Annotated in this window: 96 protein-coding genes, 10 tRNA genes, 1 other RNA gene and 3 pseudogenes (2 of these 110 only partly in view); 58 read left to right on the top strand and 52 right to left on the bottom strand. The window is 69.6% G+C overall.

Annotation, left to right across the window (positions count from 1 at the left end; translation table 11 throughout):
- Together ACIBJC_RS26550 and ACIBJC_RS26555 are read left to right on the top strand one after the other, a co-directional pair.
- Positions 1 to 589 carry the 3' portion of an alpha-glucosidase/alpha-galactosidase gene (locus ACIBJC_RS26550; protein WP_399296541.1) on the top strand. It extends 737 nt beyond the left edge of the window, so the window shows 589 of its 1,326 coding nt (coding positions 738-1,326); its start codon lies beyond the left edge, outside the window; it ends in the stop codon at positions 587 to 589.
- A 57-nt stretch (positions 590 to 646) separates the two neighbouring features.
- Entirely contained in the window at positions 647 to 1,528 is an 882-nt protein-coding gene (locus ACIBJC_RS26555) for a ketose-bisphosphate aldolase (RefSeq protein WP_399296543.1), read from the top strand.
- Here ACIBJC_RS26555 and ACIBJC_RS26560 read toward each other — a convergent pair.
- Positions 1,521 to 2,288, bottom strand: coding sequence for a histone deacetylase (locus ACIBJC_RS26560; protein WP_399296545.1), 768 nt, complete (start codon positions 2,286 to 2,288; stop codon positions 1,521 to 1,523). The genes ACIBJC_RS26555 and ACIBJC_RS26560 overlap by 8 nt on opposite strands.
- Before the next feature lie 117 nt (positions 2,289 to 2,405).
- On the opposite strand from ACIBJC_RS26560, the gene ACIBJC_RS26565 reads away from it, so the two are divergent.
- Positions 2,406 to 3,620, top strand: coding sequence for a glycosyltransferase (locus ACIBJC_RS26565; protein ID WP_399296547.1), 1,215 nt, complete (start codon positions 2,406 to 2,408; stop codon positions 3,618 to 3,620).
- A 19-nt stretch (positions 3,621 to 3,639) separates the two neighbouring features.
- Here ACIBJC_RS26565 and ACIBJC_RS26570 read toward each other — a convergent pair whose 3' ends face one another.
- The 4 genes from ACIBJC_RS26570 to ACIBJC_RS26585 form a co-directional block, all read right to left on the bottom strand.
- Entirely contained in the window at positions 3,640 to 5,118 is a 1,479-nt protein-coding gene (locus ACIBJC_RS26570; RefSeq protein ID WP_399296549.1) for a DUF2079 domain-containing protein, read from the bottom strand.
- A 161-nt stretch (positions 5,119 to 5,279) separates the two neighbouring features.
- Positions 5,280 to 6,641 (bottom strand): condensation domain-containing protein, encoded by a 1,362-nt coding sequence (locus tag ACIBJC_RS26575; RefSeq protein ID WP_399296551.1) that lies wholly within the window; start codon positions 6,639 to 6,641, stop codon positions 5,280 to 5,282.
- Between the two features lie 4 nt (positions 6,642 to 6,645).
- A complete protein-coding gene (locus ACIBJC_RS26580) occupies positions 6,646 to 8,097 on the bottom strand; it encodes a condensation domain-containing protein (protein ID WP_399296807.1) in 1,452 nt (483 codons plus the stop codon).
- Positions 8,097 to 9,677 carry a hypothetical protein gene (locus ACIBJC_RS26585; protein WP_399296553.1) on the bottom strand — a complete coding sequence of 527 codons (1,581 nt, stop codon included), beginning with the start codon at positions 9,675 to 9,677 and terminating at the stop codon, positions 8,097 to 8,099. Before ACIBJC_RS26585 ends, ACIBJC_RS26580 begins: the two co-directional genes overlap by 1 nt.
- Before the next feature lie 665 nt (positions 9,678 to 10,342).
- Here ACIBJC_RS26585 and ACIBJC_RS26590 point away from each other — a divergent pair.
- Positions 10,343 to 11,443, top strand: a pseudogene (locus ACIBJC_RS26590) (polysaccharide lyase family 1 protein); the annotation flags it as partial.
- On the opposite strand, the gene ACIBJC_RS26595 reads toward ACIBJC_RS26590, so the two are convergent.
- The gene (locus ACIBJC_RS26595; RefSeq protein WP_399296555.1) at positions 11,443 to 12,390 is read right to left on the bottom strand and encodes a MerR family transcriptional regulator; all 948 of its coding nucleotides are present in this window, start codon (positions 12,388 to 12,390) and stop codon (positions 11,443 to 11,445) included. The pseudogene ACIBJC_RS26590 and the gene ACIBJC_RS26595 sit on opposite strands and share 1 nt — an antisense overlap.
- 97 nt (positions 12,391 to 12,487) lie before the next feature.
- On the opposite strand from ACIBJC_RS26595, the gene ACIBJC_RS26600 reads away from it, so the two are divergent.
- The 15 genes from ACIBJC_RS26600 (at position 12,488) to ACIBJC_RS26670 (ending at position 26,489) form a co-directional block, all read left to right on the top strand.
- Positions 12,488 to 14,245: an alpha/beta fold hydrolase gene (locus tag ACIBJC_RS26600; RefSeq protein ID WP_399296557.1), complete on the top strand. Its 1,758-nt coding sequence runs from the start codon at positions 12,488 to 12,490 to the stop codon at positions 14,243 to 14,245.
- 181 nt (positions 14,246 to 14,426) lie between these two features.
- A complete protein-coding gene (gene uppS / locus ACIBJC_RS26605; protein ID WP_399296559.1) occupies positions 14,427 to 15,206 on the top strand; it encodes a polyprenyl diphosphate synthase in 780 nt (259 codons plus the stop codon).
- Positions 15,203 to 16,726 (top strand): oxygenase MpaB family protein, encoded by a 1,524-nt coding sequence (locus ACIBJC_RS26610; protein ID WP_399296561.1) that lies wholly within the window; start codon positions 15,203 to 15,205, stop codon positions 16,724 to 16,726. Before uppS ends, ACIBJC_RS26610 begins: the two co-directional genes overlap by 4 nt.
- 90 nt (positions 16,727 to 16,816) lie before the next feature.
- A complete protein-coding gene (locus ACIBJC_RS26615; protein ID WP_399296563.1) occupies positions 16,817 to 17,173 on the top strand; it encodes a hypothetical protein in 357 nt (118 codons plus the stop codon).
- Positions 17,170 to 18,501, top strand: a complete 1,332-nt coding sequence (locus tag ACIBJC_RS26620) for a hypothetical protein (protein WP_399296565.1) — start codon at positions 17,170 to 17,172, stop codon at positions 18,499 to 18,501. The genes ACIBJC_RS26615 and ACIBJC_RS26620 overlap by 4 nt, the downstream gene beginning before the upstream one ends.
- 22 nt (positions 18,502 to 18,523) lie before the next feature.
- Complete coding sequence (locus tag ACIBJC_RS26625; protein WP_399296567.1) at positions 18,524 to 19,540, top strand: hypothetical protein; 1,017 nt, start codon at positions 18,524 to 18,526, stop codon at positions 19,538 to 19,540.
- Between the two features lie 227 nt (positions 19,541 to 19,767).
- On the top strand, positions 19,768 to 20,295 hold the full coding sequence (locus tag ACIBJC_RS26630; RefSeq protein WP_399296569.1) for a Secondary metabolite protein: 528 nt from the start codon (positions 19,768 to 19,770) through the stop codon (positions 20,293 to 20,295).
- 175 nt (positions 20,296 to 20,470) lie between these two features.
- Complete coding sequence (locus ACIBJC_RS26635) at positions 20,471 to 20,998, top strand: regulator component (RefSeq protein WP_399296571.1); 528 nt, start codon at positions 20,471 to 20,473, stop codon at positions 20,996 to 20,998.
- Positions 20,995 to 22,218 carry an MAB_1171c family putative transporter gene (locus ACIBJC_RS26640; protein WP_399296573.1) on the top strand — a complete coding sequence of 408 codons (1,224 nt, stop codon included), beginning with the start codon at positions 20,995 to 20,997 and terminating at the stop codon, positions 22,216 to 22,218. Before ACIBJC_RS26635 ends, ACIBJC_RS26640 begins: the two co-directional genes overlap by 4 nt.
- Positions 22,215 to 23,393 carry a cytochrome P450 gene (locus tag ACIBJC_RS26645; RefSeq protein WP_399296575.1) on the top strand — a complete coding sequence of 393 codons (1,179 nt, stop codon included), beginning with the start codon at positions 22,215 to 22,217 and terminating at the stop codon, positions 23,391 to 23,393. The genes ACIBJC_RS26640 and ACIBJC_RS26645 overlap by 4 nt, the downstream gene beginning before the upstream one ends.
- Positions 23,394 to 23,726: 333 nt before the next feature.
- Positions 23,727 to 24,242, top strand: coding sequence for a nuclear transport factor 2 family protein (locus ACIBJC_RS26650; protein ID WP_399296577.1), 516 nt, complete (start codon positions 23,727 to 23,729; stop codon positions 24,240 to 24,242).
- A 305-nt stretch (positions 24,243 to 24,547) separates the two neighbouring features.
- Positions 24,548 to 25,159, top strand: a complete 612-nt coding sequence (locus tag ACIBJC_RS26655; RefSeq protein ID WP_399296579.1) for a DUF6232 family protein — start codon at positions 24,548 to 24,550, stop codon at positions 25,157 to 25,159.
- Positions 25,156 to 25,515: a hypothetical protein gene (locus tag ACIBJC_RS26660; protein ID WP_399296581.1), complete on the top strand. Its 360-nt coding sequence runs from the start codon at positions 25,156 to 25,158 to the stop codon at positions 25,513 to 25,515. The genes ACIBJC_RS26655 and ACIBJC_RS26660 overlap by 4 nt, the downstream gene beginning before the upstream one ends.
- Positions 25,516 to 25,809: 294 nt before the next feature.
- A complete protein-coding gene (locus ACIBJC_RS26665) occupies positions 25,810 to 26,094 on the top strand; it encodes a hypothetical protein (protein ID WP_399296583.1) in 285 nt (94 codons plus the stop codon).
- Positions 26,076 to 26,489, top strand: a complete 414-nt coding sequence (locus tag ACIBJC_RS26670) for a DNA-binding protein (RefSeq protein ID WP_399296585.1) — start codon at positions 26,076 to 26,078, stop codon at positions 26,487 to 26,489. Before ACIBJC_RS26665 ends, ACIBJC_RS26670 begins: the two co-directional genes overlap by 19 nt.
- 243 nt (positions 26,490 to 26,732) lie before the next feature.
- Here ACIBJC_RS26670 and ACIBJC_RS26675 read toward each other — a convergent pair whose 3' ends face one another.
- Positions 26,733 to 27,605 (bottom strand): hypothetical protein, encoded by an 873-nt coding sequence (locus ACIBJC_RS26675; protein WP_399296587.1) that lies wholly within the window; start codon positions 27,603 to 27,605, stop codon positions 26,733 to 26,735.
- 38 nt (positions 27,606 to 27,643) lie between these two features.
- Here ACIBJC_RS26675 and ACIBJC_RS26680 point away from each other — a divergent pair, with 38 nt between their 5' ends.
- Positions 27,644 to 29,497: a TIR domain-containing protein gene (locus ACIBJC_RS26680; protein WP_399296589.1), complete on the top strand. Its 1,854-nt coding sequence runs from the start codon at positions 27,644 to 27,646 to the stop codon at positions 29,495 to 29,497.
- Positions 29,498 to 29,962: 465 nt separating this feature from the next.
- Here ACIBJC_RS26680 and ACIBJC_RS26685 read toward each other — a convergent pair whose 3' ends face one another.
- Positions 29,963 to 31,984, bottom strand: a complete 2,022-nt coding sequence (locus ACIBJC_RS26685; protein WP_399296591.1) for an N-6 DNA methylase — start codon at positions 31,982 to 31,984, stop codon at positions 29,963 to 29,965.
- Positions 31,981 to 32,610 carry a restriction endonuclease subunit S gene (locus ACIBJC_RS26690; protein WP_399296593.1) on the bottom strand — a complete coding sequence of 210 codons (630 nt, stop codon included), beginning with the start codon at positions 32,608 to 32,610 and terminating at the stop codon, positions 31,981 to 31,983. The genes ACIBJC_RS26685 and ACIBJC_RS26690 overlap by 4 nt, the downstream gene beginning before the upstream one ends.
- A 1,127-nt stretch (positions 32,611 to 33,737) precedes the next feature.
- On the opposite strand from ACIBJC_RS26690, the gene ACIBJC_RS26695 reads away from it, so the two are divergent.
- Positions 33,738 to 34,001 carry a hypothetical protein gene (locus tag ACIBJC_RS26695; RefSeq protein ID WP_250306334.1) on the top strand — a complete coding sequence of 88 codons (264 nt, stop codon included), beginning with the start codon at positions 33,738 to 33,740 and terminating at the stop codon, positions 33,999 to 34,001.
- A gap of 13 nt (positions 34,002 to 34,014) precedes the next feature.
- Positions 34,015 to 34,578: an HD domain-containing protein gene (locus ACIBJC_RS26700; RefSeq protein ID WP_398604646.1), complete on the top strand. Its 564-nt coding sequence runs from the start codon at positions 34,015 to 34,017 to the stop codon at positions 34,576 to 34,578.
- Here ACIBJC_RS26700 and ACIBJC_RS26705 read toward each other — a convergent pair.
- Together ACIBJC_RS26705 and ACIBJC_RS26710 are read right to left on the bottom strand one after the other, a co-directional pair.
- Positions 34,566 to 35,033: an NUDIX hydrolase gene (locus ACIBJC_RS26705; protein ID WP_399296596.1), complete on the bottom strand. Its 468-nt coding sequence runs from the start codon at positions 35,031 to 35,033 to the stop codon at positions 34,566 to 34,568. The two genes, ACIBJC_RS26700 and ACIBJC_RS26705, sit on opposite strands and share 13 nt — an antisense overlap.
- The gene (locus ACIBJC_RS26710) at positions 35,020 to 35,793 is read right to left on the bottom strand and encodes an XRE family transcriptional regulator (RefSeq protein WP_399296598.1); all 774 of its coding nucleotides are present in this window, start codon (positions 35,791 to 35,793) and stop codon (positions 35,020 to 35,022) included. Before ACIBJC_RS26710 ends, ACIBJC_RS26705 begins: the two co-directional genes overlap by 14 nt.
- A gap of 98 nt (positions 35,794 to 35,891) precedes the next feature.
- Between ACIBJC_RS26710 and ACIBJC_RS26715 the strand changes: the two genes are divergently transcribed.
- The 5 genes from ACIBJC_RS26715 (at position 35,892) to ACIBJC_RS26735 (ending at position 39,407) form a co-directional block, all read left to right on the top strand.
- Entirely contained in the window at positions 35,892 to 36,584 is a 693-nt protein-coding gene (locus tag ACIBJC_RS26715; protein ID WP_399296600.1) for an HAD family hydrolase, read from the top strand.
- A gap of 107 nt (positions 36,585 to 36,691) precedes the next feature.
- The gene (locus ACIBJC_RS26720) at positions 36,692 to 37,594 is read left to right on the top strand and encodes a radical SAM protein (RefSeq protein WP_399296602.1); all 903 of its coding nucleotides are present in this window, start codon (positions 36,692 to 36,694) and stop codon (positions 37,592 to 37,594) included.
- 61 nt (positions 37,595 to 37,655) lie between these two features.
- Positions 37,656 to 38,228: a hypothetical protein gene (locus tag ACIBJC_RS26725; RefSeq protein WP_399296604.1), complete on the top strand. Its 573-nt coding sequence runs from the start codon at positions 37,656 to 37,658 to the stop codon at positions 38,226 to 38,228.
- Positions 38,146 to 38,799: a class I SAM-dependent methyltransferase gene (locus tag ACIBJC_RS26730; RefSeq protein WP_399296606.1), complete on the top strand. Its 654-nt coding sequence runs from the start codon at positions 38,146 to 38,148 to the stop codon at positions 38,797 to 38,799. The genes ACIBJC_RS26725 and ACIBJC_RS26730 overlap by 83 nt, the downstream gene beginning before the upstream one ends.
- 20 nt (positions 38,800 to 38,819) lie before the next feature.
- A complete protein-coding gene (locus ACIBJC_RS26735; protein WP_399296608.1) occupies positions 38,820 to 39,407 on the top strand; it encodes a class IV adenylate cyclase in 588 nt (195 codons plus the stop codon).
- Between the two features lie 572 nt (positions 39,408 to 39,979).
- Here the strand turns inward: ACIBJC_RS26735 and ACIBJC_RS26740 are convergent.
- The 4 genes from ACIBJC_RS26740 to ACIBJC_RS26755 form a co-directional block, all read right to left on the bottom strand.
- Complete coding sequence (locus ACIBJC_RS26740; RefSeq protein ID WP_399296610.1) at positions 39,980 to 41,704, bottom strand: relaxase/mobilization nuclease domain-containing protein; 1,725 nt, start codon at positions 41,702 to 41,704, stop codon at positions 39,980 to 39,982.
- Positions 41,705 to 41,708: 4 nt separating this feature from the next.
- Positions 41,709 to 42,260 carry a MobC family plasmid mobilization relaxosome protein gene (locus ACIBJC_RS26745; protein WP_399296612.1) on the bottom strand — a complete coding sequence of 184 codons (552 nt, stop codon included), beginning with the start codon at positions 42,258 to 42,260 and terminating at the stop codon, positions 41,709 to 41,711.
- A 322-nt stretch (positions 42,261 to 42,582) separates the two neighbouring features.
- Positions 42,583 to 43,425 carry a DUF2637 domain-containing protein gene (locus tag ACIBJC_RS26750; protein WP_399296614.1) on the bottom strand — a complete coding sequence of 281 codons (843 nt, stop codon included), beginning with the start codon at positions 43,423 to 43,425 and terminating at the stop codon, positions 42,583 to 42,585.
- 247 nt (positions 43,426 to 43,672) lie between these two features.
- Positions 43,673 to 45,202 (bottom strand): DnaB-like helicase N-terminal domain-containing protein, encoded by a 1,530-nt coding sequence (locus tag ACIBJC_RS26755; protein ID WP_399296809.1) that lies wholly within the window; start codon positions 45,200 to 45,202, stop codon positions 43,673 to 43,675.
- A 272-nt stretch (positions 45,203 to 45,474) separates the two neighbouring features.
- Here ACIBJC_RS26755 and ACIBJC_RS26760 point away from each other — a divergent pair, with 272 nt between their 5' ends.
- From ACIBJC_RS26760 to ACIBJC_RS26770, 3 genes are all read left to right on the top strand, one after another.
- Positions 45,475 to 46,020 (top strand): helix-turn-helix transcriptional regulator, encoded by a 546-nt coding sequence (locus tag ACIBJC_RS26760; protein ID WP_399296616.1) that lies wholly within the window; start codon positions 45,475 to 45,477, stop codon positions 46,018 to 46,020.
- A 131-nt stretch (positions 46,021 to 46,151) separates the two neighbouring features.
- Positions 46,152 to 46,451: a helix-turn-helix domain-containing protein gene (locus ACIBJC_RS26765; RefSeq protein WP_399296618.1), complete on the top strand. Its 300-nt coding sequence runs from the start codon at positions 46,152 to 46,154 to the stop codon at positions 46,449 to 46,451.
- The gene (locus ACIBJC_RS26770) at positions 46,448 to 48,220 is read left to right on the top strand and encodes a tyrosine-type recombinase/integrase (protein ID WP_399296620.1); all 1,773 of its coding nucleotides are present in this window, start codon (positions 46,448 to 46,450) and stop codon (positions 48,218 to 48,220) included. The genes ACIBJC_RS26765 and ACIBJC_RS26770 overlap by 4 nt, the downstream gene beginning before the upstream one ends.
- 56 nt (positions 48,221 to 48,276) lie before the next feature.
- Here the strand turns inward: ACIBJC_RS26770 and ACIBJC_RS26775 are convergent, their stop codons facing one another.
- From ACIBJC_RS26775 to ACIBJC_RS26785, 3 genes are read right to left on the bottom strand one after another with little or no spacing between them, the layout of a single operon-like run.
- Complete coding sequence (locus tag ACIBJC_RS26775) at positions 48,277 to 49,830, bottom strand: N-6 DNA methylase (RefSeq protein WP_399296622.1); 1,554 nt, start codon at positions 49,828 to 49,830, stop codon at positions 48,277 to 48,279.
- Entirely contained in the window at positions 49,827 to 51,341 is a 1,515-nt protein-coding gene (locus ACIBJC_RS26780) for a restriction endonuclease subunit S (RefSeq protein ID WP_399296625.1), read from the bottom strand. The genes ACIBJC_RS26775 and ACIBJC_RS26780 overlap by 4 nt, the downstream gene beginning before the upstream one ends.
- On the bottom strand, positions 51,338 to 54,328 hold the full coding sequence (locus ACIBJC_RS26785) for a DEAD/DEAH box helicase family protein (RefSeq protein ID WP_399296627.1): 2,991 nt from the start codon (positions 54,326 to 54,328) through the stop codon (positions 51,338 to 51,340). Before ACIBJC_RS26785 ends, ACIBJC_RS26780 begins: the two co-directional genes overlap by 4 nt.
- Positions 54,329 to 54,564: 236 nt before the next feature.
- Here ACIBJC_RS26785 and ACIBJC_RS26790 point away from each other — a divergent pair, with 236 nt between their 5' ends.
- Positions 54,565 to 55,914 carry an AAA family ATPase gene (locus ACIBJC_RS26790; protein ID WP_399296630.1) on the top strand — a complete coding sequence of 450 codons (1,350 nt, stop codon included), beginning with the start codon at positions 54,565 to 54,567 and terminating at the stop codon, positions 55,912 to 55,914.
- Positions 55,911 to 56,666, top strand: a complete 756-nt coding sequence (locus ACIBJC_RS26795) for an HNH endonuclease (protein ID WP_399296633.1) — start codon at positions 55,911 to 55,913, stop codon at positions 56,664 to 56,666. The genes ACIBJC_RS26790 and ACIBJC_RS26795 overlap by 4 nt, the downstream gene beginning before the upstream one ends.
- A 194-nt stretch (positions 56,667 to 56,860) precedes the next feature.
- Here the strand turns inward: ACIBJC_RS26795 and ACIBJC_RS26800 are convergent.
- Positions 56,861 to 56,948: transfer RNA gene (locus ACIBJC_RS26800), tRNA-Ser, on the bottom strand.
- A gap of 73 nt (positions 56,949 to 57,021) precedes the next feature.
- On the opposite strand from ACIBJC_RS26800, the gene ffs reads away from it, so the two are divergent.
- From ffs to ACIBJC_RS26830, 6 genes are all read left to right on the top strand, one after another.
- Positions 57,022 to 57,116, top strand: an RNA gene (gene ffs, locus ACIBJC_RS26805) — signal recognition particle sRNA small type.
- A 56-nt stretch (positions 57,117 to 57,172) separates the two neighbouring features.
- Entirely contained in the window at positions 57,173 to 59,452 is a 2,280-nt protein-coding gene (locus tag ACIBJC_RS26810) for a DNA polymerase III subunit gamma and tau (protein ID WP_399296635.1), read from the top strand.
- Between the two features lie 73 nt (positions 59,453 to 59,525).
- Positions 59,526 to 60,803, top strand: coding sequence for a phosphoribosylamine--glycine ligase (gene purD / locus ACIBJC_RS26815; RefSeq protein ID WP_399296637.1), 1,278 nt, complete (start codon positions 59,526 to 59,528; stop codon positions 60,801 to 60,803).
- A 395-nt stretch (positions 60,804 to 61,198) separates the two neighbouring features.
- A complete protein-coding gene (locus ACIBJC_RS26820; protein ID WP_399296639.1) occupies positions 61,199 to 63,106 on the top strand; it encodes a hypothetical protein in 1,908 nt (635 codons plus the stop codon).
- A 431-nt stretch (positions 63,107 to 63,537) separates the two neighbouring features.
- Positions 63,538 to 64,998, top strand: coding sequence for a N,N-dimethylformamidase beta subunit family domain-containing protein (locus ACIBJC_RS26825; protein ID WP_399296641.1), 1,461 nt, complete (start codon positions 63,538 to 63,540; stop codon positions 64,996 to 64,998).
- Positions 64,999 to 65,146: 148 nt separating this feature from the next.
- A complete protein-coding gene (locus ACIBJC_RS26830) occupies positions 65,147 to 66,043 on the top strand; it encodes a phosphoribosylaminoimidazolesuccinocarboxamide synthase (RefSeq protein WP_399296643.1) in 897 nt (298 codons plus the stop codon).
- A gap of 83 nt (positions 66,044 to 66,126) precedes the next feature.
- On the opposite strand, the gene ACIBJC_RS26835 is transcribed toward ACIBJC_RS26830, so the two are convergent.
- The 8 genes from ACIBJC_RS26835 to ACIBJC_RS26870 all read right to left on the bottom strand — a co-directional run bounded on the left by ACIBJC_RS26835 (position 66,127) and on the right by ACIBJC_RS26870 (position 71,325).
- Positions 66,127 to 66,199: transfer RNA gene (locus ACIBJC_RS26835), tRNA-Gly, on the bottom strand.
- Between the two features lie 46 nt (positions 66,200 to 66,245).
- The gene (locus tag ACIBJC_RS26840; protein WP_399296811.1) at positions 66,246 to 66,869 is read right to left on the bottom strand and encodes a response regulator; all 624 of its coding nucleotides are present in this window, start codon (positions 66,867 to 66,869) and stop codon (positions 66,246 to 66,248) included.
- A 137-nt stretch (positions 66,870 to 67,006) separates the two neighbouring features.
- The gene (locus ACIBJC_RS26845; RefSeq protein ID WP_399296645.1) at positions 67,007 to 68,473 is read right to left on the bottom strand and encodes a sensor histidine kinase; all 1,467 of its coding nucleotides are present in this window, start codon (positions 68,471 to 68,473) and stop codon (positions 67,007 to 67,009) included.
- A 92-nt stretch (positions 68,474 to 68,565) separates the two neighbouring features.
- Positions 68,566 to 69,390: an ABC transporter permease gene (locus tag ACIBJC_RS26850; protein WP_399296813.1), complete on the bottom strand. Its 825-nt coding sequence runs from the start codon at positions 69,388 to 69,390 to the stop codon at positions 68,566 to 68,568.
- A gap of 50 nt (positions 69,391 to 69,440) precedes the next feature.
- Positions 69,441 to 70,409 (bottom strand): ABC transporter ATP-binding protein, encoded by a 969-nt coding sequence (locus ACIBJC_RS26855; RefSeq protein WP_399296648.1) that lies wholly within the window; start codon positions 70,407 to 70,409, stop codon positions 69,441 to 69,443.
- Positions 70,410 to 70,600: 191 nt separating this feature from the next.
- Positions 70,601 to 70,673: transfer RNA gene (locus ACIBJC_RS26860), tRNA-Gly, on the bottom strand.
- 78 nt (positions 70,674 to 70,751) lie between these two features.
- Positions 70,752 to 70,823 (bottom strand) — tRNA-Gly (locus ACIBJC_RS26865).
- Positions 70,824 to 70,989: 166 nt separating this feature from the next.
- Positions 70,990 to 71,325, bottom strand: a complete 336-nt coding sequence (locus ACIBJC_RS26870; RefSeq protein WP_329827545.1) for an Lsr2 family protein — start codon at positions 71,323 to 71,325, stop codon at positions 70,990 to 70,992.
- Positions 71,326 to 71,724: 399 nt separating this feature from the next.
- Here ACIBJC_RS26870 and purS point away from each other — a divergent pair, with 399 nt between their 5' ends.
- The 5 genes from purS (at position 71,725) to ACIBJC_RS26895 (ending at position 76,288) form a co-directional block, all read left to right on the top strand.
- Positions 71,725 to 72,012, top strand: a complete 288-nt coding sequence (gene purS, locus ACIBJC_RS26875) for a phosphoribosylformylglycinamidine synthase subunit PurS (RefSeq protein WP_384924492.1) — start codon at positions 71,725 to 71,727, stop codon at positions 72,010 to 72,012.
- Positions 72,009 to 72,689, top strand: a complete 681-nt coding sequence (gene purQ, locus ACIBJC_RS26880) for a phosphoribosylformylglycinamidine synthase subunit PurQ (protein ID WP_365810596.1) — start codon at positions 72,009 to 72,011, stop codon at positions 72,687 to 72,689. Before purS ends, purQ begins: the two co-directional genes overlap by 4 nt.
- Positions 72,689 to 74,947, top strand: coding sequence for a phosphoribosylformylglycinamidine synthase subunit PurL (purL, locus tag ACIBJC_RS26885; RefSeq protein WP_399296651.1), 2,259 nt, complete (start codon positions 72,689 to 72,691; stop codon positions 74,945 to 74,947). The genes purQ and purL overlap by 1 nt, the downstream gene beginning before the upstream one ends.
- 33 nt (positions 74,948 to 74,980) lie before the next feature.
- Complete coding sequence (locus tag ACIBJC_RS26890; protein ID WP_329827550.1) at positions 74,981 to 75,184, top strand: DUF4177 domain-containing protein; 204 nt, start codon at positions 74,981 to 74,983, stop codon at positions 75,182 to 75,184.
- 252 nt (positions 75,185 to 75,436) lie between these two features.
- Positions 75,437 to 76,288, top strand: a complete 852-nt coding sequence (locus tag ACIBJC_RS26895; protein ID WP_399296815.1) for a M23 family metallopeptidase — start codon at positions 75,437 to 75,439, stop codon at positions 76,286 to 76,288.
- Between the two features lie 89 nt (positions 76,289 to 76,377).
- On the opposite strand, the gene ACIBJC_RS26900 is transcribed toward ACIBJC_RS26895, so the two are convergent.
- Complete coding sequence (locus ACIBJC_RS26900; protein ID WP_399296653.1) at positions 76,378 to 77,595, bottom strand: M20 family metallopeptidase; 1,218 nt, start codon at positions 77,593 to 77,595, stop codon at positions 76,378 to 76,380.
- Between the two features lie 95 nt (positions 77,596 to 77,690).
- Positions 77,691 to 79,397 carry an AbgT family transporter gene (locus tag ACIBJC_RS26905; protein WP_399296656.1) on the bottom strand — a complete coding sequence of 569 codons (1,707 nt, stop codon included), beginning with the start codon at positions 79,395 to 79,397 and terminating at the stop codon, positions 77,691 to 77,693.
- Between the two features lie 158 nt (positions 79,398 to 79,555).
- Here ACIBJC_RS26905 and ACIBJC_RS26910 point away from each other — a divergent pair, with 158 nt between their 5' ends.
- The 5 genes from ACIBJC_RS26910 to purM all read left to right on the top strand — a co-directional run bounded on the left by ACIBJC_RS26910 (position 79,556) and on the right by purM (position 85,317).
- A complete protein-coding gene (locus ACIBJC_RS26910) occupies positions 79,556 to 80,716 on the top strand; it encodes an Lrp/AsnC ligand binding domain-containing protein (protein WP_399296658.1) in 1,161 nt (386 codons plus the stop codon).
- A gap of 9 nt (positions 80,717 to 80,725) precedes the next feature.
- Complete coding sequence (locus tag ACIBJC_RS26915) at positions 80,726 to 81,565, top strand: sterol carrier family protein (RefSeq protein WP_399296661.1); 840 nt, start codon at positions 80,726 to 80,728, stop codon at positions 81,563 to 81,565.
- A 105-nt stretch (positions 81,566 to 81,670) separates the two neighbouring features.
- Positions 81,671 to 82,561 (top strand): META domain-containing protein, encoded by an 891-nt coding sequence (locus ACIBJC_RS26920; RefSeq protein WP_399296663.1) that lies wholly within the window; start codon positions 81,671 to 81,673, stop codon positions 82,559 to 82,561.
- An 86-nt stretch (positions 82,562 to 82,647) separates the two neighbouring features.
- Positions 82,648 to 84,174, top strand: a complete 1,527-nt coding sequence (gene purF, locus ACIBJC_RS26925) for an amidophosphoribosyltransferase (protein ID WP_399296665.1) — start codon at positions 82,648 to 82,650, stop codon at positions 84,172 to 84,174.
- A gap of 72 nt (positions 84,175 to 84,246) precedes the next feature.
- Positions 84,247 to 85,317, top strand: coding sequence for a phosphoribosylformylglycinamidine cyclo-ligase (gene purM / locus ACIBJC_RS26930; protein WP_399296668.1), 1,071 nt, complete (start codon positions 84,247 to 84,249; stop codon positions 85,315 to 85,317).
- Positions 85,318 to 85,465: 148 nt separating this feature from the next.
- Here the strand turns inward: purM and ACIBJC_RS26935 are convergent, their stop codons facing one another.
- Positions 85,466 to 85,732, bottom strand: coding sequence for a DUF3073 domain-containing protein (locus tag ACIBJC_RS26935; RefSeq protein ID WP_329827563.1), 267 nt, complete (start codon positions 85,730 to 85,732; stop codon positions 85,466 to 85,468).
- A 344-nt stretch (positions 85,733 to 86,076) separates the two neighbouring features.
- Positions 86,077 to 87,183, bottom strand: a complete 1,107-nt coding sequence (locus ACIBJC_RS26940; RefSeq protein ID WP_399296670.1) for a Leu/Phe/Val dehydrogenase — start codon at positions 87,181 to 87,183, stop codon at positions 86,077 to 86,079.
- 161 nt (positions 87,184 to 87,344) lie between these two features.
- Here ACIBJC_RS26940 and ACIBJC_RS26945 point away from each other — a divergent pair, with 161 nt between their 5' ends.
- Positions 87,345 to 88,247 (top strand): hypothetical protein, encoded by a 903-nt coding sequence (locus tag ACIBJC_RS26945; protein ID WP_399296673.1) that lies wholly within the window; start codon positions 87,345 to 87,347, stop codon positions 88,245 to 88,247.
- Between the two features lie 568 nt (positions 88,248 to 88,815).
- Positions 88,816 to 89,022, top strand: coding sequence for a developmental transcriptional regulator BldC (gene bldC, locus ACIBJC_RS26950; protein ID WP_003949541.1), 207 nt, complete (start codon positions 88,816 to 88,818; stop codon positions 89,020 to 89,022).
- Positions 89,023 to 89,511: 489 nt separating this feature from the next.
- Here bldC and ACIBJC_RS26955 read toward each other — a convergent pair whose 3' ends face one another.
- The 6 genes from ACIBJC_RS26955 to ACIBJC_RS26980 form a co-directional block, all read right to left on the bottom strand.
- Entirely contained in the window at positions 89,512 to 89,853 is a 342-nt protein-coding gene (locus tag ACIBJC_RS26955; protein ID WP_399296816.1) for a DUF6274 family protein, read from the bottom strand.
- Between the two features lie 157 nt (positions 89,854 to 90,010).
- Positions 90,011 to 90,085, bottom strand: a tRNA-Asp gene (locus ACIBJC_RS26960).
- 90 nt (positions 90,086 to 90,175) lie between these two features.
- The gene (gene hrpA, locus ACIBJC_RS26965) at positions 90,176 to 94,156 is read right to left on the bottom strand and encodes an ATP-dependent RNA helicase HrpA (RefSeq protein WP_399296676.1); all 3,981 of its coding nucleotides are present in this window, start codon (positions 94,154 to 94,156) and stop codon (positions 90,176 to 90,178) included.
- 320 nt (positions 94,157 to 94,476) lie between these two features.
- A tRNA-Phe gene (locus ACIBJC_RS26970) sits at positions 94,477 to 94,553 on the bottom strand.
- 21 nt (positions 94,554 to 94,574) lie between these two features.
- Positions 94,575 to 94,649, bottom strand: a tRNA-Asp gene (locus tag ACIBJC_RS26975).
- 189 nt (positions 94,650 to 94,838) lie between these two features.
- On the bottom strand, positions 94,839 to 95,297 hold the full coding sequence (locus ACIBJC_RS26980; RefSeq protein ID WP_399296678.1) for a MarR family winged helix-turn-helix transcriptional regulator: 459 nt from the start codon (positions 95,295 to 95,297) through the stop codon (positions 94,839 to 94,841).
- A gap of 325 nt (positions 95,298 to 95,622) precedes the next feature.
- Here ACIBJC_RS26980 and ACIBJC_RS26985 point away from each other — a divergent pair, with 325 nt between their 5' ends.
- Positions 95,623 to 96,594, top strand: a complete 972-nt coding sequence (locus ACIBJC_RS26985) for an aldo/keto reductase (protein WP_399296681.1) — start codon at positions 95,623 to 95,625, stop codon at positions 96,592 to 96,594.
- 179 nt (positions 96,595 to 96,773) lie between these two features.
- Positions 96,774 to 97,865 carry a Gfo/Idh/MocA family protein gene (locus ACIBJC_RS26990; RefSeq protein ID WP_399296684.1) on the top strand — a complete coding sequence of 364 codons (1,092 nt, stop codon included), beginning with the start codon at positions 96,774 to 96,776 and terminating at the stop codon, positions 97,863 to 97,865.
- A gap of 544 nt (positions 97,866 to 98,409) precedes the next feature.
- On the opposite strand, the gene ACIBJC_RS26995 is transcribed toward ACIBJC_RS26990, so the two are convergent.
- Together ACIBJC_RS26995 and ACIBJC_RS27000 are read right to left on the bottom strand one after the other, a co-directional pair.
- On the bottom strand, positions 98,410 to 98,661 hold the full coding sequence (locus ACIBJC_RS26995; RefSeq protein WP_399296686.1) for a hypothetical protein: 252 nt from the start codon (positions 98,659 to 98,661) through the stop codon (positions 98,410 to 98,412).
- Between the two features lie 182 nt (positions 98,662 to 98,843).
- Positions 98,844 to 99,803, bottom strand: coding sequence for an AraC family transcriptional regulator (locus ACIBJC_RS27000; RefSeq protein ID WP_399296688.1), 960 nt, complete (start codon positions 99,801 to 99,803; stop codon positions 98,844 to 98,846).
- A gap of 113 nt (positions 99,804 to 99,916) precedes the next feature.
- On the opposite strand from ACIBJC_RS27000, the gene ACIBJC_RS27005 reads away from it, so the two are divergent.
- On the top strand, positions 99,917 to 100,669 hold the full coding sequence (locus ACIBJC_RS27005) for an SDR family NAD(P)-dependent oxidoreductase (protein WP_399296690.1): 753 nt from the start codon (positions 99,917 to 99,919) through the stop codon (positions 100,667 to 100,669).
- 53 nt (positions 100,670 to 100,722) lie between these two features.
- Here the strand turns inward: ACIBJC_RS27005 and ACIBJC_RS27010 are convergent, their stop codons facing one another.
- Together ACIBJC_RS27010 and ACIBJC_RS27015 are read right to left on the bottom strand one after the other, a co-directional pair.
- Positions 100,723 to 101,079 (bottom strand): hypothetical protein, encoded by a 357-nt coding sequence (locus ACIBJC_RS27010; RefSeq protein WP_399296693.1) that lies wholly within the window; start codon positions 101,077 to 101,079, stop codon positions 100,723 to 100,725.
- A 295-nt stretch (positions 101,080 to 101,374) separates the two neighbouring features.
- The gene (locus ACIBJC_RS27015) at positions 101,375 to 102,301 is read right to left on the bottom strand and encodes an SDR family NAD(P)-dependent oxidoreductase (protein ID WP_399296695.1); all 927 of its coding nucleotides are present in this window, start codon (positions 102,299 to 102,301) and stop codon (positions 101,375 to 101,377) included.
- A gap of 174 nt (positions 102,302 to 102,475) precedes the next feature.
- Between ACIBJC_RS27015 and ACIBJC_RS27020 the strand changes: the two genes are divergently transcribed.
- Positions 102,476 to 103,270 (top strand): helix-turn-helix domain-containing protein, encoded by a 795-nt coding sequence (locus ACIBJC_RS27020; RefSeq protein WP_399296818.1) that lies wholly within the window; start codon positions 102,476 to 102,478, stop codon positions 103,268 to 103,270.
- Positions 103,271 to 103,866: 596 nt separating this feature from the next.
- Positions 103,867 to 104,208, top strand: a pseudogene (locus ACIBJC_RS27025) (erythromycin esterase family protein); the annotation flags it as partial.
- 197 nt (positions 104,209 to 104,405) lie between these two features.
- Here the strand turns inward: ACIBJC_RS27025 and ACIBJC_RS27030 are convergent.
- The 3 genes from ACIBJC_RS27030 to ACIBJC_RS27040 form a co-directional block, all read right to left on the bottom strand.
- Positions 104,406 to 104,479, bottom strand: a tRNA-Phe gene (locus ACIBJC_RS27030).
- Positions 104,480 to 104,502: 23 nt separating this feature from the next.
- Positions 104,503 to 104,577 (bottom strand) — tRNA-Asp (locus tag ACIBJC_RS27035).
- Between the two features lie 670 nt (positions 104,578 to 105,247).
- Positions 105,248 to 106,030: a DUF6585 family protein gene (locus ACIBJC_RS27040; RefSeq protein ID WP_399296697.1), complete on the bottom strand. Its 783-nt coding sequence runs from the start codon at positions 106,028 to 106,030 to the stop codon at positions 105,248 to 105,250.
- Between the two features lie 168 nt (positions 106,031 to 106,198).
- On the opposite strand from ACIBJC_RS27040, the gene ACIBJC_RS27045 reads away from it, so the two are divergent.
- Positions 106,199 to 106,414: a hypothetical protein gene (locus tag ACIBJC_RS27045; RefSeq protein ID WP_399296699.1), complete on the top strand. Its 216-nt coding sequence runs from the start codon at positions 106,199 to 106,201 to the stop codon at positions 106,412 to 106,414.
- A 215-nt stretch (positions 106,415 to 106,629) separates the two neighbouring features.
- Here ACIBJC_RS27045 and ACIBJC_RS27050 read toward each other — a convergent pair whose 3' ends face one another.
- From ACIBJC_RS27050 to ACIBJC_RS27085, 8 genes and pseudogenes are all read right to left on the bottom strand, one after another.
- Positions 106,630 to 106,857, bottom strand: coding sequence for a hypothetical protein (locus ACIBJC_RS27050; RefSeq protein ID WP_399296701.1), 228 nt, complete (start codon positions 106,855 to 106,857; stop codon positions 106,630 to 106,632).
- 459 nt (positions 106,858 to 107,316) lie between these two features.
- A pseudogene (locus tag ACIBJC_RS27055) lies at positions 107,317 to 107,484 on the bottom strand (aldo/keto reductase); the annotation flags it as partial.
- Positions 107,485 to 107,577: 93 nt separating this feature from the next.
- Positions 107,578 to 108,576 carry an aldo/keto reductase family protein gene (locus ACIBJC_RS27060; protein ID WP_399296703.1) on the bottom strand — a complete coding sequence of 333 codons (999 nt, stop codon included), beginning with the start codon at positions 108,574 to 108,576 and terminating at the stop codon, positions 107,578 to 107,580.
- Between the two features lie 62 nt (positions 108,577 to 108,638).
- Positions 108,639 to 109,907, bottom strand: coding sequence for an MFS transporter (locus ACIBJC_RS27065; protein WP_399296705.1), 1,269 nt, complete (start codon positions 109,905 to 109,907; stop codon positions 108,639 to 108,641).
- 299 nt (positions 109,908 to 110,206) lie between these two features.
- Complete coding sequence (locus ACIBJC_RS27070; RefSeq protein WP_399296707.1) at positions 110,207 to 111,085, bottom strand: helix-turn-helix transcriptional regulator; 879 nt, start codon at positions 111,083 to 111,085, stop codon at positions 110,207 to 110,209.
- 307 nt (positions 111,086 to 111,392) lie between these two features.
- A tRNA-Glu gene (locus ACIBJC_RS27075) sits at positions 111,393 to 111,468 on the bottom strand.
- 125 nt (positions 111,469 to 111,593) lie between these two features.
- Entirely contained in the window at positions 111,594 to 113,327 is a 1,734-nt protein-coding gene (locus ACIBJC_RS27080; RefSeq protein ID WP_399296709.1) for a metallophosphoesterase, read from the bottom strand.
- A 189-nt stretch (positions 113,328 to 113,516) separates the two neighbouring features.
- On the bottom strand, positions 113,517 to 113,867 hold the full coding sequence (locus ACIBJC_RS27085) for a metallopeptidase family protein (protein ID WP_329827578.1): 351 nt from the start codon (positions 113,865 to 113,867) through the stop codon (positions 113,517 to 113,519).
- Between the two features lie 153 nt (positions 113,868 to 114,020).
- On the opposite strand from ACIBJC_RS27085, the gene ACIBJC_RS27090 reads away from it, so the two are divergent.
- Positions 114,021 to 114,668 carry a hypothetical protein gene (locus ACIBJC_RS27090; RefSeq protein WP_399296711.1) on the top strand — a complete coding sequence of 216 codons (648 nt, stop codon included), beginning with the start codon at positions 114,021 to 114,023 and terminating at the stop codon, positions 114,666 to 114,668.
- A 232-nt stretch (positions 114,669 to 114,900) separates the two neighbouring features.
- Positions 114,901 to 115,343, top strand: partial view of a DEAD/DEAH box helicase gene (locus ACIBJC_RS27095; RefSeq protein ID WP_399296713.1) — the 5' end (the start) only. 1,777 nt of this gene lie beyond the right edge of the window; the window shows 443 of its 2,220 coding nt (coding positions 1-443); its start codon is at positions 114,901 to 114,903; the stop codon falls past the right edge of the window.

The following is a 115,343-nucleotide window of genomic DNA, read 5'->3' on the forward strand; positions in this document are numbered from 1 at the left end:
CGGCTACTACCCGACCGAGACGAGCGAGCACTCCGCCGAGTACGTGCCCTGGTACCTCCACCACGACAGCGAGATCGAGCGGCTGCGGCTGCCCGTCGGCGCGTACCTGGGGATCGTCGAGGAGAACGTCGCCCTGTACGGGAAGACCCGCGACGCGCTCGCCGCCGGGACCCCGCTCGATGTCGAGGCCACGATGGAGTACGCGCCCCAGATCATCCACAGCGTCACCACGGGCACCCCGCGCACCGTCTACGGCAACGTTCCCAACCACGGGCTGATCTCGAACCTCCCCGCCACCGGCACCGTCGAAGTGCCGTGCCTGGTCGACGCGTCGGGCGTACAGCCCACCAGGATCGGCGCGCTGCCCGCCCAGTGCGCGGCGCTCAACCGCACCTACCTGAGCATGAACGACCTGGTGGTCAAGGCCGCGCTGGAGGACGACCCGCGCGCGGTACGGCAGGCCGCCATGGCCGACCCGGCGACCGCCGCCGCGCTGCCCGTGGAGCGCATCTGGGAGCTGTGCGACGCCATGGTGCTGGCCCACGGCGACCTCCTCCAGCCGTCACTGAGGGCCACGGGCCTGCTCTGAACCGGCAGCCGCCACCCGGCCACTTGAGAAACAGAAACAGGAACAGGAACAGGAACCATGCCCCTGACCCCCACCGGCGACCTGGTCGACCGGACCGCGCGCGGCGTCGGTGCGTTCAACGTCGCCCTCCTCGAACAGCTCGAAGCCATCCTCGCGGGCGCGGAACGGGCGGCCCTCCCCGTCATCGTCCAGATCAGCGAGAACGCCGCCGCCTACCGGGGCGCCCTCGGCCCGCTCGCCGCCGCCGCGCACGCGGCGATCGCGGACGCCCGGGTGCCCGTGGCGCTCCACCTGGACCACGCCACCAGCACCGACCTGGTCAAGGAGGCCGTACGGCGCGGCTTCACCTCCGTCATGTACGACGGCTCCCTGCTGCCCTGGGACGAGAACGTCTCCCGTACCCGCGAGATCACCCGCTGGTGCCACGACCACGGCGTGTGGGTCGAGGCCGAACTCGGCGCCGTCGGCGGCAAGGGCGGACCCGAGGACGGCGTCGGCGTCGGCGTCATGGAGAGCGCCCACACGCCGGGGGTGCGCACCGACCCGGCCGAGGCGGCCCGGTTCGTGGCCGACACGGGCGTGGACGCACTGGCCGTCGCGGTCGGTACCGCGCACCGGATGACCCGGCGCACGGCGGCGATCGACCTCGCGCTCGTCGCGGAGTTGCAGGCTGCGGTGCCCGTACCGCTGGTGCTGCACGGCTCGTCGGGGGTGGACGACGGCACGCTGGTGGCGGCGGTGGGCGCCGGGATGCGCAAGATCAATATCTCGACGCATCTCAACGGCGTCTTCACGGCGGAGGTACGGGACCGGCTCGCCGCCCGCCCGGAGACCGTCGACCCGCGCCGCTATCTGGGCCCGGGTCGGGACGCGATGGCCGGGGAGGTGGAGCGGCTGCTGCGGCTGCTGGCGGAGGGAGCCGAGGTGGGATCTACCTGACGGCACCCAGCGCCGCCACGTCCGCCGCGCTCCAGTGCCCGGCCGCACCGGGGCAGGCCGCCAGGTATGCCGCGATCGTGGCCGGGTCCCAGGCGCCCGTCTCCCGCAGTCCGGCGTACAGATGGGCGAGGTAGACGGCGGAGGGCGGGTTCCCCGGGACGTCGTGCAGATGCCAGGGGGCGGTGAAGGTGAGGAGCGGCAGGCCGTCCCGCGTGCCCGCGCGGACCAGCGTCTCGTACCGCCCGTCCCCGAGCGTCTGCCGGCCGGTGGTCAGCGCCCGCGTCAGATCGAGATCGGTGCCCGGCTCCCGGTACATCTCCTGCGCGGCGATGTCCGAGAACTGGCCCACGGTGACGAGATGCGCGCGGGCGAGGACGCGGCCGGGGGCGTCCGGGTCGTAGAAGGCGCGTCCGCCGCCCCACAGGTCCGATTCGGTGGCGAAGTACAGCGCGCCCGGCAGCTCGACGGGTACGGAGGCGGCCGGTGGACGGCGGTCCCGGCACCCGGGGTGGACGCGCGAGGCGCCGGGCGGGCGACCGCCGTCGATGTAGTGGGCGAGCCGGCCGAGGTGCGTGTTGGAACCGTACGAGGTGTACCAGACCTGGCGCGGAGACGTATCCGCGGACGAATGTGCTGGTGTATCCGCAGATGAATGCGGAGGTGTGTGCGGAGACGGATACGGAGGTGTGTGCGGAGACGGATACGGGCGCGGGCGGGACGGTTCGTCGCCGGCCGGGCGGAGGTACCCACTCCTTTCCACTCTCAACGTATAGCCCATGGGGGGCCTTGCCACAAGCCCCGGTCCGTACCGCAGAATCGGCGGCCGAAGCGGGAATCCGCGGACATCCGGCGGACCTCTGGGGGTCATGAAGTGCGTGTGCTGTTGTCGACGTATGGGTCGCGTGGGGACGTCGAGCCGCTGGTGGGGCTCGCGATGCGGCTGCGGGAACTGGGCGGGGAGGCGCGGGTGTGCGCTCCGCCGGACGAGGACTTCGTGGAGCGGTTGGCGAGTGTCGGCGTGGAGCTGGTGCCGGCCGGCCCGTCGGCGCGTGCGATGACGAAGGCGGCGCCGCCGCCGTCCTCGCTGCCGCAGCGCGCGGCCGAGGTGGCCGCCGGCATGGTCGACGCGGTCACCGCGGCGGCCGACGGCTGTGACGTGGTGGTGGCGACCGGCGTGTATCCGGCCGTGGCCGCCGCGCGGTCGGTGGCCGAAAAGCTGGGCATCCGCTCGGTGCACGCGACCTTCCAGCAGCTCACCCTGCCGTCGCCGCGCCGCCCGCCGCTGGCGTATCCGGGCCGGCCGTTCCCGCCGGAGGTGACCGACAACCAGGAGCTGTGGGACCTGGACGCCCGGAGCATCGACGCGCTGTTCGGCGCGGCGGTCAACACCCCGCGGGCGTCGATCGGCCTGCCCCCGGTGGACGACGTCCGCGCGTACGTCATCGGCGAGCGGCCGTGGCTGGCGACGGACCCGGTCCTGGACCCGTGGCAGCGGACGGCGGGCCTCGACGTCGTACAGACCGGTGCGTGGCTCCTCCCCGACGAGCGCCCGCTGCCGGACGCGCTGCTGGCGTTCCTGGAGGCAGGACCGCCGCCGGTGTACGTGGGCTTCGGCAGCATGCCCCTGCACGCTTCGGGGGACGCCGCGCGGGTGGCCGTCGAGGCGGTGCGCGCGCAGGGCCGCCGCGTACTCGTCTCCCACGGTTGGGCCGACCTGGCGCTGATCGACGACCGGGACGACTGCTTCGCCGTCGGCGAGGCCAACCACCAGGCGCTGTTCGGCCGGGTGGCCGCCGTCGTGCACCACGGCGGCGCGGGGACGACGGCGACGGCCACCCGGGCCGGGGTGCCGCAGGTGGTGGTCCCCCAGCTCGCGGACCAGCCGTACTGGGCGGGCCGGGTGGCGGAGTTGGGCATCGGCGTGGCGCACGACGGTCCGACGCCGGCCTTCGCGTCCCTGTCGGCCGCGCTCGGCACGGCCCTGGCCCCCGGGACCGGGGCACGGGCGAAGGCGGTGGCCGCCACGGTCCGTACGGACGGGGCGACGGTGGCCGCGAAGCTGCTGCTCGCTGCTGGCCAGGACCGCAGCTAGCAGCCAGGACCGCGGCTGGTCAGGACCGCAGCTCCAGTACGACGAAGCCGCCCGCCTCCCCGGCGATCCGGAACGCCGCCTTCGGGTGGAGCTGTCTCGCGAACGCCAGCGAGTCGCGCGCCGGGGAGTGCCGGTTGTCGAGGGCGATGTAGTCCGGTGCGACGCCCCGCGAGTTGCCCAGCCAGAAGACCCGGCAGCGCGAGGTGAGCCGGCTGATCGGGGCGGTGTTGGCCTCGACGCTCGCACCGTCGGGGATCCGGTCCAACAGCGCCTCCGCTGCCCTGACCTGGTCGGTCACCCGGTACGCGGCGGGCTCGGTCAGCGCCGCGAGCGGCAGCGACGGCGTCAGGGCGAGCGCGGCGGCGGCGACCGCGGGGGGCAGGTGGTACGCGTACGAGCGCACCCACGGCTGGGCGCGCGAAGCGCGGCGCACGCCCGAGCACGCGTCCGCGAGCGCCAGCGTGACGACGGGCATCAGGACGGCGCTGTAGTGCCAGGCGGTGCCCCAGTAGTGCTCCTCCGACGAGAGGAAACGCCAGCCGAGGGTGGGCAGGGCGGCGAGCAGCAGCGGGGAGCGGAGCGCGAGGAGGCCGGTGGTCGGCAGCAGCACCCACAGGAGCGTACGGAATTTGATGTCGGCGCCGTCGAGCGGACCGCCCCCGCCGCTCATCTTGGCCCAGTAGTCGTACGTGTCGGCCGTGTTGAAGGCCGGGATGACGACGGTGAAGGTGAGGAACGCGGCGAGCGTCGTCAGCGCCGCGACCCCGAGGGCGTACGGGACGACGCGCGAGGCCGACGGCGTACGCCGGGCGCGTACCGCCACCAGCAGCGCGAGGGCGGCGGCGGTCAGCCCCAGGTCCTCCTTCACCAGGACCAGCGGGACGGCCCACCACAGAGCGGCCCGCCAGCGGTGCGCGAGCAGCGCTTCGAGGGAGAAGGCGATCAGCGGGACGGCGAAGGCGATCTCGTGGAAGTCGACGGCGATCGCGCGCTGGAGCCCCCACGACATGCCGTACGCGACGCCGAGCGCGAGCCCGGGGCGGCGGCCGAGGAGACGGCTCGCGGCGCGGGTGACGGGCACGGCGGAGAGCGCGAACAGCGCGGCCTGGGCGATCAGCAGAGTGACGGGGGTCGGGAAGAGCCGGTACGCGGGCGCGAGGAGCGCGGTCACCGGGCTGAAGTGATCGCCGAGGATGTGCGTGCCGCGGCCCTTGATGTCGGCGATCGGCGCACGCAGCTCCGCGTACGCCCGTACCGCCTGCTCGAAGATGCCCAGATCCCAGGAGGCGGTCGCCATCAGGCGGTGGCGGCAGACGGTGAGGGTGGCGTACGCGCAGAACAGGACGAGGGCGAGGGCGTACGGGGCCAGGGCGCCCGGATCGCGCGACAGGCCGCGGACGCGCTCGCGCAGGGGCCGGCGCGGGGCCGGCCCGGGTATGGGGTCCGGTATCCGACCGGTCCCGGCCGGGTCGGTCGGGGCGAGGCTGGCTCCGTGCATGAGGTCGGTCCCGTTCTCGCGGTCTCGGGTGTGTCAGGGCGTAGGAGCGATGGTCTCCCACGCCGGTTCCCTGTTTCGGAGAGGGTCCGCCGCGGTTTCCGGGCCGTGCCCACGTGCACCCCGCCACGGGACCGTGTTCAGGGCTTGGCTCAGGGGCGTGCTCAGGGCCGGGCCAGCGTCTCCCCGAGGGCGTCGGCGAACCCCGTGACCACCGCCCCGGCGGCCGGGGTCGCCGGGAAGCGTGCGCGCAGGAACAGGCCCTCGTGCGTGCGGGAGAACCAGAACTGGGCGTCGTCGGCCGTGGTCACGCTGCTGATGTGGTGGGCGTTCGCATCCTGGTGGTGCGCGGACCCCGGCAGCCGCCGGTAGTCGATGTACGACACCATGAACACGTCGTCGCGGGTACGCCGGAAGGCCCCGCCCAGCAGGGGCAGGACCTGTGCGAACGACACCTCGGCCAGCGCCCGCGCCGCCCGGAACGCGTCCCGCGCGCCGCGTACGCCGTCCTCGATCCCGCGTACGCCGGTGATGTCCAGGGTGAGCGGGGCGATCGTCGTGAACCAGCCGACCGCGTGCGTCCACCGCTCCTCGTACCGGGTGTGGAGCGGTGTGCACAGCCGCAGGACGTCCCCGCCGCCGAGCCCGCGCGCGGCCAGGGCGACGGCGGTGAGCACCCCGGTGAAGGCGCTGCCCCCGGCCGCCCGGCAGCGCGCCTCGAACGCGTCCGCCGCGTCCGGGCCGAGCAGCGGGCGGGCATCCGTACCCTGCGGGACCCGTGCGCCGGGCGGCACGCCGAGGGGGAGCGGGAAGGCGGGCGTGGTCCCGCCGCAGCCGGCGAAGAACGCCGCCCAGTCGCGTACCCGGGGATCGCCCGCGTCCACCGTCCGGGCCGACGCCTGTTCCGCCTCCTCGGCACAGTGGTCGACGAAGCTGCCGGTGGCGGGCAGTTCACCGGCGGCGCCGGCGTAGCTCTGCCGGATCTCGCGCACCGCGACGGCCAGCGAGTAGGCGTCGGCGTTGCAGTGGTCGAACCCGCAGTACACCGTCCCGCCGCCGGGCCGTACGACCACGGCGAAGAGGTACGAGGGCCAGTTCAGCGGCCGGCAGGCCGCGCCGAGCCGCCGCGTCAGCCACTCCCGTACCTCCGCGCCGCTCGCGAACGCCCCGGCGTCGCGCGCGACCAGCCCGTACGCCGGGGCGCTCACCACAAACCTCCCCGGGTCGGCGGCCGGGGCGCGGAAGCCGCTGCGCAGCGTCTCGTGCCGCCGCCCCCACGCCTCGAACGCGGCCCGCAGCGCGTCGAGGTCGACGGGCCCGTCCGGGAGGTCGAAGGCGCAGGCGAGCCAGTGCCCGGCGCCCTCCGGGGTGTGCTCCGCGGTGGCCAGATGGAAACGCTGGTTGACGGACGGCGGTACGGGGACGGGCGGGGCGCCGTCCGCCGCGCGGAGCGCCGCGGGGGACGGTACGAACTCGACCACCCGGCCGGGGGCGGGCTCGTACCGGTCCATCGTCGTGACGCGCACGGACTCAGTCCCCCGTGGCCCGCACCCGGTACTCACCGCTCCGGGCGATCTCGCGCAGCACGTCCCGCAGCCGCTCCAGGAAGCGCGGCACGTTCTCCCGGGCCGCCGCCGTGTCCGGGTAGGTGACCTTCACATATGTACGGTCCCAGAGGCGGTTCACCCAGATCGGCACGTCCGTGCTGGTCCCGGGCCCGGCCAGACCGTGGCAGTTCGCCTCCGCCCAGTCCTTCGAACCGGGCGCGTGGCGCAGGTCGATGTACGACACCATGGGCAGCACGGCCCCGGCGCCCGGCTGCACGGCGAGCCCCGGCACCAGCTCCGCGACCCGCACGGGGGAGACCCCGGCCAGCTCGCGGGCGCGCGCGAAGGCGGTCCGGGCACCCGCCAGGACGTCGGCGAGCCCGAGGTCGGTGTCCACCGCCTCGGTGTCGGCCGTCGGCTCGGTGTCGTCCGGGGCGACCGGGAACTGAACCGGCACCAGATTGATGAACCACCCCTGGGACAGCAGCCAGCGCGGCTCGTCCCTGGTGTGGACGACGGAGAGCGCGCGGTACGTACGGTGCCCGCCCAGCTCGTACCCGCTGATGCCGAGCGCCCCGAGCACCCCGGCGGAGAACCCGGCGCCATGCGTCCGGCAGACCTTGGCGAAGGCGTCCGTCTCGGCGGCGTCGAGCAGATCCACGGAGAGTGAGAGCTTGGGGTACGTCGCGCCCGGCTCGGTGCCCAGGTCCAGCGGGAAGGTGGGGGGCGGCCCGGCGAGGAAGAACTCCAGCCAGCGGCGCACCTCGGGCGAGTCGGCCGTCAGCAGCGCGGACCGCTCGCGCTCCAGGGCGCAGAAGTCGACGTAACTGCCGGCCGGGGGCAGCTCAGCGACCGTCCCGGCGACCTCCGCCTCGTACAGCGCGCGCAGTTCACTGAAGACGAGCAGCGCGGAGAGACCGTCGCTGTGGCAGTGGTCGACGGCGTAGTAGACGGTCGAGACATCGTCCCGCACCACCGAACCCACCACGAAGGGCGGCCAGTTGAGCGGGTCCGTACCGGTGTCGAAGAGCTCCAGCAGCCAGTCGCGGATCGCGTCGGGGGAGTCGTACGGGCCGAGCGACGCGGCCTCCACCGCGACGGCGGACGGATCGACGACCTGCCGCACCATCTCCCCACCGTCCGCACCCTCCTGGAGGGAGAACCAGGTGAGCAGCGTCGGATGCCGCAGCACCCACCGGTTCAGCGCGGCGGCCATGGCGTCGGTGTCCAGCCGCCCCGGCACGTCGTACATGATCCCGACCCACGCGGACTGGGCCCGGCCCGCCGCACGGTTCGCGAGCAGCCGCCGTACGTGGTTCTCCTGGACGTACGAGAGCGGCGCGGGCGAGACGGCCGAGGGCGCCTGGTCGGCGCCGGGCACCTGAAAGCGCACCAACTCGCCCGGCGCGGGCGAGAGTTCGAGAAGGGGTGTCATCAACACGGGGCGGGCTCCTGCTGCCGGGCGGGCACGAGGTCCCGCAGAAGAACGTCTTTCACATCGGCCGGTTCGCCGGGCGGACCCCCACCGGCGACACGGTTCATCAGCCGTCCGGTCCCGGCGACGAGGCGGGAGACGGCGAGCCGGGCGTGCTCGGTGGCGGGGTGGCGGAAACTCAGGTACACGCCTTCGTACGTGCGGTTGATCCACAGGTAGACCTCGTCGGGGTCGACGCAGCGGCTGCGCAGCGCCGCCGCCTTCCACGCACCCCACTGGCGCGCGCCCGGCGTCCTGCGCATGTCCATGTACGACACGACGAACCGTGGGCGCAGCGGCGTCCCGAGCAGTTCGGAGACCCGGGGGAACGGTATCGCCGCCATCTCGCCGGCCCCGTCGAGCGCGGCGGACGCGGCGGGCAGCAGGTCGGCGAAGGCGTCGTCGCCGCGTACGGCGAAACGCAGCGGCGCCAGCCCGACGTACCAGCCGACGGAGTACGCCCACCGCGCGTCGCTGCGCGTGTGGAACGGGGTGAGAGCCCGGAACTCGCCCTGGCCCCGCGGGTCCCGGCCTCTATCGGTGCCCACGTCCAGGTCCCGGCTCGCGAGCGCGAGGCAGGCGAGGACACCGGTGAGGAAGTTGCCGCCGTGGTCGCGGCAGGCGCTCTGGAAGGCGCCGGCGGTGGAGGCGTCCAGGAGCCAGTCGCACCCGCCGATCTGCTCCCCCACGGCGTCGGCCGGCCGATCCGAAGGGGCAGGCCCGCTCAAGGCGCCCCGACCGCTCAAGGCGCTGCCGACCGTGCCGGGAAATTCAGGCAGCCGACCACCCCCGGAGCCAAGGAATTCACGCCACCTCACCACGGCGTCGTGCTCGTCGTGCACGAGCGCCGCGTATTCACGTTCGGTGTCGGCGAAGTCCAGATAACTTCCGACCTCGGTGAGCGCGGACGGAGTTCCGGAGGAGACCGCCGCATACAGCTCACGTATTTCGTGCGCGATGAGCAGGATGGAATATCCGTCCACATTGGAGTGGTCGAAGCCGAGATACAGCGTGAGACCACCGGCGTGCTCAACGGTGGCGAACACGAATGACGGCCAGGCGAGCGGATCGGTCTCCGCGTCGAACACATCCTCAATACGGGAGGCGAGCAGCTTCCCCGACTCGAAGTCCCCCTCGACACCGCGCCGCAGCGACACACCCCCGGCCGGCAGGGTGACACGCCGCAGCCCTCCGTCGTCCGACTCCTCCGCCTCGTCCGACCCGTCCACCTCGTCCGCCGGTACGAGCCGGCTGCGCAGCGACTCGTGCCGGTCGATCCACGCGAGCAGCGCCCCCTCCAGCACCCCCGCATCGGCCCCCGGCATCTCAAAAGCGCTGGCCAGCCAGGCAGGAGCCCGCTCCGCACCCCGCCCGCCCGCCAACGCCCCGGCGATATGGGCCTCCTGCACATACGAGGCGGCCCGCCCATCGGCCACCCACCCCGCACCCCCCACCCCCACCGGCGCACCCCGCGGCACGGCCCGCCAGACGGTGAGCAGCCCCGGCGTTACATCCAACTCGTCCATACTCGTGAATTTCACGTGCCTGCCTTGCGCTCAATTCGTGCGTGTGGGGGTGAGCGTGGTGAATGAGCTGTTTCCCCGCTATTCCATCGGGGTTTCATTCCGCTCCGCGGCCGGGTGAGGCCTTCGCCACTCGGCGCCCGGCGGACAGCGGTGGCCATCGGCGCGTGACGGGATCGTGGCCGGATTCCGTCGGTGACGAATGCTACGCAGATTCGAGCCGTCGCTGCAACAGCGCAAATGTCAGGTATTCGCAGGTCGTTGGCGGTAGCGGCACATCGGCGGCACATTGTTTTCACCTCTGTGTCACGTGAGTTACCGGATCCACTTTTCGGTGAAGTTCGTGCCGTTCTCCTCACGCCTCCACCCGCGGAGGGGGCGGCGGGTCGTACTCCGGTCACGTCCGTTCCGTGGACGTCCGAAGCCTTGCCGACCCGGCGGGAGGCGCCCTACCCTCACGGTTGGAAAGCGCTTTCTCCCGCCTGGTGCGCAGAAATGTCATGGGCATGGCATATGACGCATGGCGTGGGCGTGACGCGCCCTGGCATGCATCTGCGCTCGGTTCGGGACGAACGGCGAACCACGAACGGCGAACCACGAACGGCGAACCACGAACGACGAACCACGAACGACGAACCGCGAACCACGAATGAGGAGAGACAGGTATGACAGACATGGCGGATATGGCGAAACGAGTCGCACCACGATTCCGCGCGGCCCTGGTCACGGTGGCCCTCGCGGCCGTGACCGGTGCGGTGGTGTCGGTGCCCTCGGCGTCGGCCGCGGTCGGTGCTGCCACCGGCTACGCGACCCAGAACGGGGGGACCACCGGCGGGGCCGGCGGGCAGACCGTACGGGCCACCACGGGGACCGCGATCCATCAGGCCCTGTGCGGCCGGGCCAGCAGCAGTACCCCGATCACCATCGAGGTCGAGGGGACCATCAACCACGGCAACACCAGCAAGGTGTCGGGCGCCAGTTGCAACACGGCCGCCGGTCTGATCGAGCTCAAGCAGATCAGCAACGTCACGATCTTAGGTGTCGGCAGCGGTGCCGTCTTCGATCAACTGGGCATCCACATCCGGGAGTCCAGCAACATCATCATCCAGAACGTGACCGTACGGAACGTCAAGAAGTCCGGCTCGCCCACGTCCAACGGGGGTGACGCCATCGGCATGGAGCGGAACGTCCGCAACGTATGGGTCGATCACGCCACCCTGGAGGCGTCGGGCGGGGAGTCGGAGGGGTTCGACGGCCTCTTCGACATGAAGGACAACACCCAGTACGTGACCCTGTCCTACAGCGTCCTGCGCAACTCCGGCCGCGGCGGGCTCGTCGGGTCCAGCGAGAGCGAGCTGTCGAACAGCTTCATCACGTACCACCACAACCGGTACGAGAACATCGACTCCCGCACGCCCCTGCTGCGCGGCGGCGTCGCCCACATGTACAACAACCACTACGTGAAGCTCAACGAGTCCGGCATCAACTCCCGGGCCGGGGCCCGGGCCAAGGTGGACAACAACTACTTCGAGGACTCCAAGGACGTCCTCGGCACCTTCTACACCGACACGGTCGGTTACTGGCAGGTCGGCGGCAACACGTTCGACAACGTCACCTGGTCCACCCCCGGCAGCGAGAACAAACCCGCCGGGCCCAACCCGCAGTCCACCACCACGGTCAGCATCCCGTACTCCTACAGCCTTGACAGGGCGGCCTGCGTACCGAACATCGTGAGCCGGACCGCGGGCGCCGGCAAGGGGCTACAGGTGTCGGACGGTAGCTGCTAGGTCACGACCACCGGTTCCGTGCCGAGGGCGGCGCGCAGCCACTCCTGGGCGGCGCCGAGGGTCGGTTCGAGAGGGCCGGACAGTTCGCCGCTGAGTGCCCAGTAGCGGTCGAGTACGGGATCGGCGGTCACCGTGAGCAGGACGCGGAGCCGCTGCCGGAAGACCGGGGTGTCCCGCGCGTGGTACGTACGGGCGTGGGCGGCGACGAAGCAGTCGAGCGCGTCGCCCGCGTACGGCCGCCGCCGCGCCCGCAGTTCCGCCGAGGCCAGCTCGAACGCCTCGCCGAGCCCCTCGAAGAGCACGGCGGGACGCACCTCGTCGTCGGTCCTGCCGCACATGGTCCGGCCGGTCGGGGAGCGCCAGTGGTCGACGGGGGGCCTGGCGTCGGAGACGAGCGCGTGCAGCCGGGCGAAGACCAGGACCTGGGCGGGCGTCGGATCCACGGGAGGCTGCGGAACCGCCGCGTCCACGATCGAGGCGCGCAGCCCGGCCGGCAGCCGCGCGGGCAGTTCGCGGCGCCAGAAGCGGGCCAGCGCGGTCGTGCTGGGCGGCGTGGTCACGGCGCCGACGAGGCGCAGCCGTTCGGCACGTTCCCCGGCGGTGCAGTCCCGGAGCGACTGGAGCGCGGCCTCCTGCCAGCGCAGCGCGGCCAGCCGCGAGCCGACCTCCCGCAGCCGCGCGGCGACGGCGTCCTCCAGCGCGGCTTCCTTCAACGCGGCGTCCTCCCCGAGGACCCGGCCCACGTCGGGGACCGGCAGGTCGAGGGAGCGCAGTGAGCGGATCAGCCGGAGCCGGTCGAGCGCCTCGGGGCCGTACCTGCGGTGGCCCCCGGAGCTGCGGGCGGCCTCGGGCAGCAGACCGCGGTCGGAGTAGAAGCGGACGGTCTTGACGGTGACGCCCGCGCGCCGGGCCAGCTCCCCGATGCTCCATGTGCCGTCATCCACGGCTTGAACCTCCCTCAGGGGGAGTTCCTACGGTACCGGCGTACGAGATCGGTGTACGAGCCGATGCGGGCTGATACGGATCGAAGGAGCGGTGGTCATGACGGCGTTCGTGCTGGTGTCGGGCAGCCATACCGGCGGCTGGGTGTGGCGGGAGGTGACCGCCCTGCTCCGGGCGGCGGGATCGGAGGTGTACGCGGCGACGCTCACGGGCATGGGCGACCGCCGGCATCTCGCGGGCCCGGACACGGACCTGGAGACGCACATCCAGGATGTGGTGAACCTGATCGACACCATCCCCCCGGCCGATCCCGCGGACCCCACCGCTCCAGGGGATGTGGTGCTGGTGGGCCACTGCTACGGCATCCACCCGGTGCTCGGCGCGGCGGACCGGCGTACGGAGCGGGTCGCCCGGATCGTCCACCTCGACGCGGGCCTGCCCCAGAACGGCGACACGGCGCTCGCGCTCGCCCCCGACCAGGCGATCCGCGACCGGCTGGCGGCGGAAGAACGCGACCGGAGTGACGGAAAGGACGGGAGCGGTGACGGGGACGGCCGACTGATCCCCCCGCCGCCGCTCGACGAGCCGGAGCGCTGGGGCGGTACGGCCGGCATCCCCGAGGCCGCGCTCGAACGGCTGGCCCGGCACGCCGCGCCCCAGCCGCTGGGCACGCTCACCCAGCCGCTCCGCCTGCCGAACGCGGACGCGCTCGCCGCGCTGCCGACGACCGGGATCTTCTGCACGGCCAACGGGTCGGGCATCGCCCTGGTCGAGATGCTGGTCGGGACCGGACAGCCGCGCTTCCAGGCGCTGGCTCAGCCCTGGGTGGGCTTCTTCGAGCTGGACACCGGCCACTGGCCGATGCTCTCGGCCCCCGACGAGCTGGCCGGCGTACTCCTGCGGGCAGCGGCGGACGAGGGGCGCCGGGTGACGGCGGAGAAGCGCGAACGCCCCGCGCACCTGGGCCCCTTCCTCCTGGACGTACCGGATGTGCCGGATGTGCCGGAGGCGGCCGACGTACCGGAGGACGTGTCGGAGGGTGCGTCGGAGTCCGCGTCGGAGGGCGCGTCGCACGGGGGCCAGGAGAGAACGGAACACGCCACGCTCTACTTCCCCCGAACCCCGCACCCCCGCCCGGCGGTCGTCTTCGTCCACGGCGGCCCGCTCCCCGCCGACACCCGCCCCACCCCGCGCGACTGGCCGGTCTTCACCGGTTACGGGCGGTACGTGGCGAGCCTGGGAGCCGTCGGCGTCACGGTGGACCACCGCCTGCACGGGCTGACCGCGTACGCCCGCGCCGCCGAGGACATCGCCACGGCGGTCGAGCGCGTACGGGCCGATCCGCGCGTCGACGGGGAGCGCGTCGCCCTGTGGTTCTTCTCCGGCGGCGGACTGCTGCTGGCGGACTGGCTCGCTGCGCCGCCGCCGTGGCTGCGGTGCGTGGCGGCGACGTACCCCGTCCTCGCGCCGCTCCCCGGCTGGGGGCTGGTGGAGCCGCGCTTCCGCCCCGCGGCGAAGGTCGGCTCCGCCGGGGGGCTGCCGATCGTTCTGACCAGGGTGGGACGGGAGCGCCCGGAGATCGCGGCGACGGTCGAGGAGTTCCTGACCGCGGCCGGGGCCGCGGCCCGGGGCGGGGGCGGCGGGGCGCGGGTGGAGGTGATCGACGTACCGCTCGCCCACCACGGTTTCGAGACCGCCGACCACGGCGCCGACCCGGAGGCGGCCGAGCAGGCGCGGCACGCGGTGGAACGCGCGGCGCGGTCGGTTCTGACCCATCTGACCCAGGTGGCGGCGGACCCGGGGACGCCGTCCACCACATGCGGCGTCCTCTCCGTCGGCAACGACCTGGTCCCGTAGAAGTCACGCAATCGGACTGGCGTACTGCGGGTGAATACGACGAGATGGCGATGTGCCCGGGGCGGGGGACCGGCACTCTGCTGAGTGCTGAGGTGTCCGTCCGGTTGACGCCTCAAGGGCCCCGGAGCGGGCCGGTGCGAGGCGGAGGGGGACTGTTGTCACGGCAGCCGGGGGCGCATCCATGACGGCCGACCGAGCCGACGGCACGTCCGCCGCCCCGTCGCCGGCCCCCGGGGAGCCCCGAGGGGTTCCGCGTCACGTCGCGTGCGTGATGGACGGGAACGGCCGGTGGGCGGCGCGGCGGTCCCTGCCGCGTACGGCGGGCCACCGGGCGGCCGAGACCACGGTGATCGACGTCATCGAGGCGGCGCGGACGGCGGGCGTGGAGTGGCTGAGCCTGTACGCGTTCTCCACCGAGAACTGGCAACGCCCCAGCAGCGAGGTCGACTTCCTCATGCGCCTGGTGCGCCGCGTCGTACGCAAACACGCCGCGCTGCTGCACGCGCGCGGCATCCGCTGCCGCTTCCTCGGCGTGGCGGACCCGAGGATCCCCGTACCGCTGGCCAGGGACTTCGCCGACCTGATGACGCTGACGAGCACGAACCGGGGCATGACGCTGACCGTGGCGTTCGACCACGGCGGACGCGGGGACATCGTCGAGGCGGCACGCTCCCTCATCCGCAGCGGGGTGCCGGCCGACGCCGTCGACGAGCGGCGCTTCGCCGCCCATCTGCCCTTTCCCGACACGCCCGATGTGGACCTCGTCATCCGGACCTCCGGTGAACAGCGCATCTCCAACTTCATGCTCTGGCAGGTGGCCTACGCCGAGTGGACCTTCCCGCAGGTGCTCTGGCCCGACTTCCGCGCGCCGCACTTCCTGGAGTGCCTGCACGCCTACCGGCAGCGCGATCGCCGTTTCGGCGGCGTGACGCCGTACACGAACGGAGAACCTCACCCGTGACGGACCCAAGCGCCGGCCCTCCCGGAGCCCCCCACGACAACAGCACCGCCACCCCCACTCCCACCCCCACTCCCACCCCACCGACCGCCGACACACCGCCCGGCTCCCTCTTCGGCCCGGACTCCCAGTTCCACCGCTTCTTCAACGATCCGCGCTGGGCACTGGCCGTGGTCAGGGCCACGGTGCTGGAAGCCGCCCACCCGCGGATCGGCGCGGCCCTGACCGACAACTCGACGTTCGTGGCGCACCCGTGGCGACGGCTGCGCAACACCCTCTTCAGCCTCCAGCGCATGTTCGGCGCCGACGAGAACGAGCGGCAGCGGGAGGCGGCGCGCCTCAACCGCCTGCACGCCCGGCTGAGCGGTACGGACGCCCGGAACCGTCCCTACGACGCGATGGACCCCGCGCTCCGTGCCTGGGTGGTCGCGACGCTCTTCGAGAGCTCCGTCACCATGTGCCGACTGAGCGGCCAACCGCTCGACCCGGCCACCATGGAACGCCTCTACGCCGAATTCCAGCATTTCCTGGCGGCGTTGGGGGACAGCGAAGGGCATCTTCCGCCCACACTCCAGGAGTTCTGGCCGTACTACGACTGTGTGGTCGAGGAGGAACTGGAGAACACGGAGGCGCTGCGCGTCATCCTCTACCAGCTCTTCGACCACCTTCCGGCACCGGCCCTGCTGGAGGGCCTGCCCACGGTGTGGGCGGCGGGCCGCGCGCTCGCGGGCCCGGTCATCGGCGCCGTCACCGTGGCGTCCCTCCCCGAGCCGTTCCGGCGCCGGGCGGGCCTGCCCGAAGTCCCCGGCGCCCGGACGCTGATGCAAAGCGCCTACATGGCCGCGGGCCTGGCCCGCTTCCTGCCCGACCACTGGATCAGGACCGAGAACCTCGTCGGTCTGCTGGACCTCTCCTCCGCGGACACGGAGGCCGCCAGAACCGCCGCACTCGCCGCCCTGCGCGGCCGGATGGACCAGGCCGGCGCCCTGTTCCGCCTGGTCACCCCGTTCCCCGTACAGCACGCTCCCGCCGAGGACACCGGGACGCGGCGGAGCGCCGACGCGTTCTTCACCGAGGTCCTGGACCAGACCGGCAACGGATACCTGGACTGGCCCGATCTCGCCGCCATGGCCCGGGAGTTGTCGACCCGCCTGGACCTGGCCGAACCGGAGGAGACCAGGCTCTACCAGGCGTACGCCGCGTGGTGGAAGGAACTCCAGGCAGCCCTGGACACCGACGGCGACGGCCGCATCAGCAAGGAGGAATACGCCGCGGCCACCCCCTCCCTGGCCGGCCCCGCACTGATCAGGGTCGCCGAAGTACTCTTCGACGTCACCGACGCGAACGGCAACGGATTCATCGACGCGGCCGAGTACCGAACCCTGTTCCGGACCGCCTTCCGACGCACGATGCCCGAGGCCGACGCGCGATACACCCGCGGCGCCTTCGTGAAGGACTTCCTCACCTTCATGTCGGGCCGCCGCCGCTCCACCCCCTACGACCCCCTGCTCGTGGACGCGTAGGCCGCCGTACGTCTGCCCTGTGCGGCCTGTCGCCCTGCGGACGATCGACTACCGTCGTGACCTCCCGAACGGCGGCAGGGGAAGGAAGACATGGGCGACACGGGCAAGGTCCTGGACATCTCCACCCAGGACTTGAAGAGGGCGGCACCGACGTTCCAGGAGCAGAGCGAGGCTCTCGGGAATGCGGCGAAGGCGCTCAAAGAGTCGCTGGCCGCACTGGGTTCCCCATGGGGGGACGACGAGCAGGGCGCGAAGTTCGGAGACGCGTACACGCCGAAGCGTAAGGAGATCGAGAGAGGGGTCGGCATTCTCACGCTCGGTCTGATGAGCATCCACGCTGCCATGGTCGACATGGCCGACGGCCACGTGGACAACGACGAACTCATCGAAGGCATGTTCACCAAGGGGGCGATGCCCGGCGCGGACGGGGGCAAGGGCGCCCGGTGAGCGCTGAGGACATCGCCAAGGACCTTCTGATGAAGGCCGGCATGTGGTGGCCGGACGCGAACTCCGGCACCCTGCGATCGGCTGCGAAGGCATGGCGGACCTTCGCCGAAGCGGTGGACGATGTCATCGGTCCGGTGAACGGCAAAGCCGGTTCGATCATCCTCCACAACAAGGGCGAGGCGATCGATGCGTTCGAGGTGTTCTGGGCCCGCTACCACAAGAGCGAAGGCGTGGGGTGGCTGGACGACACGGCCGCGGCCGCCCGAGCCATGGCCAAGGCGCTCGAAGAATTCGCCGACGCCGTCGATGACGCCATTGAGCAACTGTGGATCGAGATAGGCATCGGAGCCACGGTCATCGCCGCCGGCGTGGGACTCGCGGTGTTCACCTTCGGCGCGTCCACGGCGGCCTCCGCCGCCGCGACCGCGACCATCATCGAAGTCGCCGCCGGGCTCGGCCTCACGGTGTCCACCACCGTCGCCACCATCACCGCGACCACTTTGACCGGCATCGCCTTCGGCGCGATCGAGGGCATCACCATCGACCTCGCCGTCGCACAGCCGCTGAGGATGGCCACGGGTCTCCAGGACGGCTTCAGCCTCGACTCGGTGGAACAGGCAGGCATCTACGGCGGCGCGTTCGGTGGCGCTTTCGGGGGTGCGGCCGGTGCGGGACGTGTCGCAGGCGAGGTGGGAGGATTCCGTAACCTTTACGGGCAGGACATCCCCATCGGAATCGCGAATCCGAATCTTGCGGGGCTCGGGCGGGGCCCCCTCGTGCTCGACGACATGGGGAAACGACGCACCTGGGATCTGTTCCGGAGCGAGGACTCGAAAACTCCACTTCCGCCGAAGGTTCCGGGCGATCACGCACTCATATCAGGAGATCCAGTTTACTTCGGCAAGCGGGTCACGACCATCGGATACGACGAACGTACGTTGGGAAATACGCAACGCGTCGCGCGTGTCCCCGGAAAGCATGATGTCGTTATTCACGGTACGAACCAGGGTGTGTTCTTGCCTGGCCGGGTGAACAGTTCGGGAAAGATCCTCATGGATTTCGAGGTGCATCCGAATCATATTTCGGATGCCGTCCGCAGTAACCCGAACTACGGCGGTGGCCCGGTCCGCCTGATCTCGTGTCACTCCGGCTACGCGGCGCCGAACTCCGTGGAACTTCCGCTCGCCCAGAGCGTGGCCAATGACCTGGGGGTGCCTGTCATGGCGCCGACCAACAAGGTGGGGACGTCTGCCGGGCTCGGCATGGAACAGACGCCCGAAATCGGTAACAATGGATATTGGCGTACGTTCCTGCCGATGGCCAACTGACAGAACGAGCAACGGAGACGCAATGATCAAGCGAATCGGGTTCTATCGAGAGTTCGAGTCGCAGGACCCTGATGCCTCGGCTCCGTCCATTCATGACGCCGTTCGGCCCCATGCGCTGTACGACGAGTCGCGGATTCTGGAATACATGTCGTCAGGTGTCGAAATCTTCAGCACCATGGGGGCGGATCGCGATGTGATTGCCTCTGACGAATGGATTCCCGGGGCCGGATCGCTCGTCACCGACGGCACCTGGCTGTGGCCTGTCGAACTCCAGCATTATGTTCATCGATATCATGTGGAACTGCCGGAAGATTTTCTGACGGATGTTCGCGGTTCGCATTACACCGTTCCCGTGGTGTCGTCCGTGCGCGCCGGAGAGATCGTGCGGGAGGTCTTCGGCCCGTCCGCCTTTCGTGCGGACGAGAACGGTGCGCAGGGTGCGGGAGGTTTCTTCGCCTGGTATCTGTCGGATCTGAATGCGCAGAGCTGGGGCCGACTGCTGGGAGCCTTGAAGTCCGCCGGGCTGAACACCCGTCATCGCCTTACCGGCGACATGGTCCTCTCCCGTACCGACGTGGGTGGTGAGTGCCTCCGGCCCGTGGAGAACGCGCCCGACCTGGCCGCGCTCCTGGCGGACCCCGGTGACGGAGAGGTCGCACTCCACCTGTGGTTCGCTTCGGACACCTATACGGTCGTTCGGGTACGTCGGCTGGATGGCGCCACGACAGCGGTGGTGCACGACCTCGCCGGCCTGATGGAGCCGGAGCGCGAGCAGGTGGTGGCGGCACTGGTGCGAGCGCTGCACCCCTTCCGCGATGACTGCCAGGGTTTCGTTCTCGACCGTGCGGGACGCAGTTCCCGCGGCACCTGGGACACGCTGATTCTCGACCACGCCTGGCCGTCCGAGCCTTTCCCGGACAGTGTCGCGGTCGATGCGAACCGGGGTGCCCAGCCGCCGGCGTCCGACATCGTGACGTGCACCGCGTACGGACACCTGACGGTGTTCAACAAGAGTCGGACGGACGATTCCCGGGCGTAGGGCGCTGCCCGGACAGCGCGGCCGGAGCTACCCTCTGGTTCCGGTGTGCTCCCCCGAAAGGCCCTAGGTGGCCGGGCTCACCCCCGTGAAACCCGGCCCCTGTCTGGGAGTTCACGTACACCCCAAGGAGCGGAGACGCTTGGCCAGCGCGTGAACACTCTGGTGTGAGCCGCTCCTCCATGAACGTACACCCTGGTTGCGGTGGATGGGCAACTACAGTGGGGAAGATGTCAGGGAACTCCCTGCTCTTCACGCACCGGAGTGGACACAGCGATGATCGTGACAAGGACGTACCGGACGTGACAGACGACGAGCCGCGTACCTTCGCACAGCTTCTGGACTACCTGTTCGAGGAGGTCCACCCGGAGAATCGCGGGCCCTACACGTACGCCGAGGTCGCCGCGGGCATCCAGGAGGCGTCGGGGGAGCAGGGCAAGGGGCTGACCGCGAGCGCGATCCAGCAACTGCGCACCGGGGCCAAGAAGAACCCCACCAGGTACACCATCAAGGCTCTCGCCGACTTCTTCGGTGTGCCCGCCGGGTACTTCGTCGACGAGGAGGCCGCCCACCGCACCCGGGCGGAGATCGCCGTCCTGGCCGCCATGCGGGACCGTAACGTCCGTACCGTCGCCCTGCGCGCCAACGGGCTGAGCACGGAGACCCTTCAGATGGTGGCGACGGTGATCGAGCAGGCCCGGATCCTGGAGGGGCTGCCGGGCGAACCCGCCCAGGACAACCTCAACTTGGACGACTGACGGCCGCTTTCGGCATCCGGTCGTCAACTCCCGTCAGGGGAACGGGAATCCCTTGGCCGGGCATGAGTATTCGCTTATGCTTTCGATCGGTTCGGCGCGGGGGCACCCGGATCACTCCCCTCCGTACAGGGGTGTGTTCGCAGGAGGGCAGACCCGGGCGACGTCAGGACCGACCATGGACCTTGAGCGGCTTCGCGAGGCGTGCGAGGAGCGCGTAGCGGCCCTTCGGCTTCCCCACCGCTTCAGCACCCGCGATCTGTGCGACGCCGTGGCGGAGCAGCGCGGCCGTCCGATCGTTCTCAGGCCCCTGAACACGCTCGGCGCGATCGACGCACCGTGTGGCATCCGCCTGGAGACGTCCGACGCCGACCTCCTCTTCTACGAGGAGGGAACGTCCGCCCTGCACCAGAACCACATACTCGCGCACGAGGTCAGTCACATCGTCTGCGACCACCCCGGCAGTCTGGAACTGGACGCCGACACCTTCCGCGCCATCGGCTTCAACCCCACCCTCGTCCAGCGTATGAACGGACGTACGAGCTACTCCACGGACGACGAGCGCGAGGCCGAGATGATGGCCACCGTCATCCGACAGCACATGTACCGCGGACGTGAACTTCCCCCCAGCGAGCCCGCGAAGGGCGCCGAGCGCTGGGAGGCCCTGTTCGCCGAACCCACCAGGAAGGGCCATCGGCACCCATGATCAACCTGTTGTTCTCCGGCGTCGCCCTCGTGCTTCTCCTCGCCGCCGGCTACTGGGTACGCGGGCGAGGCGGCCACAGACCCGCCGGCACCTGGCCCATGGCCGCGCTGCTGGCGTCCTTCGCCCTCGCCTTCGCCTCGTACATACCGTTCGTGGAAAGCGCCGCCGAGAGCATCGTTCCCCACGTCGGCCGTCTGCTCAGCAACTCGTTCACGCTGGCCGCCGCGACCGCCGTCCTCGTGTTCATGCTCCAGCTCAATCTGGAGCCCGAGGAGGCCCGGCGGAGCATCCGTCTCCGTGTGCTGTGCCTCGGGGGCTCCGTCGCCGGCATGACGGTACTGTTCGCCGCCGAGCAGATGAACGACCGGTCGCCCCAGCTCTACGCGCTCTACGTGCTGATCTACATCACCTATCTGGGTGTCACGGCGAAGGACTTCTGCGAGCAGACCTGGAAGCAGTCCCACCGCTCACGGCGCAGGAGCCAGCGCATCGGGCTGCGCGTCACCGCCGCCGGCTGCGTGTTCGCGCTGCTGTACGCCGCGTACAAGGTGGTCGCCCTGGTGTCCATCGGGCTCGGACTGGGCCTCATCCCGGACGGCGCCCGCTGCTCGACGCCCTTCACCCCCGTCCGCTGTGTGTTCAGTGTGACGGCGCCCGCCCTCGCCGTACTCCTCATCGCCCTGGGCCTCACCCTCCCCGCGGTCGTCTGGCCGTTCAGCCAGTTCCTGCGCCGGCGCTGGGAGTCGCGGTCGCACGCCGCGCTCGGCCCCCTGTGGGAGGCCGTCACCGGCGCGGCACCCGAAGTCGTGCTGGCGGCGGCCGAGTTCGGCGAGGAGAAGAAGGCCGACGACTTCGCCTTCTTCCTGCACCGCCGCGTGATCGAGATCAACGACGGCGGCCTCGCCCTCCGGCCCCACCGTTCCCCGCGCGTCCAGGAGCACGCCGAACGGGCCGTCGCCGAACGGGGCATCGCGGGCAGCCCGGAAGGGGACGCGACCGTGGAGGCCGCGGTCCTGCGGGCCGCCGTACACGCCAAGAAGGCCGGGAGCGCGCCGCGGACGGAAGCTGCGGCGCCCGCCCCCGGGGCCGCCGCCCGGGCGGGCAACCTCCGTGCCGAGACCGAGTGGCTGCTCCTGGTCGCGCACGCCTACGCGCGGAGTGAGACCGTACGTACCGTCGCCGAGGAACCGGCGCCCTCAGAAATGGAATCACCGGCGTGACCGACCCGTTGCGGGACCCGCGGTTCTTCGCAGACCCCTACCCGACCTACGCCAAGCTGCGCGGCACGGCCCCCGTACAGAAGGTGCCGACCGGTTCAGGAGGCCACTACAGCTACCTGATCACCGGCTACGCGGAGGCCCGGGAGGCCTTCACCGACCCCCGGCTGTCGAAGAACACCGCACGCTTCTTCGCGGACAAGCCGTCGCGGCGCGAACTCCATCCCGCCGTCTCCCGGAACATGCTGGCCACGGACCCGCCGCAGCACGCCCGGCTACGGACCCTGGTGACGAAGGCGTTCACCACCGGGGCCGTCGCGCGGATGCGCCCGTACATCGCCGGACTGGTCGGCGAACTGCTCGACGCCTGGCCCGACCACGGCCCGGTGGACCTCGTCGCGAGCCTCGCGGTCCCGCTGCCGGTCACCGTCATCTGCGAAATGCTGGGGGTACCCGCATCGGACCGCCCGCTCGTCCGTACGTGGTCGAGCGAGCTGTTCGCCGCCGGTGACCCCCGGCGGATCGACGCCGCCTCCCACGCCGTCGCCGGTTACCTGACCGACCTGGTCGCCGCCAAACGCGGCGCGCCCGGCGAGAGCCTCCTCGACGACCTCATCGCCGTACGCGACGCCCAGGACCGGCTGACCGAGGACGAACTCGTCTCGCTGGGCGTACTCCTGCTGGTGGCCGGCCACGAGACCACCACCAACTTCATCGGCAACGCGGCCCTGGCCCTTCTCCAACACCCGTCGTCCCTCGCCCGATTGAGGTCCGATCCGCGGCTGCTCGGGGACTCCCTGGACGAGCTGCTGCGCTTCGACTCGCCGGTCGGAATCGCCACGTTCCGCTACAGCACCGAAGCGCTCACACTAGGCGGTACGGAGATCCCGGCAGGCGTCCCGGTACTCATCGCCCCCGGCGCCGCCGACCGCGACCCCACCCGATTTCCCGCCCCGGACCAACTCGACCTCGACCGCGACGCCACAGGACACCTCGCCTTCGGCCACGGCATCCACCGATGCGTGGGCGCCCCCCTGGCCCGAGCGGAGGGCGAACTCGCCCTCGGGGCGCTCCTCTCCCGCTTTCCCGACGTGCGACTGGCGGTGCCGGCGGAGGAGTTGGAGTGGCGGCACACCCGACTGATGCGGGGCCTCGTGTCCTTGCCGCTCATGGTGTGAGGGAGCGCCCGTAACCGAGCCCCTTCCGAAGCCGGCGCCGCGTATGCCCGGTGAGGGGCCCTGGCGGTGGCGTGCTGCTTCCAGGCGCGCGGCTTGCTCTGCTCCTGCGTGGGGGCGCGGTACTGCGGTGGCCGCCTCGAATGACGCCGTTCCGTTAGAGGTTATCGCTCATGCACTTGACCCTCGCTCACCTGAGGGTTATAACTTCTAACGAACGCGAACCCTTCTATCGGGTGGGGGTGTCGGAGCCGCAGAACACCCGTCGCCGCCCGAGTCGTCAACCCGCCCCCCGTGCAACATCCCCCGCACCACATCACTCGGAGGACCGTCACCATGAAGCTCCGCCCGCTCCGCCCGCTCCGCGCCATGACCACGCTGATCTGCGTCGCGGTCGCCACCGCCACACTCGGCACCACCGCCGTTGCCGCAGAGCCCGTCCACCGGCACCAGCCGAAAATCGTCACCGACTGGGCCGCCGCCTGGAACGGCACCGACCCCAAGGCGCTCGGCGCCCTGTTCGCCGCGGACGGCACCTACACCGACCAGGCCATCGGTGTCACCCTCCGTGGCCGCGAGGAGATCTCCAGGTGGAAGGTGCGTACCGACAGCATGATCGACAACGCCCACGCCACCGTCCGGGCCGCCCACCGCGACGGCGACCACATCACCATCGAGGCCGTCTACTCCGGGCACATCAAGGGCGCCCCCAAGCCCTTCGCCGTGCCGATGGCCGTCCTTCTCGACCTCGACAGTCCGCGCCGTATCGCCTCCGACCAGGACTACTACAGCCTCAACGCCGTACTCGCCCAGTCCGGCCTGCCCGCCGACTGGACCCCGCCCACCTCCTGATCCGCCCCGCTCCGGGGCTGGATCAAGGCGCCCACTCCCGACGCCGCTGTCGCAGGTCTCGCCCTGCCGACGCGAACGTCGCGCTCACCGCGTACGTCAAGGGCTCGGCGAAGGCGGCGGGATCATCGGGCGTGCGCGTCGAGGCGACGTAACCCACGCACGTTCCGATGACACGAACTCCATCCCGACACGGCCCACTTGACCGCGTCCGCAGGCTTGCTACGAACACCCACCGCGTGGGTACATGGTGTTTCTCAACTATGCGTGGTTACGGGGCCATTGCCTCGACCTCGGGGGGAAACAGGATGGAATCAACAGGTCCGGCGCAGCGCCCGTGGAACACCCCGCCCCTGCCCCTGGAGCCACCGCCCTTACGTAGCGTTCCCGTCGAACTACGGGTCAGCAAGCGGCTGTTGTGGGTGGGCGGCGCCGCCTATCCGCTGCAGAACGTCGCGCGGGTGTACACGCTCACCATCCGTCCCAGACGCAAGGAAGCCGTCGCCACCTTCTGCAAGAGCGTCCTGATCACGCTGGCGGTCGCGTTCGCCCTCACGATCCTCGGCGTCGCGTCCGCCCTCCGGGACGAGGAACTGGCCGGCAACTTGCTGAACGTCGTCTGGATCGTCAGCGTGGGCGCGCTGATCTACTTCTTCGTGGAACTGATGTCCGTACTGACGGCGCAGTCCCACTACGTACTGGCCGTCGAGACGTCCGGCCCGTCCACCGCCGTGGTGACCAGCGCCAACCGGCAACACCTGGACCAGCTCGCAGGCTACATCGCCCACGCGATCGAGAATCCGGAAACCGAGTTCCAGGTGAAGGTGGAGAGCATCTCGATCAGCCCCAACAACTACTACTTCGGCGACAACGTCAACATGTACGGCGGGAACGGCAACGTGGGGATGGCCGGCGCATGAGCGGTGACAGCTACTACTTCGGCGACAACGTGAACATGCACGGCGGGCAGGACAACACCGGCATCGTCAAGAACCAGGTGGCGGCGACCGACCCCACGGCGGTGTCTCCCGCTCTGCGGTCGGCCGTGGAGGAACTGCTCCAGTTGGTCGGGGAACTCCGGGACCGGGTTCCGCCCGCGAGCGCCCAGTCCATCGACGACTCACTGCCGGACATCAGCACCGCCGCCGACGCGCCACCGCAGGACAGGCACCGCGCCCTGATGGCCGTCGCCGGCATCGCCGCGACGGTCGGCGTCGTCGGCCAGCCGGTCCTCGACGCGGTCAACAAGATCCTTGAGCTGCTGGGCGCGCGGTAGGACGGCATCCGCTGCCGGCTCCGGCCGACCGGCGGCCCACGAGAGGCGACTGAGAGGCGACGGCGACCGACAGCGTCGAAGGGCCCCACCGTGACCGGTGGGGCCCTTCGACGTATTGGCGGTCGTGGGCATTCTGAGCAGCGGCGGAGTGGTCTGTTCAGTGGCGTTCGGACGCCACTGAACGTAGGTCAACGAGACCAGAACTGAGATCACTGGGCGGCGGGTCTGTAGCTCGCGTCATTCGGTGGGCGCTGCCGCTGACCAGGATTCCTACTTATTTGATAATCTCGACCCATGAGTGAGATCCCGTACAGCGTCGGCGAAGGGCCGGCGACCAGGGTCAGCCTCTCCCTCCCGGAGGGGACGGCCGAGGCGATTCGTCGGAGGGTCGGCAGGCGCGAGTTCTCTGCGTTCATCACGGCCGCGGTGGAGCGCGAGCTGCGTGGCCAGATCTTGGACGAGTACCTGGCCGACTACGAACGCCGTAACGGGCCGGTTTCCGGGCGCGAGCAGGAGCGGGCCCGCCAGGTCTTCGACGAGGTGTTCGCCGAGGAGGGGCAGTGGCCCGCCGCAAGCTGAGCCACGAAGGAACCCTTGTTCTCGACTGCGAGGGCCTGTCGAAATTCGTCAGTGATCACGAGCCTGTCGTCGCCCTCATCGCTGAAGCCCGCAGTCGAGGCATGGAGGTGGTTATCAGTGCCCTCACCATCATCGAAGCGGTGCATCGTCGGACTGAGAAGGCGCGGCTCGCCTGGGTCCTTTCCGGCATGCGGATCGTGCACCTCGGCGATGAGGAGGCCAGAGCCGCCTCGACCATGTTGATCAACAGCGGATTGCATGGTCACAAATACGCCATCGACGCAGCCGTGGCCGAGATGGCGCTGCGGCAGCACCGCCCGGTGGTCATGCTCACCTCGGACATCGATGACATGACGAAGCTTTGTGGCGACAAGGTACGCCTCGTCGCCGTGTAGTCGACGCCCAGGACCCGAACACCCTGGGAACGTGAGCCGGCCTGTCCGTACTCGCCCGAGCGCCGAGCGCCGCCCTTGCACCGGGCCGCGCCCTCAGGTGCCGTCGTCGGTCGGTTCGCGGCATGTTTCCCACTGTTCGTCCGGGGGCCGGAACGGTCGGAATAGTTCTGACCGGGGGCGGCCAGGTGATGCGCCACTACGGACGCCGCGCGACCACGTACTGGGCAGTGTGCCGTGCCGAACTCAACGGCCGATGGCTGAGAAGCCTTCGGCTGAGAGGGACTCGATCGTGGGTCCGGCCCCAGGCCGATCAGTCCCGAGTGAAGATCGTCGAGTTGGAGACGTTCTCATAGCCGCTGCCGGGCGAACTGCAACACCGCTCATGTGGCTGCCGCGCGCCCGCCCCGACAGAGAAGGGTACGAACCGCGTGGAACCCCGCAAAATGCAGTACTACCCCTGGTCATCGGGGGGGGGGTGCCCCCAGTGGGCCCATCGCCATGACGTGGGCCCGGGTGGTCGGGCGGCTGCGGTGCACGAGCCGGTGGTGGCAGCGGCGGCCTGGGAACCGGCAGATCGATCAGGTCACCCACCTCCGCCACCTGCTGCAGCGTCCGTGCCAGTGAACGCAGTGCCTGACGGGTGGCGTCCAGCTGGCTCCGCAGCTCGTCGGCCTCGGGCCAGGCCCGCTCGTAACTCACTGGATCCGTGCCTTCAGGCCGTAGCGCCTCGTACGCCGAAAGCCGTGGATGCCACACCGTCAGCAGAGGCCGCAGCACGCGGTTGAGCGTCACCATCGCCAGTACCCCGAAGGTGAGCCGGCCCGGCGGCACCGGTGGTGCGACGGCCGGGCCGTGTTCGTGCAGGATGCCGCGGGTGACGTCATAGAGGGAGTACAGCGAGGTAAGCGCTTCGCGCAGCACACCCTCGTCTCGTTCCAATGGAACCACCGCGACCCGGCTGGCCAGCTGGAAGTACAGCTCCCAGGCGGCCGTGCGCTCGGCGTCCGCCGGCTCCCACAGACCCGCCACCTCGCCGACGAACGGGATCGTCAGTTTCGCCGTGACCTGTGAAGGTCTCGTACGCCCCCGCCGCGGCGTCTCGCCGGACTGCGTCATGATCGCCTCCCCGGTTCCCCACAGTAGGGTATGACACTGTGTGGGACGTCTTCCTCAGCTACAGCCGCAAAGACGCCAGGCACGTCCGCCGGCTCCACGAGGAGCTCATCGCGGCCGGGCTGAAGGTGTTCACGGACGAGTCCGCGGTCGCCGGGTTCGCCGGTATCAGTGACACCATCCGCCGAGCGCTCGCCGGTTCCCGTGTCCTGCTGGCGTACTACTCCACCGGCTACCCCGAGCGCCCGGCCTGCCAATGGGAGCTGACCGCCGCATTCCTCGCGGGGCTCGGCGAAGGCGATCCGCGCCGCCGAGTCCTGGTGATCAACCCCGAGCCGGACACCGCGCACATCCACCCTGTGGAGCTGCGCGACACCCGGCACGGCGAACCGGAGACCCTCGTCCCGGACATCCTCGCCCACCTCCGGCAGGTGCCCGGCCCCATGCGGCTGGGCGTCGAGCCCCCGCGTATGCACGGCGAACTGCCAGCCGCCGTAGGGGAGTTCACCGGCAGGCTGCCCGAACTGTGGCGCCTGCACAGCGCCCTGCACGTCCAGGAGGCACCCCTCGTCACGGGCCGCACCTCGGCCCGACCTGTGCAGCTGCGTGGCATGCCGGGTATTGGCAAAACCCGGCTCGCACGGGAGTACGCGCTGCGGTTCGGCGCCGCGTTCCCCGGCGGTGTGCACTGGGCACGCGCCGATGCGCCGCAGCCGCCGCAGACACCCGACGGCCCCTGTCTGTACGTCGTGGACGATGTGCCCCACGGTTTGCCACCCCGCGCCGTCACGGCGCTCACCGCCCCCCACCCCCTGGTCCGCACCCTGCTGATCACCCGCAGTCGCGCCTACGGGGGATACGGCGAACACCTCGACCTGGAACCGCTCTCCGAATTGGCCGCCGCCGTCCTCGCGGGCGCCCCCGAGGTCGCCGATGCCGCCTGCGGGCACCCTGGGGCACTCGGACTGCTCGGCCGTGCGGTGGGCGCCGGCCAGGACCCCGCGGCCCTGGCCAGTCGGCTGTACGAACCGGGCCGTTCCCTGCTCGACGTCCTCGCCGGCGAGGAGATCACGGTGGACCACGTGCGCGACGCCCTGACCGCACCCGCCGAGGCACAGGACGTGCTGCGCTGTGCACTGGCCCTGTCCCCCCTGCCGGTCACTGGCGAGACCGCGGCCACCGTCCTCGCCGTGACCGATCGGCTGCCGCGTGCCGTAGCCTTGCGCCGCGCGAGTGCCGGTCTGGCCGAGCTGACCGCCCGCGGACTCCTCACCCCCGTCCCGCACCGCCTGCACCCGGTCACGGCCCATTCCTGGCTCCACCACGAAGACGACTCGGCCCGCGCTGAGAAACTGCGCCGTGCGGTTCTCTCCAGCCTCGGAGCCACGGCCGCTACGCTGGATGGTCCCGGACTCCCGGTTCCCGGCGTACGGAAGGAGAGCATGCCGATGACGGTCAGCGAGGCCGAGCGGATGGCCGCCTTCGACCTACAGGTCGAGCTGGTGAGCCGCATCGGCGTACAGCAGCTCCCGGACGGCAGCGGCAGCCTGCGTGAGGCGCTCACCTCCCTGAACAGCCTGTTCCCGTTCACCCGCGACACGCTGCACCGCTACAGCATCGGCCTGGAACCGAGCACGGCCCCCTCCGTCCAGTCGGTGGCGGACCATCTCCTGAACGAGGTCCTCCGCCCCTTCATGACCCGCTGGCACCCCCTCCTCAAGGCTTGGGAGGCGCATCGTCCGCCCCACACCAGCCCGCTGGACCACGAGGGCGCCTGGGATCACGTTGACACGTTCCGCATGGACCTGAACGCCCTGCAGGAGCCGCTCCGGGTGGCGACGGCTTCGCTGGCGGGGATCTCAGGGGCGGAGTTCGGGATCTCGGCCGAGGTCTGAGCGGTCCCCAGGGCCAGTTGTGCAACGACGCCCCGAATCCGCACCTGGGCGATTGCTTCCGCGTCCGCGCGTCAGGAAGGCGAGGGCGCCGCTGCACCCGCTCCACTGTTCTCGGCCGCTCCGAGCGAGCGGCTCGACGAGGGTGACTTGGGCGAGGGCTCCACCCGTAAACCGGAGCAGCCGGAGCGGTGCGACGGAGACCACCAACGTCGAAGGGCCCCACCGTGACCGGTGGGGCCCTTCGACGTATTGCCCGGTGAGAGCAATGGCGGAGGATACGAGATTCGAACTCGTGAGGGGTTGCCCCCAACACGCTTTCCAAATGTTCGTCTGGGGGTTCGGCAGCACCCGGGGGTGTTCTGGCCTGCGGCGGAGTCGGACATTGGGCTGGTGGTGGACAGTGCTGGACGGTGACGAATGAGACCAGAACTGAGACCAAGGCGGGGCGATGACCTCCCTGTGCGCTCACATATGGCCGAGGGCTGCCATGCGAGCTTTGAGTCGAGCTGCTGCAGTTTCGTAGCGTCGCTCAAGGTCGGCCAATGAGGTCGCATATCGGTCGCCCCATGAGAGGTACTTCTCGACCAGACTCTGCCGTTCCATGACGACGAGCTGCCTGATGCGTGAGCAGAGGTCATCCCCAAGGGCATCGAGTACGCAAGCGTTCCCGGACTCGAAGGTGACGTGAGAGGTCCCCAACCAGCTCGGGCGGGTAGTTTCCCATCGGTCGATTACACCCGCAAAGCCGCGCTGGTTGAGGCTTCTGAGGTCGTCCTCATGGTCCGACCACCACGACGCGAGGACACCGGTCAATTGATGCTCGTCCAAGATTCCCATTGGCATCAGGTCCGCACAGAATGATGAGCGAAGTTGAGATCGCAGAGCGGAGGTGAACAGCCGATTTGTGCCGGCCACCTCGGCGAATAGGTGCTCCTGCTGTCGCCACCAGTTTCTGGAGCAGAAGATGAAATTGTGTTCCAGATCAGCAGCCAATTCCGGGATGCGGGCCGCGGTTGCCTCGTAGCCCTCCTCGAGGAAGTCCGCATAGTGGGACCCGTTAGGTTGGAACAGGTCGTCGAGATCGATCCCGAAGGCGCCGAACTTATCTCCTGCCGGGACGATTTCTTCCTTCGGGACGCCGCCTGTCAGCGCAGCACGGACATCGAGTAGGGGTTCCTCAGATAGGTCGGTGTCGACGTAACGACGGATGTTGAGGTTGAAGTCATGGGTCGAGATGTCGTCCACTGAAACGACCCTCGCGAAGCCAGGGATGTCTTCCCAACCTTGGAACGACTCGACGATTCTCTCTACGTGCTGTGGCTCCAGCCGGTTCTTTGCGCGGCCTGAGGTTACTTCGTGCTCGGCGTTGATGAAGAGAGCGCTGCCTCGCCGGTTCCCGGGTAGACCCTGGGCCCCCCTCAACACCAGGATGCAGGCAGGAATGCCTGTGTTGTGGAAGACGTTTGGCCCGATTCCGATGACTGCTTCGAGGCGACCGTCCTCGATGATCCCTCGGCGGATCTCGGCCTCCGCGCCGCCCCGGAAGAGCACTCCGTGCGGAACGACCACAGCTCCGACGCCATCGGGACGGAGAGCGGCGAGTACGTGCTGGACAAACATCAGGTCGGCATTCGCGCTTGGTGTCCAGCCATACTTCATTCGCTCTGGGGAACCGACCTCTTGCCGGACGTACTTCATCGAGAACGGTGGCGCCGCTAGTGCGCGGTCGAATTGTCTAACATTTCCATTTTCGAGGAGAGGGTCGACCAGGCAGTCACCGACGGATACGGACGTGTCTTTGATTCCGTGCAGGAATAGGTTCAGTGTGCCGTTGAACCATGCTGCGTTGTTCTTTTCCTGTCCGTACAGGGCGAGATCCGCTTCGCTCCCGTCATGCTGTTCCACGTAGTGCGCCGCTTGGAGGAGCATGCCGCCCGAGCCCGCACACGGATCGTAGACAGACTGCCCCGCCTGTGGTTGCACAAGTTCCGCAAGAAGGCTGCATACGGCACGTGGGGTGTAGAACTCGCTGCTTCGTCTGTCGGACAAGGATACGGAGCTGAGAAAGCCGTCGTAGGCACGGCCGAGTACATCAGCGAACTCGAGGTGGTCGTCACTGAGTCGCAGCGGATCGAAGTGGGAGATCAACCGTTGGAGCGTGGATGGACTGGGGATCCGCCTGTTGAAGTCGACGCGGTCGAAGAGCCCCTTCAGCTGTCCGGGATTGCTCTCCTCCAGTGCCCATAGTGCTCTGTTAAGTACCTCTCCCAGTTCACGGGGGTGGTGTGCAACGACGTGGGGCCAACGGGCGAGATCTGGAACTGATAGCAGTCCGGGCTGGTCTGACGCTCTCTTGAGAACGAGTAGCGGCGCGATGACCTCGTCGTAATCCGGGGCTCGCAGATCACCACGCAACATTTCGGCGGCCTGTGTAAGGAGCCTCTCAAGCGCCTCGGTAGTCAGTGGCCCGACACGGGTCTCGTTCACTGGTGAGACCGCCTGTTCGTCATCTCATCGAAGACAGAAGGGCGAAGTGCCTCCAGACGTGCTGCCATCTCCCGCTGAATCCTGACCTGCTCATCGATGTCGGCGAGAGCTTCGACGACAGCTTGCTGGCGCTCCAGGGGGACCACGGCGACTGGGAGCTGTTTCAGCATCGTCGAATTGAGAGAGGGAACGGTGCCGGGAAGCGCCTGACTCAACAGGTCTCGACGCACAGGAGGGTGTGTCAGGTACGCGGCCAGATACGCAGGCAGCACCACATCATGATGTGGCCGTACGCGTAGGCAGGAAGAGCTGTAGAACCAGCCAGTGTGTTCGGACCTGATCAGGGCCAGCCGACCGAGTGTTCCCTGCCGCACGACGACAAGGTCGCCCGCGCGCAGTGTGAATCGGGCAAGTCGTTCAGCCTGGCTTGAGGGCACCCGGCGAACCCGCCGGGCGTCCACGGTGAAGTGTTCTGTGATATCCGGCGGCGCGATGACCGGTACTCCGTCCGGACCCTCGTGTAGGTGTTCCAACAGAGACCCGGACGGGCCGGCTGTCACGCTGCTCAGGTGCCCCAAAGGAATCCGCTCGTCTTGGGCGTCGCCCCAAGCGTTTTGCGGAGTCATGGATCTACGGCTTCTGTGCACAGCTCGACCCGTCCTTCGTATGTCGTCGTGGATCAAACGGCGCGCAGCCAGTACCGCAGAGCCGCGCGCAGAAGTTCCTCCGCAGCAACGGCGAGCATGGCCAGGGTGACAGCGGCCAGGGCGGCCGGTCCGTGTCCTGTCATGGCAGCCGCGGCCGAGCCTACGACAATGATCACGACAAGCGTCACCATTGTCTTCCTGGCTTGCGGAGGCCAGGTCCAGGCATGATGGACGTTGGCAGTTCTCATAAGGGATTGCCCTTCTGTCCCTGTGAAGGGACGGTTGGGCCGCACCGCCTTGCTTGGTTGGCGCCCGGTTGGGCGGTGCGGCTGTGCATGGGTCTCACACCTGCTGTGCACGATGCCGCACGGGGCATGCCCGTTCACCCGGCACCACACGCGAAACCCGGATCTCCGGGCCTCGATGGCTCCAACTCTACACGCGCGAGCCTGCGAAGGGCGCTTCGCAGGAGCTCAACTCTCCGTCATACGACGGGAATTATGTGAATCACATTTCGTGGCGGGACTTTTCTCCAACTTTTTGTACCGCCCGCCGCCTGGCTGTCGGCGACCGCTGGTACCGCTCGCTCCTGTGCCGCCCCCCGCAACGGACTGCTCGACAAACGCCCCCGTCTGACGCGGGTCCCGCGAAAGAGGGAGCGCCGGGGCCTGCCCACCAAGAACGCAATCCCGAACATGCGACCGGTTTACCCCCGTCCCTGGGAAGGCGGAGGACCGCGGGCTGGTCGGGTACTGGGAAGGTGATCCTCTTGTCGGTAAGAGGCAGGGATCCGCGATCGGGACGCCGGTCGACCGGGCCACCCGCTACACCCGGCTCATCCACCTGATCGGCGCCTCGCAGGTCCGCGACACCCTCGTCACCCACACTGCCGGCTGGCCCGTCTCCCTGCGGCGTAGGTTCATCTGGGAGCAGGGCCGCGAGCTCTATCACCAGGAGGAAATAGAAGAGCTGACCTACCTCAGGCCGACATGACGTTCAAGAGGCCATCTTGTGACAAGTAGCTGCGCGGCCGTGCTCGTGTTGCCATGGTGGGACTTGTGTCTCGTCGAAATGCAGCCCAAGACCACGCAGTCATCACCAACGCCATGACACTTGAGTTTGGCCATCAGTTGGCGGCCACCTGGTTGGAGATCCACCCCGGGGCGAGTGCTTCCCAGGTGGTGGCGTTTCTGGAGGAGCAATCGCTCAGGGCTCGGGTGGCTGCTGTCGAGGTGTACGTGGCGACGGGGAAGACGAGCGAGGAGGAGGCGTTGGCCCTCCTTGAGTATGAGAGCCGGAGCTACCGGGACCTGATGCGCAAGGAGCTGTCCACCGGTGGGCTCAACCTGCCTCCCTCCGGCGCACGATGAACGGCGGCGGAGCATGAACAGATCGATGGCGAAGTGGGCATGCTCGGTGGCCGAAGTGGAGCTACGTGAATCGCTTCCTCGTCGATGGGCGCACTCGCAAGGGGTCGGACGGCGCGCGGGCGAACTGGCGGAGGTCGTCGGAGATGAGGCGGACCTGTTGATCGCTGCTGCGGTGCTGCACGACGTGGGTTACGCGCCACGCTTGGCCATCACTGGATTTCATCCGCTGGATGGCGCCCGCTTCCTTCGCGGCATCCATGCTGCGGACGAACAGCTGGTTCGTCTCGTGGCCAACCACTCGTGTGCCTTGCTGGAAGCAGAAGAACGGGGATTGCGGGAGGTGCTGGAAGAGGAGTTTCCACTCGTCGACGACCAGCGCCTTGTGGATGCAGTCGTGTACTGCGACATGACGACCACGCCCGATGGCAAGGTCACCACGGTCGATGCTCGGTTGGCCGAAATTACCGGCCGGTACGGGTCCGACAGCCTGGTGGGACGGTTCATCCGTCGAGCGTCGCCGGACATCCTTGCGGCCGTGGGACGGGTAGAAGCAGCGCTGGCGGCTCAGCCCAGATAGGGGTACGTGCCTGCGAGAAAGTCGCCGATCTGTTGGCGCATGCTGGGGTGGATGTCGTACTGGTCCAGGTCGCTCGGCTGGACGTAGCGGACACCGTCGGCCTCGTCGTTGATTGTGGGCTCGCCGCCTACGGGGCGGCCGATGTAGGTGTTCTCGTACTGCTGGCGGATCTCGCCGTCGGTGTAGGCCACGATGTGGTTCGGGTTCGTGTAGACCCCCAAGAACCCCGTGACCTCGGCGATGATCCCGGTCTCTTCCATGCATTCCCGCACGGCGCACTGGGCCGCCGTCTCGCCGATGTCCTGGGCTCCTCCGGGCAGGGCCCACTGGCCGGTGTCCCGGCGGCGTTGGAGCAGTATGGCGCCGTCGTCGTCGACGACGAGCAGGTTATTGGCGGGGATGAGCGTGTTCGCCTTGGGGGCCTTGGGGTCGTTGTAGTACTCAGTCCTGCCCATGTGGCGAGGGCTCCTCCTGGTCTGGTGTCCAGGGCCGTGCGGTGGCCCAGACAGCTTCGAAACTCTGAGCGTAGTTGTCGAACCAGCCCGCCGTGTCTGCTCTGCGGAGATGGAGGAGGGGGTTGGCGCTGGCCGGCTGGCCCCAGACGTGCGGGTTGATCAGAAGGTCATCGTCGTACCGGAACATGGAGGTGTACAGCGTGGTGTCGTGCAGCCTCACCTCGCAGCCGGCCTCGGACAACAGGGGCCGGTAGTAGGTGAGGGAGGCGCGGATTTTGGCGGCGAGTGTGTCGCCGATTCCTTCTTCGTGGCCGCGGATTGCTGCGGCCTGGCCCTTCGAGTCGCCGAAGCAGAGCCGAACTCGCACTCCGGTTGATGCGCGTTCGGCGAGCATCTTGGCGACGTGAGGGTTGGACTGGGCGAAGAAGGTGCCGGAGAAGACGAGGACGCTGATCTGCTCCTGGGCGCCATTGAGTAGCGACAGCCACGTGTCTCGCGGGACGCTCGCCCGATTCTGGTAGGTCCCGACCAGCTCCTGCCCTGGCCCTGCCAGCTGCTGCTGAGTGCTCGGCACCGGTGCGGGCCAGAGGAACAATTCCTCGACCCGTAAGTGCCTGGCGACGCGGAAGCGGTGGCGAGGATGGGGAACGCGCCCGCCGAGCCACCGGCCAACGGTCTTGGGGTCCACCCCGCAGACTTCGGCGAGTGATTCGGGCGGGATGCCGCGCTGGGCGAGCACGGAGTGCAATCGCTCGTTCACAGGCGCCATCCAAGCCGAGACTGGTCAGGAGCGGCAAGGACGTTTCGGGACGTTCCACGGAAGGAGGGGGTCATGGCTGCTGTATTTACGCTGGATGCATGGAGCTCATCGTCCTGTGGGACATCGACCACACCCTCATCGAGAACGCCGGGGTCAGCAAGGAGATCTACGCCGCCGCCTTCACGGCCCTGGCAGGAGCGGAGCCCGCGGGGCCGGCGCGGACGGAAGGGCGTACGGACCGGCTGATCATGCGCGACATGTTCCAGCGGAACGGCCTGGCCGAGCCGGACTGGACAGCGGTCGAGAAGGCGCTTGCCGACGCAGGGGAGGCGCGTCTCCACGCCCTCAGCCAGCGGGGGACAGCCCTGCCCGGCGTGCGGGAAGTCCTGAAGGAGGTCTCCGTGCGCAGCAGTTGGGTGTCATCGGTGCTCACCGGCAATATCGCGGCCAACGCCCGCGTGAAGGTCGCGGCCTTCGGCCTTGATCCCCTCCTCGACCTGCCAGTTGGCGCCTACGGGGCCGATGCCCTTCAGCGCCCCGACCTGGTCGCTGTCGCCCGGGAGCGTGCCAGGCGGCTGCGGGGTGCCCCGGATGGCGTGCCCGTCGTACTGGTCGGAGACACCCCGAGGGACGTGGAGGCCGCACTCTCCACGGGCTCCGAGATCATCGCGGTCGCCTCCGGCGTCCACAGCGCCGAGGAGCTGGCAGACGCCGGTGCCCGTACGGTCCTGCCCGATCTGACGGACACCGGCCGTGTGCTCGGGATTCTGGACGCGCTCTCCGCACCCTGAAAACGTCCCAGGACGTCCTCGGAGCGTCCCGATACGCGGTGACGAGGTCCGTATCCACCCCGCCAATATCAGGTCTCCCACCAGGCAAGCGCCCGAAGGAGGCCCTCGTGATCAGCGAAGTCACCGGGATCCGCAGGATCCGGATGCTGTACCTGCAGCTGCTCTACCGCTGCAACTTCGAATGCCTGCACTGCTTCCACGGCCAACGGCTCCAGCACGCCGACGCCTTCACCACGGACGAGGCGGTCAACCTCCTGACGCTGATGCGCGACGAGTACGGCACCGAGGCCGTCACCCTGCTAGGCGGCGAGCCGTTCGTCTACCGGGACCTCGCCCAGGTCGTCCGGTACGCCAAGCGGGACCTGGGCATGCAGGTAGAGATCTGCACCAACGGCTACCGGATCGAGCGCCGGCTGACCGAGATCGCCCCCGACCTGGACCTGCTCCGGGTATCGCTGGAGGGCATCGGCACGACCAACGACACGATCCGCAAGTTCGGAAGCTACCGGAGCGCCCTGAGCGCCCTCGAAATCGCTCAGCAGCTCGGCGTCCGCGCCGGCGCGACCATGACGGTCACCTCGCGCAACATCGACGAGGTCCTGCCGCTCGCCCGCACACTGCAGCACTACGGGGTGGAGCAGCTGAAACTCCACTGCCTCCGGCCGGTCGGCAACGCAGCGGATCACCCCGAGCTCCTCGTCAACGACGCCACGGCCTACACCCGTCTGCGGGAGGGCCTGGCCTCGGCCGAGCTGGACATCGAGGTGATCCTCGACGAGGACCTGTCCGAGCTCGGTGCGTCGGACGCCTGCCTCCCGGCCGGAGGCCCTGTGGAGATCGAGCGGATCGAGGCCGACCCGCGCGGCGCGCTCACCATGTCCTGCAAGGCTGTCGGCAAGGACTCGCACGCCTTCTGGTACGACAAGCTCGCCGGCCACATCGACCACCGGCCGTCCGCCACCGACGAACTCACTCTCGCGGTGCCGGACGTGGTGTACGGACGTGTCTGACCCGGCGTCATTCGAGAGCGTCGAAGGACTCCGCGGCACCGGCAAATCCACCCTCGCCCCCATGCTCGCAGCCGCCCATGGCGCGGTACTGGTCCCGACCGTGCCGCCCGCCTACCAGGCACTGCGCCAGGAGATCGACCGGCTGGGAAACGCAGAGTCACGCATGTGCTTCTACCTCTCGGCCCTGTTCACCGCCACCGATCAGATCCAGCGGTACCTGTCCGCCGGCATCCCGGTCGTCGTCGAAAGCTACTTCGCGCGGTGCCTGGCCAACCACCGCGCTTTCGGAGCCAACCTCTCCGTGTCCCTGCCGCCGGGCCTCCCTCGTCCCATCACCTATCACCTCGTCTGCGCGGAGGACGAGCGTCAGCGCCGACTCGCCAGGCGCGACAAGCCTGTCTCGCGGTGGGACGCCCTCGCCGAGATCACCGCAGACAAGATCACCGACGCCTATGCCTCGTTCCCGATGCACCGCGTGAACACCACCGGTCTCACCCCTGACGAGGTACTCCGAGCCGTCTTGAGCACCGACCCGCAAGGAGAGCAAGCCAGTGCAGACACCCAGCATGTGGCGGCACACCCTCACCTTCTTCCCTCAGTTCCTCGCCGCGCTGAAGGAGCGTACGGAGCCTGACTCCACCGTGACGGTCATCGGGGCGAGCGACGGCAGACTCGTCGTGCCACTGGCCGCGGCCGGCTACCGCGTCATCGCCATCGAGCGCGACCCGCTCGCCCTCCACGGTGGCGAGGTCCAACTTCCGGGTGGCAGAACCGGTCACGCGATGGGCATGATCGAGCGGCTGAAGCAGGAAGGGCTTCACGACCGTGTCCGAGTCGTGGAGGAGGACTTCCTCGCCTCCGAGCCCGATGCTGCCCCCTGTGACGCTGTCTGGACGAGCTGCTCGTGGCATTACAGTGCCAACCACCACCGGCCGTTGGGTGAGTTCGTCGACCGCATGCAGCGCCTGGTCCGACCCGGCGGTCTGTTCGGCGCGGAGTTCATGATGCCCCTCACGCAACGCCACCACGTGCTGGAGCACTACACATCCCCCGAGAAGCTCCGGCGTTACTTCATCGGGGACTGGAACGTACTGCTCACCCTGCGGACAAACGAGTTCACCGAGCAGGCGCACGTCGGACAACTGCAGGATCACAACCACCGCATGGGCCTTCTCCTCGCCGCCCGTGCGGCCACCCCCTCCTAGAGCTACGGGAAGAAGGACCTATGAAGCACGAGTACGAGGCCAAGTTCCTCGCCGTCGACGTCGACGGCCTCCAGGCCAAACTGACGGCGCTCGGAGCCGTCCAGGCATTTCCGCGCACCCTCCTCACCCGGAAGATCTTCGAGAACGACGCACTCGAAGGCGGCGCCTGGGTCCGCCTGAGGGACGAGGCCACCCGCTCCACGCTCACGCTGAAGCAGGTCACCGACTCCACGACGATCGACGGCACCACCGAGATCGAGACCGAGGTGTCCGACCTGCACGCCATGGCCGAGATCCTCCGCAACGTCGGCCTGCGCGAGGTGCGCTACCAGGAGAACTACCGCGAGGAGTGGCGCCTGGGCGAAGTCGCCTTCGACTTCGACACCTGGCCGGACCTCCCCACCTTCGTCGAGATCGAGGGACCCGACGAGGCATCGGTCCGCCAGGCAGCCGCCCTGCTCGACCTCGACTACACCGAGGCACGATTCGGCAGCGTCGACGAGATCTACAAGAGCGAGGCCGGCAGGGACATCCTGGCCGAGCCCACGCTCCTCTTCACCGACGCCGACAAGCAGGCTTCGGCCAGGGCAGCTGTCCCGAGCGAGTGATCTTGGGGACCGGGCTGTGTTTATAGAACTGGCCGTGACGCCTCGGGTCATACCCGGCATCGCCGAGTTCGCCCGCGGCGGTCTGCCCGCCGCGGCAGACACTGACGACGGCAATACGTGGACTGACGGCTTCTGCTGGCTCTACTGCGGCCAACGATGGACCCGTGTTCTATGGATCGGCCCAGTGAGTGTGGCGGGTGCCCAGGCGGCGATGTTCGCCTGCGGCCCGTGCATCCGCGCCTTACAGGAGCAGGTCTGGCAATCACTCCTCCTTCACGATGAACCGACTCGCCCGCCACCTGTGAGCACGGCTTCTACGACCGAGCAGCCTGAGGGACGCCGCGTTGGAAAGCATCGCGCGCGGGGCGGCATGTTCCATCGGGAGTGAGGCCGAGAACGGACAGTGGGCGTATCAACGGCTGGACCGGTCACCATGCGTGGTGACCGGCCCAGCCATTGGTGCGCAGGCGCCCCTCCGACGCGGATCCACGCTTCCGGGGCTCACGGGCGTCCTGAGGAGACCCTCGCCGATGCTGCTGGCGGGTCTCTGGGGATCTGACACTCCTACCGGGTCAGCGTCGGTGGCGGCTCGGCTGGCTCGTGGGCGCTGCGGTTGTCCTCGGCTGGGCGGCGGGGGAAGGGGCGCCCAAGGCCGATGCGCTGATGCTTCGCAGCCGGGCTGCCTCGGCGCGCCGATTGGACGCGGGGTTGCGGCTGGTGTGCTGGATGCGGGTGATCAGGACGCGGGCCGGTTGGCGGGCTGTGCTGAGCTCTCGGCGGGCGGCCGCTTCCTTGAGGAGCTGGTGGGGTTTGTGGCCGCTGGCTTCGGCGTCGGCGAGGACAGTGGCCAGCCCGGGCCAGCCCGGGTCGGCGAGGATCCGCTCGGCATGTTCGGGGACGGCTGCGCGTACGTCGTTGGCAAGAGTGCGGCGGGTCCCTTCACCAGGGCGCCGGGCTTCGAGTTCGGTGAGCGTCGGAGCGAGCGCGGCGTCGGCTGCCGACTGGAGGTGCTGGACGGCTTGGCGGGCAGCGTCGGCCTGGTGGGCGTGGCCCTTGGCCTCGTGCCAGCGTGCAGCGAGGATGGCGGCCCAGAGGAGTGCGGCGGTCAGGGCTGCGAGGGCGCTGCCGTCGGGGCCGGTGGCGGTGTGTGCGATGTCGCGGGCCGCTGTCCGCAGGGCGTGGGCGGCACGGTCCTCGGCCCGGATCTGCGACCGCTGTGCCCGGGAGAATGCCGCACTGGCTGAGCGCAGTTGAGCGCAATGGTCGGCGGGCGCTGCTTGGGCGGTGGCTTCGATCAGTTCGCCCAGAGCGCTGATGTTCGCCTGTGTCCGTGCGTCCTCGTCGGCGCTCGTGGTGGTGGTCTCTGGGCGGAGGGTGTCGAGGGCTTCGGTGGCCTGATGCCAGGGAGTGGTGGGTCGGTCGCGGCGGGCTGTGGGGTGTTCCTCAGGCGCGCCGTTCTCAAGGCGGGCCTTGAGTTTGGGCAGGGTGAGGTCGGGGGCGATCTTCCCGCCGGGGTGGTAGATCTGCTCGCCGTCCTTGTTCAAGTCGCCGGGTCGGCCGACGGCGTAGCCGAGGAGGTCTCCTGAGGGGCCGCGGCGGGGCTTGACCAGGATGTCGTCGGCTTCGAGGTAGGCGAGGAGTTCCTCGGCGCTGGTGGCGTGCGGGATGGCGGCGCGGATGCGGTCCTGTAGCCACTGGCGGCTGGTCTGCTCCCAGCCGAGGCGCTCGGCCTTGTGCATCTCGGCCTGGGCAGGCCGATGCCCGGCGGTGCGGTCGCCCTTCTTCAGGCGGCGCAGCCCGTAGTCCTTCTCGATCTGGCGACAGGCGTCGCCGACGCGTATGCCGCTGTCGTGGAGTTTGGGGCGGCGGCCGTCTTCGCGGACAGTGGTGGCGAGGATGTGGATGTGGTCGTCGGCGTGGCGTACGGCGATCCAGCGGCAGGCCAGGTCGTCGCCGTCAGGGGCGATGCCTGCTGCGTGGACGATGCGCTGGGCGATCTCGCCCCACTCAGTGTCGGAGAGGTTGCGGTCCTCGGGGGCGGCGCGGACGGGGCAGTGCCAGACGTGGTCGGTGACGGGTTTGCCGAACTCGCTGTTCCGCAGGCGTACGGGCTCGTCGAGGTGGCGGGCAAGCTGGGTGAGGGTGGCGTTCTCGTCGCGTCCGGGGTCGGGCAAGCCGAGCATCGCGTAGCCGGTCACCAGGTGCGGGTCGAGGTGTTCGTCGTGTCGGCCTGGGCCGTAGCGGTAGGAGAGCAGGCCGCGGGTGTTGGCACCGGTCGGTTTGATGGCGGCGATCATCCGGTCAGACCTCCGTTGGGTCAGTGGGCCGGCGCAGGGCTTCGGCGATCAGGGCGAGCAGGTGGCGGAGTTCGTCGAGGCGCTGACGGATGTCGGGCGGCGTGAAGTCGCTGTTGAGCGCGCGGGCGATCTGGTTGACGTTGACGCCGATGCGGTTGAGCTCGCGCAGCACCTGGGCGCGGAACATATGGGTGCGGCGGCGGTCCTCGGACAGGGGAAGGTTCGCGGTGAACCGGCCGGTGACGAAGGCGAGGACGATGTCGGCGGCGAAGCCGGATTCGCCCTTGTAGCCGTGCTCGGCGGCGGCCTCCTGGAGGGCGGCGTGCTCGTCGGCGGTGAAGCGCAGCGGGCCGACGCGGACGGTCCGCTTGGTGCCGGTGAAGCGGCGGATCGCCGGCTGGACGCTCTGCACATCGCGCTCGCCGGCCGTCGGCTCGGCGGTGGGCGTGGGGTGAAGGATCTGCTGCTGGACGGTACGGAGCTCGTCCTGGTCGGGGCCGCCCTCGGCCCCGGCCTCCCGGTCCGGCGCCCCCTGGCGCTGGGCCGTCTCCGCCACCCTTGGGGCGGAGACCCCCGAAGACCGGCCATGAGTCGGACTCGGGGTACTACTGGCTCCGCCAGGAGCCGTCCGTCCGAACGCCCGGCGCAAACGTTCCGTCAACGTAGGCGACTTCGTCAGTGTCGGCGGCCCGTCGATGGAGCCGTCAGTGTGGTTCGGGTCGTGGGTCACGGATAGCTCTCCGGAAGGTGTGGGCCGGGTGGTGGCGTGCGGAGGCCACGGCTACGACTGCGGGAGTGTGGATGAGTGAGGGCGGCGGAGAGGCGGGGACCGCTTGACCGGTGGCCGTAGGAGTTCCGGCCACCGGGATGGCGGGCGATCAGCCGACGTTCCGACCGATGCCGGGTTCCGACCGGAGGACTTCCATGACTTCGGTCAGCCTCTGGCCGCCGACCGTGTGTCCCTTGGCCCGTATGGCCTGTTGCACGATGCCCCGTGTGAGCTTGCGCTGCTCGGCCGCAGCGATCCGCCCGATCTCAACCAGTTCCTCGACCGTCGCGCTGACCGGACGCCCACCACGCGGCTGGTCCTCCGAAATCCGGGGCGACGGCGTTCGGCTGGAGTCGGTTGCCTGCGGATTGGCGATGCGTTCGGATGGCGTGGCCCGCGGTTCCGGTGCCTCGGCGGAATTGAGTGCCGGGCGGTCGAGGGGCCGGTCGACCAGTTGGTGGATCTGCCGCATCAGCACGCCGAAGGCCAGTAGGGCTGCGGTCGGGGGAACCGCCGCGACCACGTAGTCGAGCAAGGGCACGACGCTCGCGTTGCCCGTGCCGCTGACACCGGCCACGTTGAGCGCAATGGATCCGACCGACCCGGTAGCGGTCAGGGTGACCGCCCACCAGTCGGTCACTCGGCGGAGGCCGGCGCGGAGCATGAGCAGTTCGCCCGCGACGATGAAGGCGTCCAGGGTCGCGGGCCAGGCCCATTGCCGGACCGGGGAGCTTCCCAGGCCATGCTGTCCGGCGACTTGGGCGAGGTGTGCGTAGGAGAGCCAGAAGCCGCCGGCGGTGAGGGCGATGATGACGGTTCCGGCTGCGGCGAGGGCGTACCGCTCGGCGGCATGCTGGGCCGTTGCTTGTGGCTTCACGTCCTGGACGTGATCGGCGTGGGGCATCGCGTTGCCCTGTTGGGCGGTGTCATGAGGCGTGGCGGGTGTGGTCATGCGGGTTCTCCGGGGTGGTTCTGCGGAGGCGATCACGGCGTTCACGCAGGGGGCGTACACGTGAGCCCCCTTCTAAAGGGGGGCTCACGCGTGAACGCTGGTGTGCGTGTACGGCGTGAACGATCGCGTGATCGTCTGACCTGGGGTTTCGTTCTTGGCGTGTACGCCTGCGGTGAGGCGTGCGCCGGTGCGCGGGGGAGGGGTGCGTGTACGCCCTCGTGTACGGTCCCGGCGCTCGGCGATCAGGTCAGGAGACGGCGCCGATATGGCGGACTGAGGCGCGGTAGCGGGCTTGCTGGCCGCCTCCGGTGCCGCCTGCGGTGCCTTCGGCCTTGCCTGCGAGTCCGGCCCTGACGAGCCGGTCCAGGGTGCGCCTGGCTTTCTCGGTGGCCGAGCGCTCGGGGTTGTTCTGGCCGCTTTGGATCATGGCGAGTTCGCGCACGGTCAGGCCGTCGGGGCGCTGTCGCAGGATGGCGACCGGGTCGAGGGCGGGGTCGAGCGTCGAGATGCCGCGTTCGTGGTCGTGGATGACCTGTAGGGGGCCGATCTCGCCGGTGGGGGTTTTGAGGTGGTGCAGGGTGACGGCGAGGTCGCCGGCCTCCCCGGAGACGAAGAGAACGCTGCCCGCGCCGGAGGTGAGCCAGGTGGAGCCGTAGACGCGGTCCAGGGTGGGCTTCTGGGCGCGTGGAGCGCCCTCGGTGGCCTTGCGCTGATGGTGGAGTTCCATGATCTCGACGCCATTGCGGATCGCTCGCTGGCGGGCGTTGTTGTAGGCGACGCCGAGGGCGTCGTCGACCAGCGTGCTCACCGCGTCCTTGAGGCTGTCGATCACGATGGTGTCGGCCTGGTGGGCTGCGGCGAGGTCGGCGAGGAGGTCGGGCTCCTTGTCCAGACTGGCGGGCAGGGGGCCCTGCCAGACGGCGAGCCCGTCGCGCAAGCGCTGCTCGTGCTCGGGCCCGACGATGCGGGCCATGGCGCGGGCGATCTGCTTGTACCGGTCCAGCGCGAGGTAAAGCACCCGTCGGCTCGATGCGACCGGCATGTCCAGGACGCTGTCCGACAGGCCCAGACGAGCGAGGATCACCTGGTGGGCCAGCGTGGTCTTCCCGACCCCCGGCGCTCCGACGATCATCAGGCTCTCTCCCGACGACCAGGCCGTCTGCTCCCGAGTGCCCCAGAGAGGTTCGGTGTCAGTGCCGGTCTCGGTGACGAAGCGCCATCCGTCGGTGATGAACCGGGAGAGTCGGCCCTGTCCCGAGGCGAGCGCACGCTCGCGCTCCGCCTGGACCTCTGCCTCCACCTCGCTGCGGATGGCATCCGGATCGGCGCCCGGCTCCATCGCCTGCTGAGCGGTCCGGATGCCGGAGGCGCGCAGACGCCTGAGGTCGGCCATCGTGCGCACGATGCCCGCGTAGTAGGCGGCGCTGCTGGCGGAGGGCACAGCGTCGGCGAGCTGGTGGACGTACACCACACCGCCGACCCGCTCCAAGTCGTCCTGGGCGCGCAGCTGGTGCGACAGGACGATGGGGTCGGTCGGCTTGTCTTCGCTGTGCAGGGCGAGGATGGCACGCCAGACCGTCTCGTGCGCGGGGCGGTAGAAGTCGGCGGCGTCGAGCAGCAGGCGCACTTCGTCGATCACCGCGCCCTTGTGCATGCAGGCCCCCAGCACGGCGGCCTCGGCGTCGACGTCGTGCGGCGGAACCGCGGTGAGGTCGCCGGCCGTGGGCTGGCGGCCGGTTCCCGCGATGTGTGGCGCGGTCGGCCGGGGTTCGTCCATACTGGGCATAGAGCTCCTCGACTTGCGGGCCGTACGGGACGGCGAATCCCAGGCCACGCGGGTCAATCGTTCAGGGATGGGCGGTTACGAGAGTTCGTGCTTGGCCCCCGACGTTCGTAGCGTCGGGGGCTTTTTGCGTTCACCGCCGTTCGAGGGCGGACGTCTACAGTACCTGACGTTTTCGGAAGCGCAACGGTTGCATTTGGCTCCGGAATGGTGTTTAGTTTTCACCATCGCCCCGGTCCGTCGGGCCCCAGCAAGGAGGTGCAGTGATGAGCAGTGACGAAGGCGCCTCCCGCGCGGGGCCGGACCGGCCTCCAGCCGAGGAGCACGTCGCGGAGCGCATCAAGCTCGAACGCGAAGCGCGCGGATGGAGCACGGTCACTCTCGCCGAGCGGATGGCTGATGCCGGCCACCCGGTCAACCAGTCCGCGATCTGGCGCATCGAGAGCGGGAAGCCTCGCCGCCGGGTCAACCTTGATGAGGCTCTCGGCTTCTGCAGGGTCTTCGATCTGACCTTCGACGAGCTGACCAGCCCGCCCGGTCAGCTCGCCAATCCGCTGGTCCGACGTCTCGTCGGCGAGTACGTCGCGAGATGGAGGGAATGGCGGGATCTGGGCAAGGACATGCGCCGGATCCAGGACGAACTGGCGGCGTACACGGACGCCAACCCCAACCAGGACGACATGGTCAAGGCGCTACTGACCCACGAGTTGACCATCGCCTCGAAGGGCGAATTCCATCACCACCGCGGAGCCCCGACGCGGCTCCGCAGCTTCCTCGGCGAGCGAATGGACACGCCACCCGAACAGAGCTAACCGGCTCCCTCGCTGCTACGAACAGCGCGGGTCTTGCCGTCTATGGCTCCTTCTCTTCACGCCCATCCCTGAACGACTTGCTGGCCTGCCGGGATTCGCCGTCCCATGGCTTGCCAGGAGAGGACCCTCCCTTGCACCGAAGCGACCTTCCGCTTGCCCTGATAGCCGACCTGCTGGACGTCCCCGAGGACGACCTGCGGAACCTGATCTCCGAACGTCGGCCGGCCCAAGACGACACCACCCTCGTTGCCCTCACCGTCGCTGAAGCCGCGCGACGCATCGGCATCGGCCGCACGAAGCTGTACGAGTACGTCACCTCCGGCGAAATCTCCTCGGTCAAGATCGACAGCTTGCGCCGCATCCCAGCGGAGGCGGTGAACGACTTCCTGGCTCGGCGCCTCACGGTCGGCGACTTCGGGACCGCAGCATGACGCGGGGCGCGACGGCGAATAGCCGTCAGCCCAATGGAGCCTCCAGCATCTATCTCGGCAAGGACGGCCGCTGGCACGGCCGTGTCACCGTCGGCGTGAAGGACGACGGCAAGCCCGACCGCCGTCACGTCAGCCGCAAGACCCGAGCCGAGGTCACCAAGGTCGTACGGGAGCTGGAGCGGCAACGAGACAAGGGTTCGGTCCGCAAGGCCGGACAGAGCTGGACGCTAGAGACCTGGCTTACCCACTGGGTCGAAAACATTGCCGCGCCGAACGTCTCCGAGAACACCATCGACGGCTACCGCGTCGCGGTGAATCACCACCTCATCCCCGGCCTGGGTGCCCACCGCCTGGAGAAGCTGGAGCCGGAACACCTGGAGCGCTTCTATAAGAAAATGCAGGAGACTGGAAGCGCCGCCGGCACCGCGCACCAGACCCACCGCACCGTTCGCACTGCCCTCAACGAGGCGGTGCGGCGTGGCCACCTCACCCGCAACCCGGCCACGATCGCAAAGGCGCCTCGCCTCGCAGAGGACGAAGTCGAGCCGTATTCGGTCGAGGAAGTCCAGCGCCTCCTGGCAGAAGCGGGGAAGTACCGCAACGCAGCCCGCTGGGTCATCGCCCTGGCGCTCGGCCTTCGTCAGGGTGAGGTCCTCGGCATGCAGTGGACCGACGTCGACTTCGAACTCGGCGTCATCCGCGTCCGCCGGGGGCGCCTGCGGCCTCGATACCAGCACGGCTGCGGCGACCGCTGCGGCCGCAAGCCCGGCTTCTGCCCGCAGAAGATCAACATCCGACGCGAGACCAGCAACGTGAAGTCACGCGCCGGGCAGCGTCCTATCGGTGCCCCGGACGAGCTGATGGACCTCCTCCGCCGGCACCGGGAGGCGCAGGCCCGAGAGCGCGCCCTCGCCCGCGACCTCTGGACGGAGAAGGGGTACGTTTTCACGTCGCCCATCGGCGAGCCCTTGAACCCGAACACGGACTTTCACAAGTGGAAGGACCTGCTGAAGGCTGCGGGAGTCCGCGACGGCCGCCTCCACGACGCCCGCCACACCGCGGCGACGGTCTTGCTGATCCTCGGTGTCTCCGACGCGGTGGTGGACGCCATCATGGGCTGGGAGCCCGGCAAGTCTGCGCGGATGCGCCGTCGCTACCAGCACCTGACCAGTCGCGTCCTCAAGGACACAGCTGACAAGATCGGCGGTCTGCTCTGGGCCAACGATTCAGCTAAGGCCGTCGGAGCAGTTGTGTCCGCTGCCGACCACAGCCCAGTACTCGCGGAGCTGATGGTCCATGTTGCCCGCCTTGGCGAGCGGAGGGTGCCCTTCGTGCAGCGCGGGCACGCGGCCGAGGTTGTTGCCCAGTGGAGCGAGGACTGGCCGGATCGAACGGCTGAGGTTGAGGAGTGGGACCGAGGGCGCTGGGAACGCCATCAACCCGGTGGCGTGCGCGTAGTGCGCGACCAGATGCCGGAGCGGACCGTTGTCTTCCACGCCCGAGCCCTGTTCCTCCCGGGCGGGGAGCGCGCGACGACCGGGCTCCCCGCCCGGTGGTCGGTGCCGGCTTGGGAGTTCGAGACTGATGCCTACACGGGCCGCTCGTCGGTCTGGCGTACGGTCCGGCTCCCTGGCACGGGCCAGGAGGTCGAGGCCAACGCGCGCGGGACGGACAAGAAGGCCGTAGAGGCCGCCTTCGCCGAGGCGTGTGCACAGGCGGTGGACCGTGCGCAGTACCCAGGGAAGTACGGCGACACCGACGAGTGGTAGGCGGACTATGAGTGGGCGAGCCCTGACCGGCCTTGCACAGGGCTCTCTTGCCGCAGCTACGTCGCCGTCGGCGGCAGCTTAATGTCCAAGTCGGCTGCTAGCTGCTCCAGTTCGATCAGCGCCCCGCGCAGGTCCGCGGATAGCGCGAGTGTTAGCTCGGTCAGAGACTTAGCCTCCGCCGCCTCCGGTTCGATCAGGCCGATATCGAGATTGACGTCCTTGGTGGCAACGATTTCGGCACCGTCGAAGACCTGGAGGCGACCTTCGGGTACGCGGCGGTCGATGGCGCCATCCGGGTCGTCGGTGCCGACGCCGAAAGCACGCTTCTCGAAGTCCTCAAGGTGCCCGGGGAGCAGCGGGTTCTGCTTCAGTGTGAAGCGGTTGCCGGTGCGCAGGTCATACACCCAAAGCTCCTGGGTGTGCGGGGGCTCGTCGTTGCTGCGGCGGGGCGGAGCGGCGTCGAAGAAGAGGACGTTGGCCTTGACGCCGCCAGCGTAGAAGATGCCAGCGGGCAGGCGCAGCATGGTGTGGAGGTTGTAGCGCTTGAGCAGTTCGCGGCGGATACTCGCGCCCCGGCCGCCTTCGAAGAGGACGTTGTCGGGGAGGACCACGGCGGCACGGCCGTTGTCGGTGAGCAGGTTCGCGATGTGCTGGACGAAGTTGAACTGCTTGTTGGTGGTGGTCTCCCAGAAGTCCCTGCGGTGGTACGACATGTCCTCGCGGCTGACCGAGCCGTCGACGTTGGTGATCACGATCGAGGACTTCTTGCCGAAGGGCGGATTGGCGAGGACCATCGAAGCGCGCTTGGCGGGAGGTCTGGCGAGGGCATCCTTCACGTGGATAAGGGGCTCACCCTCGGGCCTGCCGATCTTGTGGAGGAGCAAGTTCATCGCTGCGAGGCGAGCGGTCGCCGGGACAAGTTCGGTGCCCCAGATCGCGCCCTTGTCGAAACGGGCGGACTCCTCCGTGGACATGTCATCGCCGTACTCCTGCACGATGTAGCCGTGCGCGGCGAGCAGGAAGCCGCCGGTGCCGCAGGCAGGGTCGGTGATGGTGTCTTCCGGGGTGGGCCGCATGCACCGGACGATGGACTCGATGAGCACCCGGGGTGTGAAGTACTGCCCGGCGCCGGCCTTGGTGTCCTCGGCGCTGCGGGCGATCAGTGCCTCGTAGGCGTCGCCCTTGATGTCCTTGCTGGAGCTGTGCCACTCCTCCTTGTCGATCAGATCGACGATGAGGCGGCGGAGGTTGGCCGGGTTCTGGAGCCGGTTCCGGGCGCGGTGGAAGATCAGGCCGAGGGTGGTGTTCTGACCCTTATCTTGCTTGCCGAGGTCGGTGAGCAGCTGGGTGTACTCCTCTTCCAGGGCGCTGCCCGTGAGGTCGAGCAGTTCCGGCCAGCCACGGAGGAGCCACTCCTTGGTCTCCGGCAGGACGTGGCGTCGCTTGTCCTCTGGAAGGTCCTTGTCGGCTTCCTTCATCTCGGCTGCCATCTTCAGGAACACCAGGAAGCTGAGCTGTTCCAGGTACTCGAGACTTGAGACGCCGTCGTCGCGCAGAACGTTGCAGTAGTTCCAGAGCCGGTCGACGAGACGGCGGGCTTCCAGCTTCACGCGTTGAACTCCAGGGAGAGGGTGGCCTGTTCGCCCTCGGAGAGGGGGGCGTCTGTGGTGGAGGCAGAGGGCGGCGGGACGTCCGCCGGGGCAGGCGCCTTGGGCTTGGCCTGGCTCTTCCGCTTGGCCTGGGAGGCCGCCCGCCGTGCTGCTTTCCGCTCTGCGTCGGCGGCCTCGCGCCCGGCGCGGATGCGCTTGAGGAGGTCCTCGGCGGGTTCGTCGTCGGGGTCCTGGGCGACGAGGTGGCCGGCGAAAGCTTGGGAAAGGAGGGCATGGCGGAGGGCCGTGGCATGCATGAGGGCATCAGATACACCGGTTGCGCACGCGCCTACGTGAATAAGAGCCCGATCGATATCGTCTACGATCTTGCGCTGCACATCGAGGGATGGGAAGGGCAGCTGAATCTCATCGAGCAGTTTCTGGTTGACCTTGTAGATGCCAGTGCCTGTCCGTGCTCCTCGCTCGATCTGCTTCCGGGCTGAGGGAGACGCCCAGACATAGTGCAAATAGCGAGGGAGCACGCGCTCACAGTCCGCCCGGATCCGGATCATGGTGTCGGGGAACGCGACCGGAGCGTGAACCTCCGGCACGAGCGCACCCCGGCCTACGAGGGGGAGCGATCCGTTGCCGCGGCAGACCAGGAAGTCGCCCTCCCGAACGACGAAGGGCTTAGCGTCCTGAGCGGACCATTCGCCGTGCTTGTGCTGCGAGAGATCAACGACGCTAGCTGTCAGGGCTGTGAGTCGAAGGACGGGGAAACCATCGTCTCCCTCACTCGTGGGCACGGACTTGCCATTGGTGAGGGGTTCTTGCAGTACGTCCCGGAGGGATGCGATGGAGTCTTCGGTAGTCCCGAAGGCAGTGGCGAGCACCTCTTCGTGGAGTGACTTCAACCGAAGCTGAGCGGCACCCAGCCGCGCCTCGATCTGGTTCAGCCGCGCCAGGCGCTCGTCCAGGGCGTCGGCGATGCGGCGCTGCTCTGCCGTTGGAGGTAGTGGAAGGGCGACTTCCCGAATGGCAGACTGGCTGACCTTATTGATCCCTGTACCGGTCCTCGCCGATCTCTCGATCTGCCGACGGACGGTTGGGGAAGCCCAGAGGTGCGCTAGAAACCGTGGCTCGATGTGCTCCGGGCTGGTGCGGATCCGGATCATCGTGTCCGGGTAGGCGACAGGCTCCATCACGGACGTGACCAAGGCGCCCCGCCCCACCAAGCTGAGTGATCCGCTTGCTCGGCTGACGAGGAAGTCACCCGGCCGGATTAGGTAGGGCGCAGCTTCCTCCACGGTCCAGTCGCCCAGTTTGTATTCGCGGAGGTCGACCCCGTCATCCTTGAGCGCCGTGAGCCTTAGGACCGGAAAACCGTCGTCATCCGAGCGCACAGAGCGGCCATTGCTTGTAGGCGCGATGAGAATGTCCGCAAGTTTCACCCAGGCCCACCCCGCCGGCAGCCTTGTTGCACCTGAGCTGCCCGGCGTCCCCAAGCCCTCTTCACCGCTATCCACGCTCACGCACCCAGTTCCTGATCCAGTTCAACAATCAGCTCGTCCGGTGTTCGTGAGCCTCCCTCGAACACCTCCCTGAACTTGCTCCAGCCGCCCTCAGCGCGGCACACCGCATGCTGGTCCAGCGCCTCCAGCGACACGGTCGCCGAGGTGGCAACCACGCCCACGATGCGCCGCAGCCACTCCTGCTGTTCCTCCGTGAACGTCGCTCCCGCTGTCTCCTGACGCGCGAGCCACTCCTGGAAGCGGAGGTCCACGGTATCCCGGTATGGCCGGAACTCATCCCCGTCGAGCCCCAGCTCGAAGCGCAGTACCGACAGCAGCTCGGGCAGCCCCGCACCGCGCCGCCGCCCGGCACGCGCGATGCCGAAGTCGACGTATGCCTTCCAGACCCGCTGGCGAGTCCAGCGCTGCTGCGGCGGACTGACCAGACCGAGGACCTCGTCGATGCGCTCCCGCACCTCGCTCAGTGGCCGACGTTTTTCGAAGGCGATGCGCAGGTCGGTGAACCGTTCCCGCTGGTTCTCCATGTACTTGCGCCAGTCCGTAACCGTCCGCTCGGCGCGCATGGCATCCGTCACGCCCTCGGCGATCACGCCGCCGTCCTGACTGAGATGGTCGATCTTGATCCAGCGGCGCTCCCTGGCTGCCTCCAGCAGCGCCGTGCGCAGCGCCTCCCGCTCCATGAAGGGACGCAGCGCCTCGATCAGCATGGCGTCGACTGCGTCCTCAGCTGATTCCGGGGCCGACTCTGCGTTCCCCAGGTCACCGGCTTGCGGAAGGCCCGACACCGAGTCCTCCACCGTGACCCTTACGCGCTCCCCTGCCAGCCTGTCGGGGTCGGTCGCCAGGACGAGGCCCGTCACCAGCTCGGTCAGCTTGCGGCCGCCAGCGCTGCCCTCGATCCGGGTGAGTTGTTCGTCGTCCAGGCGCAGACCGAGACGGCTGAGGCGTCCGGCCAACGTGGCGGCGTCGTCAGCCGACAGAGGACGTCCGTCCTCACACGCCTTGAGGAGCTTCTCAAGGCTGGGAATATCCGCCATCCCGTCTCGTACGAGCGGTCTCGCGTCGACCATGGCGTGCTCGGTCACTCCGACCGTGTCGATGATGACGAATCGGTCCTTGCACAGCGCGTCCTCGGTGATCTGCTTCAGGACCTCAGGCTTGATGATCCGAGCGCCGCGGCCCTTCATCTGCTCGAAGTACGACCATGTCCTGATGTCCCGCATGAAGACCAGGCACTCCAGGGCCGGGATGTCGGTACCGGTGGCGATCATGTCGACGGTGACGGCGATCCGGATCTCGGGCTTGTTGCGGAAGTCGCGGATGGCCTTGTCCGGGCGGGACGCCGCACTGGTGATCTTTTTGCAGAAGTCATCTCCGGCGCCGTCCCATGCGCGAAGCACCTCGTCAACGATCGCGTCTGCGTGTCTGTCGCTGGCCGCGAAGATCAGTGTCTTGGGCACGACTTTCCGCTCGTGGACGACCTCGCCGGTGTCGAGGTCCACCTGCGGAGGGAAGACCTCGGTGAAGAGGTTGTCCTTGAAGGTTTTGATGATCGTGCGGATCTGGCCGGTGGACTCCACACGCTTGTTGAGTTCGGACGGTGCGTACGCGTCGTCCTCTTCCTGTTGGCGCCAGTGCCGTGTTCGCGTCACGCGGTCCACGTGGGCGAGGACCGTGTTCAGCTGCTCGATCCTGCCATCGGGGGCGACCGTTGGAGTCGTGGCCCGGATCAGCGAGCCCTCACGGCTGATCCGTGTCGAGATCTTGTAGACGTCGTAGTCGACATTGACCTCGTCGGCGACGGCTTCCTCGAACGAGTACGTGCTGACGAGGTTCTCTTGGAAAAAGGCGAACGTCGGCCCAATCGGGGTTGCGGTCAGGCCCACGATGTGAGCGTCGAAGTACTCAAGGACGGGCCGCCAAGTCCCGTAGATCGAGCGATGGCACTCGTCGATGACGATGAAGTCGAAGTAGTCGGGCGGGAGTTCGGCCGAGTAAAGGACTTCGGGACGCCCGTCCGTGAGCCCCGCCGTGCCACCCGCCTCGAATGCCTCCTCGCCCTCACTGCCCGGTTCCGGCAGCGGCTGACCCGACAGTTTGCACCACAGCCTCTGGATTGTGGTGATCACGATCTTGTCGGAGTCGGCCAGGCCCGACTTCCCGCCCGAGAGGTGCTTGAGGGGGAACTCTTCGTGCAGCGCCTTCTTCGAACCCGCCGGGACGAAGTCGCGGTACTCATCGCGTGCCTGGTCACCCAGGTTGTTGCGATCGACAAGGAAGAGGATCCGGTGGGCGTCCGCGTGATCAAGGAGCCGGTGGCTCGCCTGCACCACGGTGTACGTCTTGCCGGAACCGGTTGCCATCTGGATCAAGGCCCGTGGCTGATCCGTCGCGAGGGATTTCTCCAGGCCCTCGATCGAGCGGCGCTGGGCGTCGTACAACTGCCGCTGCGGGTCGAGGAGGAAGGTAGGCAGGTGGCGCAGCCGGGCCCGCAGGGTCGGCGCCTCGGGATCGCGCAGGGCCTCACGCTTCCAGCGGGCGACGGTGGCCGGGCGGGCGGGGGCGAAGACGTAGCGACTGCGAGCTCCGCCCTCCGGGGAGTCGGGAGCGGACGTGCCATCAAGGCGCTCGGCGTCGAGGGCGTTGCGGAAGCGCCAGACGTGGCCATTGGTTCCGTAGCGGAAGGGCAGGGAGCGTCCCTGCCAGGCGCGCTTGGGGTGCTGTTCGGCGAGTGGGGCGGCGAGCCGGTCGGCTTCGGCGATCAGGTCGCGAGGGTCAACCGCGTCCGCTCCGGCCACGACGAGGCCGCTGAGATCCTGGTCGACGTAGAGGAGATAGACGCGGAGGCCGGGGTCGTGAGGGTGGACGGTCCGGACGGCCGTCGCGCCTGGCCTAAGGTCACGCTCATGTGGGGCGCACACGCGCCATCCGGCCTCATGCAGAGCGCTCTCGACCCTGTCGCCCGTCTGCGTGCCAGCAACGCTCACGACCCCTCCCCGTACTTGAATGCTCTGTGCCTCGGACGCGTCCCGATTCGGCTCGTCAGTCTCGCTCATTACATCAATCGGCGGTACGCGCATACGGTACGTGCGCGTCGCCACGGACGCCGACCGTCCAGATCCGGCCACGGACCGCGACGAGTCACTGTCAGTGCACGTCCGTAGAGTGGGCGGTAGATTGCGGCGGGCCACGTGGCCCGGACAGTGCAGGGAAGGGCAGCCCGGTGTATGTGACGAGGCTCCGGCTCGACGGCGTACGTGGGTTCCACGGCGCCCGTGCCTGCGACCTCGATTTCACGCGCCCAGATGGAAGCTGCGCGGGCTGGACAGTGCTGGCAGGGCGAAACGGCTCGGGGAAGACGACCCTGCTGAGGACGATCGCCTTGGCGCTGGCAGGGCCCGAGCGGGCCAGTCGGCTGGACAATGAGATCGAGGACCATCTCTCATACGGGTTGGCGCGCGGTCTGCTGGAAGCCACTTTCTGCGCTGATGCGGATGCCGATCTCGGCGCTCCCAGGCCATCCGACCGCCTGAGGACAGCGATCGAATGGGGCCCGGACAGGGAGCCGCTCAGCCAGGACGATGAGCCGCCCACGCGGGCGCGCTTCGTCTCCCGTACGAAGGCCACACGCCTCTTGTGGTCACCGTCGCCTCCTGCCGGCTGGTTCCACGCGGCGTATGGCCCCTTCAGAAGGCTCAGCGGCACCGGGTTGCGTGAACGTGATCCGCAGACTCCTGATCGAGCCGAGGCTCTGCGCACTCTTTTCCAAGAAGAGTCGGCGCTCACGGAGTCGGTCGAGTGGCTCGTATCTGTGCGTATGCGCCAGATGGAGGGCGAAGCCGGAGTTGACCGACTATTCGAATCGGTACTTGCCCTTCTTAACGACGGATTGTTGCCGGGGAACTTTCGTGTTGAGGAGGTCACCTCACGAGGGTTGTGGCTGAAACGGGTCGACGGCGAGGGGCCTCTCATCGCACTACGGCGCATGAGTGATGGCCTGCGTACGGTCACCGCGCTGGTTCTGGACGTCGTACGGCAGATGCACGCCGCTTACGGAACCCTGGACCTACGCCGAGACGGCAATCGGCCGTACCTGCCCCACCCCGGCATCGTCCTCATCGACGAGGTCGACGCCCACCTGCACGTCTCCTGGCAGCAGCGCATCGGCGAGTGGTTCAAGGCCCACTTCCCCGCCGTGCAGTTCATTGTCTCCACGCACAGCCCCTACGTCTGCCAGGCCGCTGACCCGGGCGGACTGATCATGCTCCCCGCGCCGAATGAGCAGGTCCCTCCCGAGGTGGTGGACGACGATCTCTACGGCAGGGTCGTCTACGGGACCGGTGACGATGCGGTCCTGTCGGACTTCTTCGGGCTTGAAACGCCGTTCTCCCGCCGAGCCGAGGAGATGAGAGAGGAACTAGCAGACCTGGAGTATGAGGTTGCGACGGGGCGGGCCGACGCCGCGACGATGCAGAGGTTCCGTGAACTGCGCAGGAAGCTGGCCAGCTCACAGTCCACCCGCCTGGACGAGCTCGATCTGGGGGCAAGGAGACGGGGGGCCAGCAGTACGTGATCAAACTCGTACGGCAGCGCCTGTCCTCCGAACTGGAATCCTCCCTCGTGAGGCTCACCCAGGAACTGGCGGGCACTCCGATAGCCGAACGTATCGAGCACGCCGACCGGATGTGGGACCGGAAAACTGTACGCCGGGACATCTACCGGCCGGTCAAGGATGAGCTTGAGACCATGGCCCCTGGCCTGGACTGTTGCATGTACTGCGGCAACCACATGGCCGACACGGTCGACCACTTCGTCCCTAAGTCTCGGTGCGCGCTCCGGACGTTCTTCTGGCCGAACCTTTTCCTCGCCTGCTCCACCTGTAACTCTCGGTTCAAGAGAGACCAGCACAGGAACGATGGGCTTATCGGTTCCCTCCTTGTGGATCCGACGCGCGATGACCCCATCGAGCATCTCGATCTACAGCTGGAGAGTGGCCACTACCGAGCGGTCGAGGGTTCGAAGAAGGGCCAGTGGACGATCGACGTCTGCGGGCTCAACGAGGGGAGGCGCCCAAGGGCCCGAGAAGGTGCCTGGCGGAGCCTGGGGGGCGACCTCAAGGGGTGGGCGCGGGCGCGGGACGAGGGCCAGCCGGACGACATGCGCTTCCACCTCTGGCGCATGCGCGACCAACCCTTCGCCGATGTCTGCTATGCGGCCTTGCACAAGGCCGTCTCCGACAACGCCGACGCTATCTTCGTGGATACGGACCCTCACGTCCTTGCCCTGCTGAGGGACGAGGAGCTCCGTGCGCTCCTCCTTCTGTGAGGAGCGCACACGGTGGCGGCGGGTGGTGGCGTATCTGTTCCTCAGCGTGCGCCCCATGAGCGACGCCGCATCGAGCGGGCGCAGGCCCCCAGACCAGGGTCGAACGGCAACTGAGACCAAAACTGAGACCACCAACGCCGAAGGGCCCCGCAGCAAGCTGCGGGGCCCTTCAACGTATTGCCCGGTGAGAGCAATGGCGGAGGATACGAGATTCGAACTCGTGAGGGGTTGCCCCCAACACGCTTTCCAAGCGTGCGCCCTAGGCCACTAGGCGAATCCTCCGCCGCAAACAATACAAGACGCTGGGCCGTGCTCGCGAACTCGTTCGCGGGGGTCGGGATCGGGTACTGTGTGCGGAGCCCCTCACGTGGCGCTATCTGACTGAACTCCCCCAGGGCCGGAAGGCAGCAAGGGTAGGTTGGCTCTGGCGGGTGCGTGGGGGGCGCTTGCGTGGTGGGTGGCGGTGGAGGGCGGCTTTGTCGTAGGGGGCCGATATCGTCGTAGGTGTGTCGTCCCTTGCGCTGTACCGCCGCTATCGCCCCGAGTCGTTCGCCGAGGTCATCGGGCAGGAGCATGTCACTGACCCGCTGCAGCAGGCCCTGCGCAACAACCGGGTCAATCACGCCTACCTGTTCAGTGGGCCGCGTGGCTGTGGGAAGACGACCAGTGCGCGCATCCTCGCGCGCTGTCTGAACTGCGAGCAGGGGCCGACGCCCACGCCGTGCGGTACGTGCCAGTCGTGCCAGGACCTGGCCAGGAACGGGCCGGGGTCGATCGACGTCATCGAGATCGACGCCGCTTCGCACGGTGGTGTGGACGACGCGCGTGATCTGCGGGAGAAGGCGTTCTTCGGGCCGGCCGGCAGTCGTTACAAGATCTACATCATCGACGAGGCGCACATGGTCACCTCGGCGGGGTTCAACGCCCTGCTGAAGGTGGTCGAGGAGCCGCCGGAGCATCTCAAGTTCATCTTCGCGACCACCGAGCCCGAGAAGGTCATCGGGACGATCCGGTCGCGTACGCACCACTACCCGTTCCGGCTGGTGCCGCCCGGGACGCTGCGGGACTATCTCGCCGAGGTGTGCGGCAGGGAGGGCGCCGTCGTCGCGGACGGGGTGCTGCCCCTGGTCGTACGGGCCGGCGCCGGGTCCGTGCGTGACTCGATGTCCGTGATGGACCAGTTGCTGGCGGGCGCGGCCGACGACGGTGTGACGTACGCCATGGCCACGGCCCTGCTCGGGTATACGGACGGCTCGCTGCTCGACGCCGTGGTGGACGCGTTCGCCGCCGGGGACGGCGGCGCGGCCTTCGAGGTCGTGGACCAGGTGATCGAGGGCGGCAACGATCCGCGGCGCTTCGTCGCGGACCTGCTGGAGCGGCTTCGGGACCTGGTCATTCTGGCCGCCGTGCCGGACGCGGGCGAGAAGGGGCTGATCGACGCCCCCGCCGATGTCGTCGAGCGGATGCAGGCCCAGGCGTCCGTCTTCGGCGCGGCCGAGCTGAGCCGGGCCGCCGATCTCGTCAACACCGGGCTGACGGAGATGCGTGGCGCCACCTCGCCCCGGCTCCAGTTGGAGCTGATCTGCGCGCGGGTGCTGCTGCCCGCGGCGTTCGACGACGAGCGTTCGGTCCAGGCGCGCCTCGACCGGCTGGAGCGGGGAGCCGCCGCCACCTCCTCGGTCGCCGGGGCCGCCTTCTCCGGTGGCGGCGCCGGGCCCGCGGCCGGGTACGTTCCCGGTCCCGACAGCCATGCCGCCGTACCGCCGCCCGCTCCGGTGGAGGATCCGGCCGCTGCCGCCGCTCGGGCCGCCGCCGCGGCGCAGGCAGCGCAGGCCGCCGCCCAGGCGCCGCCCCCCGCGCCGGCCCCCCCGCCCGCATCCGCTCCGGCCCCCGCATCCGCTCCGGCCCCCGCGCCCCAGCGGCCCGGGGCCTGGCCCGGCGCCGGCGCGGGCGCCGCCGAGACCGGGCGGCGTCCCGGCGGCTGGCCCACCGCCTCCACGCCGGGGCAGGGCGCGCCTCAGGGGGCCGGCGCACCCGCCCCCGCGCCCGCCGCCCCGGCATCCGCTCCCATGCCCGGCCCCGCGGCGGGTGCGGCGAGCCCGGGGATGGCGCAGGGCGCCGGGCAGGTGCGGCACATGTGGCCGGACATCCTGGAGGCCGTCAAGAACCGCCGCCGCTTCACCTGGATCCTGCTCAGCCAGAACGCGCAGGTCGCGGGGTTCGACGGGACGACGCTCCAGGTCGGCTTCATCAACGCGGGCGCCCGCGACAACTTCACGAGCAGCGGCAGCGAGGCCGTGCTCAAGCAGGCCCTCGCCGAGCAGTTCCAGGTGCAGTGGAAGATCGAGGCGATCGTCGACCCGTCCGGCGGCACCCCGCCCCCGGCACCCTCCGGCGGCGGTCCGGGCGGCGGTGGGGGGTACGGAGGCGGCGGTTACGGCGCGCCTGGCGGCGCGGGGGCCCCGTCCGGCGGTGGCGGGGGCGGTTACGGCGCTTCCTCGGGCCCCGGCCCCGGCTCGGCCTCCGGACCGGGTCCAGGCTCGGGCTCCGGTCCCGCGTCCGCCTCCCAGGGGCCGCGCCCCGCCGCGCCCGCCCCCTCCTCCCGCCCCGAGCCGCCGCGCTCCGACAACAGACCCGCCTCACCGCCCCCGCCGCACACCGTGGCCCCGGAGGACGACACGGCGGAGGAGGACGATCCGGATCTCGTCGACTCCGCGCTCTCCGGCCACGACCTGATCGTCCGCGAGCTGGGAGCGACGGTCGTGGAGGAATACACGAACGAATGACGGGCCGCCCTTCGGCGTCTCAGCCAACGGCCCGCACACGGGCCGGCGGCCCCGCCCGGTTAGGCTGCCTCACGTGAAGGTCCTTGTCATCGGCGGCGGCGCCCGCGAACACGCCCTGTGCCGCTCTCTGTCCCTCGACCCCGAGGTCACCGCTCTCCACTGCGCGCCCGGCAACGCCGGCACCGCCGAGGTGGCCGAGTCGCACCCGGTGGACGCGCTGGACGGCGCGGCCGTGGCCCGTCTCGCCACCGAGCTGGAGGCGGGGCTCGTCGTCGTCGGACCCGAGGCGCCGCTGGTGGCCGGGGTCGCCGACGCCGTACGGAACGCGGGCATCCCCTGCTTCGGCCCGTCGAAGGAGGCCGCCGAGCTGGAGGGCTCCAAGGCGTTCGCCAAGGACGTGATGGCCGCGGCGAACGTCCCGACGGCACGCAGTTACGTCTGCACCACCCCGGAGCAGGTCGACGAGGCGCTCGACGCGTTCGGCCCGCCCTACGTCGTCAAGGACGACGGGCTCGCGGCAGGCAAGGGCGTCGTCGTGACCGACGATCTCGCCGCCGCTCGCGAGCACGGCATCGCCTGTGGCCGGGTCGTCATCGAGGAGTTCCTCGACGGCCCCGAGGTCTCGCTCTTCGCGATCACCGACGGCGAGACGGTGCTGCCGCTCCAGCCCGCGCAGGACTTCAAGCGCGCTCTCGACGGCGACGAGGGCCCCAACACCGGCGGCATGGGCGCGTACTCCCCGCTCCCGTGGGCCGACCCCAAGCTGGTGGACGAGGTCCTGGAGACCGTCCTCCAGCCCACGGTGGACGAACTGCGCCGCCGGGGCACGCCGTTCGCCGGGCTGCTGTACGCGGGCCTCGCGATCACCCGTCGCGGTGTACGGGTCATCGAGTTCAACGCCCGCTTCGGCGACCCCGAGACCCAGGTGGTCCTGGCCCGCCTCAGGACCCCGCTGGCCGGTGTCCTGCTGGCGGCGGCCGAGGGGAACCTCGCGGAGCTTCCCCCGCTGGCCTGGCGCGACGACGCGGCGGTCACGGTGGTCGTCGCCTCGCACAACTACCCGGACACCCCGCGCACCGGCGACCCGATCGAAGGGCTCGACGAGGTCGCGGCCCAGGATGGACCCGACGCGTACGTCCTGCACGCCGGGACCCGGCTGGAGACCGGCCGGGGCGACGGCGGCGACACGGTGGTCAGCGCCGGTGGGCGCGTGCTGTCCGTGACGGCCACCGGCAAGGACCTGACGCAGGCCCGCGAGCGCGCGTACACGGCGCTGGGCCGGATCCGCCTCGCGGGTTCCCAGCACCGTACGGACATCGCGCGCACCGCCTCTGGCGCCTCGGAGGGCTGATACCGGCGGGCGGTCCTCGCCGATCGGTTTCCCGCCCCGTTCACGGGCAGGTCCTCGTCCTGTTCGCCGCCCTGTTCGCCGTCTTCGCGTACGTATGCGAGCCGTAGCCCTGTCGCCCGGGCCACGGCTCGCAGTCGTACGGAGCCCCGGGGTGCCCCGGGGGAGCTCCGAAGGAGTCCTGGCGAGGCTCTGAAGCCCGGGCGTCAGCAGCTTTGACCAGAGCCATTCCATCGGGTGACGGTTGGGCCATCCGGATGACGGGTCTTCGGGGCCCAACTAGGGTGCGGCGCATGCGTTCCGGCACTTGGCCCACCGGCATTGCGATGTCAGTGGCGGGTGCCACAGTGGGGGAGTGAGCAACGCAGCCGACACGGCAGAGGGGGTGAGGTCCGACCATGTCCGGTTCCGGGATCGGTGACGAGCTGGGCGCTCAGGGTGCCCGTGTCCGCGCGCTCGCCGTGCTGCGGCTGCGCGGCAGGGCCCTGGCCGTCGCGCTGCTGCCCGCGGCCTTCGCCGTCGTGCTGCTGGCCGGCGGGGCGACGGGGCACCTCGGCGGCGCGGGGTGGAATGTCGCGCGCTGGGTGGTCTCGGTTCTCGCCGTGGCCGTGCTGGTGCTCGCCGCCGCTGTCGCCGCCGTCGTCGCGCGCGCCAAGCCCGCCCTCAGCCCCACCGTCGCGGTCTCGGAGAAGGCCGCGCCCGATCTCTACCGGCTGGTCCGCGATCTCGCGGAGCGGCTGGAGGTTCCCGCTCCCTCCGCCATAGCGCTGACCCCGGACTGCGACAGTTGGCTGGAGGACCGTACGCATCCGGGGCACACGCAGTCGCGCGGACGCATGTTCGATCGTGCACTCGGCCGGGCGGTTCTGTCCCCGGCCGCCCCGGGCGGCCCCGCCGGTCGACGGGGCGCCGAATCGGCCGCCGGTACGAGCGGCGGCCCGGGGCCCGGCGGAGTGCGGGGCGGGGCCGTCGCCACCCCCGTTCTCGTGATCGGCTCGCCCTTCCTCTGGTGGATGCGCGTCGCGGAGCTGCGCGCCGTCCTCGCCCCGGTCGTCGCCGGTACGGGGCTCTCCGCGCACCCGGACATAGCCGCGGCCCGCCGCTTCGTCCGGGGGCTCGACGCGGCGGTCGCCGTCGCTGCGGCCCCGGGGCTCGGGCCGGTCCGCAGGGTGGCCCTCGGCATCGTCGGACGCGTCGCCCGCGTGCTGCTGCGCGGCTGTGGCGAGCACGCCGCGCTGATGGAGCGGGGCGTCGCCTCCGCCGCGTCCGAGCGAGCCCAGGCGGTCGACTACGGCCTGCGGATCGTCGCCCAGGAGCAGGTGGGCCTCGCGTACGCGGGGTGGGACCGGCTGCTCACGCGCGTCGCGCTGCCCGCCTGGCGTATGGGCCGCTGGCCCTCCCGCCTCGACGCCGGTGTGGTCTCCGCCCTGACGGAGCTGTCCCGCCGCGACCGCCTCGCGGAGGGCTTCGCCTCCCGGCTCGGCGAGCGCCCCGCCTGTGACCTGCTCGAAGAGCCGGGGACGGTCGACGAGGCGGCCTCCCTGCTCGCCGCCCGCCTCTTCCACGGCGGCCCGGCCGAGGCGGGCCCCGACTGGTCCCCGGTGGACTGGCAGCAGTATCCGGAGGAGGTCGTCGACCGCAAGTGGCGTACGGAGGCCGCCCGGCTGCACCGCGTCCTGGACAGCATGGAGGGCGGCGCCGGGGTCGGTACGGGCGCCGGTGCGGGTGTCGTACCGGTTGCCGCGCCCGTCGCCGGTACGGGCGGGCGGGGCGCCGGCTCCGTATTCGGCCCCGGAGCCCAGGGCCCCGACGGCCCCGACGGCTCTGTGGGCTCGGGGAGTTCCGGTCCCGTCCAGGGGCCCACCCTGGCGCGGGTCATGGACCACCTCTCCGGCTCCCGCCGCGGCGGCGGCGAGACCGGTGAGGCCCTGGCCGCCGGCATCAGCGCCGAGCTGGCCAGGGAGGAGGCGGCGGCCCCGGCCACCCCGGCCGAGGCCGGAGGTGACGCCCTCGCGCTCTGGGGCACCGACCCGCTGCCCCTCTTCCCGCTCCAGCCGCCCCGCACCGGCCGTGAGCTGCTCGCCGACCACGTCACGGCGATGGTCTGCTGCTCCGCCGTCGACACGGCGGGCGCCGCCCCCGGTCTGGACTGGCTCGACGGCCCGGCCCTGCTGGTCGACGGCGTGCGCAGGGCCGATCTCGGCGGGCGCGTCCTCAGCCTGGTCGAGGGCGGCGACGCGGAGCCGCTCCGCTCGTGGCTGGCCTCCCTGGGCGTCCGCGCGGAGAAGCCCGTACGCCTCGTGTGAGACCGCCCGCGACCGCCTGACCGGCGGTCGTTGCGGGGACCCCACCGCGCCCGCTCCCGGCCGCCCCCGATCAGCCCGCCCCCGTACCCCCGGAATCTCCGCTACCGGGTGGCTGAATGCGTTCCCCGCTCCCGCCACCGCCTGTTCCGTTTCGCCCTCGTACGCGGATATTTGGCCCCCCGGAACGCCAACCACCCATCCCGGCCCGCGTTCCGGAGCATTTCGTTCCGTTCACTTCAATTCGCGACGAACGGTGACGGGCCACACGCGTTTTGTGATGTGCTGGTGTCCGGAGCCGACCGTCGACCGTGTCACTGACCGGTCAAACGGCCGTATTACCGTCGTACTACCGGCGCGTCGGCGCACGCATCGACGCGTGCATCAACATCCGTGCCCCCTGAGGGCGCGGCGGCACGGAGGAGGGGCGCACCATGGGGGCGGACCAGATCCGGCGGTGGGAATCGGGCGCTCTCGCCCACGCGGTCAGCGACCCGTTCGGCCAGGGCCCGCTGCCCTGGCTGCGCGGCAGCGAGAACTACCTCGACGACACCGGCCAGGTCGTGCCCTGGTACGCGGACCCGACGCTGGGCGCGGGCCGCAGCGGTGGCCCCCGTACCGCCGACGACGTACGGCGGCAGATCAAGGGCTTCGTGTCCGACGGCGCCGTGGCCCCGGGCGAGGCGATCGACTTCCACGTCACCGTCGACCCGCCGCAGGACTTCTTCGTCGACATCTACCGGATCGGGCACTACGGAGGCGACGGCGCCTTCAAGATCACCACCAGTCCGCGTCTCCCCGGCGTCGTCCAGTCCCCGCCCCTCACCGCCGACCGCACGGTCTCCTGCCACCACTGGTGGCTCTCCTGGCGGCTCCAGGTCCCGTCGTACTGGTCCCTCGGCGCCTACGTCGCCGTCCTCACCACGGTCGACGGCTACCGCTCCCACGTCCCCTTCACGGTCCGCGACAGCCGCCCCGCCGATCTGCTCCTCCTGCTCCCGGACATCACCTGGCAGGCGTACAACCTCTATCCCGAGGACGGCCACACCGGCGCCAGCCTCTACCACGCCTGGGACGAACAGGGCCGCCTCCTCGGCGAGCAGGACGCCGCGACCACCGTCTCCTTCGACCGCCCCTACGCGGGCGCGGGCCTGCCCCTCCACGTCGGCCACGCCTACGACTTCATCCGCTGGGCCGAGCGTTACGGCTACGACCTCGCGTACGCCGACGCCCGCGACCTGCACGCGGGCCGCGTCGACCCCACCCGCTACCAGGGCCTGATCTTCCCGGGCCACGACGAGTACTGGTCCGTTCCCATGCGGACCACCGTCGAAGCCGCCCGCGACCACGGCACCTCGCTCGTCTTCCTCTCCGCCAACTCCCTCTACTGGCAGGTGGAGCTGGGCCCTTCGGCCTCCGGCGTCCCCGACCGCCTCCTCACCTGCCGCAAGCGCCGCGGCCCCGGGCGTCCCGCGCTCTGGCGTGAGGTGGACAGGGCGGAGCAGCAGCTCCTCGGCATCCAGTACGCGGGCCGGGTGCCCGAGCCGCACCCCCTCGTCGTACGGAACGCGCACCACTGGCTCTGGGAGGCCGTCGGGGCGGCCGAGGGCGACGAGATCGCGGGGCTGGTCGCGGGCGAGGCGGACCGGTACTTCCCGCGTACGGCGCTGCCCGAGCACCAGGACCGGATCCTGCTCGCGCACTCCCCGTACCGCGACAGCGAGAACGCCAAGCGCCACCAGGAGACTTCGCTCTACCGCGCCCCGTCCGGCGCGCTCGTCTTCGCCTCGGGCACCTTCGCCTGGTCCCCGGCGCTGGACCGCCCGGGCCATGTCGACCCCCGGATCCAGCGCGCGACCGCCAACCTCCTCGACCGGATCTGCAAACGGGACTGACCGGGACCGACCGGGACCCGTGGAGCGAACACGGCCCGTGCGGCGAACACGACGAACACTCCTCCGGCCACCCCTGCGAGCTGCGGCTTCCGGCATACGGGAGAATCAAGGCGATCTCCTAGATCGGACAGAACCACGGGGAGGAACCGTGTCCGGATTCGTAGAAAAGCCCGAGCCCGTTCAGGTGCCGGGTCTGGTGCACATCCACACCGGCAAGGTGCGCGATCTGTACCGGAACGAGGCGGGCGACCTCGTGATGGTCGCCAGCGACCGCCTGTCCGCGTACGACTGGGTCCTGCCCACCGAGATCCCGGACAAGGGCCGGGTCCTCACCCAGCTCTCGCTCTGGTGGTTCGAACGGCTGACGGACCTCGTCCCGAACCATGTGATCTCCACCGACATCCCCGAGGGCGCCCCCGCCGACTGGGCCGGCCGCACGCTCGTCTGCGAGTCCCTCGACATGGTCCAGGTGGAGTGCGTCGCGCGTGGCTATCTCACCGGCTCGGGCCTCGCCGAGTACCGGCAGACCCGTACCGTCTGCGGGCTCGCGCTCCCGGAAGGGCTGGTCGACGGGTCCGAGCTGCCCGCCCCGATCTTCACGCCCGCCACGAAGGCGGCCGTCGGCGACCACGACGAGAACGTGTCGTACGACGAAGTGGTCCGCCTGATCGGCACCGAGAACGCGTCCCTGCTGCGCCGGACGACCCTCGACGTCTACGCACGGGCCCGCGACATCGCCCGCGACCGGGGGATCGTCCTCGCCGACACGAAGTTCGAGTTCGGCTTCGACGGCGAGCGTCTGGTGATCGCGGACGAGGTGCTGACGCCCGACTCCTCGCGCTTCTGGCCCGCCGCCACCTGGGAGCCGGGCCACGCGCAGCCGTCGTACGACAAGCAGTACGTACGCGACTGGCTGACCTCGCCGGCCTCCGGCTGGGACCGCGCGAGCGAGCAGCCGCCGCCCCCGCTGCCGCAGGAGATCGTGGACGCGACCCGGGCGAAGTACCTGGAGGCGTACGAACTTCTCACCGGCAAGAGCTGGTAGAGCCGGCAGGGCCCTGGCAGCGGAAAGCCCCCGGGACGGCGAAAAGCCCCCGACCGATTCGGCCGGGGGCTTCCCGTTCTCTGAGCGGACGACCAGGTTCGAACTGGCGACCTCAACCTTGGCAAGGTTGCGCTCTACCAACTGAGCTACGTCCGCATGCGCCGCTGTGCTTCCGCCCTATTGCGCGGTGGCGCGACGCCAACTATACCCAACCCCGCTCGCGCGCGAGACGCACTGCCGCATGCCGGTTCTCCGCCCCCAGCTTGGTGGCCGCGGACGACAGGTAGTTCCGTACGGTCCCCTGTGACAGGGAGGCGCGCTCGGCGATCTCCGCGATCGGCGCACCGTCCACCGCCAGCTCCAGGACCTCGGCCTCACGGGCGGTCAGCGGCGAGTCACCGGCGGAGATCGCGTCCGCCGCCAACTCCGGGTCCACGAAGCGGTTACCGGCGTGGACGGCGCGGATGATCTCGGCGAGCTGCCGCGCGCTGACCGTCTTGGGTACGAAGCCGCGCACCCCGGCCGCGAGCGCCCGCTTGAGATGACCGGGCCTGCCGTGGCTCGTCACGATCATCGTCCGGCAGCCGGGCAGTTCGGTACGGAGGGATGTGGCGACTTTCACACCGTCCGCCCCCGGCATCTGGAGATCCAGTACGGCGACGTCGGGCCGGTGGGCCAGCGCCATCGCCAGCGCCTCGGGTCCGGTGGCCGCCTCGGCGACGACGATCAGGTCGTCCTCAAGGGCGAGCAGCGCGGCGACGGCCCCCCGGATCAGATGCTCGTCATCGGCCAGGAGGACCCGTACCGGAGCGGGGCCCGCCGCCACGGAGGGGGACAACTCGGAGGACGCTGCGGAGGGGGACAACGCGGAGGGGGACAACGCGGAGGGGGACGCTTTGGGGGAGGACTCGGCGGAAGGCCCGGAAGGCCCGGAAGGCCCGGAAGGCCCGGAGGGTACGGACATCACGCCGCCACCTCCGCGCCCGCGGCCGCGCCCGCGCCCGAGCCGGCCGGCGTCGTCGGCCGCGGGCGTGGCCGCTCCTTCGGCAGCGGCACCCGTGCCGTCAGCCGGAAGCCGCCGCCGCTCCCCGTGGGGCCCGCCTCCAGCGTGCCGTCCACGGCGGCCAGCCGCTCCCGCAGCCCGGCGAGCCCGGACCCTTTCGACCGCTGCCCCGCGGAGCCCTCGGTCTCCGAGCCGGCCTCGGCCGGATCGGGCTCCGGCACGCCGTCGTTCTCCACGATCAGAACCGCCTCCCAGCCCCCGGATCCCGCCTTCTTCGACGTCCGTTCCAACGGTTGTTCCGACAGCCGTACGGTGCACCGCCGCGGATCACCGTGCCGCAGGACGTTCGTCGCCGCCTCGCGCACCACCCACCCCAGCGCGGACTGGACTCCGGTCGGAAGCCCGCCGCCCCTGCCCTGTCCGCCACCCCTGCTGTCCGGTCCGCCGCCCTTGCCCTGTCCGCCGCCTCTGCCCCGGTGCCCGCTCCGTGCGCCGTTCAGCATGTCGCCCTCGATCGTCTCGATCCCGTCGATCCGGCAGTCGATGCCCGCCGCTTCCAGCACGCTCCGGGCGCCTTCCAGCTCGGTGTGCAGATTCGCCTCGCGGTAGCCGCGTACGACGTCCCGCACCTCCCGCTGCGACTCCCGCGCGATCCGCTGCACCTCGGTCATCTGCGTCATCGCCTCCGGCCGTCCGCGCTCGGCGAGCTGCACCGCCAACTCGCTCTTCAGCGCGATCACCGCCAGATTGCGGCCCATGACGTCATGCATGTCGCGGCCAAAGCGCAGCCGCTCCTCCGCGACCGCCAGCCGCGTCCTCAGCTCGTTCGCCCCGTCCAGCTCCCAGACGACTTTGACCAGCCAGATGGAGAAGACGGAGGCACTGGTGAGTATCGAGACCATGGCAAGGACCCCGATGAAGGTCAGGCCGGCCTGGCGCCATCCCATGCCCAGGAGCAGGGTCGCGACGGCCGTCGCCGCGGGCGTGCCGAGCACGGCGTACACCCGCTGCTCCGTCGTCCGCAGGCCCAGGGCGAGCGAGGCGACACCGAAGCCCCCGAGGGTCATCAGCAGGGTGGCGAACCTCCCGTCCATGGGCAGCGCGCCGGTCTCGATCAGCACGAGCAGCCCGAGGATCCCGGCCGCCGACAGCCCGCCCACGGCCAGCACCAGATGGACGGGCCTCGGGCGCCGGCCCAGCCGCCACTCCATGGCCCGCACCGCGAGGGCGCAGCACAGCACGGAGTGCACAAGCAGCAGCAGGGTCAGCCAGGGCCCCTCCTGGCCCGTGAGGTTCAGGGAGAGCGCCCCGAATTCGAGGCCCCCCAGCCCGTAGAAGGTGTAGCGGGTGTACACCTCCACCAGGTGGGCGGAATGCATCCTGGCGGGCTTGTGGCGCAGGTTCCACAGACCGGTCAGCCTGGTCATGGCCCAAGGTCTCCTCTCCCCGTTCGGCGGATCCCGGTGAATCCAGGTGAATCTTGGTGCGACCCGGTGCGGCCCGGTGACGCCGCGCCGTCTCAGCGGCGCGGTTCCCAACGGAACCACCGCTGTACGGCGAAGCCGGCGAGCACGATCCAGGCCAGCGCGTTCAGTGCCGCGCCGAGCAGGTCGTACCCCTCCGTACCGCCCAGCCAGCCCGCCCGGATCAGGGTCATGACCCCGGTCACCGGCAGCAGCTCGCATATGGAGGCCACCCGGTCGGGCAGCACTTCCAGCGGTACGAACAGTCCGGAGCCCACCACCGACACCAGGAACAGCGGCATGGTGGTGATCTGGGCGCTCTCCACGGTACGGGTGAATGCCGAGGTCGCGGCCGCCAGCGCGCTGAGCAGCACCAGACCCCCCAGCAGTCCGCCGATGAGCAGCAGCGCGTTCTGCGGCGCGCGCACCCCGAGGAACGCCACACCGCCCGCGATCATCAGGCAGGACTGGGCGAAGGCCAGGACGACCGCGGGCAGCGCCGTACCGATCAGGATCTCGCGGTCGGACGTCTCGACCGTACGGAGCCGCTTGAGCACCAGGTCCTCGCGCCGGGCCGTGTAGGCGGCGGAGAGGTTGGCGTACACGGCCATGATCAGCACCATGCCGATGCTGCCGGCCATCGCGACCTCGATACCGCTCAGCCCGACCTCGCCCAGGTCGACCTCCTTGAGCGACATCTTGATCGCCCCGATCATGGCCACCGGCACGATCAGCGCCGAGAAGAGCGCCGTCCTGTTCCGGACGAGCATGACGAACTCCGCCCGTCCGAGCGCCTTGAGGCGCCCCGTGACCGTCGTCCGCCTCCCGCCGGGCGGGTCGTTCTCCGCACGCGCCATGGCCGGACCGTTCGTCCTGTTCATCTGGTCCGTCCTGCTGTCCGTCGTACTGTCCGTCCCGCTGTTCGTCGTGTTCATCGTGTGTCCCCCGATTCCGTGCGCTGCGAAGCGATGTCGAGAAATGCCTCTTCGAGGGAGGCGGAGCGGGCGTCCAGCGCCTCCAGCTCCAGGCCCGACTCCTCGGCCCAGCGGATGAGTTCGCCCAGGTCCCGCTGGAGCCGCTGGGTGCGGATCTCCACCCGCCCGTCGCCCTGCTCGGCCGCCCGCAGCGACAGCGGGAGCCGCCCGGCGGGAACGCCGGCGGGCAGCTTGAAGCGGATCCGCGCGGGCCGCGCCGCGGTCACCTCGGCGGGGGTGCCGGAGGCCACGATCCGGCCCCTGTGCATGATCGCCAGCCGGTCGGCGAGGCTCTCGGCCTCCTCCAGGTAGTGCGTGGTCAGCAGGACGGTGGTGCCGTCCGCCCGCAGCTCCCGCACCAACTCCCAGGTGTCACGCCGCCCTTCGGCGTCCAGCCCCGTCGTCGGCTCGTCCAGGAAGAGCACCTCGGGCCGCCCGAGCAGCGCCAGCGCCAGATCCAGGCGCCGCTTCTCGCCGCCGGAGAGCTGCTTGACCCGTACGCCCGCCCGGTGGCCCATCCCCACCAGCTCCAGCGCCTCGCCGATCGGGCGTGCGCCGCTGGTGCACCCCGCGCACATCCGCACCGTTTCCGTGACCGTCAGGTCGGAGGGGAAGCCTCCCTCCTGGAGCATCACGCCCACTCGGGGGCGCACGGCGGACCGTTCGGTGTACGGATCGTGGCCCAGCACCCGGATCGCGCCGCCGCTGGGCCGGGCCAGGCCCTCCAGTAGCTCGACGGTGGACGTCTTGCCCGCGCCGTTCGTCCCGAGCAGCGCGAAGAGCTCGCCGCGCGCCACGGAGAAGGAGATTCCGTCGACCGCCGTGAACCCGCCCGTGTACGTGCGCCGCAGGGCGTTCACGTCGATCACCGCGCTGCCGTCGTCCCGGGGTGCTTGAGTCGGTACCTGCGTCGAAGCCTGAGTCATGACTCCAGGATTTCGGCGGAGCGGGCTGTTCGGCAGTGCACCCTGTCACCGTCTCCGATGACATTTGTCATCAGCGCGGAAGCGCGGAAGCACGAAAGCGCCGACGAGGGGACGAGGGCGGCGAGAGGGAAGTGCGCCGAAGGCCACGCACGAAGAAGGCCCTGGTCCGGAGACCAGGGCCTTCATTTCTGAGCGGACGACCAGGTTCGAACTGGCGACCTCAACCTTGGCAAGGTTGCGCTCTACCAACTGAGCTACGTCCGCATCGCATCGACTGAGCTCGGCTGAGCGATGCGTCCATCACTGTACCTGATCCATTGAGCCGGACCGGAAGTGATGTAGAGCGGGTGACAGGAATTGCACACTGCGCCTCCCCCTTGGAAAGGGGGCGTTCTACTACTGAACTACACCCGCACGCTGCCCGGGCTTCGGCTTTTCGGCCTTGCCCCTCGGCGTGTTCCAAACTCTAGCCGATCAGTGGGGGTGCTGTGCAACTCGGTGCGCGTACCAGTCACTCGACCGGCTGCGCCCGGCGTGCACCGGGGCGTGGACCCGGCGCGCGCCGCCCGGTGTCCGTCGCTCAACTCGCCTCGTGGAACGCCTCGTACACCCGCTTCGGGATCCGGCCGCGGGCCGGCACCTCCACCTTGTGGGACTGGGCCCAGGCCCGCACCGCCGCAGGGTCGGGCGCGAGCGCCGTGTGCCGGTAGGTCGAACGGGCCTTGCCGCGCTTGCTGCCATTTGTCTGCTTTCGGCCGGCCGCCATGAAGGGCGCCAGGGCCTTACGCAGTTTCTTCGCGTTGGCGGGATTGAGGTCGATCTCGTACGACTTCCCGTCCAGGCCGAACGCCACCGTTTCCGCCGCGTCCCCGCCATCGATGTCGTCGGAGAGCGTGACCACTACGCGCTGCGCCACGGATACAGGTCCTTTCTTGTGGTACCGCTCGCGCCCGAACGCGCCCGACATGTGTGGGAAACGTGTTGACGTGCGGCGATACCGGCCTTCCGGCTGTTATGGGGCAATGCTTCTTTCCGCTGTATTCCTTTGTACAGCGAAAGAGGGCGCATTGTGAAGCCCAGCCAATTACATCAGCGTGTCACTCGGCAATGGGTGGCCAGATTTTTTCCCGGGATTTTTCCCGGCGTTGTCCCGTGGTGGTCCCATCGGCCTCAGCGTTCGCGCGGATCCGGAAACGGACATATCTACCCGCGTAGATTTTCTGGCCGGGTACGCTGAGGTACCTCGGGGGGTCTGGGGGATTCCCCGGAGAACGCAACAGCGAGAACCAGCCGCACCACACCACCGGGAGTGCACGTGGCACGCGTCGTAGTCGACGTCATGCTCAAGCCGGAGATCCTCGACCCGCAGGGCCAGGCGGTGCAGCGCGCACTGCCCCGCCTGGGCTTCGAGGGAATCGCCGATGTCCGCCAGGGAAAGCGTTTCGAGCTGGAGGTGGCGGGGCCGGTCGACGAGGCCGCCCTCGCCCGCATCCATGAGATGGCCGAAACCTTTCTCGCCAACACCGTCATCGAGGACTTCGTCGTGAAGATCGACGAGTCCGTCGCCGCCGCCCCGACCGCAGCGGCCGAGGGGTCGAAGTGACGTCTCGTATCGGAGTCGTCACCTTCCCCGGCACGCTCGACGACCGGGACAGCCTGCGTGCCGTCCGTATCGCCGGTGCCGAGCCCGTATCGCTCTGGCACCGCGACAAAGATCTCCATCAGGTCGACGCGGTTGTCCTGGCGGGCGGTTTCAGTTACGGCGATTATCTCCGGGCCGGGGCCATCTCCCGGTTCTCGCCGGTGATGGAAACGATCATTGAGCAGGCGAAGGCCGGTATGCCGGTTCTCGGCATCTGCAACGGCTTCCAGATCCTCACGGAGTCGCATCTCCTTCCGGGCGCGATGCTCCGTAACAACCATCTCCACTTCATCTGCCGCGACCAGAAACTGCGGGTGGAGAGCGCGGACACCGCCTGGACCGCCGATTATTCCGCCGGTCAGGAAATCTCCGTACCGCTCAAGAACATCGACGGCCGGTACGTCGCCGACGAGCGCACGCTCGACGAGCTGGAGGCCGAGGGCCGGGTCGCCTTCCGCTACCTGGACGGGAACCCGAACGGTTCGCTGCGCGACATCGCCGGGGTCACCAACGCGGCGGGCAACGTCGTCGGCCTCATGCCGCACCCCGAGCACGCCGTGGAGCCGCTGATCGGTACGGGCCGTACCGACGGCCTCGGATTCTTCACCTCGATCCTGAAGAAGCTGGTAAGCGCCTGATGACCATCAAGAACCTCGACACGGTCAAGCACGCGACCGGTACCCCCGACGCCGACCAGCCCTGGAAGGAACTCGGCCTCAAGGAGGACGAGTACGCCCGGATCCGCGAGATCCTGGAGCGCCGTCCCACCGGCGCCGAGCTGGCCATGTACTCCGTCATGTGGTCCGAGCACTGCTCGTACAAGAGCAGCAAGGTCCATCTGCGGCAGTTCGGCGAGAAGGCCCCCGCCAGCGAGGCGATGCTCGTCGGCATCGGCGAGAACGCGGGCGTCGTGGACGTCGGCCAGGGGTACGCGGTCACCTTCAAGGTCGAATCGCACAACCACCCCTCGTACATCGAGCCCTACCAGGGCGCGGCCACCGGCGTCGGCGGCATCGTCCGCGACATCCTCGCCATGGGCGCCCGCCCGGTCGCCGTCGTGGACCCGCTGCGCTTCGGCGCGGCCGACCACCCCGACACCAAGCGGGTGCTGCCCGGGGTCGTCGCGGGCATCGGCGGTTACGGCAACTGCCTCGGCCTGCCGAACATCGGCGGCGAGGTCGTCTTCGACGCCTGCTACCAGGGCAACCCGCTCGTCAACGCCGGCTGCATCGGCGTGATGAAGCACGAGGACATCCACCTGGCGAAGGCGTCCGGCACGGGCAACAAGGTGATCCTGTACGGCGCCCGCACGGGCGGCGACGGCATCGGCGGCGTCTCGGTGCTGGCGTCCGAGACCTTCGAGTCCACCGGCCCGGCCAAGCGCCCGGCGGTGCAGGTCGGCGACCCGTTCCAGGAGAAGCTCCTCATCGAGTGCACCCTGGAGATCTTCGCGGAGAAGCTCGTCGCCGGGATCCAGGACCTCGGCGGCGCCGGCCTCTCCTGCGCCACGAGCGAGCTGGCGTCGGCCGGCTCCGGCGGGATGCGGGTCGAGCTGGACACCGTACCGCTGCGTGACGCGACCCTCTCGCCCGAGGAAATCCTCATGAGCGAGTCGCAGGAACGCATGTGCGCGGTCGTGGAGCCCGGCAAGGTCGACCGCTTCATGGAGATCTGCGAGAAGTGGGACGTCATCGCCACCGTCATCGGTGAGGTGACCGAGGGCGAGCGCCTGGAGATCTTCTGGCACGGCGAGCAGATCGTCGACGTACCGCCGCGCTCCGTCGCCCACGACGGCCCGGTGTACGAGCGGCCCTACGCGCGCCCCGACTGGCAGGACGCCCTCCAGGCGGACGACGCCAACAAGCTGGCCCGCCCGGCGAACTCGGCGGAGCTGCGCGAGCAGGTCCTGAAGCTGGTCGCGTCGCCGAACCAGGCGTCGAAGGCGTGGATCACCGACCAGTACGACCGCTTCGTCCAGGGCAACACGGTGCTGGCGCAGCCCGAGGACGCCGGCATGGTCCGGATCGACGAGAACACCAACCTCGGCGTTGCCATGGCGACGGACGGCAACGGCCGCTTCGCGAAGCTCGACCCGTACACGGGCGCGCAGCTCGCGCTGGCCGAGGCGTACCGCAACGTGGCCGCCTCCGGCGCGACGCCGCTCGCGATCTCCGACTGCCTGAACTTCGGCTCGCCCGAAGACCCGGCCGTGATGTGGCAGTTCGCCGAGGCGACGCGCGGACTGGCCGACGGCTGCCTCCAGTTGGGCACCCCGGTCACCGGCGGGAACGTCTCGCTCTACAACCAGACGGGCGAGACGGCGATCCACCCGACGCCGGTCGTGGCCGTGCTCGGCGTGATCGACGACGTCAACCGTCGTACGCCGATCGCCTTCGCTGCGGAGGGCCAGCTCCTCTACCTGCTCGGCGACACGCGCGAGGAGTTCGGCGGCTCGGCCTGGTCCCAGGTCGTCCACGACCACCTCGGCGGGCTGCCGCCGGCCGTGGACCTGGACCGCGAGAAGCTGCTCGGCGAGATCCTGATCTCCGCCTCCCGCGACGGCATGATCGACGCGGCGCACGACCTGAGCGACGGCGGTCTGATCCAGGCGGTGACGGAGTCCTGCCTGCGCGGCGGACACGGCGCCCGCCTGGTCGTACCGGACGGGCTCGACGCCTTCACGTTCCTGTTCAGCGAGTCGGCGGGCCGTGCGGTCGTCGCCGTACCGCGCAGCGAGGAGCTGCGGTTCACGGACATGTGCGGGGCGCGGGGCCTGCCCGTCACCCGGATCGGTGTGGTGGACGGCGAGGAGATCGAGGTCCAGGGCGAGTTCAGCCTTCCGCTGGGTGAGCTGAAGGACGCGCACGAGGCGACGATTCCGGCGCTGCTGGCCTGAGCGGCCGGTCAACCATCAGGAGGGGAACGCATCATGGCGTACGAGTACAAGGTCGTCACGTTCAGGGAATCGCTCATCGGCGACGCCCTGGACAGCGACAAGCTGGAGAAGGTCCTCAACAAGCACGCCGAGGACGGCTGGGCGCTGAAGGCCATCACGGCGGCGGACGTCAAGGGCCGGATCGGCCCGGGTGCGGTCGAGGGCCTGCTGCTGACGCTGGAGCGCCCGCGCGCGTGATGGTGTGACGGCGTGACGCGCTGAACTGAGCCCCTGTCCCGGAAGGTTGTCCGGGACAGGGGCTCAGTTGTCGGCGCGCCTGCGTACCCAGTTTCAAGGGATTACGTAATTACGTACTATCGGGGCGTGGAACCGCCGAGGGGGAACGAAACGATGTCCGCGACCGAAGCAGAAGTACGGGAAACACGGGAGAAACGGGAGATACAGGAGATACAGGAGATACGGGAGAGCCGCCGCGGCCGGAGGCTCGCCATGAACGCCTTCCGGCTGTCCTGGCTGGTCTTCTGCGCCCTGGTCCTCGCCGGGTCCTTCGCCGAACTGCCCGTCGGCTACTGGTGGACGTGGCTGCCGGCCGGGATCGGGATCGCGCTGCTCGTCTGGATGGGGCGTACGGCACGGGCCCAGCACGCGGTGCGCCCGCCGGCGGTGGAGGTGGACGCACCGGTCAGGGGCCGCTGGTCGGCGGTGAACAGCCCGGCGAACAAGGTGCCGAGCCATGGGACGTACGCGTACGGACAGGCGTACGCGATCGACATCGTGGCGGAGCCGGAGCCGGAGCCGACACCGGAGCCGGAGTCGACACCGAAGTCGGAGTCGGAACCAGGCTCGGATTCCACCGCGCCCTCCTCCCGCCCGGCCTTCGCGTGGCTGTGGCCGATCGTCCGCCGCAACCGCGACTTCCCGGCCTTCGGCGAACCGCTCCTCGCGGTGGCCGACGCGACGGTCGTGCACGCCTCCGACGGCCAGCGCGACCACCTCAGCAGGAACTCCCTGCCCGCGCTGGTCTATCTGATGCTCTTCGAGAGCGCGGTACGGGAGTTGGCCGGCGCGCACCGGATCACCGGCAACCATGTGGTCCTCGGCCTGGGGAACGGTACGTACGCGATGTACGCCCATCTCCGGCGCGGCTCGCTCCAGGTCCGGACGGGCGACCGTGTCGTGGCGGGCCAGCCCCTGGGCCACTGCGGAAACTCCGGCAACTCCACCGAGCCGCATGTCCACTTCCAGCTCATGGACCACCCGGACCTGGACATCGCCCGCGGTGTCCCGTTCCGCTGGCGGGGCGTCGGCGTTCCGCTGAGCGGCGAGCCCTTCGTCGGCTGAGCTCCTTCGTGGGCTGAGCCCTTCGCGGGCTGAGCGGCCACCTGGTCGCCGCTCAGCCCACACTCACCTTGAGGCCCTCCTCAGGCCCCTCAGGCCACCCGGTCTCCCGCCAGCCCCAGCAGAGTGCCCGCCGCGAGGGCCATGCGGTCGGGGAGGTCGGCCAGGGTGACATGCTCGTGGCGGGCGTGCGCGCCGTCGCCCAGGGCGCCCATGCCGCACAGGACCGGGCGGCCGAGCGCGGCGACGAAGTTCGCGTCGCTGCCGCCGCCGACGTACAGCTCCGCCAGCGGGCCCCGGAGGTGCGTCGCGACGCCGTCCACCAGCGCGAAGAGGCGGCGACCCGCGGCGCCGGGCCGCATCGGCGGGCGGTTCCAGCCGCCGCCGACGGCGAGGGTGACCCGGGGGTCCGTGGCGGTCAGCCCCGCCAGGACGCCGTCCATCCGCTCGATCTCCTCCTGCGTACTGACCCGGATGTCGACGAGGCAGGTCGCCCCGCCCGCGATGACGTTGCGCGCCGTACCGCCGCTGATACGGCCGACGTTGACGGTCGTCCCGCGCTCCGGGTCGGCGGCGGCGACCAGGTCCCGGATGACGTCGGCCAGTCCGTGGATGGCGCTGGCACCCTTGGCCGGGTCGAGGCCGGCGTGGGCCTCCAGCCCCGTCGCCGTGAGGTTGAAGATGCCGACGCCCTTACGGCCCGCCTTGATCCCCCACGCGCCGCCCGGTTCCATGACGAGCGTGGCCACCGCGTCCTCCGTCGCCCGTTCGATGAGCGGCCGGGAGATGACGCTGCCGGTCTCCTCGTCGCCGTTGAACACGAAGCGCACGGTGGGCCGGGGCAGCCCGAGGGCGCGCAGCGCGCGCAGCGCCCAGATCCCCTGCGCCAGGCCGGCCTTCATGTCGAAGACCCCCGGGCCCGAGAGGGTTCCCTCGGTGAGGGTGAACGGCCAGTCGGTGATGGTCCCCGCGGGCCACACGGTGTCGTAGTGGCCGACGACCGTGACCGTACCGTCGGCGTCCCCGTCGTACTCGGCCTCGATGACGTCGCCCAGTTCGGGGTGGCGGTGGCGGACCGTACGGCTCGGCTCGCCCAGCCGTGCGGACAGCAGCTCCAGGATCAGATCGGCGGTGGCGTCGAGGAGGGCCTTGTCCTCGCTGGGCGACTCCTGTTCCACCAGACGGCGCAGATCGGTGAGGTAGCCGTCCCGTTGCTCCTGCTCGTCGCACCAGGACGCGATACGGGAGAGCGCGGCCGGGTCGGGGCCGTTGGGGGAGTGCGGCATGGGGGCGGGTGCGGGTGACGGCATGGTTTCCGTGTTTCTCCGAGTTCTCTTCGACGGATGGGTGGACGGATGGGTGGACGGACGGGTGGACGGATGTGCGAACGGGCGGGTGGAGCCGGTCAGTGCGTCGGCGCTCCCGGGCCGAACGGCAGGCCGAGCGCGTACCAGGCCAGGAAGAGCAGCGTCCATACGACGAGCATCGACAGCGCGACCGGAAGCGTCAGGGACATGAGGGTGCCGATGCCCGCCTTGGGGCGGTAGCGGCGTACGAAGCCCAGACAGAGCACGAAGTACGGGCTCATCGGAGTGATGGGGTTGGTACAGGAGTCGGCGATCCGGTACAGCGCCCAGGTGGTCTCGGGGGCGACCTTCAGCAGCATCAGCATCGGCACGAACACCGGGCCGATCAGCGCCCACATGGCGGAGCCGCTGGTGAGGACCAGGTTCATCACGCTGACGACGAGGATGACACCGACGAAGATGACCGCGATCGGCACCCCGGACGAGTCCAGCAGCTCCGCCCCGGTGATGGCCATGACCTCGCCGATGGAGGTCCATTTGAAGTAGGCGAGGAACTGCGAGATCGCGAAGAACAGCACCAGGATCGGGGTGAGTTCGCGCAGCCCCAGCGCCATCATGTCCGGGATGTCCTTCGCCGTACGGACGACTCCCACCGCCCGGCCGTAGGCGACGCCGGTCGCGAAGAAGAGCAGCGACAGGAAGACGGCGATGTTGTGGACGAGCGGCGAGTCGATGATGGCGCCGTGGTCGCCGCGCAGCGGTGAACCGGTGGGCAGGGCCGCCACGGCGATGGCGGCCAGCAGGGCGAGGGCGGTGAACCCGGCGGCGCGCAGCCCACGGCGTTCGTCGTCCGTCAGGGAGAGGTCGGGCAGTTCCTCGCTGGCCTCAGGGGCCACGGCGGTCTCCGGGGCCGCGGAAGCCCCGTCAGCCTGCCCCGCTTGTCCTGTCTTCCCCGCCTGTCCCGTCTTCCCCGCCTGTCCCGCTTCCGCCTCGTCGTCCGCCGTCATCATCGCCACCCGCCGGACCAGCAGCGTCTCCGCGACCAGGGTGATGACCAGCGCGAGAACGATGGAGGAGACGAGCGAGAAGAAGTAGTTGGCGACCGGCGTGACCGTGTACGAGGGGTCGATGGTGTGGGCCGCCGCCGTCGTCAGCGCGGCCAGTGTGGCGTCCGAGGGCGTGACCAGCGGGCTGGCGGCGTGCCCTCCCGAGACCGCGACGAAGGCGACGACCGCGCCCAGCACGGGGTTGCGCCCGACGGAGCGGTAGGCGATCGCGCCCAGCGGGATCATCACCACGAACGCCGCGTCGGAGGCGACGTGGGCGACCATCCCGGTGAACGCGATCATGAAGGTGACGGCCCGGACCGGGACCTTCGCGAGCGCGGCCCGCAGCATGGCGGTGAGGAGCCCCGCCCGGTCGGCGACCGATACGCCGAGCATGACGACGAGGACGACCCCGAGCGGCGGGAACGTCGCGTAGTTGTCGATCAGGCCGTCGAGCATCATCGTCACGCCCGCGTCGGAGATCAGGCTCCGCACCGCGACCGTCGCGCCGTCCGTGGGTGACTCGGCGGAGACCCCGAGGCCGTGCAGCGCCCAGCTCAGGACGAGCAGCACCGCGCTGAGGATCACGAACAGCCAGAAGGGGTGGGGCAGCCGGTTGCCGACGCGTTCTATGACACCGAGCACGCGCAGCGTGATCGCCACCGAGCCGGAGACCGGGCCGGGCGCGGAGCCCTCGGCGCCGTCGGCCCCCGGGTCCGCCGAGGGGTCCTTCGGGCGGTCCTCCGTCGTCCTGGTCACCACATCGGTCCCTCTCTTCTCGCGCGATGGTGCATTGGTTCGCTATGAGACTTCAGGATGAAAGATTGTGTCAATAGATTCGAGATATGCGGCTGTTTCGCCCTCGTAACTTCCTGATGATGGAGTGGCTCAGCAGGGGCAACGACTAGGATCAAGAGATGCCGCCGTCGTCAGCGCTTTCCTCACCGAACCCCTCCACCGCCTCCACCACCGCCACCGCGTCCCCCGCCGCGGCCCTCTCCGCCATTTCCACCGTCTCCACCGTCTCCACCCGGCGGTCATCGGCGCGTCCGGAAGAGCGGCTGCTCGACGACGTCGACCTCGATCTGGTCGCCGCGCTCCAGCTCGCCCCCCGTACTCCGGTCAACGCCCTCGCCGAAGTGCTGGACAGCTCGCCGAGCACGATCGCCCGCCGCCTCGCGCGGCTGCGCGCCGAGCGGCTGCTCCGTGTGGTCGGCCGGCTGGACTGGCCGCTGATCACCACCGAGAACCCGCGGCAGGTGTGGATCACGTGCGAACCGGGGCGCTCCCAGGAGGTCGCGCGGCGCATCCTGGAACTGGCCGAGGTGCAGACCCTGCTGCTGACGACCGGCAGCGCCGACCTCTACTGCAGCGTCTACCCCCTCCTCGGGACCGATATCTTCGACCTGCTGACGCACCGGCTGCCCGGCATCCCCGGCATCGTCTCCACCGAGTCGCAACTGGTTCTGCGCGCCTACACCATGGGCCAGAGCTGGCGGCTCCACCGGCTCTCCGAGGAGCAGACCGGGCGGCTGCGCGAACACGCCGTACAGATCACCCAGGAGCGCAGGACCTCGCCCGACGAGCTCTCCGAGCTGGAGCGGCGCACGCTGGAGCTGATGGTGGACAACGGCCGGATCCCGGCCGCCGACATCGCCCGCGAGCTGGACGTCAGCCGCTCGACGGCGTACCGCACCTCGCAGGCGCTCCTGGAGTCCGGCGCCCTCTGGCCCCGGGTGGAGATCGAACCGGCCCTGCTGGGCTATCCGCTCACCGCCCTGCTCTCCCTCACGGTGCTGCCGCAGGCGATCCCCCGTCTGCTGGACACCCTGGGCGGGCACCCGTCGGCGCGTTACGTCTCGATGGTGGCCGGGTCCACCTCGGTGATCCACCACGGCGTCTTCCGGGACGAGGAGGACCTGGCCGACTTCATCACCACGGACCTGGGGGCGTTTCCCGAGGTCACGCGGGTCAACACCTGTGTGGGCGTACGGGTGCTGCGCCGGCACTGGACCGCGCGGGACGGGGTACGGCTCGGTGACCGGGTCGACGGCTTCCTGCGGAACGCGCCCGATTAGCCTCAGCCCATGCCACCTGCCAAGAAGCGCGCCCGCCGATACGACTCCGCCAAGATCCGCGCCGCCGTCACGGCCCAGTTCGGACACGTACGGGAGGCGGTCGCGGGGCTCACGCCCGAGCAGCTCGCGCTGCCCAGCGGGCTCGGCGGGCTCGGTGGGTGGAGCGTGCGGGAGCTGGCCGCGCATGTGTGCATGGGGGTCGAATTCGTCAACCGCGCCATCGAGCAGGACGGGCAGGGGCACGGGCAGGGGCACGGGCACGCGGGGCCGGACGGCGACCGGCCCCCCGTCACCCTCGCCGCGTGGCCCCTGGCCACCGCCGCGCACGCCGGCGCCATCTCCGAGGACGTCACGGAGTACGCGGCGTCCGCCCCCGCGGACGAGCTGTTCGCCCGTACCGCCGCGCGGCTCGACGCCCTGCTCCCCGGCGCGGACGACGACCAGGTGCCGGTGATCCGGCTCGGACCGATGCGGCTCGGGGACTTTCTCGTCACCCGGACCGTCGAGCTGATCGTCCACACCGACGACCTGAACCGGGCCACCGGGCTCGCCGTGCCGTTCGACCGGCAGGCCCTCGCCGCCTGTACACGGGTGCTGGCCGACGCGCTCGCCACGAAGGCGCCGGGGGCGTCGACCGAGGTACGGGTGCCGCCGTACGCCGTGGTGCAGTGCGTGGAGGGGCCGCGCCACACCCGGGGGACCCCGCCCAATGTGGTGGAGACCGATCCGCTGACCTGGATCCGGCTGGCCACCGGCCGTACGGGCTGGCGCGAGGAGGTCGAAGCGGCGCGGGTCAGCGCGAGCGGGGAGCGGGCGGATCTCGGCGGTCTGCTCCCGCTGATGGGGTGAGGGAGCGGGGGACGCGCGGGGGAGGCGGAACCGTACCGTGCCCCTCCCCGTCCCACCGATATGCGGAAACAGAAGATCCCCCACATCACCCACATCACTCGTGTCATGCACGGCACTCGCACCACTCCCCTCACGCACGGCACTCGCGTCACGCACATCGCCGCCGTCACCTCCGCCGCCCTGCTCGCGCTGACCGCCTGCGGCACCGAGACCAAGGACGGTGACGGGGCCGGTACCGGGAACCGGGCCGTTGGGACCGAGCTGCCGCTCACCGATGTCCACTGGCGCGTCGACAGCGTGACCACGGACGGCAAGAAGACCGCCGCGCCCGCCGGCGCCGGCGTGGACATCAGCTCCGAGGGCCGGGCCAGCGCGCAGACCGGCTGCAACCGCGTCAGCGCGAAGGTCACCGTCAAGGGCGACACCGTCACCATCGGTGACAAGGAGTCCACCCTGATCGGGTGCGACAAGGAGATGGGGGGCTTCGAGAAGGCGCTCGACGGCGCGTTCTCCGGGAAGCTCACCGCCAAGCTCCAGGACAAGAAGCTCACCCTCACCACGGCCGACGGCGACACGATCGCGCTGACCGCGGAGGAGCCCGCGCCCTTCGCCGGGACGAAGTGGACGGTCAACTCGCTCGTCGACAAGGGCGTCGCGTCCTCGTTGCCCAAGGACGCCGCGGGCAAGGCGTTCTTCACGTTCACTGTGAGTAAGGAAGCGCAGGCGGACAAGGACGGGGAACAGACCGGCACCATCGAGGGGAACCTCGGCTGCAACCGCTTCAAGGCCCCCGCCACCGTCTCCGGTACGACCCTCACCCTCGGCCGCCTCACCGCCACCCGCATGCTCTGCACCGGACCCGGGATGACCGTGGAACGCCAGGTGCGGAAGGTGCTGGAGGGCAAGGTCACATATGAGCTGCGCCACCGTTCCGTCACCCTCAAGACCGCCGGAGGGGCGGGCATCGAGGCCGGTGCGACCGCCCCAGGGAAGTAATCAGGAGGACGCCGGAAGGGCCCGCGAGGGCCCCGGTCCGTATCCCCAATTCGGACCAGTGGTCGATCTCGCCTACACTCGGTGGCGTGCCTCGTGGTGATGGACGACTCAACCACGACCTTCTCCCCGGAGAGAAAGGCCCCCAGGACGCTTGCGGCGTCTTCGGAGTCTGGGCCCCGGGTGAAGAGGTCGCCAAGCTCACCTATTTCGGACTGTATGCCCTACAGCACCGTGGACAGGAGTCCGCGGGCATCGCAGTGAGCAACGGGTCCAAGATCCTGGTTTTCAAGGACATGGGCCTCGTCTCACAGGTCTTCGACGAAACCTCGCTCAGCTCCCTCGTGGGGCATATCGCGGTGGGCCATGCCCGCTACTCCACCACCGGAGCCTCGGTGTGGGAGAACGCGCAGCCGACCTTCCGGGCCACGGCCCACGGCTCCATCGCGCTCGGCCACAACGGCAATCTGGTCAATACCGGCCAGCTCGCCGGGATGGTCGCCGACCTGCCCAAGGGGAACGGCCGGACGACGCGCGTCGCCGCCACCAACGACACCGACCTGGTCACGGCCCTGCTGGCCAGCCAGTCGGACGCCGACGGCAAGCCCCTCACCGTCGAGGAAGCCGCCGCCAAGATCCTGCCCGATGTCCAGGGCGCCTTCTCGTTCGTCTTCATGGACGAGCACACCCTGTACGCAGCCCGTGACCCGCAGGGCATCCGCCCGCTCGTCCTCGGCCGGCTGGAACGCGGCTGGGTCGTCGCCTCCGAGGGCGCGGCCCTCGACATCTGCGGCGCCTCCTTCGTACGGGAGATCGAGCCCGGCGAGCTGATCGCCATCGACGAGAACGGTCTGCGGTCGCAGCGATTCGCGGAAGCGAAGCCCAAGGGCTGCGTTTTCGAGTACGTCTACCTGGCCCGTCCCGATACGGACATCGCCGGTCGGAATGTCTATCTGTCCCGGGTCGAGATGGGGCGGAAACTGGCCAAGGAAGCTCCGGCCGAGGCAGATCTGGTCATAGCCACGCCCGAGTCCGGCACCCCCGCCGCCATCGGGTACGCGGAGGCCAGCGGCATCCCCTACGGATCCGGCCTCGTCAAGAACGCCTATGTCGGCCGGACCTTCATCCAGCCGTCCCAGACCATCCGCCAGCTCGGCATCCGTCTGAAGCTGAATCCGCTGAAGGAAGTCATCCGCGGCAAGCGCCTGGTGGTCGTCGACGACTCGATCGTCCGCGGCAACACCCAGCGCGCCCTGGTCAAGATGCTCCGCGAGGCGGGCGCCGCCGAGGTCCACATCCGGATCTCGTCGCCGCCGGTCAAGTGGCCCTGCTTCTTCGGCATCGACTTCGCCACCCGCGCGGAGCTGATCGCCAACGGCATGACGGTCGAGGAGATCGGCGTCTCCATGGGCGCCGACTCGCTCTCGTACATCTCCATCGACGGGATGATCGAGGCGACCACGATCGCCAAGCCCAACCTCTGCCGCGCGTGCTTCGACGGCGAGTACCCGATGGCCCTCCCCGACCCCGAGCTGCTCGGCAAGCAGCTCCTGGAGACCGAGCTGGCGGCGGGACCGGCCGGTACCGCCGCGTCGGAAGCGCTGCGCCGCCCGTAGCGCCGGCCGGGCCGTTCCCGACCTCTCCGCATGATGTTCGACGACCTCACGACGACAGGAAAGTACCCAGCCATGTCCGAAACGACTACTGGTGCCAGCTATGCCGCCGCGGGCGTCGACATCGAAGCCGGTGACCGCGCGGTCGAGCTGATGAAGGAGTGGGTGAGGAAGACGCAGCGCCCCGAGGTCCTCGGCGGCCTCGGCGGCTTCGCCGGCCTCTTCGACGCCTCCGCCCTCAAGCGCTACGAACGCCCGCTCCTCGCCTCCGCCACCGACGGCGTCGGCACGAAGGTCGACCTCGCCCGCAAGATGGGCGTGTACGACACGATCGGCCGCGACCTCGTCGGCATGGTCGTCGACGACCTCGTCGTCTGTGGCGCCGAGCCCCTCTTCATGACCGACTACATCTGTGTCGGCAAGGTCCACCCCGAGCGGGTCGCCGCCATCGTCAAGGGCATCGCCGAAGGCTGTGTGCTGGCCGGCTGCGCCCTGGTCGGCGGCGAGACCGCCGAGCACCCCGGGCTTCTCGGAGAGGACGACTTCGACGTCGCCGGCGCCGGTACGGGAGTGGTCGAGGCGGACCGGCTGCTCGGCGCGGATCGTATCCGTACGGGTGACGCGGTCATCGCGATGGCGTCCTCGGGACTTCACTCGAACGGGTACTCGCTCGTCCGCCACGTGGTCTTCGACCGGGCCGGCTGGTCGCTGGAGCGCGAGTTCCCCGAGTTCGGCCGCACGCTCGGCGAGGAGCTGCTGGAGCCCACCAAGATCTACTCGCTGGACTGCCTGGCGCTCACCAGGACGACCGACGTGCACGCGTTCAGCCACATCACCGGCGGCGGTCTGGCGGCCAACCTCGCCCGGGTGATCCCGGACGGGCTGCACGCCACGGTGGACCGCTCGACGTGGACGCCAGGCGCGGTCTTCGACGTGATCGGTGCTGCGGGCCGGGTGGAGCGCCTGGAGCTGGAGAAGACGCTGAACATGGGCGTGGGCATGATGGCCGTCGTCCCGGCGGAGTCGGCCGGCGCCGCGCTCACCACGCTCGCCGACCGCGGGGTGGACGCCTGGATCGCCGGCGAGATCACCGAGCGGGCGGGCCACTCCACCGGAGCGGCGCTGACCGGCGACTACGCGAGCTGACGTGCTGCCCCGTGCCGGCTACAGGGCCACTCACAGGACCTGTCGGCCGGCGCGGGAGCGCGTGGACAGCACAGAACCCGGTCCAGGGCTGCGGGCCCCGGACCGGGCCGGATGCTGATGACGAGCTGACGCTCGGGATGTACGGACGTCAAGCGCCGCGGCGCCGTGCCGAGGGTCCGGACTCGTCGTCCTCGTCCTCGTCGTCCTTGTACGGGTCCGCGTTGTAGCGGTCCGCGTACTGTGCGTACGGGTCATCTTCCTCTTCGTCGTCCTCGAACGGCTCGCCGTTCGGCGGTTGACTTGAAGGCGATGCGCCCAGCTCGTTGGCCAGACGCGACAGGTCTGTCCCGCCGCTGTTGTACTTCAGCTGGCGGGCGACCTTCGTCTGCTTGGCCTTGGCCCGGCCGCGCCCCATGGCTCGACCCCCTCGGTGACGGGGCTCGACGGCCCCAGAGTCTTGACACGCGTTCATGAATCAGAACGAGCTCTCCGCGGAGAGACCCGTCCGTAGGGCTTCAACGGTACCTGCTTCCGCGGCCATACGGTACGCCGCCCGCATGACGCGCCCCGGTGCAGGGTCGGCGAGACGCCCCGTCCTCGCTGGTCAGCAGCGATTTTAACCTCTTCTGGAGGGGCGACCCGCCGACCGGCGTGAGTCTGGTCTCCCCGCTCGCCGCCGCCCGCTCCGGCGCTCCGCGCACGCGCCGGGATCACCCCTCGACGTTGAGGTGAGCACGCTCAGGACCGGCTCAGGAAGACTCAGGAACGGCGGGCTTCGGCCATCCTGCGCTCGGCGATCCGGTCGGCCGCCGCGGCCGGCGGAACCCCGTCCTCCTTCGCACGTGCGAAGATCGAAAGAGTCGTGTCGAAGATCTTTGCGGCCTTCGCGTGACACCGGTCGAAGTCGAAGCCGTGCAGCTCGTCCGCGACCTGGATGACCCCGCCCGAGTTCACCACGTAGTCGGGCGCGTACAGGATCCGGCGGTCGGCGAGGTCCTTCTCGACGCCCGGGTGGGCGAGCTGGTTGTTGGCCGCCCCGCAGACCACCGTCGCGGTGAGCGCGGCCACCGAGGCGTCGTCCAGCGCGCCGCCGAGCGCGCACGGGGCGTAGATGTCCAGGCCCTCGGTGCGGATCAGCGCGTCCGTGTCGGCCACGGCGGTCACCTGCGGGTGCGCGTCCGTCACCCGGCGTACCGACGCTTCCCGTACGTCCGTGATCACGACCTCGGCGCCGTCCTTGAGCAGGTGCTCCACCAGGTGGTGCCCCACCTTCCCGACGCCCGCGACCCCGACCCGGCGTCCGCGCAGCGACGGGTCGCCCCACTGGTGCTGGGCGGACGCCCGCATGCCCTGGAAGACCCCGAAGGCGGTCAGGACGGACGAGTCGCCCGCGCCGCCGTTCTCGGGGGAGCGCCCGGTGGTCCAGGCGCAGGTACGGGCCACGACGTCCATGTCCGCCACGTACGTACCGACGTCGCAGGCGGTGACGTACCGGCCACCGAGCGAGGCCACGAAGCGGCCGTAGGCCAGCAGCAGCTCTTCGCTCTTGATCTGCTCGGGGTCCCCGATGATCACGGCCTTGCCGCCGCCGTGGTCGAGCCCGGCGAGGGCGTTCTTGTACGACATGCCCCGGGAGAGGTTCAGCGCGTCGGCGACGGCCTCCTCCTCGGAGGCGTACGGGTGGAAGCGGGTGCCGCCGAGGGCCGGGCCCAGGGCGGTCGAATGGATCGCGATGACGGCCTTGAGGCCGCTGGCGCGGTCCTGGCAGAGCACGACCTGCTCGTGGCCCCCCTGTTCCGAGCGGAAGAGGGTGTGCAGTACGTCGGTGTGCGGTACGTCGGTGTGCGCGCCGGAAACATCGGTCACGGTGGTGACTCCCCAGTAAGAAACGGCGTTGGGCGGTCCCTCCCGTGGGTGGTGGAGCGACCGGTCGGGCAAGCAAGAGGGTAAGTCCTCGGCAGGCGTGGATCAGCCGCAGTGCTGAGGATCACCCCCTGGGGGGTGACGGGCATGGGACGATGCGGCCCATGCCGGCGGTGTCTTCTGTCCATGTCCCTTACGCGTCCTACCTGCGGGTGTACGAGCCGCTGGGGGCCTTTCCCGAACCGGAGAGAGGCCACTGGGCGCGTTACGCCAAGCGGGACCGTACTCCCAGCGCCCAGGACGAACTGCGGCGTTCCCTGGCGGACTTGCTGCCCACCCCGCCGGTGCCGGTACCGGTGCACGAGAGCGGGGACGCGTTCGTCACCGAGGTGGACGGCGTGGTGTGCGTCTGTCCCTGGCGGACGCGGCTGCGCGGCTGGCTGGCGCTGGAGGAGCTGACGGAGACGCTGCCCGCGCCGCTGCTGGACGCGGTGCTGCCCCCGGTGGTGCGATTTCAGGCCACCTCGGACTACGAGCACTGGCGGGACCGGAATCCGGACGCGCGGCCCTGGATCAGGACGGCGCTCTGGCAGGTCCCGCCGGGCTGGTTCGCCCTCTTCTCCGACGAGGAGCGGCTGTACGAGAAGGAGGGCCCGGCCGAGGAGGGACCGGCTGGGAAGGGCCCGGCTGGGAAGGGCCCGGCTGAGAAGGGCGGCGACGGGGCGCCCGTACTGCGCTACCGGACCCCGATGGTGCAGGCCAGGCGCCGGCTGGCCCGGGCGCTGAAGACGCTGCGGGAGACGCTGGACGACGGTCCGATGGTCGAAGGGCTGATCGAGGTGGGGCGGTGGCTGGAGGAGTTCCACCCGCGTTCACTGGTCGAACTGGACTACGGCGGTCTCGTCCATGTGATCTCCCGGGAGCAGTTGGCCGACGACCACTCGGCCGCCGATGTGGCGGCGGCCGTCGCTGCGCTGCGTGACGGGGACGGCGAGGCGGCGGGGATCGCGTACGGCCGGCTCATGGAGCGCTGGCGCGCGGTACGGGACCGGCAGTTCGCGAGCTGAGCCGCCGCCGGTCCGGCCGGAGCATCGGGAACATCCAGGACATCCGGGACGGATCGACCGAACGGTCAAACGGACATGGGGAGACCGTGGAACGGGCTTGGCCGGACCTTGAATCGGACATCGGGGCAGAGGTCCCGAACCGGGCCTTTGCCTCAAGCGTGACGGACCGCACTAACGGGGCTCTTGCGCCCATCACCCTTCCTCGTGTCAAAATAGGACAAGGAGTCCGGGGAGGGCTCCATCCGTCCAAGTGTGGGCGGAATGCTCGGCATTGCACTCTATGTAGGGGGGCCAGTGACTCCTGATCATTCTGTGACTGATCGTATCTGTGACGTGACTGTCCGCTATGGCATGGTCCATCGGCTTCCGCCGCTGATGAACACCTCAGAGGGCAATTCCATCGGTTTGGCCTACGTGGCTGGACGGATGGTGTAGTTGTAGTGCCGAGGACAAGCCGTTCGTCCTATAACCGACTCGGCCCGCGTCCGCCATTTCGGGCAACGCGGGTCAAGGTGCAGAATTTAGAGGAAAGAACCGAGATGGTTCGGTTCTCCCGAGGAGGCCGCTCATGACCGCTCGCACCCCTGATGCCGAGCCGCTGCTGACCCCGGCTGAGGTTGCCACGATGTTCCGTGTGGACCCGAAGACGGTCACACGCTGGGCAAAGGCCGGCAAGCTCACGTCCATCCGCACGCTCGGTGGGCATCGCCGGTATCGCGAGGCAGAGGTCCGCGCACTGCTTGCGGGTATTCCGCAGCAGCGCAGCGAGGCCTGAACACCCCAGTAAGGCTCATTTAGGGCTCAAACCAACCAGGGCACAGCCGGGTCCCCCATATCCGGTCGTCCCGACCCACGGCTCCACACGACGGGCACCTGCCCCAACAGGTCCCATGCCCACGCACAACGGGTAAGTCGTCGATCGCGCCGGACTCCGCCGAGTCCGGCGCGATTTTTTTGTGCGCGGGAAGGGTGCGGAACGAGTGGTTCCGGGGAGCGCGGGAAGCGGGAGGGGAGGGTTCGGAGGGCGAGTGCAATTGCACATATTAAATTCGCGTCTTGTAGGAAGGGTGTAAGTCCTGTCCTGTGCAGGAAGTTACCGCGTGACTCCCGTCACACCTCGTCACTCCTGTCGACGGGGCACGGGCCCCTCGTCGGGCACGTGTCAGATGATGGTCGCCGCCCCACCGGAACGCACACCGCCACGCGGGCCGGCGCGGAACGAGGCGGGACGGACGTCGGCCGGCGGCTGAACGGCAGTCAAACGTCAGTTCACGGGAGGAGGTTGGTCCCCGGGTAACTTCTCCACGAGGAAACCGCCGCCCCCGGGAGCCGGGTCGAGAGCCGCCACGGACTCGTCGACGAGCCGCTGGAGGCGATGGCAGACCGGGCAGTACCCGGTGGCGTGCGGGCGCCCTGAAGCGGCTGCCAGGTGAGCGCGCAGCAGCGCGCCCGTCTCATGTTTCGTCTGCCTGACGGGCCCGGGCCTGTCGGCCGGCCTCGCTGTCGATGCGGTCACACACACCACCCCCGGTGCGGCCCCGGGATGTGACGGAGAAGGGGCCTTCTGTTTAGGTACCCCCGGGCCGTGAACCCCGTCAAGGCGCATCGCCCCGGGCGCGGCGGATTTGGGCACGCCATTACTGCGGCGTTACCGCCGCGTCGACGGCGCTTGCCGTATGCAATGGAGTCGGGCGTCCAGGGGCGAGGAGCGCCGGATACGGCGGAAGGCCCGCATCCGGTGGGGATGCGGGCCTTCCTTGCTGCGGTCCTGACGGGATTTGAACCCGCGGCCTCCACCTTGACAGGGTGGCGAGCACTCCAAACTGCTCCACAGGACCTCGTTTCGCGGCCCCGTAGCGGCGGCTGCGAAACCAGACTCTACAGCAGCTCGGAGGGTGCGGTCGAACTGGATGAGCGAGGCCCCCGCGTCACGGCGCCGCCGCGTCGATCGCCTTCACGATCCGCTTGTCAGAGACCGGCTGCGCGGTGCCCAGCGCGTGCGCGAAGTAGCTCACCCGCAGCTCCTCGATCATCCAGCGGATGTCCAGGACCTCGCGCGGCACCGGCCGCCCCCGCGGAAGCTGTTCGAGCAGCCACGCGTACTCGTCCTGCATCTCGTGGACCTTCTCCATGCGCGTCGTGTCGCGCTGGACGGCCGTCGGCATCTGCTGGAGCCTGCGGTCCACCGCCACCAGGTAGCGCATCAGGTCCGGCAGCCTGCGCAGCCCCGTACGGGTGACGAAGCCGGCCGGTACGAGGGCCGCGAGCTGGTCCCTGACGTCCTGGACGTTGTTGACCAGCACCAGACTGTTCGTGGCCTTCAGGCGGCGCTCACAGGACTGCCAGGCGGCCAGGATCTGCTGGACCTGGCCGACGGTCCGCACCGTCGCGTCGACCAGGTCGGCGCGCACCCTGTCGAACAGCTTCCGGAACGACTCCTCGTCCCACGCCGGGCCCCCGTGGTCCGCGATCAGCTTGTCCGCGGCGGCCGTCGCGCAGTCCTCGAAGAGCGCCTGGACCGATCCGTGCGGATTGCGGGACAGCGCCAGCTTCTGCTGGTTGCTGAGCTTGTCGGAGGCGAACTTCGCCGGGTTGACCGGGATGTTCAGCATGATCAGCCGCCGGGTCCCGGCCCACATCGCCTGCTGCTGCTCGGCCTCCGTGTCGAAGAGCCGTACGGCCACGGTCGCGCCCTGGTCGACCAGGGCCGGGTACGCCTTCACCGGCTGGCCGGCCCGGCGGGTCTCGAAGATCCGTACCAGCGTGCCGAGAGTCCACTCCGTCAGGCCCGTGCGCTCGATCGTCTCGCCGCCCGCCCGTTCCGCGGTGGCCGCGGCGGCCTGGGAGAGGGCCTGGCGGGCCTTGGGGCGGAGCTGGAGCCTGAGCGCCTCCAGGTCCTTCGCCTCGGCGATCTTGCGGCGCCGTTCGTCGACGATCCGGAACGTGATCTTGAGGTGGTCCGGGATCCGGTTCAGATCGAAGTCCTCGGCCGTGACCGGCACGCCGACCATCCGCTGGAGTTCACGCGCCAGCGTGACCGGCAGCGGCTCCTGGAGGGGCACCGCGCGGTCCAGGAAGGCGGCGGCGTAGTTCGGTGCGGGCACGTAGTGGCGGCGTACGGGCTTGGGCAGCGACCGGATCAGCTCCACGACCACCTCCTCGCGCAGCCCCGGGATCTGCCAGTCGAAGCCCTCGGAGGTGACCTGGTTGAGGACCTGGAGGGGGACGTGGACGGTGACGCCGTCCGCGTCCGTGCCCGGCTCGAACTGGTACGTCACCCGGAACTTGAGCGGTCCCTGGCGCCAGGAGTCCGGATAGTCGTCCTTGGTGACCGAGCCGGCCTTCTCGTTGATGAGCATCGACCGCTCGAAGTCGAGCAGCTCCGGCTCGTCGCGCCGCTTCGCCTTCCACCAGGAGTCGAAGTGCGCCCCGGAGACCACGTCCTCCGGCACCCGCTGGTCGTAGAAGTCGTACAGCGTCTCGTCGTCCACGAGGATGTCGCGGCGCCGGGCGCGGTGCTCCAACTCCTCGACCTCGCCGAGCAGTTTGCGATTGTCATGGAAGAACTGGTGGTGCGTCCGCCAGTCGCCCTCGACCAGCGCGTGACGGATGAACAGCTCCCGCGACGCCTCAGCGTCGATTCGGCCGAAATTCACCTTGCGCTGGGCGACGATCGGCACCCCGTACAGCGTGACCTTCTCGTACGCCATGACGGCCGCCGCGTCCTTCTCCCAGTGCGGCTCGCTGTACGTCCGCTTGAGGAGATGGCCGGCCAGCGGCTCGATCCACTCGGGCTCGATCCGCGCGTTGACGCGCGCCCACAGCCGGGAGGTCTCCACCAGTTCGGCGGACATGATGAAGCGCGGCGGCTTCTTGAAGAGGGCCGAGCCGGGGAAGACCGCGAACTTCGCGCTGCGGGCGCCCAGATACTCGTTCCGGGCGGAGTCCTTCCGCGCGCCGTCCTTCCCGCTGTCCTTCTTCGAGGACTCCTTCTCCTTCACGTCCTTCATGCCGACGTGCGACAGCAGGCCCGCGAGGAGCGAGACATGCACGGCCTGTTCGGCGGCGTCGTCCTCGTTGAGGTGGATGCCCATCTGCCGGGCGACCGTACGGAGCTGGGAGTAGATGTCCTGCCACTCGCGGATCCGCAGGAAGTTCAGGTACTCCGTCTTGCACATCCGGCGGAACGCGGAGGAGGAGAGCGTCTTCTGCTGCTCCCGTACGTACCGCCAGAGGTTGAGGAAGGCGAGGAAGTCGGAGGTCTCGTCCTTGAAGCGGGCGTGCTGCTGGTCGGCCTGCGTCTGCTTCTCGGAGGGGCGTTCGCGCGGGTCCTGGATGGAGAGCGCGGCGGCGATCACCATCACCTCCCGTACGCAGCCGTTGCGGTCGGCCTCGATGACCATCCGGGCGAGCCGCGGGTCCACGGGGAGCTGGGAGAGCTTGCGGCCGAGCGGGGTGAGCCGCTTGGTCCGCTCCTTCTCCTCCATGTCGAAGGCGCCCAGTTCCTGGAGGAGTTGCACACCGTCGCGGATGTTGCGGTGGTCCGGCGGGTCGATGAACGGGAACTTCTCGATGTCGCCGAGCCCGGCCGCGGTCATCTGGAGGATGACGGACGCCAGGTTCGTCCGCAGGATCTCGGCGTCCGTGAACTCCGGGCGGGACTCGAAGTCCTCCTCGGAGTAGAGCCGGATACAGACGCCGTCCGACGTACGGCCGCAGCGGCCCTTGCGCTGGTTGGCGCTGGCCTGGGAGATCTTCTCGATCGGCAGGCGCTGGACCTTGGTGCGGTGGCTGTAGCGGGAGATCCTGGCGTTGCCCGGATCGATCACGTACTTGATCCCGGGAACGGTCAGCGAGGTCTCCGCGACATTCGTCGCGAGGACGATCCGGCGACCGCTGTGGCGCTGGAACACCCGGTTCTGCTCGGCGTGCGAGAGCCGGGCGTAGAGAGGGAGGACCTCGGTGTTGCGGTGCGAGAGCTTCTGCAACGCCTCGGCGGTGTCCCGGATCTCCCGCTCGCCGGAGAGGAAGACCAGGACGTCGCCGGGCTCCTCGTACTGGAGCTCCTCGACGGCGTCGGCGATCGCGGTGATCTGGTCGCGGTCGCGCTCCGAGCTGTCGTCCTCCAGGAGCGGGCGGTAGCGGACCTCGACCGGGTACGTACGGCCGGAGACCTCGACGATGGGAGCGTCCCCGAAGTGCCGGGAGAAACGTTCCGGGTCGATGGTCGCGGAGGTGATGATCACCTTGAGGTCGGGGCGTCTGGGCAGGAGTTGGGCGAGATAGCCGAGCAGGAAGTCGATGTTGAGGCTGCGTTCGTGGGCCTCGTCGATGATGAGCGTGTCGTACGCGAGCAGTTCGCGGTCCGTCTGGATCTCGGCGAGCAGGATGCCGTCCGTCATCAGCTTGACGAAGGTCGCGTCCTGGTTGACCTGATCGGTGAAGCGGACCTTCCAGCCGACCGCCTCGCCCAGCGGGGTGTCCAGTTCCTCGGCGACGCGCTCCGCGACCGTACGGGCGGCGATCCGGCGCGGCTGGGTGTGCCCGATCATGCCGCGGACGCCACGGCCCAGCTCCAGACAGATCTTGGGGATCTGGGTCGTCTTGCCCGACCCGGTCTCCCCGGCGACGATCACGACCTGGTGGTCGCGTATCGCCTCCAGGATCGTGTCCTTCTTCTGGCTGACGGGCAACTGCTCGGGGTACGAGACGGCGGGCACCCGCCCGGCGCGCAGCCGGGTCCGCTCGGCGGCCTTCTCGGCCTGACCTGCGATCTCGTCGAGCACGGCCTGTCGCGCTTCGGGCTTACGGATGCGCCGTGCGCCTTCGAGACGGCGGCCGAGCCGCTGCGCGTCGCGCAGCGGGACGTCGGCCAGCAGGGTCTGGAGGTCGGCGAAGGAAGTAGACATACCGAAACCAGGATCTCACCCGCGCCGACGGGGAGGCGAACGATTTCGTCGCGGGCCGCTCGCCGGCCGCTCGTGCGCCGGGGCGCGGTACGGGAAAACCCCCGCCGGATCTCCCTGGCGGGGGTTCGTGCCCTAGGCCCTGTCTGACAAATCCCGCCTGGCTCGCGACGCCTGGCACGCACACTCGCTGCGTTGTCGGAGTCGCCCGAGTACGTCCAGTACACAGGCGATCCTCCGCCTTGCGATTGCACGCACCAGACGCCGCGAGCCCCGCCCTCCGGGCGGACGGCGCTATTTGTCAGACAGGGCCTTGCGGGCGGTGGTGGCTGGGGCCGGGATCGAACCGGCGACCTATCGCTTTTCAGGCGATCGCTCGTACCAACTGAGCTACCCAGCCACGCAGCCTCGCGGCTGCAAGCGGTCCTGACGGGATTTGAACCCGCGGCCTCCACCTTGACAGGGTGGCGAGCACTCCAAACTGCTCCACAGGACCAAGCAATGTGCGAGCACCAGTCTCGCACACAGTGTCGCGTGCCCCCAACGGGATGCGAACCCGACATCGTTACCGAGCCGGCCTGCGGAGATCCGCGAGAGCCACAGTGATCGCCTACGGCGCCGGGATTCCGTCGAAGATCGAACGAGCTGGTCGACCGGCGGATACCGGACGAGCCGGACGTTGGGCTCACTGACCTGGTGTTCGATCTCCCGCACCCGGTGGCGTCTCGTCGTTGGTGATACCGGGGGGTTTCCCGCGCTTGATGGCGGCGTCGACCGCCGCGCCGATACGGCGCAGGGCAGCGAGCTCGTGCGGTTCGAGCTCGTCCATCAGATACTCGCGGACCGCGGCGACATGCCCTGGCGCCGCGGCCACGACCTCCTCGAATCCGGCCTCGGTCAGCGTCGTGTTGGTGCGCCTTCCGGCGCCGGGGACCCGGGCCCGCGCGAGCAGCCCACGCTTCTCCAGCCGGCCGACGACATGGGACAGCCGTGAGAGCGACGCCGCGGTCCGCGCCGCGAGATCGCTCATCCGGAGGGTGCGATTCGGCTCTTCCGACAGGACCGAGAGCACCATGTACTCGAAGAAGGTCAGCCGGGTCTCGCGCTGCATCCGTGCGTCCAGGGCGGCCGGCAAGCTGATCATGATCGCGGAGTTGGCCAGCCATGCCGCCCGCTCCTCGCTGCTCAGCCATCGCGTCGCGGCAGCGGGGCCGGTGGGCTCCGCCGCGCCAGGCCCAGCTGCGACAGGCGCGGCCCCGCCTGCTGTCTCATCCCCTGCCCGACTGCGGCGGCGCCCCTTGTCTCCCGCTGCGGTGTCTGCCATGCGGCCAACCCTAACAGCAGTTGTTGACGCTTCAAGTCCAGTGCTGTAGATGTTGACGCGTCAAGTTCGCGTGGGGCCTGCGGCAGGTAATCGATCCGCAGACCGGTGCGCGGACCGGTGTATCGACCCTGGAAAGGACCATGGAATGCAGGTCACGTCGCTGGGCGGGCTGGAGGTCTCGCGCATCGGGCTCGGGGCGATGGGCATGTCGGCGTACTACACGGGCGCAGGACGTGAGGAGGCCGAGTCGGTCCGTACGATCCACCGCGCTCTGGACCTCGGCGTCACGCACCTGGACACCGCTGAGGTGTACGGGCCCTACGTGAACGAGGAACTCGTGGGTCGCGCGATCAAGGGCCGCCGGGACGGGGTCGTACTCGCCACCAAGTTCGGCCTTGTCTCCCACACCGGCCGACCGGGTCCGGACGGCACGCCCGCCAACATCAGGGCCGCCGTCGAGGGCTCGCTGCGGCGGCTCGGCACCGACCGCATCGATCTCTACTACCAGCACCGGATCGACCCCGGCACCCCCGTCGAGGAGACGGTGGGAGCGCTGAGCGCGTTGGTGGCGGCGGGCAAGGTGCGCCACATCGGCCTGTCGGAGGCGTCCGCGGCAACGATCCGCCGGGCCCATGCCGTTCATCCGGTGTCCGCCGTCCAGACCGAGTACTCGCTGTGGACGCGCGACCTGGAAGCGGACGTGCTGCCCACACTGCGCGAGCTCGGGATCGGGCTGGTCCCGTACTCGCCGCTCGGACACGGCTTCCTCACCGGGGGCATCCGCTCGCTCGACGGTCTGGACGCCGGCGACTGGCGGCGGACCAATCCCCGTTTCACCGGGGACAACCTCACGCGCAATCTGCGGATCGTCGACCAGGTGGGCGAGATCGCCGTCGACGCGGGAGCGACGCCCGCCCAGGTCGCTCTGGCCTGGCTGCTCGCACAAGGAGAAGGCATCGCGCCCATTCCGGGAACGAGGCGTGTCGACCGGCTGGAGGAGAACATCGCCGCGGACGGTCTCCGGCTCACCGCCGACCACCTGGCCCGGCTGGCGGATCTGACGCCGGCGTCCGGCGCTCGCCACGCGGAGCCCGACATGGCCGCGATCGACCGCTAGGAAGGACGCGGGGCGAGGAATTCCCCGCACGCGATCCACCGGTTGAGCCGTTCCACGCTGCGACCAGGGGTGACCGCGGGGCCGGGCGCGTCGAGCCCCCCCTCCACGACTCAGTGACGACCGGCGCGGCACGGATGGGCCGTACCGCGATCGAAGACGAACGAACGGATCTGGACATCATGCGGAACAACGTGATTCGTGTCGGCATCATCGGAGCCGATACGAAAGCGAGCTGGGCGGGGGCGTCCCACATACCCGCACTCGCGGCGCAGCCGCGGTTCCACCTGGCGGCGGTGGCGACCCGGCACGAAGACAGCGCACGTCGCGCCGGCGAGGCATTCGGTGCCGAGCGGTGGTTCGCGGACCCCTACGAGCTCATCGGCGACCCTTCGATCGACCTCGTGACCGTCGCGGTGAAGGTCCCGGCTCACCGCGAGCTCGTGCTCGCCGCCTTGGCCGCGAACAAGGCCGTGTACTCGGAGTCCCCGCTGGGCACGACCGTGGCGGAGGCGGAGGAGATGGCCGACGCGGCCGGTTCGCTGCACACCGCGATCGGTTTGCAGGGCCGGCTCAATCCGTCGGTACGCCGCGCGGCGGAGATCATCGCGCAGGGGCGGCTCGGGCGGCTGCTCTCGGCGCGGGTCACCGCGACAACCTTCGGGAACGGCCCTGAGTCGGTGAGCGGCTACGAGTATTTCGACAAGGCCGCGGCGGGCGCCGGCTTCCTGACGATCGCGGCGGGCCACGTACTGGACGTGATCGAGGCGGTTCTCGGCGACATTACCGAGATCGACGCGCGCACGGAACTCCTCTGGCCCGAGGTCAAGCTGGTCGACACCGGCGCGACGACCGTCCGGGAGGTGCCGGACCACCTCGACGCCATTGTGAAGACCTCTTCGGGCGCCCCGGTGGGAGTGCAGATCCTGGCGGGCGTTCCCGTGCCGGACGCCCGTTTCGGCATGCGGGTCCGTGGATCGGACGGCTGGCTGGAGCTGACCGGCAGCCACCCGGCGGGCGTACAGGTCGGCGACCTCGTACTGTCGTCGAGCGTCGACTTCACCCCACCGGACCGCCCCGTGGCCACGGGCACCGGCCCGACCTCCGCCGAGATCTGGACGGGCGCGTCCATCAACGTGGGCGAGGTGTACGCCGGCCTCGCCCGCGACATCGCGAGCGGCACCCTCCACACCCCAGGCTTCGGACACGCCGCCCACAACAGCCGCCTGGTCGCCCGAGTCGCCCGAGCCGCGCGGACCGGCACCCGCCAGTGACCCTCTCCGGAGGCGGAGTGGGCCACGCCGACCACCTCGTCGTTCGACCGCGACCAGAGACGGTCCGCCACGGGCGCCGCGTCGTCGGGGCGCAGCGTCGTTGGACAGCTTCTGACCTCGCGTCAGGGGCCGGTTCCGGGCTGCCTTGTAGCCGGTGATCGCAGCCGGGTCGGCGTCGGGATCACTGTCGTCGAGGCCGACGAATCCCAGGTCTGCGATGGCCCCGAGTCCGGCCGCCCGCAGCTTGGCGGTGAGCTGGTCGTGGCGGCAGGCGGTGATCTCCGAGGTGCGTCCGGCCGGGCAGCCGAGACCCAGAGCGGTCGGCCCCGGTCGTTGTCGGTGAGCGCGATCACGAGCAGGCCATGGCACTTGTGCTTGCCGGAGTAGTTCTTCCGGTTCTCCTTCCCGGTCCTGCGCCGGGTGCGGATCAGCGTGCCGTCCAGCGGTACGACTCCGCCGCCCTTTCGGGTGATCTTCTTCAGGGCGCGGTCCAGGTGTGGGGCGCGGGCGGCCAACAGGCCGACGACTTCCCTCACCTACCGGGTCACGTTGGTGCGGTGTATCCGGTTGCCGCCGGCCAGGTCGCCAGGTCGGCGGGCCGCTGGTCACAGCGCAGCACCGCCGGCACGATGCCCGCGATCTTTCCCGCGGGCAGCGCCCGCCACCGCGAGCCGATCTTCTTCAAGTGGCCGCGCAGCCGGTCGGCGAGATAGTTCAAGGTGGGGCTCGACAGCGGCAGGCGGGCGGTGTGGACAAGGCCGTCAGGGCCCTCGGCGACGTGGTTGTTTTTCTTCACACCAAACTCAACTCCCTTTGGGAGCGAGCCGGTTACGCCCCGTGGACACCCGCTGCGGCACCGCCAGTACTGCAGTCGCGTTTATGGCGTGTGTCCGCGTCGCTGGTAGTGGTGTCGGCGGGCGGTGTGCTGGTGTCTTCGTCGCCGGCGTGAGCGGCGCGGCTGAGCACCGGACGCCTCCTTCAGCTTCCGTTCGCGGCCGAGCGCGGTGGCTGCCGTGCCTGATTCCGGAACTGTGCGGGCGATGAGCCGACCACGCGGCGGAACGCGGTGCTGAACGCGCTCTCCGACAGGTAGCCCGTGGCCCGTGCGAGCTCGGAGATCGACAGAGTGTCGCGGGCGAGGGCGTCGCGCGCGAGGCTCATGCGCCATTGGATCAGGTACTCCAACGGCGGGACCCCGACATGGCTCTTGAAGGCATGGGCGAACGCGGAACGCGACATGTGGCTGATCTCGGCGAGCTCCGTGAGGCTCCAGGAGTGGGCCACGTCCGCGTGCACGGCACGCAGGGCGGCACCGATGCCGTCCTCGTTCAGGGCGCCCAGCCAGCCGGTGGGCCGGTCTGTCTGGCCGGCGTGAGCACGCAGCATGTGCACGAGCAGGATCTGTGCGAGGTGGTTCTGCACCAGCGGGCCGCCCGCGGCGGCGATCCCGACCTCCGTGGCCAGGAGATCGATCAGCTGCGCGAGCCGCCTGCCATGAGGATCGGCCACGCGGACGATCACGAGCGAAGGCAGAAGATCGGTCAGGAGGGCCGCGTTCCTGTCGTCGAACGCGATGTGCCCGACGCAGAGGTAGAGGTCCTCCTCGAACTCCGGGCCGATCCGCACGAACCCGTCTTCGGCACCCGCCCACACCGGCTCCGCAGGGCGCGGGCTTGCGCCGAGCGTGCTGGCCAGCACGTAAGGCGGCGGGTTGCCCAGCATGAAGGTGTCACCCTCCCGCAGGAGCACCGGCTCGTGCCCTTCGAGGATCAACCAGCACGTGCCGCGTACGAGGCCCCCGACCCGCACGTGCAAGAACGTGTCGAAGCGCAGAGCCCACTCTCCCGCGGCCCGGAGATTGGGCCCGATCACCGTGCGGGGCCGGAGCAGGCCGATCGCGTCAGCCACTGGATCCTGAAATCCGAGCACCGACGGCACCTCCTGGACGATACGTAAAGAATTCCAGACTCTGCATCATGGATGGTATCCCCGATCTCTCGGAGTATCGATGTTGAACGGATCGGCGTCGAGAGAGTGATGGAGACACCCACATGGGACAGCTGGAAGGCAAGACGTCGGTGGTCACCGGAGGCAGCACCGGTATCGGTCTGGCCACCGCCGTACGGCTGGCGGACGAGGGCGCGTACGTGTTCGTCACCGGCCGACGCGAGTCCGAGCTGGAGGCCGCCGTCAAGACCATCGGAGCGGACCGGGCCACCGCGGTCGTCGGCGACATCTCGAAGCCGGAGGACCTGGACCGGCTCTACGAGGCGGTCCGGGCACGAGGCAAGGGTTTGGACGTGCTCGTGGCGAACGCGGCGGTCGGTGCGTTCGTGACGCTGGAACAGACCACCGAGGAGCACTTCGACCAGACCTTCGCGGTCAACGTCCGAGGCACGCTGTTCACCGTGCGGAAGGCGTTGCCGCTGCTCAACGACGGAGCCTCCATCGTCCTGATCGGTTCGACGGCCGGCGACCGTGGAGTGGAGGCGTTCGGCGCGTACGCGGCGTCGAAGGCGGCCGTCCGGTCCTTCGCGCGGACGTGGTCCAACGAGCTCAAGGGCCGTGGCATCCGGGTCAACGTGGTCTCGCCGGCATGGATCGAGACTCCCGGGGGCACCGCCGCTTTCGGCGACGAGGAGACCGCCCTGGCCGTCAAGGAGAATGTCGCCGCGACCGTGCCCAAGGGCCGCATGGGGCAGCCTGAGGAGGCCGCCGCAGTCGTGGCCTTCCTGGCCTCGGAGCAGAGCAGCTACGTCGTCGGCGCGAACATCTACGTCGACGGTGGCACCAACCAGATCTGAGCAGGCACCATACGGTGGGTGGCATCTGAAGCGTTCCAGGTTCCATGCCGCTACTACGAGGAGCGTGCGGTGAACCGCCCGTCGCCTCGCTTGCGCAGCCGGCCGCGGTCGGCGAGCTTGGTCATCCTCGCGCGCAGCGGTTCCAGCTTGCCGCGCACAGCCACCTGAAGGCCCAGTTCCTCGCCCACCACTCTTACCTGGACGGGGCCGTCGGCGGCCCGCACGATCGCCAGGATCCTGCGGTAGTCAGCCGGCAGCGCGGCCTCGTCGGGATTCTCGCTGCGATGCGGGATCAGCAGGACCGCCCGCCCCGCCACCCGGGCGGGAGTCGGGACGCCGGTCGCGGCGGCCTCCGCCGCGGCCCGGCCCTGCTCGGCAAGCCGGTTCAGGACCCGCTCGGCGATCAGCATGAATATCCCGCCCGCCCCGCACACCAGACCCGTGACCTGCGAACTTCACGTTGCACCGACCTCACTGGGAGCCCTGCGACTCACACCGGGGGCGCCCGGCGCTCAGACGGGTCCCCCCGGACACCCTCATCCGTGGAATGTCGACCGCTGCGGCACCCCACAGAAGTTCCAGGGCCTCGCCGATCCGCTCGGCGGTCCTGCCGACGACCATCCGTCCGGTCCGCCGCGTGCAGCTCCGCCGACTGTCTCGATCACAGACCGGCGAAGGACGGATATCGCAGACGCTCTTGGCGCCTCAAGTGGTTGTCCGCAGAACCTGTTCCAGCCAATTCCAGAGGGCGCGTTCGCGGTCGGTGTCGTAGGACTCGGTGGATGACGCCGTGGCCTTCTCCCGGTGGATGTAGGCACCGGTCGCGGCAGGGGTGACACCGAGGATGGCTTTGGCGAACTTCCTTCCTGCGGGTACCGGGGTATCCACGAGGGGTGTGACCGTGAGCAGCGGGATGACTTTACCCATCAGGAAGGGGAAGGCTCCCCCCGTTTCGCGCGCAAGCCCGGTTCCGACCACGAGGCTGGGGTTGTAAGAGACGATGTCGATGCCATCGGGCAATCGTCGGGCCCATTCGTGGACCAGGTGAATGCCCCCGAGTTTGCTCGTCACGTAAGCACGACGGCCGGCTCGGACATTCCCTGAACGGTCGAATGCTCCGGGTCGGGAGATCTCCGGAATGGCCCAACGCGGTGCGGGCATGGTCCCTCCGGTATGCCGCACATCACCGAAGTGCGCGTCGCTGACCGTGACGACGATGCGTGCCGGCGCCTGAACATGGGGGTGTAGTTGCCTGAGTAGCTGGTGGGTGGACATGACGTTCACGGCGAAGGTCCTCTCGTATCCGTCGACCGTGGTCTGCAACGCGTTGGAGAGGTGGACACCCGCGTTGAAGACGAGTCCCCGCAGCGGAGGCAACTCGCCGGAATCAAGAAGGTCTTCGAGCCGTGCGCCGGCAGCGGCGACGCTCGCCCTGCTCGACAGATCGATCTCGACGGTCGAGACGTGCGGAGAGATTTCCCGCAGGCTCGGCAGCACCTCGGCGGCAGAGGAGCCTCGCCCAAGAACCACGAGGTGGGTATCGGGGCTGCGTCCGAGGATGTCCCGCGCGGCTTCCAGGCCGATCCCCCGAGTGGCCCCGGTCATGATCAGGGTTCGGTTCGCTGCGGTCATGTGTCGGCCTCCTGGGCGAGATCGTGCGCGTGCTGGTGTGCGGCGACGTATGCGTTCTCCGCCGCCATCGACACTGACGGAGTGTTCGACGATCAGGGAGACTTCGTCGAGCCTGGTATCCGGAGGGCCACGCACCCGGCCTGGCGCCCACCACTGGTGAGGGACAATGAAGTCATGGTGGTAGACGAGCGGTCAGGTCTGGGCGCGTATCTACGCCACCATCGCTCGGAAATGACACCCCGAGACCGACCCGGGGCGTCCCCTCTGTCTCACAGGCGTGTGCCGGGCCTGCGACGCCAGGAGCTCGCCGACATCGCGGGCATCTCGGTCGAGTACTACACCCGTCTCGAACAGGGGCGCGCGTCCCGCCCTTCGCGGGAGATCCTCACCGCACTGGCGCGGGCCTTCCGGCTCTCGAACGCCGAGCGGGATCACTTGTTCCGACTCGCCGACGAGAGACCTCCGCAGCCGCGAGCACCAGCCGCGGAAATCCGACCGGGGCTCCAGCAACTGCTCAACAGCCTGGACGACACCATGCCGGTCACCATTCACGACGGCCGGCTCGACATGCTGGCGTTCAACGTTGCCGCGGCGGATCTGCTGGGGCCCGTCTTCGACGACGGACCTTACGGCCACAACATCGTCCACCAGGCCTTCACGTCGGCGGGACTCCGCGAGGTGCTCGGGAACGAGGGAGCAGAGCAACTGTCCCGAGTGTCCGCCGCCGAACTTCGCAAAGCACTCGGTCTCTACCCGGAAGACGAGCATCTTCGTTCTCTGTTTCGCGAGCTGTCGACGAGCAGTCCCGAGTTCAGCCGCCACTGGGACCGAGGAGAGATCGGAACATGGAGGTCCGCGATGAAGCGCGTCAACCATCCGACGAGAGGTCTCCTCGCGTTCGACAGCGAGATGCTGCACGACCCCGAGAACGACCACTGGGTCATGCTCTTCACCCCCGTCGCGGCATGATCTCTCGACGAGATGCGGGCACGGCTGTGCCGGTGGCAACAGGCAGACCCGCGGCAAGGCAGTCGGCGGGACCCACCGGTGTCAGTCCGACCGAGGGACGGCGATCGTCGCCGCAGACCCAGAACGACCTGATCGACGACGAGCTGTGCGGGTGAGGACCATCTGACGCGCGAGAACCAACCGTGTGAGAACAGCAGGCTGCGACGGCACCCGCTTCGGAGCCGTCACAGCCTTTCCCGCCCGTAACGGGTCCGGCGCGCCGTCGGCGCCGTGATCCGAGGCCGGGCCCGGCAGTACGCCGGGCCCGGCCTTTCGTCGTCCCCTGTATCCGCTCTTCGCCCGCGACCGGCTCCATCAGGCGGCAAAGCCACGGCGTACGGGCGGTGGCCCGAGTCCCGGGGTAGTGCCTGCGGTACTGGGAGATGGGCAGCACACAGGTTGGTGACGGACCCTGTGCACACGGAAATCCGTAGGCATGACGCGACGCAAGGCAGTAATCATGCCCTCGGTCCTCCTCTCCCTGTCGAGGAGAAAGGCTTCCGGACCTTCAGCCTGGCCCCCCCTGGAGCAGCGGCGTGCGGATCGACGAGTAGGTGGTGCAGGGCAAGGGCAACCTCCAGGACATCGCCCGTGAGGAGTTCCAGGGTTCCTACCGGATCTGGAACAACCAGGACTGCATCGACCTCATCAGATGGATGCGGGACTACAACCTCCACCACCCCGGCGACCCGGTCCGTTTCATGGGCAACGACATGGGCTACGCCGGCCCGGAACTGTACGCACGGGTCATCGACTGCGTATCCCACGAGTACCCGCAACTGCTGGAGCAGGCGACCGAGTTGTACCGCGGTCTGGCCCCGACAACCGACGCCGGCACCATCGCCGAGGAGTACTCCAAGCTGCCGCTCGCCGAACGCCAGGAGCGGGCGGAGCGGACGGTCCGGTTCGCCACGCGTTGTGGCGGCCGGGGCCATTGCGGCGGCTGCGGTACGTGGCGGCATTCACGGCCGCGACCCCGTGCCCGGCGTGATCCGGCACGGGGCACCGTGCCGGACCGAAGCCTTTCCGCCGAGATTCGCCGCCCCAGGCCACGCAATGCAATAAGGCCCCGATCCGAAGATCGGGGCCTTAGCTGTGGCTGGGGCCGGGATCGAACCGGCGACCTATCGCTTTTCAGGCGATCGCTCGTACCAACTGAGCTACCCAGCCACGAAGTTCACGAGGAACTTCAGCGGTCCTGACGGGATTTGAACCCGCGGCCTCCACCTTGACAGGGTGGCGAGCACTCCAAACTGCTCCACAGGACCTCGCGCATCGCGCACCCGGCTAAGGAGTGCGTCATGCTGGGGGTTGGTTCTGGCGCTGGCGCCTGAACCGATTGCTGACTATACCCGACGGAGACCGACGGGATGAAATGGGTATTTTGCCCGCTTCATCTGTATTGCGCTGCTCGCCGTGCGTTCGTCTGCGTGGAACGGCTCACCCGCCACTTGGCCGTTCACCCGCCCCCTTCGAGGGGGCGCGGGAAGGCCCACGGCCGGTTGTGCGGCCAGGGAAATGGAACGCTGCTGACGTTATGGACACAAAGAGTCCCCCTGACCGGCGTTTCCGCTGGTCAGGGGGACTACGAGTGTGGTGCCCCCAACGGGATTCGAACCCGACATCTTTACCTTGCTGACCTGCGGAGATCCGCGAGAGCCCGGTAACGACCCCTGTTTGCGTCCCGCTGGGTCTAGCTCGATCCTTCTCGATCCTGCCCCCGTGCTGACATGTCAGCACGGGGCGGCAAGCCTGAGGGCTATTGCAACCGGCAGATGATCGACGCGGTCCGCTACCTCGTCGACAACGGCCAATGCCGTTGTTTGAGAGGTGCAAGTAGTTCCTCTCCCCAGCACGGTGACCGCCGGGGTGCTGGTTCGTTGATCCAGACCTGCTGCCGGAGCGCCGGCCTTCGCCGGATCAGGCCGGATCGTCTGGTCAGGGCCGTTGCCCGGCCGCCTCCTGGCGCATCCTTGTGGCGAGGGCCAGGAAGACCGAAAGATTCTGGACCATCTCTACGGGGAGCCTGGCCCACGGCTTTCCGTCACCATGCCGATGGATCTCCAGCCAGCCTTGTTTCACCGTGACCCGGTCGACCTCGCGCCAGCCGAGCCGGTGGTCGAGGTACCCGACACCGGCGGGATCGAGATGGGCCCCGAAGAAGTCGACCCGTTCGCCCGCCTTCAGCCGGTCCCTGTCCTGCGGCAGCCGAACGCGCGTGAATGTCTTTTCCAGTTCGTCGATGAACCGTGCGACCCCCTTGTACGCGTCGGTCACCGTGATCTCGGCGCCCTCACGGGGACGCACCCAGAGTTCGTGTGTGGTGACGCTGGTGATCCCGTTCGTCACTTTGGTGCTGCTCCGCCGAACGCCGTCGATCTCGTCCCATGAGTACGCCTCCGGCACGTGCCCGGCGACCTCCCGGACGATGCCGTGCTCGTAGTGACCTACCCAGACCTGCGCCTGCCGTCTCGTGAGCGCGAGGAAGAGGAAATACCCGGCTACGGCGACCATGGCGGTCCCCAAGATGAGCAGCGGCAGCCCGTAGTACCAGGCGCCGTAGCTTCGCTGGCCCTCCACCGCGGCCGAAATCCCCAGCCAGAGCACCGGCAGTCCGACCAGTGTCGGCAGCAGCACCACGATCCACGGGAAGCGCTTGGGCTCGGTCCACACCAGCCCCTGGCGCGACCCGAGTTCGAAGTCCCGCGCGACTCTGCGCATGGCGGGCGGAACAGGAGTGGAACCACGATCCGACACAAGCCCCCCAAGGCCAGACAGCGGAGGGCCATTGTCGGGGAGAGGAGCCCGTATGGGAAGAGCGCCCCGGCCCGGCGCATCGGTTATGCGGACCGTCCCGCGCCCTCGGGCCGGGACGGTCCCCCGCTCTCGTTGCCGCCCCGGCCCCACGACGTCCCGCTGCGCTCGCTCGGCAGAACAGACGCCCGCGCCGGCCACCACGGTCTGGGCCTGCCCCTGCACACGGGCTGGGGCACGCACTACGGCAACATCCCGGCTCTCATCCTCACCCCGGACTGGTCCAAGGTCCCGTACCACCCGCCTGCGGAAGACCTCATCCGTGCCGCTCGTCAGCTGCCCCACCGCTGAGAGTGGTAGCCCATTGCGAGCAGCACAAGACCCCGGGCCTCGAATGGCCCGGGGCCCGGCGGGAAAGTCCGCGGGCATGGACCGCCACTTGATGCCGTTGTCGCAAGGCCATTGCTTGAGCTACCGAAGTATCGCGGGCGTAAGGGGGATGACCTTCTCTGGAACCCGTCGCGGAACCTGTCAAATCTGGTGAGACACGTCAGGCTGCGTGCGGCTTACCGTTCACCGGGCGGGATCGACTCGCAGGTCTCCGGTTGTGTGCGGCACAACGCGAAGCTCGCCCTTGCTGACATGACAATCGCAAGCACGAGCCCGGCAAGGAGGAATACATAGAGGATCCGCCATGGCTGGGCCATCCGGTTGGGGCCACGCATCAGCCTCATGCCAAGGAGCAGCACAAGTAACAAGGCGAACAGAAGCAGCGTCACCAGGAGATCCAGCACAGTGTCACTCTATGACCGCATCGGCCGTCTCCGACAGCCCTCGTTCGCCAACTCTGGCTCTGGCGAAACGTGTTACCGCCGATATTCCACGGATGGCGCGAGCCGGGTTTGGCACAGGAGAGAGCTGGCAGCGGTACCTCCAAGTGCACTTGTTCCAGCACCGGGCCCCTACTCACGCCCGCCGACCGGCACGGCTCGACGGAACCTGTCAAATCTGGTGAGGCACGTCAGGCTGAGTGTTCTTCTTGGTGCTCTTCCTCCGGGGTTCGTTGGTCCAGGCTGCTTTGGGCGGGTGAGGTGGGATTGAGGGCTGTCGGAACCGGCTGGTGTTGGTGGTGCAGGCGTTGGCCAGTACTGCGGCCCGCCCGGCGATTCGTCGCCGAGGGTGCGCTGGCCTTCATTACCGGCCGCCGTCAGGCCCGGATCGACGCGGCGGCCGCGGAGCTCGGGTCGCAGGCCGTCGGGGCGCGGGATACCGCCGGCGGCGATGGCACGGCCCACGGCGCGCTCGTTCTCGTACGCCGCGGCGGTGTCGAGGAGGCGGTAGCCGGCTTCGAGCGCGGCCTCGACTGCCTGCTGGGTCCGGTCGTCCGCGATCGGGAAGACACCGAAGCCCAGGAGCGGCATCCGGACGCCGTTGTTGAGGGTGACTTGGGGGATCTGCGCGCTCACGGAGGGCCTTTCCCTTTCCGGTCGGCTGGATGGGTGGGGCGGCGATGGTCAGCGGTGCTTGATGCCGGTCTGGGCGGCGGGAGCGAGGGTCGGTTCGGTGACGGGGACGTCGCCGAGCGCCCGGTCGACGGCGGCCAGCAGGTCGTCGGACAGCCTGACGCCGGAGGCGGCGGCGTTGGCGTGGACCTGTTCGGGGCGGGAGGCGCCGGTGATGGCGGAGGCGACCTCTGTGCGGCGCAGGACCCAGGCGAGTGCCAGGGTGGGCATGCTCAGCCCGGCCTGTTCAGCGATCGGAACGAGGTGCTGGACCGCTTCGAGGGTGGCGTCGCTGTAGACCAGGTTCTTCGAGACCGCCATGTCGGCGGAGGCGAAGCGGCTTCCCTCGGGGACGGGCCGGCCGGGCTTGTACTTGCCGGTGAGGACGCCCTGGGCGAGTGGGGACCAGACGATCTGGGAGATGCCGTTGGCTGCGGACAGGCCGAAGACCTCGGCCTCGGGGGCCTGCCACAGCATGGAGTACTGCGGCTGGGAGGAGACGAACAGCTCGGGTCCGGCGATGTCGATGCCGGCCTGGATCTGTTCGGGCGTCCACTCGCTGAAGCCGAGGTAGCGGGCCTTGCCCTGCTCGACGACCTTCTGGAACGCCTCGATGGTTTCCTCGATCGGTACGGACGGGTCGAAGCGGTGCGCCTGGTACAGGTCGACGTGATCGGTCCTGAGGCGCGTGAGGGAGGCGTCGATCTGCTTGGCGATCTGCGCCGGGGACAGGCCCTGGTCGGCCGGGTCGTCCGACATCGGGCCCCAGACCTTGGTGGCCAGGATGTAGGAGTCACGGGGGTGGGCGGAGAGGATCTCGCCCCAGGCCGTCTCTGCGGCGCCTTGTCCGTAGACGTTGGCCGTGTCGAAGAAGTTGATGCCCGCGTCGAAGGCCGCTTCCGTGCAGGCGCGGGTGGCGTCCGCCTCGATGCCGCCGGAGTAGGTGAGCCAGGATCCGAGCGAGATCTCCGAGACCTGCAGGTCCGAGCTGCCGAGTGTGCGATAGCGCATGGTGTGTTCCTTGCGTCGATGGGGAGTGACGGGGAGAGCCGGGACTGTTTCCCGGCCCGGGGTCAGTTCCGCGCCGTTACTCCCGCCTTGCGGTGCGAGGCGGCCAGCAGGCCGAGCGGCACCAGGGCCGCCAGGGCGAAGACGAAACCGGCCAGCGACGGGCCCCGCAGGCCAAGTCCGGAGGTCAGGGCGATGCCGCCGGCCCAGGTACCCGTGGCGATGCCGATCTGGAACGCGGACGTGGCCAGGGCCATGGGCAGGGAGCGGCCCGCTCCGGCGATGTGGACGACCTCGCCGACCACGACGGGGTTGCAGGCGAAGCCGGCCATGCCGAGCAGCACGACCAGGACCACGGCTACGACGCTGTTGGCCGCCCACAGGGTGAGGGCACCCAGGATCGCGGCCGTGAGTGCGGTGGCCGGGATCAGCGTGGTGTAGGGGCGGCGGTCGCCGAGGCGCCCACCGACCGTGGTGCCGGCCAGCGCGCCGACGCCGAAGCCGAGCATCGCCAGCGGCACCACGGCCGTCGCGAGACCGGCCCGCTCGGTCAGCAGCGGGGCGACGTAGCTGTAGGCGCCCATGATGCCTGCCTGGATGAGCGCGGTGGCCAGGTAGACCAGCCACAGGCGCGGGTGCTTGAGCGCGGCCGTCTCGGCGCGCAGGGAGGTGTCGGCGCGTGTGGTGTCGGCGGGCACCCGGCGGGTCACCACCACGGAGGCGGCCAGGGCGAAGGCGGCGAGCATCCAGAAGGGGGTCTGCCAGCCGCCCAGCTGGCCGGCCGCCGTACCGAGCGGGACGCCGACGATGTTGGCGAGGGTGATGCCGCCGACCATCACGCCCGTGGCACGGGTGCTGGCGGCCGGTCCCGCCGCGGCGGTCGCCACCACCGCGCCCACGGCCCAGAAGGTGCCGTTGCCCAGCGCGGAAGCGACCCTGCCGACGATCGCGAGCCCCAGGCTGGAGCTGAGCGCGCTGACGACGTGACCCGCGGCGAAGACCAGCAGCGCGGCAACCAGGGCCGAGCGACGCGGCAGGCGCCGGGTCGCTATGGACATCACGGGCGCGCCGATCAGCATGCCGATGGCGAAGACGGTGATCAGCATCCCGGCGCTGGAGATGCTGACACCGAGGGTGGTGGAGATCTGCGGCAGCAGGCCGGAGACGACGAACTCGCTGGTGCCCATGATGAAGGCGATGCCGCCGAGCAGCCACACCACCGGCGGCAGCTTCACCTTTCCGGTGGCGGCGGGGGTGCCGCCCTCGTGCTCGGGCGCCGCGCCGGCCGGGTGGCCTGGCTGGGTGGTGAGGGAAGGGGACGCGGTGGAAGTCACCGAAGGTCCTTTCGATCAGGCGGCGCGCGCCGCTGCCGCCGGAGAGCGACCGGGGGAGGCGGACGTGCCGTGGGGTTGTACGGGCGGGGGTGTTCACACCCCGCTGAGATCTACGGAACCAGCTGCGGCCTGCGACAAACAGTCACGCTCGTTGGGGGTAACGGCAGGGACCCCCAACGCGCCGGGCCCCGTGTGGGGGCACATCGCGAAGCGCAGGCAGGACTCGACCGCCGCCGGCAGACGGCGACGGTCGCACGGGCGGAGGAGGACGCGGCTCGCCCTGTGGCGCGGGCCTGGTGTCAGCGCTCGGAGCCGGCCTGCTCGGCGGCCGTTTCCTGGTCCTGGGTGGCAGCCCAGCTGGCCAGGAGCTTCAGGGCATCAGCGGCCGGTGTACCCGGATCGGCGCTGTAAACGGTGATGGACAGACCGTCGTCACCGGGCAGGTCCAAGGTCTCGTGGACCAGTTCCATCTCGCCCACCGCCGGGTGCAGGAACCGCTTCGTCCCCTTGGTGAAGACGTGCACGCCATGGGCGCCCCACATGGCGCGGAAGGTGTCACTGCGGGTGGACAGCTCACCGATCAGGTTGGACAGTTCGCGGTCGTAGGGGTTCTTTGCGGCCTCGACCCGCAGCACTCCCACGCCTTCGCGGGCCACCCGTTCCCAGTCGGGGTAGAGGCGGGTGGCCCGCGGGTCGAGGAAGACGAACCGGCAGGTGTTGACCGGCCCGGTCTCGAACAGCTCGCAGTGCAGGGCCCGGGCGAGCGGATTGGCGGCCAGGATGTCCATACGGTTGTTGCGCACATACGTGGGCTGGTCGTGCAGGCCCTCGACGATGCGCAGCACGCTGGGCCGCACGGTCGCCTTCTTCGGCCGACGCCGGCCCCGGGCCGGGCCGGTGCCGGCCGCCCGCGCCAGCGCGTACAAGTGGTCCCGTTCGGTGTCGTCCAGGCGCAGGGCCTGAGCGAGGGCGTCCAGGATGCTGTCGGAGGCCCCGGCGAGGTTGCCACGCTCCAGCCGTGTGTAGTACTCGACGCTCATCCCGGCGAGCATCGCGACCTCACCGCGACGCAATCCCGGCACCCGCCGCTGCCCGTACACGGGCAGGCCCGCCTGCTCCGGGGTGATCCTGGCCCGGCGCGATTTCAGGAACGCGCTGACTTCTTCCCGGTGGTCCATGCGACCAGCGTAGGGAGGCGTCGCCGAAGGTGGGGGACCCTGCCGTTACCCCCCACAGCAGAGACTCCCCCGCCCCTTCTCGCCGCGTTCGGATGGATCGCCCCGGACTTCCGGAGGCGGGGCCACCTCCAGCCAGACGACACGAAGGGACAGGAAAACACCATGGAGAGGGAAACACGTACGGCAGGTCTGCCTCGGCAGACGGCCGGGCCCGGAGCCGGCGGGGCCGTCGTCGGCGGCGGCTGACGTTATAGACACAAAGAGTCCCCCTGACCGGCGTTTCCGCTGGTCAGGGGGACCATAAGTGTGGTGCCCCCAACGGGATTCGAACCCGTGCTACCGCCTTGAAAGGGCGGCGTCCTGGGCCACTAGACGATGAGGGCTAAGGGCCCGCCTGGGCGCTTTGCAGCGCGTCGGGGACGTCCGCAGCATATGCGATGCGAGGAGCTATCGCCAAAACGGTTTACGGGACCTGGGACCGGCCCGGCCGGGGCGTTCCCGTGAGTGGTCAGGGCTCGGGCACGGGGAGCCCCGGTGAGGGCCGTGCGGGGGAGCCGGGGGCCGGGTCCGAAGGGGGCGCGGGGGACGCGGGGGATGTGGGGGAGTTGCGGGACGCGGTGCCCGAGGGATCCGTCCCGGGCTCCGCGTCGGGATCCGTACCGGCGTCGGAACCGGAGTCGGTACCGGGCTCCGCACTCGGCTCCGTACCCGGCTCCGCGCCGGGTTTGCCCGCCTCCTCCGGGAGATGGCGGCTGACCTCCGCCGTCGTCAGCCCGAGACCGCCCAGCGTGATCTCGTCCCACGCCTGGAGCCGCTTGGTCGTCCGGTCCAGGTAGAGCACGGAGGCGCGGACCTTCTCCGGCTTCTGGTTCTGGAGCGCGCGCAGCCCGCCGCCGCCCGTGGAGCCCTCGATCTTCAGCCGGGTGCCGTACGGCAGCACCTCGGTCTTGCGCTGGTGCACATGGCCCGCCAGGACCAGCGGCACCACACCGTCCGTCTGCCGCGCGGCCAGCGGGTCGTGCGTGACCGCGATGTCCACCGGCGTGCCGGCCCGCTCCTGGTCGCGCAGGGCCGACGCGAGCTGGATGCCCGCCATGCGTTCCGCCGGGTCGCCGGGGGCCTTCCTGGAGCGGTCAGGGGTGAACTGCGGGTCGCCCGTGCCCGCGATCCGCACCCCGCCGACGGACACGGCCCGGCCGTCGTCCAGGACGTGCACGTTCCGCATGCGCTCCATGTACTCCTGGGTGACGTCCGAGTCGTGGTTGCCGCGTACCCAGACATAGGGGACACCGAGGTCGGCGATCGGGTCGAGGAAGGTGTTCTCGGCGGAGGCGCCGTGGTCCATCGTGTCGCCCGAGTCGACGATGACGTCGATCCCGTACTGCTCCACGAGCGAGCCGATGATGTGCCAGGACGCCGGGTTGAGATGGATGTCGGAGACGTGCAGGACGCGGAGGGTGGCCGGGTCGGGCTGGAAGGTGGGGAGCGTGGAGGTGGCGTCGTACAGCTTGGTCACATTGGTGACCAGCCGGGCCAGCTCCTTCTGGTAGACGTCGAAGTCGGTGACGATCGAGCGGGCGTTGCCGACGACCTGGGGCGCGGAGGAGAGCAGCCCGGAGAACTTCGGCTCCAGCACCGACTGGGGGTTCCAGGTGGCGTACGCGCCGACGGCGGAGGCGCCCAGCAGCGTGAACGCGAGGCCGCCGGCGGCGAGCGCGCGGCGCGGGCGGCGGTAGACGGCCAGCCCGAGGGCGGTCGCCCCGGACACGACGGCGACGACGGAGCGTACGGCCAGCTCCGTGGTGCCGGACTTGACGTCGCGGCTGATCTCGCTCTGTAGCCCCGAGAGCCGCTCGGGGTGCTCCACGAGGGCCGTGGAGCGGACGGGGTCGAGCTGGTCGACGTCCACGTCCAGCCGTACGGGCCCGGTGTGCGTGGCCAGCTCCAGCGCGCCCAGCGGCGAGACATTGATCTTCGTGCCGCCGGTGACGGACGGGCGGAGCGTCATCCGGGTGTCCATCGGGCCGACCGGTGTCCGTACGCTCCCGACGATCAGCAGCCCGAGCCAGGCGCCGAGCAGGACGACGGCGGTCAGGCCGAGCGCGCGGGTGACGGGGTGCGCGGGGTGGACCTGGACGAGGGTGCTGGTGGGGGCGGTGCGGCGGGCGCGGAGATGACCCATGACGGCGGCGAGCCGGGTGCGGAGGGCACGGAAGGGGAAGCGCGGGACATCACGGGCCATTGGGCGCGTATGCCCGGAGCGGTGGTCCGCCATGCCTGGCCGCCGCCAACAGGAGTAGTCGGCGTACGGGGCGGGGCGGGGCCCGTACGGGTGAGGGCGGGGGCGCGGTCATGGGCACGGGTGCGGGCCGCGCCAGGTCTCCGGCGGCCGGCCGTCAGTCCCCCGGCCGTCGGTCCTCCCCGGCGGCCGTCAGCCCCAGCCGAGTTCGTGCAGCCGGTCGTCGTCGATGCCGAAGTGGTGGGCGATCTCGTGGACGACGGTCACGGAGACCTCGTGGACGACGTCCTCCGGGCTCTCGCAGTACCGCAGGGTGGGCCCCATGTAGATGGAGATGCGGTCGGGCAGGACGCCGGCGTACCACTCGCCCCGGTCGGTGAGCGGCGTCCCCTCGTACAGCCCGAGGAGTTCGGGGTCGGAGGGGTCCGGCTCGTCCTCGACGAAGACGGCGACGTTGTCCATGACCCTGGTCAGCTCCGGGGGGATCTGGTCGAGGGCCTGGCTCACCAGTTCTTCGAAGGTCTCGCGTGTCATCTCCAGCACAGGGCCATTGTCCGGCAGATCCGTCCCCCGGCAAGATCGTCGGCTGCTCCGTACGACCCGGGCGTGTCCCCGGCGGTGAAAAGGGAGTTGGGCAGGGCGAACCGTCCCCGCCGTCGGCGGGAGCCCCGTCGCCACGCCCCGGAGGTGCCGCTCGTGCGCCAGTTGTCCGCCCCTGGCCGTCTCGCCGTCTGGATCGTCACGTCCGTGGCGGCCCTGACCTCCACGGGCTGTATGAGCGTCGGCGACGACGCGGGGAGCCCGGCCCCCTCGCGCCCGGCGGACCGTACCGGCGCCGCCGCCGAACCCGACGGCGGTACGGGAGCCGCGGCCGGAGTCGGCGGTTCCGACGCCTGGCCGGGCCATACGGAGAAGAGCGTCAGCGGTGCGGCGCACGCCGAGGCGGGCGGCGACGCGGGCCCCGACGGCAAGGGCGGGACCGGGGACGGGGCCACGGAGGCGGAGGCGGGCAAGGGGGCGTCGCCGGAGGCCGGTTCGTCCGACGCGCCGTCGCCCAGGCCGTCCACGGGCACCCGGCCGCAGCCGGGGCACGGGAAGCCGACCGCGCCGGGGAACGAGCCCGTACCGACCAAGGAGCCCACCCGCTCCGCTCCGCCGACCGGCCAGCCGCCCACGCCGACCCCCGAGCCGGTGGACCCGGACCCCGAGCCGGAGCCGACGAAGCCGCAGGAGCCGCCGTCGGCCTCGCCGGCGGCGGACATGCGGAGGGGCGCGATGGCGCTGGGGGACGGGGCGGGGATGCTGAAGGAGCCGACGGCCTCCGCGCAGCCAGGACCGGTGTGACGCGCGTCTCTTTCCGGGCTTCCCCGTGGTGGGAGCGGGGGGCTCGGTTTGCCTAAGTGGGGGACGGGTGCGTATGGTAGTAGATCGTTTGATCATTGCCCGGCGCCGACACAGAAGAGCGCCGCGTGGCGCGTACTCTCCCTTGCCGTGGCTGACCGCATTGAGGCGGTCGATTTGCGAATCTCACGGAGTTTGGGCGCGTGCCGAGACTCCGGAAGGTTTCGCATTTCGCATGTCCATTTCCAGTACTGACCACACCGTCATGCCCGAGAACGCCGAGGCCGTAGAGGCCGTTGTGACCGCCGATGTGGCGGAGATCACCGAGGCTCCCGAGGCTCCCGAGGCTGCTGAGACGGTCGAGGCCACCCAGGCCCCCGAGGCCGCTGAATCCCCCGAGACGGCCGAGGCCGACGCGACGACCGAGGCGACCGAAGCCGACGAGGCGTCAAAGGTCGCCCCCGGCCTCACCTTCGGCGACCTGGGCCTGCCCGACGGCATCGTCCGCAAGCTCGCGCAGAACGGCGTCACCGCCCCCTTCCCGATCCAGGCCGCGACCATCCCGGACGCCCTGGCCGGCAAGGACATCCTGGGCCGCGGCCGTACCGGCTCCGGCAAGACCCTCTCCTTCGGTCTGCCGCTGCTCGCCACGCTGGCGGGCGGCCACACCGAGAAGAA

It is taken from the genome of Streptomyces sp. NPDC050509 (assembly GCF_044457965.1).
Taxonomy (GTDB): domain Bacteria; phylum Actinomycetota; class Actinomycetes; order Streptomycetales; family Streptomycetaceae; genus Streptomyces.

Coding starts and splice junctions, on each gene's coding strand:
- ACIBJC_RS26555 (WP_399296543.1), top strand. CDS start 647: ATGCCCCTGACCCCCACCGGCGACCTGGTCGACCGGACCGCGCGCGGC.
- ACIBJC_RS26570 (WP_399296549.1), bottom strand. CDS start 5,118: ATGCACGGAGCCAGCCTCGCCCCGACCGACCCGGCCGGGACCGGTCGG.
- ACIBJC_RS26580 (WP_399296807.1), bottom strand. CDS start 8,097: ATGACACCCCTTCTCGAACTCTCGCCCGCGCCGGGCGAGTTGGTGCGC.
- ACIBJC_RS26600 (WP_399296557.1), top strand. CDS start 12,488: ATGACGGCGTTCGTGCTGGTGTCGGGCAGCCATACCGGCGGCTGGGTG.
- uppS (WP_399296559.1), top strand. CDS start 14,427: ATGACGGCCGACCGAGCCGACGGCACGTCCGCCGCCCCGTCGCCGGCC.
- ACIBJC_RS26615 (WP_399296563.1), top strand. CDS start 16,817: ATGGGCGACACGGGCAAGGTCCTGGACATCTCCACCCAGGACTTGAAG.
- ACIBJC_RS26625 (WP_399296567.1), top strand. CDS start 18,524: ATGATCAAGCGAATCGGGTTCTATCGAGAGTTCGAGTCGCAGGACCCT.
- ACIBJC_RS26630 (WP_399296569.1), top strand. CDS start 19,768: ATGTCAGGGAACTCCCTGCTCTTCACGCACCGGAGTGGACACAGCGAT.
- ACIBJC_RS26635 (WP_399296571.1), top strand. CDS start 20,471: ATGGACCTTGAGCGGCTTCGCGAGGCGTGCGAGGAGCGCGTAGCGGCC.
- ACIBJC_RS26640 (WP_399296573.1), top strand. CDS start 20,995: ATGATCAACCTGTTGTTCTCCGGCGTCGCCCTCGTGCTTCTCCTCGCC.
- ACIBJC_RS26650 (WP_399296577.1), top strand. CDS start 23,727: ATGAAGCTCCGCCCGCTCCGCCCGCTCCGCGCCATGACCACGCTGATC.
- ACIBJC_RS26655 (WP_399296579.1), top strand. CDS start 24,548: ATGGAATCAACAGGTCCGGCGCAGCGCCCGTGGAACACCCCGCCCCTG.
- ACIBJC_RS26660 (WP_399296581.1), top strand. CDS start 25,156: ATGAGCGGTGACAGCTACTACTTCGGCGACAACGTGAACATGCACGGC.
- ACIBJC_RS26665 (WP_399296583.1), top strand. CDS start 25,810: ATGAGTGAGATCCCGTACAGCGTCGGCGAAGGGCCGGCGACCAGGGTC.
- ACIBJC_RS26675 (WP_399296587.1), bottom strand. CDS start 27,605: ATGACGCAGTCCGGCGAGACGCCGCGGCGGGGGCGTACGAGACCTTCA.
- ACIBJC_RS26690 (WP_399296593.1), bottom strand. CDS start 32,610: ATGACTCCGCAAAACGCTTGGGGCGACGCCCAAGACGAGCGGATTCCT.
- ACIBJC_RS26695 (WP_250306334.1), top strand. CDS start 33,738: ATGACACTTGAGTTTGGCCATCAGTTGGCGGCCACCTGGTTGGAGATC.
- ACIBJC_RS26700 (WP_398604646.1), top strand. CDS start 34,015: ATGAACAGATCGATGGCGAAGTGGGCATGCTCGGTGGCCGAAGTGGAG.
- ACIBJC_RS26705 (WP_399296596.1), bottom strand. CDS start 35,033: ATGGGCAGGACTGAGTACTACAACGACCCCAAGGCCCCCAAGGCGAAC.
- ACIBJC_RS26715 (WP_399296600.1), top strand. CDS start 35,892: ATGGAGCTCATCGTCCTGTGGGACATCGACCACACCCTCATCGAGAAC.
- ACIBJC_RS26725 (WP_399296604.1), top strand. CDS start 37,656: ATGCTCGCAGCCGCCCATGGCGCGGTACTGGTCCCGACCGTGCCGCCC.
- ACIBJC_RS26735 (WP_399296608.1), top strand. CDS start 38,820: ATGAAGCACGAGTACGAGGCCAAGTTCCTCGCCGTCGACGTCGACGGC.
- ACIBJC_RS26740 (WP_399296610.1), bottom strand. CDS start 41,704: ATGATCGCCGCCATCAAACCGACCGGTGCCAACACCCGCGGCCTGCTC.
- ACIBJC_RS26750 (WP_399296614.1), bottom strand. CDS start 43,425: ATGACCACACCCGCCACGCCTCATGACACCGCCCAACAGGGCAACGCG.
- ACIBJC_RS26755 (WP_399296809.1), bottom strand. CDS start 45,202: ATGGACGAACCCCGGCCGACCGCGCCACACATCGCGGGAACCGGCCGC.
- ACIBJC_RS26760 (WP_399296616.1), top strand. CDS start 45,475: ATGAGCAGTGACGAAGGCGCCTCCCGCGCGGGGCCGGACCGGCCTCCA.
- ACIBJC_RS26770 (WP_399296620.1), top strand. CDS start 46,448: ATGACGCGGGGCGCGACGGCGAATAGCCGTCAGCCCAATGGAGCCTCC.
- ACIBJC_RS26820 (WP_399296639.1), top strand. CDS start 61,199: ATGTCCGGTTCCGGGATCGGTGACGAGCTGGGCGCTCAGGGTGCCCGT.
- ACIBJC_RS26825 (WP_399296641.1), top strand. CDS start 63,538: ATGGGGGCGGACCAGATCCGGCGGTGGGAATCGGGCGCTCTCGCCCAC.
- ACIBJC_RS26845 (WP_399296645.1), bottom strand. CDS start 68,473: ATGACCAGGCTGACCGGTCTGTGGAACCTGCGCCACAAGCCCGCCAGG.
- ACIBJC_RS26850 (WP_399296813.1), bottom strand. CDS start 69,390: ATGAACAGGACGAACGGTCCGGCCATGGCGCGTGCGGAGAACGACCCG.
- ACIBJC_RS26855 (WP_399296648.1), bottom strand. CDS start 70,409: ATGACTCAGGCTTCGACGCAGGTACCGACTCAAGCACCCCGGGACGAC.
- purL (WP_399296651.1), top strand. CDS start 72,689: ATGACCATCAAGAACCTCGACACGGTCAAGCACGCGACCGGTACCCCC.
- ACIBJC_RS26890 (WP_329827550.1), top strand. CDS start 74,981: ATGGCGTACGAGTACAAGGTCGTCACGTTCAGGGAATCGCTCATCGGC.
- ACIBJC_RS26895 (WP_399296815.1), top strand. CDS start 75,437: ATGAACGCCTTCCGGCTGTCCTGGCTGGTCTTCTGCGCCCTGGTCCTC.
- ACIBJC_RS26900 (WP_399296653.1), bottom strand. CDS start 77,595: ATGCCGTCACCCGCACCCGCCCCCATGCCGCACTCCCCCAACGGCCCC.
- ACIBJC_RS26910 (WP_399296658.1), top strand. CDS start 79,556: ATGCCGCCGTCGTCAGCGCTTTCCTCACCGAACCCCTCCACCGCCTCC.
- ACIBJC_RS26915 (WP_399296661.1), top strand. CDS start 80,726: ATGCCACCTGCCAAGAAGCGCGCCCGCCGATACGACTCCGCCAAGATC.
- ACIBJC_RS26920 (WP_399296663.1), top strand. CDS start 81,671: ATGCACGGCACTCGCACCACTCCCCTCACGCACGGCACTCGCGTCACG.
- purM (WP_399296668.1), top strand. CDS start 84,247: ATGTCCGAAACGACTACTGGTGCCAGCTATGCCGCCGCGGGCGTCGAC.
- ACIBJC_RS26935 (WP_329827563.1), bottom strand. CDS start 85,732: ATGGGGCGCGGCCGGGCCAAGGCCAAGCAGACGAAGGTCGCCCGCCAG.
- ACIBJC_RS26945 (WP_399296673.1), top strand. CDS start 87,345: ATGCCGGCGGTGTCTTCTGTCCATGTCCCTTACGCGTCCTACCTGCGG.
- bldC (WP_003949541.1), top strand. CDS start 88,816: ATGACCGCTCGCACCCCTGATGCCGAGCCGCTGCTGACCCCGGCTGAG.
- ACIBJC_RS26955 (WP_399296816.1), bottom strand. CDS start 89,853: ATGCGCCTTGACGGGGTTCACGGCCCGGGGGTACCTAAACAGAAGGCC.
- hrpA (WP_399296676.1), bottom strand. CDS start 94,156: ATGTCTACTTCCTTCGCCGACCTCCAGACCCTGCTGGCCGACGTCCCG.
- ACIBJC_RS26980 (WP_399296678.1), bottom strand. CDS start 95,297: ATGATCAGCTTGCCGGCCGCCCTGGACGCACGGATGCAGCGCGAGACC.
- ACIBJC_RS26985 (WP_399296681.1), top strand. CDS start 95,623: ATGCAGGTCACGTCGCTGGGCGGGCTGGAGGTCTCGCGCATCGGGCTC.
- ACIBJC_RS26990 (WP_399296684.1), top strand. CDS start 96,774: ATGCGGAACAACGTGATTCGTGTCGGCATCATCGGAGCCGATACGAAA.
- ACIBJC_RS27005 (WP_399296690.1), top strand. CDS start 99,917: ATGGGACAGCTGGAAGGCAAGACGTCGGTGGTCACCGGAGGCAGCACC.
- ACIBJC_RS27010 (WP_399296693.1), bottom strand. CDS start 101,079: ATGCTGATCGCCGAGCGGGTCCTGAACCGGCTTGCCGAGCAGGGCCGG.
- ACIBJC_RS27015 (WP_399296695.1), bottom strand. CDS start 102,301: ATGACCGCAGCGAACCGAACCCTGATCATGACCGGGGCCACTCGGGGG.
- ACIBJC_RS27020 (WP_399296818.1), top strand. CDS start 102,476: ATGGTGGTAGACGAGCGGTCAGGTCTGGGCGCGTATCTACGCCACCAT.
- ACIBJC_RS27040 (WP_399296697.1), bottom strand. CDS start 106,030: ATGCGCAGAGTCGCGCGGGACTTCGAACTCGGGTCGCGCCAGGGGCTG.
- ACIBJC_RS27060 (WP_399296703.1), bottom strand. CDS start 108,576: ATGCGCTATCGCACACTCGGCAGCTCGGACCTGCAGGTCTCGGAGATC.
- ACIBJC_RS27070 (WP_399296707.1), bottom strand. CDS start 111,085: ATGGACCACCGGGAAGAAGTCAGCGCGTTCCTGAAATCGCGCCGGGCC.
- ACIBJC_RS27080 (WP_399296709.1), bottom strand. CDS start 113,327: ATGGCCCGTGATGTCCCGCGCTTCCCCTTCCGTGCCCTCCGCACCCGG.